The following is a 114,757-nucleotide window of genomic DNA, read 5'->3' as shown; positions in this document are numbered from 1 at the left end:
CTGCATCGCGATCATCTTTCCGATCCATTGGAAATCCTGCGTCGCCTCGGTGGTCGCGAGATCGCCGCCATGGCCGGTGCGATCCTCGCCGCCCGCATGGAGCGGATCCCTGTCATCATCGACGGATATGTGGCGACTGCCGCGGCATCCATCCTCAAGGCCGCCAATCCGTCGGCGCTCGACCATTGCCTGATCGGCCATGTCTCTGCTGAGCCCGGGCATCTGAAGGCGATCGAGAAGCTCGGCAAGACGCCGCTGCTCGCGCTCGGCATGCGGCTCGGCGAAGGGACGGGTGCAGCGCTCGCCGCCGGTATCGTCAAGGCGGCCGCAGCCTGCCATTCCGGCATGGCGACGTTCTCCAGTGCAGGCGTCAGCAATCAACACTGAGGTGGACGCCCGGACGTTCACGACTTGCGAAGAACCGGGTGAAACGGTATTCGCATGATTGCTAAAACAGGAGAGTGACGCAACTTGGACGCAAAACTGACGAAACCGGCCGTGGTCAAGGAGACCGGCATCAGGCATTTCTTTGCCGCGGCAAGCTATTCCTGGGGTGGTTTCCTGCGCCTTCTGCAGGAGGCCGCCTTTCGCCAGGAGCTGGGTTTCTTCGTCGTCGCGCTGGTCTTGCTGGTACTGGTTGGCGCAAGCCCGGCGGAAATCCTCGTGGCGGTGCTGCTGTTCCTCGGCCTCTTCGCCATCGAGGCAATGAACACCGCGGTCGAGGAAGTCATCGACCGCATCTCGCCCGAGATTTCCAATGTCGGCAAATATGCGAAGGATCTCGGTTCCTTCGCCGTCTTCTGCATGATCGTCGCCTGTGGATTGTATCTCGCCTTCACGATCGGCGGGCACTTGCTCTTCCGCTGATCAGGCGAAGCTCTTCTTGCGCTTTCCGACGGATGGAGCGTCCTCGACGGCCGGAAGGCTCTGGAGCACGCGCTTGGCCGGCAGGATGGCGATGACCTCGGTGCCTTCTCGCAGTTTCGATTTCAGGATGAACTGGCCGTCGTGCTTGGCGAGGATCGCCTGAACGATGGGCAGACCGAGGCCGGTTCCCTGTTCGGCGCTCTTGATCGCGATCGAGCCCTGACCGAAGGCGGAGAGGACGACCGGGATTTCCTCCTCCGGAATGCCGGGGCCATTGTCCTTGATCGCGACATACTGGCCGCCACCTGCCGTCCAGCCGACCTTCACGTGAATTTCGCCGTTCTGGGGCGTGAATTTCACCGCATTGGAGAGCAGGTTGAGAATGACCTGACGCAAGGACTTCTCGTCGGCCCAGACAGAGGGAAGCTGGGGTTCGAACTGCTGCGAGACGGAGATGTTCTTGGCGCGGGCGCGCAGCTGCACCATGCCGATGCAGTCCTCGGCGACTTCCAGGAGCGAGATCGCTTCCTCGTTCAGCTCGTATCGCCCGGCCTCGATGCGCGACAGGTCGAGGATCTCGTTGATGAGGTTCAGCAGATGCTCGCCGGAACGATGGATGTCGTTGGTATATTCCTTGTAGGTCGGATTGTTGAGCGGCCCCATCACCTCCTGGGACATGACCTCGGAGAAGCCGAGAATGGCGTTGAGCGGGGTTCTGAGCTCATGCGACATGGAGGCAAGGAAGCGGGATTTGGCGAGATTGGCCTCTTCCGCGCGTCGACGGGCTTCGTCCGACATGGATTTCGCCACTTCGAGCTCGGCGATCAGGTCATCCTTCTCCGACTGGAAGGACAGGACCTTGAGGTTCGATTGATAAAGACGGTCGGTGATGAAGGCGAAGAAGATGACAGCGGCAGAGAAGGTCGCCGTAAGGCTGAGATCGAGAATGCCGCGGGACAGAAGGGCCTTGAAGCACAGGGCCATGACAGTCGGCACGAAAGCGAAGAGAACGGCGCGCGGCAGCATGAAATTCGACATTGCCATCACGCAGAGCGCCAACAGCAATGTTGCGCCCTTGTAGAGCGTGTAGGAGTTCTCGTTGCAGGCGGCGCAGCCCTTAAGGGCGAAGAGGGCCCAGCAGCAGCCGACCAGGATCTGACCGACAAGTAGGATACCGCGCCATTTTCGAGCGCTTTCGGCGGTAATATCCTGCTTCTTGACGCGCTGGCTCAACACGACGTTGATCGCATGAGCGGTCAGCGTCAGCAGCGCCCAGGCAAGCAGTCTCATGTCGCCGGTGAGGTAGACGCCGAGAGCTGCAACGATGATGACGAAGAGCGGCATCAGCGATGCGCCTTGGACCATGGCGCCGAGATGCATCATCATGATTTCGCGGTCGAAGCTGCCGATGTTACCAGACTGCAGCCGCTCACGCGTTTGCCGCACGGCCTTTGAGACGGCCTTATTGCGGTGGCTGCGTGATCGGTCGACGATGATCTTATCTGTCGATGTGCTGACGCCGGTACTCATGTGCACGTTGAAACTTCGCCTACAGATGAGTACAGATTAGCGACCAATCCTTAAGAAGATGCTGCCAGGGAAATGTTTTGTTTGCCATCTTTGCCAAGGATTTGTTTCTCAAAGGGGCAGAAGCGTGACGCGATTCGCCCGTCTTTTCCGTGACGGGATCACCACATTTGCTCTCCTTGCTCTGATCGGCCTTCTCGCATTGAAGATGAACAATCAGCCGGAAGCGGTTAAAAGCGGGGCATTTTATGCCATCGACGGTGATACGCTCGACCAGCGCGGCGAACGGCTGCGGCTGCTCGGCATCGATTCACCCGAGTATCGGCAGCAATGTGAGCGCGGCGGTTCCGATTGGCCTTGCGGCCGGGCGGCGCGCGACATGCTCGTTAAGCTTCTCGCGGGCGGATCGGTGGATTGCCGCGGCGACAAGCGGGATCGATACGGTCGCCTGCTGGTGACTTGCCGAATGGGCGACACTGATATCAACGGCGAGATGGTGTTGCGCGGCATGGCGGTTTCCTATGGCGGCTATGCGGCTGAGCAGGCGAAGGCCCGGGAGGCAAAATCAGGCCTTTGGGCGGGGACATTCGAAAGGCCGCAGGACTATCGCCGCGAAGCAGCCCGAGTGCGGGACGATCCCTTGGGCGGGGTAGTCGACATTCTGAAGAGACTGACAATATGGGATTGATAGCTGACGAAAGCGACCGGGAGGCCGAGCTTCAGGCCCTCCATCGTGAGATCACGGCCTGCCGGGTCTGTCGTGATGCGCCGACGCGGGGGCCTGAATATCGGTTGCCGCATGAACCGAGGCCTGTGCCCGTACTTTCGGCGAGGGCGCGGATTCTGATTGCAGGTCAGGCGCCTGGCCTGCGCGTGCACGAGAGCGGCTTGCCGTTCAATGATGCTTCCGGCGACAGGCTGCGACAGTGGCTCGCGGTCGATCGCGACAGCTTCTACAACTCCGATCATTTCGCGATCGTGCCGATGGGGTTCTGCTTTCCCGGCTACGATGCCAAGGGCGGCGATCTGCCGCCGCGGCGCGAATGCGCACCGCTCTGGAGGCGCAAGACTTTAGGCGCAATGCCGCAGATCGAGCTTGTCATCGCGATCGGCCAATATGCCCAGGCCTGGCATCTCGGCGCTCAGCGCATGGGGTCGGTGACCGAAACCGTTTCGAACTGGCAGCGTTATCTCCACACGAACGTTTCACCGGCAATTTTGCCTCTTCCGCATCCGAGTTGGCGCAACAGCGGCTGGCTGAAGCGTCATCCGTGGTTCGAAGCGGAATTGCTGCCGATATTGCGGGAACGTGTGAAATTTCTAATTTCTTGAAACAAGTTTCTTTTCTCTCGCCGGAATCGCGGTATACAGAGAATATATTTCGAAAGGACATTGGGGATGGACCGTCTCGACCGCAAAATCCTGCGCCTGTTGCAGGAGGATTCCACTCTGGCCGTGGCCGACCTTGCAAAGAAGGTCGGGCTTTCGACGACGCCGTGCTGGCGACGTATCCAGAAGATGGAAGAGGACGGTGTCATCCGCGGCAGGGTGGCATTGCTCGACCCCGAGAAGGTCAATACCAAGGTCACCGTCTTCGTCTCGATCCGCACCAACAGCCACTCGATCGAATGGCTGAAGCGCTTCTCCGAAGTGGTTGCCGATTTCCCGGAAGTGGTGGAATTCTACCGCATGAGCGGCGACGTGGACTATCTTCTCAGGGTCGTCGTGCCCGACATCGCGGCCTATGACGCCTTCTACAAGCGCATGATCGCAAAGATCGAAATCCGCGACGTTTCCTCGGCTTTTGCAATGGAACAGATCAAGTATTCGACGCAGCTGCCGCTCGACTACATGATGCTGGAAAATGCCAAGTCGAACGAGGATTAAGCGGTCGATAGAGTTTTGTGCTAGATTCGGCTTGCGGCGGAATTTCAGCCTTAAAAATACCGCAGGCCGAAAATACCGCCGTTGAAGCTGTTGTGGCTTTTGGGGCGAAGAAAACGTGCGCATCCTGCTTGTCGAAGACGACCAGATTCTCGGATCTTCTCTGAAACGCGCCCTTGAAAAACATGCTTATGGCGTGGACTGGGTGCGCGACGGCGAGGCGGCACTCGTTTCGGCCGAGAATTCCGACTTCGTCGCGATGCTGCTCGATATCAATCTTCCGAAGCTGAACGGCATTGCGGTGCTGCAGACCTTGCGGCGCATGGGCAATCCGTTGCCCGTCATGATGCTGACGGCGCTCGACACCGTCGTCCAGAAGGTCGAGGGCCTGGATCAGGGCGCCGATGACTACATGGGCAAGCCATTCGATCTCGATGAGCTTCTGGCCCGCCTTCGCGCGCTGATCAGGCGCCGGCAGGGCCGTATCGAGCCGATCTTGCGCTCCGGCGACGTCGAGGCGGATCCGGCTGCGATGGTCGTTCGCAAGAATGGCAACCAGATCCACATGACCGCCAAGGAGTTCCAGCTGCTGAAGCTGCTGATGGAGCGTTGTGGGCGATATGTCACCAAGAACGACATAGAATACGCGCTCTATGACGCCGACAGCGCGGTCGAGAGCAACACGACCGAGGTGACGATCTACAATCTGCGCAAGAAGCTCGGCGCCGAGTTCATAAAATCGATCCGGGGCGTCGGCTACATGATCGAGCGATGACCAGCACCACGCTCACGCGCAAGCTTTTCCTGCGCATTGCACCGGTCGTCGTCATCACGATCGCCGTCATCGGCTTTCTCGCGTTCAAGAGTGCCCGGCATGAGATCGACAATATCTACGATGCCCAGCTGATCGACGAGGCGAACATCTTCTGGGGGCTTTTGCAGCGGCCGCTGCAGCGTCCTACCGACGACCCGTCGCGCCGGATCGACGATATCGATTTCGCCATGGACAATCAGCTTTCCTTCAACGAGGACGCTGACGACTATGCCGACGCCCATATGATGCGGGCATGGAAGGATGGGCGGATCCGCTTTTACACCAGCAACGCCTTTCCTAAGGAGGTGCCGGACCAGAAGGTCGGGTTCACGACGCTTACCTACAAGGGACAAAGGTGGCGGGTCTATTCGCTGCCCATACCGAATACGACCATCGTCATGGAAGTCGGCGAAAAGCTTGCCTTGCGTCAGACGCTCGTTTCCAACATCCTGCTCAATCTTTCCTATCCGCTGGTTATCCTCATTCCGATCATCGCATTCCTGATCTGGCTTGGGATCAATAGCGGTTTGGCGCCGATCCGCGGGCTGGTCCGGCATATCAGGCTGCGCTCGCCGGACGACCTCTCGGCAATCCCGATCGAGGGCCTGCCGCGCGACTTGCTGCCGCTCGGCAGCTCGATCAACCAGCTCCTCGACAAGCTCAGCCGATCGCTGACGATGGAGCGCCGCTTTTCCGATCTTGCCGCCCATGAGCTGCGTACGCCGCAGGCCGGCGTGCGGCTGCTGCTGCAGATGCTGCGCGACACGGATGACGAAAAGGAGCGGCAGGCGATCATGGCGGATCTCGTCGCCAGCAATGATCGCGCCATGCACTTGATCGAGCAGCTTCTCAGGCTTGCGCGCGTCAGCCATCATCCGCTGAAGGTGGAGGCTATCCAGGTCTATCATCTGGTCGCCTCCATTATTGCCGGCTTCGGCACGATCATAACGGCGAAGAAGCTTGATATCTCTCTTCAGGGGGACGAGGCGGCAGAGGTCCAGGCGGATGAGTCCCTGCTGCGCACCATGGTCGGCAACCTCATCGACAATGCGATCAAATATACGCCGGCAGGAGGCAAGATCGAAATCTCGGTCACGCATCACAATGGCGAATGCCGACTTGTCATCAGCGATACAGGCCCCGGCATTCCGGCAGAGCAGCATGAGGCGGTTTTCCAGCGGTTCTACCGGGTGGATACACTGCAGACCGAGGGTGCAGGGCTCGGCCTTGCCATCGTGGCCGATATTGCCGGCAGGCTGTCTGCGAAGGTCGATCTGAAGGCGCCGCAATGGGAGCAGGGACTGACGGTGGACCTGCTCATTCCATCCGCGGCCTGACGCTCAGCCCCGCCTCATTTTCGGCTCATCCCGGCTTCATCGCGAGTTGCTAGGCGGTCCCTATATTCAAAGCAGGGCGCCGGCGGTTTGACGCGCAAGACAATCATCATCATTGGAAACGGACAGCTGTCCCGCGATCTCTCGTCGATCGTCGATGCGGCCGACTTCACCATGCGTTTCAACGAGCCGAAAATGTCCATCGGCCTCAGCGGGACGCGAACGGACCTGCTGATGCTCGCGACCTCGAGCAAGCCGATGCAGCGGCGGCTGGGCGACCGGGCCTTTCTGCAGAGCCCGACATTCATGGCGGCGAAAGAGGTCATGCTTGCCTATCATCCAAGCATCATCCGGGACTATCATCCGAAGCCGAACATGCTATCGCGGCTGAAGGGCAGGCGGTCCGACTGGACGACGCGGACGATCGAGCTTGTCGGGTCAGCGGGAAAGGAAATCCGCATCATGCCGCCGCATTTCTATCTCGACGGCTGTGCGGAGCTCGGCATCCCTGAGCCTGACATGCGCGAAGTGTTTCCCAGCACCGGCTACTTCGGCATCCGTTATATTCTCAAGACTTTTCCGGGCGAGACCTGCGACGTCAAGCTCTGCGGCTTCAGCTGGGAAGGATGGAAGCGCCATGCCTGGGGCGACGAGCGCCGCTGGGTGGAGGACAAGGTAGCCAGCGGCCGCATCAGTCTGCTCATCTAGCGATCCCGTTGGTTTTCATCGTGATTTCAGCCACGCCTCAGCCATGCGCCATCTACGGAATATTATAGGCCAGGTTTTCAGTTTCGCTTCACGTTTACCTAAGATGGCAATCATGCCCGGTTGCTAGAGGGTCCTTGTAAGCTATTGCAAGGACCTTCAAATGCAGATTCACGAACTTGATTTCCCGCAAACCGCCCCGCTCGAAAGACGCGGTGAGGTGGTGGATCGGCCCTATGACCGGTCGGTGACAAGCCTGAAGCCGGTGCGGTCCCTGGAGATCAGGGCGTTCATCGTCCACCTGGACCGGGCCGTCGAGCGCCAACCGCAGGTCGACAAGCTCATGACCACGCTGCCGGTTCCAGCTGAAATCATCGAGGCCGTGGACGGGAATGAGTTGACCAAGGCGGAGATCGACCTTTTCTATCGCCGCCATCTGCATCAGCCGCGCTATCCTTTCCAGATGAGCGTCGGCGAAATCGCCTGTTTCCTGTCGCACCGCAAGGCATGGGCAGAGATCGTGAAACAGGACCTTGATGCCGGCTTCGTCATTGAGGACGACGTCGACCTGGAGCCTTCCTTTGCCACGGCCTTTGCCGCAGCGAGTGCGTGTCTTGCCCCCGGCGCATTCATTCGCTTTCCGTTCCGGACGGGCAAGGAGCATGGCGACAGTCTTCTGATCAGCGGCGAGACGAGCGTGATCCAACCGCGAAGGGTTGGCCTCGGCATGGTGGCGCAGCTGATCAGCCGCGATGCCGCCATCCGGCTCTTGCAGGCAACGGCGCATTTCGACCGGCCGGTGGACACCCTGGTTCAGATGGGGTGGGTTACGCAGCTGTCGCCTCTGGCGGTATTGCCCGGCGGCGTCAGCGAAATCTCTTCGCAGCTCGGCGGAAGCACGATCAAGGGGCGCAAGACGCTGACGGAAAAGCTGGCAAAGGAGGTGCTGCGGCCGTTCTATCGCGCGCGTATCGCCATGCGCTCGACCCGGTTCATCTGAGAGGCAGCCGGTGGCAGTTCCTATTCTGTTGTATCATCAGATCGCGGTGCCGCCTTCGGGGCGGGTGCCGTTCAGAAGCATGGTCGTTGATCCCGAGGCCTTTTACCGCCAGATGGAGTGGCTGAAGCGTCTTGGATTTCAGGGTTTGTCGTTGCGGGAGGCGCTGCCCTATATCGAGGGCGCCAAGCGCGGCAAGGTCGCGGCCATTACCTTCGACGACAGCTACGAGAACGTCTACGACCATGCCTTGCCCGTGCTGCAGGAGTTCGGCTTTACCGCCACGAACTTTGTCGTCGTCAACCAGATCGGCGGCAGCAATGCATGGGATGCTCCGAACGGCGTCGCCTGGGCGCCATGCATGTCGCTGGAGCAACTGCGCGACTGGGTCGATCTCGGGCATGAAGTGGGCTCGCACACGCTCGACCACGTCCACCTCCCTGACCTGGCGGTGGAGGAGGCGCGCAAGCAGATCCTCCAATCACGTGCATTGCTGGAGGAACTGCTCGATGAGGTCGTGTCGTCGTTCTGTTTTCCCTATGGGGACGAAACGCCGCTGGATCGCGTCTTGGCATATGAGGCGGGTTACCGCGTGGCGACCACCACGCGCCGGGGCAGGGCGCGCCAGGCCGATGATCCCTTCGGATTGCCGCGCGCAACGGTCCGGCGCAACGACAGCTGGGTCCATTTCCTCAAGAAATGCCTTGCCGGCTGAAATGCCGCGGTAGCTGAACCGCGGCAGGAAATGCGAAGCCGATAGTTTCTGATCAGACGGCATTCCACATATGCGGATCATCGCTGGATTCGATCTCGATCCAGTGAAGGTCCGTGTGATCCCAGCGTCGGATCGCATTGGTTCTGTTGTCCAGCACCATATCGCCATCGTTGGTGCGGATCACGACGACGGCGTGGCCTTCGCCCGATCCGGTTCTTGCGACCGCGAGCCTTACTGCTTTCGCGGAATAACCTGCAGCCAGAAGCTTTTCCCGCTTCGTTACCGCGTAGTCGTGGCAGCTGCCTTCCGCGGTGTCGGTCTTCCAGACTTCCTGGCCCGGCGGATCGAGGCGCGGTGCGATCGACGAATTGACCGAGCGGTTGATCGCGGAGATCGTCTCGCGGGCCTCACGGGTCATTTCGACGGTTCGCGGTCCATCTTCTGCCGCGCATTGCTGCGGCGACGCCATGCAGAACTTGATGTGCGCGAACGGCGCGAGCGTCGGAGCGCCTTCCTTCATGAAGGCCATCTCATGGCCGAGGCCACGCAGCATATAGGCTGGGCTCGCCGCCATTGCAGGCGTCTGCAATATAGCAAGCGAAACCGATACAGCAATTGCGGGTGCTTTATAGTAAGAACGAAGTATTTGCGGGATCATTTGACACCTCACACCGAATGTAGGTGCAAGATAGCAAGGAGATATTTGGGAACCTTGAGTTCATTCCTTAAAATTTGATCGATCTGTCTATTTTTGGAGCGTGCCGATATGGCGCAGCGGAACGGCTTCCGATTTCGCTTCCGTTGCCGCAGCGGAAATCCCCGCTTCGAGCGCAGCCATCGACTCCACGACAGACTGCCCCATCTACTATTCTGATGGTCCGCAACCAGCGACGAGCAGCGAAGCGGACAATATCCCGCTTCAGCCGCTAGGCGCGGGAATTTTCGCAAATCTGGAGGTTTCGAAAGCCATGACGACATCAACCGAAAACGGAAGATCGACCATGCAGATGCCGCCGGTCGTCTCGCAGCAGGCATGGGAGGCAGCCCGCGAGCAATTGCTCTTGAAGGAAAAGGCCCATACCCGGGCGCGTGACGCATTGGCTGCCGAGCGTCGGCGAATGCCGTGGATGGCCGTCGAGAAAAGCTATGTGTTCGAAGGGCCTGCCGGCAAAGCAAGTTTGCTTGATCTGTTCGAAGGTCGGCATCAACTGATCGTCTATCGCGCCTTCTTCGAACCGGGCGTACACGGCTGGCCCGACCAGGCCTGCCGCGGTTGTTCCATGGTGGCCGACCAGGTCGCTCACCTTGCACATCTGAACGCCCGTGATACCACGCTCGTCTTCGTCTCGCGCGCGCCTCAGGCGGATATCGCCCGGCTAAAGGCGCGGATGGGCTGGGAGATGCCGTGGTTCACGATCACGGACAGCTTCGATACCGACTTCGATGTGGGCGAGTGGCACGGCACGAACGTGTTCTACCGCGACGGCGACCGTATCTTTCGCACCTACTTCATCAACAACCGCGGCGATGAGCAAATGGGCGGTACCTGGAACTATCTCGACATTACGCCGCTTGGCCGGCAGGAGGCCTGGGAAGATTCGCCTCAAGGCTATCCCCAGACCCCAACCTACAAGTGGTGGAACTGGCACGACAGCTACGTCCCGGACGCAGCGCCCGACAGGAAATGGGTCGAGGTGTCAGACGCCGGCGAGGCGGCGTTCCGAAACTGACGCAGTCGCGTCAGTTTGCCTATTCCGGTGTGCCGATAGCGCAAGAGCTGCGGCAGATTACTTTCTGTCCAGCCTTGCGAGCAGCGAGGACGTATCCCAACGATTGCCGCCCATCTGCTGTACGTCGCCGTAGAACTGGTCGACGAGGGCGGTTACCGGGAGCTTGGCGCCGTTGCGACGGGCTTCCGTCAGCACGATGTCAAGGTCCTTGCGCATCCAGTCGACGGCAAAGCCGAAATCGTATTTGCCTGCATTCATCGTCTTGTGGCGGTTTTCCATCTGCCAGGAACCGGCTGCGCCCTTGGAGATGACGTCGACGACCTTTTCGATGTCGAGGCCGGCCTGCTTGCCGAAATGAATGCCTTCGGCAAGGCCCTGAACGACGCCGGCGATGCAGATCTGGTTGATCATCTTGGTCAGCTGTCCGGCGCCGACATCACCCATCAAGCCGACCATGCGCGCATAGGCGTCGATGACGGGCTTTGCCTTTTCGAAGGTCGCTTCATCGCCGCCACACATGACGGTCAGCACGCCGTTTTCCGCGCCGGCCTGGCCGCCGGAGACGGGGGCGTCGATGAAGCCGCAGCCCTTTTCCTTCGCCGCAGCGTGAAGTTCGCGGGCGACTTCGGCGCTGGCCGTGGTGTTGTCGATCAGGATGGCGCCTGCCTTCATGCCGGAGAGGACGCCGTCCTTGCCAACGGTAACGGAACGAAGATCGTCGTCATTGCCGACGCAGGTAAAGACGAAGTCGGCGCCTTCGGCGGCCGTAGCCGGCGTCGCAGCGGATTTGCCGCCATACTGCTTGACCCACTGTTCGGCCTTGGCGGCAGTGCGGTTATAGACCGTCACCTCGTGCCCGCCCTTGACCATCAGGTGCCCCGCCATCGGATAGCCCATGACACCCATGCCGATAAAAGCGACTTTCGCCATTCCATATCTCCTTCGAAGCCTTTGCGAGAGGCTTAGCCGAAAGGGGCTGGAGACGAAAGTGCGATTTCCTGTCCGACTGGCCTGCCACGCGAAACATGGAAGAGAATTTTGCGATTGAGACTCAAGGCGGAATTCAATTTCACAGAATTGGCTAAAATTCACAAATTCTATTGTCGATATAATCCATAGATTTTGAAACCCTGTACTCGTGACAAGCCGCCGCGGTGATCGCGGTGTTTCGTTCGCAATGGGAAAGGGGACTTTCATGATTTCGCGCAGGCAAACGCTTGGTCTTTTCGGTGCTGCGGCTTCAGTCGCTCTCTTGCCCTCTATCCGTCCGGCGCGCGCTGCCGTTGCGACGACTTTCCGGATCGGCTGGCAGAAGAATGGCGTGCTGGCACTCGCCAATCGCAAGGGTGCGCTGGAGAAGAGGCTTGCCGACCGGGGGATTTCCGTCGAGTGGTCCGAGTTCACGTCCGGTCCGCCGCTTCTGGAAGCGCTCGGCGCCGGTGCGCTCGATTTCGGCGCAACAGGCGACGTGCCGCCACTCTTTGCCCAGGCGGCCAACGGAAATCTGCTCTATGTCGGCCTCTACAAGGGCAGCCCGGAGGGGTCGGCGATATTGGTTCGCAAGGATTCGCCGATCCAGTCGCTTGCCGATCTCAAGGGAAAGAAGCTGGCGTTCAAGCGCGGATCGAGTGCGCATAACGTTGCCGTCAAGGCGCTGCGCAAGGGCGGATTGAAGCCCGAAGATGTCCAGCAGATCGACCTTGCGCCGCCGGATGCGGCAGCCGCCTTCAAGACCGGCAGCATCGATGCCTGGTCGATCTGGGATCCTTACCTTGCCATCGCGGAAGCCGATCCGGATACGCGCATTCTTGCGACTGCACGAGGCATCGTCGATTCCTATAGCTTCTTCCTGGCGAATGGCGATTTCACCAAGGCCAATCCACAGGTCATCACCGATGTCATCGATGAATTGGCCAAGGTGGGCAAGGTAGCGCAGTCGGACCTCGACGATACCACGACCGCGCTCGCCCAGTTGACCGGTGTCCCGGCAGACGTCACGCGCATCACGCTGACCCGTCCGGGTGCTGATCTCGGCAGCGTTTCGACCATCACCGACGATGCGGTCGCCTATCAACAGGGCCTTGCGGACGAGTTCTACGCACTCGGGATCGTGCCGAAGAAGCTGAAGATCGGCGACGTCGTCTGGCATCAGAAGGCCAGCTGATCGTTTTCCCTGACCACGGAGAGAGGACAAAGACCATGACTGCAACTTCCAAACCCATCGACTTCCTGTGGTTCATCCCGACTTCGGGTGACGGTGCCTATCTCGGCTCCTCCGAGCTGAACCGCGGGCCCGAGATCGGCTACCTGACGCAGATCGCTCAAGCCGTTGACCGACTCGGCTTTTCCGGCGTGCTCTTGCCGACCGGCGTATCCTGCGAAGAGTCCTTCGTGACTGCGGCGGCACTGTCTGCCCATACGCAGAAGCTGAAATTCCTTGTCGCCATTCGTCCCGGCACCGCTTCGCCGGCCTATTATGCGCGCCTAGCATCGACGCTCGATCGTGTGTCCAACGGTCGCCTGCTCCTCAATATCGTCGTCGGCGGCAGCCCTGGCGAGCTTGCCGGCGACGGCATCTATCTGGAACATGACGAGCGCTATGCGCATGCCGACGAATTCTTCACCGTCTTCCAGGAGCTGATGGAGACGGGCAGCGCGACGTTCGACGGCAAATACATCAAGGCGACGGGTGCCCGGCTCGGTCTGCCGCCAATTCAGTCGCCGCGTCCGCCGCTTTATTTCGGCGGCTCCTCGGATGCCGGTATCGATTTCTCGGTCGGTCGCGTCGACAAGTACCTGACCTGGGGCGAGCCGCCGGCGCAGGTTGCCGAGAAGATCGTGAGGGTTCGTGCCGCTGCAGCGCTGAAAGGGCGCGAAGTCAGTTTCGGCATCCGCCTCCACTTCATCGTGCGCGAGACGGACGAGGAGGCATGGGCCGCAGCGGACCGGCTGATCTCCCATCTCGACGACGAGACGATCCGTGAAGCGCAGGAGCGCTTCGTCAAGGAATCCGATTCCGTCGGCCAGAAGCGCATGGCGGCGCTGCATGGCGGACGCCGCGACAAGCTGGAGGTTTCCCCGAACCTCTGGGCGGGCGTCGGCCTCGTGCGCGCCGGGGCGGGTACCGCGCTCGTCGGTTCGCCGAAGACGATTGCCGCTCGCCTGCGCGAATACCAGGAGATCGGCATCGAGACGGTGATCGGCTCAGGCTATCCGCATCTCGAAGAAGCCTACCGTGTTGCCGAGCTACTCTTCCCGCAATTGGGGCTTGGTCGCGAGGAACAGCGAACGAGCTTCCGCAACGAGTTCGGCCGCAAGCAGGTCTTCGGCGGCGGCAGCCATGGCGGCAATCTCAAGGTCGTCTCCGGCTCCTGACCTGATCCTGGCACAACGAGGAGAGCTCTCCATGTCGGCATTCGATACGTCATTCGCACGGGTGGAGGCGCGCGGTAAGGCGCATACCGCCCGCTTGCCTCGGCCAACCGTCAGCACTCAGGCGTTTCTGCCCTACCTTCTGCCGATCGTCGTCGTTGCCGCCTGGCAGCTGGGATCGTCGGCAGGTTGGATCTCCTCGCGCACCATGCCGTCGCCTGTCGACGTCGTGCTTGCCTTCTGGCAGACGACCTCGTCGGGCCAGTTGCCCTGGGATATCCTCGTTAGTTCAGGACGCGCCTTTGCCGGCCTGCTGGTCGGCGGAACGATTGGATTCCTGCTGGGTATTGCCAACGGCGTGTCGCGGCTTTCGGAGCAACTGACGGATACGACGTTGCAGATGCTCAGAACAATACCGCATCTTGCGATGATCCCGCTCGTCATCCTCTGGTTCGGCATTGGGGAGGAATCGAAGCTGTTCCTGACCGCCCTCGGCGTGCTCTTCCCGGTCTATCTCAACACCTATCACGGCGTGCGCAATGTCGACCGCGACCTGATCGAGATGGGGCGCGTCTATGGCATGAGCAGCTGGACGCTGTTCCGCAAGGTGATCTTTCCCGGCGCGCTGCCCTCGATTTTCGTCGGCCTGCGCTATGCGCTCGGCATCATGTGGCTGACGCTGATCGTCTCGGAATCGATCGCTGCATCGTCGGGCATCGGCCATATGGCGAACAATGCCCGCGAATTCATGATGACCGATGTCGTGGTGCTGTCGCTGGTCGTCTACGCGGTGCTCGGCAAGGTCGCCGATATCGTCGCTAAGACACTGGAGCGGCGGATGCTGCGCTGGAACCCGGTATATCAGGGCTGAGGACGGATCATGATATCAGTAGCGAACGAACGCTTTCACTCGGTCGAAGATGCCTTGTCTCCGATCGGTGGCATAGGTGACGCTGCCCCGTATTCGGGTGCCGCCGGTATCCGCATCCGGGGGCTGGAGAAGAGTTTTGGCGGCAACCGCGTGCTGCGGGGCATCGATCTCGATATCCCGGCCGGCCAGTTCGTGGCCGTGATCGGCAAGAGCGGTTGCGGCAAGAGCACGCTGCTGCGCATCCTCATGGGTCTGGATGAGCCGACATCCGGCACGATCGCCTTCAAGGACGAGGGTGGCGCAGCTGCCCTGCCAAATGCCCGTATCGTCTTTCAGGAGCCCCGGCTGTTGCCCTGGCTGACCGTTGCCGACAACGTCACCGTTGGCCTCGGCGAGGGCGTGCCGAAGCTTGCGGCTGATCGACAGTCCGCGGCCGTGCTATCGGAGGTGCAGCTTGCCGAGAAGGCAGGCGAGTGGCCTTCACGGCTTTCCGGCGGGCAGAAGCAGCGCGTGGCGCTTGCCCGCGCGCTGGTCAGCAAGCCGGATATTCTGGCGCTGGACGAGCCGCTGGGCGCGCTTGATGCGCTGACCCGTATCAGCATGCAGGAACTGCTCAATCGCGTCTGGCGCGAACTCGGCTTCACCGCCGTCCTCGTCACCCACGATGTCAGCGAGGCGGTTCATCTGGCCGACCGGGTCGTGGTGCTGGAGGAGGGGCGTATTGCGCTCGATCTCCCCGTGCCGCAGCCGCATCCCCGGCGGCATGGCAACCCCGAACTGGCAAAACTGGAAGGGCAGTTGCTGGCGGCGATCCTGGGCAAGGATGGCAGGCACTGAACCCATAGGTTCTCGGGACTCAGTGCTTGGTGCTCAGTGCGTCCCGCTTTCTTCGCGCTCCAGATATAGCTCGTAGTGGTCCAGCAGCATCTCCGTGCCCTGCAGCCGTAGGCCGTCATCGGAGTAGCCGTCGAGGAAGACGAGCTGCTCGGTAAACAGCATCCGCGTTCCGCCGGGCTCCGCCTCGAAGGTGATGGTGGCGAGGGAAACGGAGATGCGCTTTTCGCCGAGCTTCATGTCATAGGCATAGATGATGCGGGCATCCGGCACGATGTCGATGTAGCGGGCTTCATAGGCATGCAGCAGCCCGTCGGAATCGGCCACATGGTTGCGCTCCAGGCCGCCCTGCCGGAAGTCGAGGGTGTAATCGATCGAGATCCAGTTGTCGTGGCAGGCGAACCATTTGCGCTTTGCGTCGGCATTCGACCAGGCGCGGAAGGCGCGGGCGACCGATGCCTTCAGGTGACGTTCGATGTTGAGCGTTGCATGCTCGGTGGATTGGGACATGGCGGTGCTCATCTGTCTTCCTCTTCGGCCAGGAATTGATCCAGCCTGTCGAACGTGTTGTTCCAGCTCGCCTTGCGCTCGGAAATCCAGCGCTCGACATCGCCGAGCGCCTCCTTGCGCAGACTATAGGTGCGGACGCGGCCGGACTTCTGTGAGAAGACCAGGCCGCTGTCTTCCAGAACGCCAAGATGTTTCAGGATCGTCGGCAATGCCATGGAAAACGGCGCTGCCAGTTCCGTGACCGAAGCGGGGCCGCTGCCAAGACGCTCGATCATGCCGCGGCGGCTGCGATCCGACAGCGCATGAAACATCCGGTCGAGTTCAACTGGCGCTGATGTCATGCGGCAGGACTACCGCTCCGAAATTCCGGGGCGAGCCTGTCGTGGAAGGGGTAGAACTTGAAATAGGGGATTGCCTCCTGCAGCACCCTTGCGAAGGAGGGGCGGGCCAGAAGCCGCTCGTAATAGGCATTCAACTTGGGACGCTCCGTGCCGAAGGCGACCAGCGTGACGGCATAGAACAATGCCGGCGCTGCGGAGCAATCGGCCATCGTGAAGGCGTCGCCTGTAATCCACGGGCCGGTAAGCTGCGCTTCGATCATATCGTAGACGGCCTGAAGGTTCCTTTCGGAGTCGGTAACACCGGCCGGATCCTTGCTGCCTTCGGGGCGCATATGATCCGCTACGATCTTCTGCATCGGCAGCTGCACATAGAGATCGAAGAAGCGGTCCCATAGGCGTACCTGCAAGGCCTGATCGATCTCCTCGGGCAACAGGCGCTGGGGACCGGGGTAATGCCGGTCGATATATTCGATGATGATGCTGGTTTCAGGGACGGTCTTGTCCCGCGCCTCGTCCCTGAGCAGCGGAATCTTGCCGAGTGCCCAGAACCGAATGAGCTCGTTCCGCGACACCTCGTTGCCGAGATCGACGATGCGGTGCTCGAACGGAGTGCCGCTCTCATAGAGCGCGATCAGGACCTTGTGGCAGAAGGAGGCGAGCGGATGATGGTATAGGACGAGCGTCATGACCGGATCCTTCGGTGTTTGCGATGAAACTTTACCGAATGGATAACTATCATTGGCGGGCGAAAGGCGCAAGAAATAGTTTGCTGATTGGGTAACTATCCTTGCGCCGACTAAGTACTACGATCCTTCCGCTAGGGCAGGAGCAGGCGCGAGCTCGGGCGCCGGTGCAGGTACGGGCACGGGTGCTGGCACTGGCGCTTGCGGAGCCGGAGGGTTCCGCAGTGCCTGGATTTGCGCCAGCCTTGCCGCATTTTCCGGATTGCGCTTGGAGTCCTTGAGATATTCCGAGGTAGAGCCGAGGCTTTCCGCGATCTCATTCCACAGGCGACGAAGACGGCGCACGTGGAGATCGTCGCTGATCCAGTTCATCAGATGTTCGACGGCCGCTGTTGTGAGGGCGTCGGTGGCGATCTGGCTATGCAGCCAATTGAAGTACGTCTCGACATCGTCCAGCTGCGCCACATTGTTCTCGATAACGGCGAACTTGAAGCCCGCGATTTTGCTGGCTCTCCGAAGGCGATCGGTGGGCGCAAGCAGAATTGCAGCGCATATCGCGTCGTAGGCATCAGGTGAATCGATGCTGTCGATCGCACGTTCGAGGTCGAAGATCGTCCGGATGTTCAGTTCCCGGAACATCATGAACTTCTCCATTCCCACGATATGGCAGAGCTGCGCCTGAGCGACCCAGTCGATACATTGATAGATGCCGTAAGGCGTCTCGACGAAGAGCATGATCGGATTGTAGGTGGCGAGATTCTGCATATCGTAGATACCGCATTCCTCCAGCCTGAAGCGGGTCTCAAAATCAACGCCGTCGATGCTGTCGAGCGATGTTACTCGCGTAATGGAAACGAAGCGGTCATCCGTGGTCTTTGCCCAATCGATAAGGCTCTGGACCTTCGTCAACGTGAATTTGGTTGCACTTCGTGGGAGCAGGCCCATTGCCGGGGCTAGAAGCAGCCATACCCAAGGTATGTGAGAGACCGGCGCTCCCTTGTCGGCTGCCTCATCGTCACGATCGCCGCTATTCGCTGCAGTGGATGGAGGCGTTGATTTATCGGCGGCAGCGTCGGTTCCCTTGGACCCCGCGCTGTCATTTTTGTTTTCTCCAGTCGGAGAGTTCTGCGGTGTACTCTGTTTCGATGGCGCCACCATCTCTCCAACCTGCGAAAGTGTCTCGCTGAGCTTCAGGGTCGGCAGGGCATTGAAGAGCAGCACGACGATGACAACACTGGCGATTATTTCGGAGCATTGGCGAATGAACGCGAAGGCGCTCAAATCGAATACCGCAAGATTTCGCAGTAACATCCTCAATGCGGCAATATAGGCGCCCGCAAAGGTAAAGGCGCCGATTGCCTCCGAGATCGGCAATCCGCAGCCATCGGCCGGTGAGCAGCTGACAGCAGTGCCGCCATATCCGAAAGCAGCGAAAAATGCGCTGAACCCGTAATAGGAGATCAATACGAAGCCAAGAGCCGCGAGCTGCAGCCGGATATTGATATTGCGGAATGGTTTGCTGGCGATTTCGATGTAGATATTTATGCGCTCGCGGTCATTCCTGGCGGCGTTCAGCCGTCTTTCGTCGTCGCTGCCCTGCTTGACCGTAAGGTCCGAGATGTATTTTGATTTCACATATTCAAATGAAGGGTTTTCCGGTCCGTCGGCATTGCCGTTATCGCTCGTATTCTTTGTGACACGCGGCGCCGTCGATAACGTTGTTTCATTGACGCCGGTCAGTCGGAATGAGGTCAGGAAATCCAATATGGACCGAAGCCGGCGAAGGCGGATTTCCTGACGCGAGATAAGCATCAGGACCGGGACTATGACCGCGATGCTGAATGCATACCAGTTCACGCCGGCAAGATAGTTCGAGATCAAGACCGGCGTGTCGAAAAGGCTTGAGAACAAGCCATACCATGACGAAGTGTCCATGAAGTGCCCCCCAAAATTATGGGAAGCCTAATAGCTTGTACGGTTGCTGCAATAAATCGAATGCTCTCACTGATTGAAATTTCAACCGGTGAGGGTTTTTGCCGAAATTATTTCTTTCTCACCGCAGCCGCGCCACGACCAGATGCCCTGGTGTCGGCTGGCCTTCTTCCATCCGGACGTTGATATCGGTGATTTCGATCAGCTCGAAGCCGGTGTCGGTCAGGCGCTGGCGGATGTAGCTTTCGGCGTGCGCAAAGCGCTGATGCGGGCCGACCATGTAGGCGCGATCGCCGAGCGTTTCATCCGGCAAGGTCTCGGAGGAGAAGACGAAGATGCCGCCAGGCGTCATGTTTTCGGCCACGCCGAAGAATAGCGGCTCCAGGGCGCCGAGATAGGGCAGGACGTCGGTGGCAGTGATGAGATCGAACGCCTCTTCGTCATTATCGTCGAGAAAATCCTCGACCTCGGCGACGAACAGCGTTTCGTAAAGATCCTTCTCGTGCGCGACTTCGACCATGTTTTCCGAGATGTCGATGCCCGTGATGTCTTCGACCATGTCGCGCAGGGTTCCGCCGGTCAGGCCGGTGCCGCAGCCGAGGTCGAGCATGCGCTTGAAGGGGCCGAGCTTCAGGTCCTGCAGGCGCTGGCGCACCAGCATCGGCACATGATAGCCGAGCTGTTCGACGAGAACGTCCTCGAAGACTTCGGCATGCTGGTCGAACAGGGTCTCGACATAGGCGTCCGGCGCCTTGACCGGCGTTTCGCCCCGTCCCATCGAGGCAATACGCACAGCCGCGCCGCCGTGGTCGTCGGGGTCGATCTCCAGTACCTGCTCATAGGCCTTGACGGCCGCGTCGATGTCGCCGGCCTTTTCCAGCGCGAGCGCGCGACCATAGGCTTCCGCGAGTGCGTCTTCGTCGATCTTCTTCGTCATGATTTCCCGCCTTTCGCGTTTTGCGAAGGCTCTACGGCGCATGGAGAGTTTTTGCAATGGTCAAGCAGAAGGAGCAAGCTGCGTCCCAGGGAACGGACGAGTGATTATGCCGTTTCAATCGATAAAAGATGGGAGGATTGGTCATGGTTTCCGACGTCAATGAGTCAACACTTCCAGCCGGCAATCCGGGTAGTTTCCGACGTCCGACACTGCCCTCCAGTCCCGCTGAGATCACCAATACGATGACGCACTATTATCGCGGCGAGCTGGCGCGGATGACAGGCTGGCGCGACCGTATCGACCGGACGACGAACTGGGCGATTACGGTCTGTGCGGCTCTACTATCCGTTTCGCTTTCCACGCCAAGCTCCCATCATGGCGTCGTGATCTTTGCGATGCTGCTGGTGACCTTGCTCTTGCTGATCGAGGCTCGGCGCTACCGTTTCTTCGATGTCTATCGCGCCCGGATACGGCAGATGGAGCGCTATTACTTCGCGCAAGTCCTGTCGCCGGAGGCCGAACTCCATCCGGATTGGGCGTCGGCAATCGCCGCGAGCCTGCGCGTGCCGCGGTTCCTCATCAGCTATCGCGAGGCGCTGCAGCGACGCCTGCGGCGAAATTATTGCTGGATGTATTTCATCCTTCTCCTAGCCTGGGCCTTGAAGATTTCGACACCGAAGCTGCAGGCGGACGGTACGCCGGCAATTCAGGTGCAATCCTGGGCGCACTTTGCCGACAATGCCACTCTCGGGCCGGTCCCCGGCTGGCTGGTCCTCCTCGCCGTGACGCTCTTTTATGCTGCGATCCTGTACGGTTCGCTGCATCGCGAGCCCGACGAAGGCGAGCTCGCCTATGGGGAGGTGCATGTCTGACCCGGCTCTATCCTAGTGCAGGATGAACTCGCCCTTCAGTGCCCGCCATTCCGTCGCAGAGATCAATTTGCGATGGACGTAGCGTACCGAATGCAAGGGGCCGTCCAGCGTGTCCTGCCAGAATTTGAGGAAGCCGCGCATCTCCGGGAAGTCAGGTGCCAGATCATAGTCTTGCCAGACATAGGTCTGGAGAATCGTCGGATGATCGGGCAGGCGGTAGAAGATTTGCGCGGTGGTTAGTCCATAACCTTTCAGCTGCTTTTCCATGTCTTTGTGCATGCATGTCTCACTTTCAAGTTCCCACTTTTTTCGCGACTCTTCGGTCGCTGGCAAATGCAAGCATGCCATGAATTAGGCACTCCTTACAATTGGCCTGTAGGAGTATTTCTAAAGTGAAATCATGCAGTTAGCAGCGTAGCCTTTGGAGTGCTGCCAAGCATGTGACAGCACTCCAAAGTGTTCGCCGCTAGCTGACAGCAAGTCCGCCGTCGATCGCGATGACCTGGCCCGTCACCCATTCGCTGGCGGGATCCGCAAAGACCGATATCCAGCGCGCGACGTCGTCGGGAACGCCGCGCCGCCCGAGCGGAATCCGCTCGCGTTCGGCCTGCATGACGGCCTTGGCCTGCTCTTCGGAAAGGCCCATCATGCCGGTCAGCGCGCCTGACTCCGTCGGTCCGGCGGCAACGGCATTCACACGGATGCCGTCAGGTGCAAGCTCCAGCGCCCAGCAGCGGGTCAGGTGCTCCAGTGCTGCCTTGCTTGCGGCATAGTGCGACAGGCCGGCGCCTGCCTTGTGACCGAATGTGCTGGAAATATTGATGATCGCCCCCTTCGTCTGGCGCAGATGCGGCAGGGCCGCTGATGCGAGCAGGCTGGGGCCGACGACATTGACCGCGAATATCTCGGAGATGCGGTCGGCCGTCGCCTCTGCGAGCGGCATGATCGCGCCGGCGCCGGCGTTGTTGACCAACACATCCAGCCTGCCGAACTGTCCGATGGCGGCGGTCACGGTGCGGTTTGCGTCATCGGGCAACGACACGTCGGCGACAATGGTCGCAATTGAGGGGTAGGCGGCGCGTACTTCCTGGAGTGGAGCTTCCCGTCGTCCTGTGATCAGCACGGAGGCGCCCTGTGCCACAAGGGCGATAGCTGTGGCGCGGCCTATCCCGGAGCTTCCACCCGTGACGATGACGACTTTATCCTTCAACGAACTCATGAATGTCTTTCCTTTCAGTCTCGGTTTGTGGAGACGGGCGAAAGCGATCCAGACGCTCGATCAGTTTCTGCCGGCGCTGTTGCATGACGGTGATCAGTTCGTCGATCTCCCGAAGCTTCGCAACGTGCTGCTCGAAGCCTGCCGTGCAGCTTTCCGGATCGAAGCTGTCCTGGCCGAAGCACGGCAGGAAAGCCTGGATCTGGCGCGTGCCGAAACCGCAGTCGAGCAGCGCCCGGACATGGCCGACGGTTTCGATCGCCGATGCTCCATAATCCCGGTAGCCGTTCGCTTGCCGCCGCGAGGAAATCAGTCCCTGCGCCTCGTAGTGCCGCAGCACACGCACGCTTACGCCAGCCTCTTTTGCCAGTTCGCCAATTCGCATGTCCATCTCCTGCCGAGAGCCTTTGCAGCCCTGACATTAGTGGGAGGGTCAAGCGCTTTCTTCAACTGATCGAAAGAATAGCTTGCGAATGCGATGGAGTGTCAGCGTTTCAAATGTCGCGTCAGGCGTGCCTCTATCGCCGCCCAGAGGTGACGCAGCGCTTCGACGATCGCGAGATAGAAGATCGCCGCCCAGAGGTAGGTTTGGTAATCGTAGGTGCGGGAGAAGGCATAGCGCGTTTCGCCCATGAGATCGTAGACGGTGATGATGGCGACGACGGCCGAGCTCTTGATCAGGAGAATGATCTCGTTGCCGTAGGGGCGTAGCGCGACGATCAGTGCTTGCGGCAGGACGATTTTCCAGAAGGACACCAGCTTGTGGATGCCGAGCGATGCCGCCGCCTCATGCTGACCTCTCGGCACGCTCTCGATCGCGCCGCGCAGGATTTCCGTCTGATAGGCGGCCGTATTGAGCGACATGGAAAGCAGGCCGCAATACCAGGCGTCGCGGAAAAGCCACCAGAGACCGACGGATTCAAGCTGCGGCCGGAAGCCGCCCAAGCCGTAATAGACGAGGAAAAGCTGCGCGAGCAGCGGCGTGCCGCGGAAGAGGTAGACGTAACAATAGGCCACGCCGCTCAGAACGCGGTTGGCCGACATGCGCGCAAAGGCAAGCGGGATCGACAGGATCGCGCCGAAGACGAAGGAAAAGGCGACCAGCGTGAGCGTGATCCAGAGGCCGTGGATATAGCGCGGCCCATAGCGGACGAACTTGTCGGTATCCCAGTTGGTGATCATCAGCAGGATCAGCGACAGGCCGAGCACGATCCAGAGCGCGACGACGAGATAACCGACGATCCGCGAGACACTGACGGCCTTGGCCGGCTGCGGCGGCGCGGGCTGCGCGGGAATGAGGAATTCGGCGTGGCTCATCGCTTCACCTCCGCACGTCCGGCCCATTTGTCGACAAGGCCGAGCGCGAATGACGAGATGATGGCGAGCACGAGATAGAGGGCGCAGGCGATAGCGTAGAAGAAGAAGGCGTCCTTGGTGGCGCGAACGGCGATGCCGGTCTGGCGCAGGATATCGGCAAGGCCGATGATCGAGACGTAGGACGTGTCCTTCAATAGGTTCATCCAGAGGTTTCCAAGGCCGGGCAGGGCGATGCGGATCAACTGCGGCAGGATGATCAGCGTCATGGTCTTGCCGCGGTGGAAGCCGAGGGAGTCGCCCGCCTCATACTGGCCCTTCGGAATGGCGCGGAAGGCCGACAGCAGCACTTCGGCGCAATAGGCGGAAAAGACGACCGACAGCGCCATCATGCCGGCGACAAAGGCGTTGATCTCGATGCGCTCGTTGAAACCCATCCAGGCGAGGAAGGCCTGTATCAGGATCTGCAGGCCGTAATAGACGATGAAGAGGGTCAGCAGTTCGGGCAGGCCGCGGAAAATCGTGGTGTAGATGCCGGCGGCCAGGCGGACGGATTTCTCTTCGGACTGCTGCCCGAGCGCGACGAAGAAGCCGATCAGCAGGCCGAGCGGCAGCGTGGCGATGGCGACGATGATCGTAACCTTCAAGCCGAGCGCGATCTCGTCGCCCCAGCCGGTATCGCCGCAGGCAATAACCGTCGACTGGCCGAACAGGGTGAAAAGGCCGACAGGTCCGCACAAAGGATCGAAAACGGTATTCAACCAGGCCCATAGCGAGCCGAGGGCGGAAAACAATCCGCTCATGCCATATTTCCCCTTACGGCTTTTGCCGTTTTGATCTTGTACTCAATGTTCTCAAATAAAAATGGCGGAAGAGCAAGTCTTCCGCCACGCTCTCTTTCAGGAAATCAACCGCGGATCAATCGCCGTAGACGTCGAAGTTGAAATACTTGTCCTGAATCTTCTTGTAGGTGCCGTCAGCGCGGATCGCCTTGATCGCAGCGTTGAACTTGTCCTTCAGCGGATCGCCCTGGCGAACGGCAATGCCGGCGCCGACGCCGTTGATGTCCTTGTCGATCGGCAGGGTGCCGAGCATCTTGCAGCAGCTGCCGGCGTCGGAATTGACCCATTCCGAGAGAACGACGACGTCGTCGATGACGGCGTCGATACGTCCGTTGGAGAGGTCGAGCTTGTATTCGTCAGCCGACGGATAGAGCTTCAGATCCGCATCCTTGAGGTGGGCGCTGGCGTAGTTGGCATGCGTCGTCGAAGACTGCGCGCCGATCGTCTTGCCCTTCAGCGCGTCGTCTGTGGCTGCGGTCAGCGTGGAGTCCTTCGGTACGGCGATTGCCGGCGGCGTGTTGTAATACTTGTCGGTGAAATCGACGCTCTTGGCGCGTTCCGGCGTGATCGACATGGACGAAACGATGGCGTCGAACTTCTTGGCCTGGAGAGCCGGGATGATGCCGTCGAAATCCTGGTTCACGAAGGTGCACTTGACCTTCATCTGGTCGCAGAGAGCGTTGGCGATATCGATGTCGAAGCCCTGGAACTTGCCGGCGGCGTCAAGCGATTCGAAGGGCGGGTAGGTTGCGTCCGTACCGATGACGATGGCGTCGTCGGCCAGGGCCGCGCCAGCGAAAAGCGACATCGCGGCAAGCGATGCTGCAGCGAAGAAACGGGTGGAAATACGCATGAGGATCCTCTCTGTTGGTGACCGGCGGAGTTTTCTTATTGGTCCGCGACGGCCGATGCGTAGCGGCTCGTGGGTCCGCTTGCGCAGTAATCTTACTTTTTTGGAGAAAAATGCAACTGGAATTACGAGGCCATGGTGCAGCGCACTCTTCTATAGGGATTAGCCCTTGCTGAACCTAACCCGTCCGGGCTGTTCAGCCAGGGTTAATTTCACCTCTCTAAATTTTCGGAACGAATCCGCTTCTGCCCGGTTTTCGTCTTCCTGTGCTCCAAAATCGGCCTGAAACGGCTCGAATAAGAGCATCGGCGGGCGCGAGTCCGTGAATTTGACGAACTAGAACACAAAGAGGAAACCCCAAATGGGTACACGATCCAGATTGTTCGCCAGCGCTGCCTTTCCCCTGTTGTCGCTATCCCTCATGCTCCAACCCGTCCATGCCGCGACACCAGCCGGAGTGCAGTCCGGGGTTGTCGCGAAGTCTGCCGATGTCGCCGGAGCAAGTTTCGAGGTTGCACAGCAGCAGCCTGACGCGCAGCCGCAGGACGATCAGGATCCCCGTAAGCGCAAGAAGCACGGCGAGCAGGGGCAGGAAGGCGGCCAGCCGCAGGAAGGTCAGAAGCATGCTCCTGCGGAAGAGCAGAAGCCCGCAGCGCAGCAAAAGCCCGCCGCCGAACCGAAGCCTGCCGAGGCGATGAAGCCGCAGCAGCAGGAAGAAAAGCCGAAGCCGGCGCAGGCCGCCCAGCCGGAGGCACAGCCCGAGGCGCCCAAGCACAAGCAGCAGGCCCAGCAGCCCGAGGCCCAGCCCGCTCCGGCAGCGCCCGCCCAGCAGGAAGCGCAGCCGGAGCTCAAGAAGCACAAGCAGAATGCCGAGCAGCAGCCACAGGCCGCACCGCAGCCCGAGGCTCCCGCCAGGAAGGCAACGCAGCCTGCAGTCCAGCAGGAGCAGCAGCCTGCCCAGGCGCAGCCGACCGAGCCGCAGCAGCCGGCTCAAGCTCAGCAGGGCCAGCAGCAGCATAAGAAGCACCAGAAGCAGCAAACCGAACAGGCAGAGCCGGGGGCTCAGCCGGCGGAACCGCTGAAGCCAGCGCAACAGGAAGCGCCGGCCAAGGCGCCGGCCGCGAAGGCCGAGGGTAGCAACGAGCCTGCCAAGCAACCTGCAGCCCAGGCACAGCAGCCGGCCGCGACCGGCGAAGCCAAGCCGGCCGTGCCGAAGACGCAGGCCGAAGGTCAGCAGCCGGAAGCAAAGCCCGTGATCAAGCAGGCACAGCCTGAGGCAAAGCCCGCTCAGCAACCCGCCGGCGAGGCCGCGGCTCCTGCAAACGGTACCGGCAAGCCGGCCCAGCCCACTGCGCAGCAGCCCGCAGGTGAAGCTGCCGCTCCGGCCAACGGCACCGCCAAGCCCGCCGCCCAGGCCCAGCAGCCGGCAGCTCCCGCAAATGGAGCAGCACCGCAGGCGCAGGGTGGCCAGCAGGCCGAGGGGACTGTACCGCAGAGCGCGCCGGTTTCCCCACAGGAGCTGGAACGCCGCAAGAAGATCGCCGAAAATCCGGCTCAGGCAACCGGTCCTGTCATCCTGCCGGTGCAGAATGGTGCCGCCGTTCTCGACAGCGACAAGGATGCGGCACGTCGCGGCGGCCATGGACAGCGCGGTCAGTTCGGCCAGGGTCGAGGCCAAGCTCAGGGTCAGGGACAGGCCGGACAGGCGCCGGCCGTTCAGGGGCAGGGCCAGGCCGCAGTACAGCAGGCAGCACCTGCGAATGTCAGGGCTCCTACCTCGGATGCCGACGCCCAGCGCGCCAATGGCGGCCAGCAACGTCAGCCCGTGCGGATCGAGGCTGTGACCAGCGAGCGCGGACAGCGGATGAACGGTCGTCCGGATTTCGCCCGGCCGGATGGTGCCCAGGTCGAGGATAGCCAGGACAATCGCGTGATCCTCAATGTCGACAACAATGTCTTCGTCCGCCACGACGATACGCAGCGCTTCATACGTGATGGAGAGCGTCCGACATACGAACAGCTGTCGCGTGACCGCTACCGCGAGACGATCGACCGTCCGGACGGCGATCGGGTGGTGACGGTGAGGAACCGTTATGGCGATATTATCCAGCGTTCGCGCATCGATGCGCGGGGCCGGGAATATGTTCTGTTCTATTCGCCGGAGCTGGAGGATCAGCCGGACAATGACAGCTACTTCCGTGACCCCGGCGAGGATTTGCCGCCCATGCGGCTGCGCATCCCGGTCAACCAGTACATCATCGATACGAGCAGCGATCAGGATCAGGACTATTACGACTTCCTGCGCGAGCCGCCGGTCGAACAGGTGGAACGGGTCTATTCCCTGAACGAGGTGCGCTATTCGGCCCGTATTCGCGATAAGGTGCGCCGTATCGACCTTGATACGATCACCTTCGCGACCGGCAGCGCCGATATTCCGATGGCGCAGGCCAAGACGCTCCGCGGCATCGCCGATGCGATCAACCAGATCGTCAAGAAGGATCCGACGGAATCCTTCCTGATCGAGGGCCATACGGATGCGGTAGGCTCCGACCAGAGCAACCTCATCCTTTCGGACCAGCGCGCTGAATCGGTCGCCAACGTGCTCACCGATGTCTACGGCATTCCGCCAGAGAACCTGGCGACCCAGGGCTATGGTGAGCAGTACCTCAAGGTCAACACGTCGGGACCGGAACAGGAAAACCGCCGCGTCACCATCCGGCGCGTGACCGCGCTGGTGCGTCCGGTGGCGCAACGGTAGTTGTTGAGCTGATAGGATTGATGAAAGAAGCCGCCGGGCAACCGGCGGCTTTGTAATGTCCAGCATTGGTGTTCATGGGCTATAACAGCCGCTCCAAATTCCCTCATCCCTGTGCTTGTCACAGGGATTCAGCGTGACCAATTCCTTGGGCGCAGAAGACTCTTCTGCGGTGCGGATGTACAGATGCGCCTTGCGGCTGATGTGGCAATCGCCTCAGGGCCTCAACGGCTCTCCAAGCCCGACGGTCGCCGCGATGAAGTCGACGATTGCAGTCGTATCGTCCAGGTCGAAAACGGGCAGGGCGCTATTCTCCACGGGATGATCCGCTGCGATCGCAACGATATGCGGATCAGTGGGTGCCAGGGGCTCATGCTTCATGGCTTCCAGGCGGCGAGCCTCGATCTTGGGAATGGGCTCGCTCTTGTAGCCTTCGATCAGGATGAGGTCGCAAGGGGCAAGCCGCGACACGATCTCGTCGAAGGCCGGCTCCGGCGCGCCGCGCAACTCGTGCATGATGGCGTAGCGCGTGCCTGAAACGATGGTCACTTCATGGGCGCCGGCTTCGCGGTGGCGGTAGCTGTCGGCGCCTGGCTTGTCGATGTCGAAATCATGGTGAGCGTGCTTTATCGTCGAGATGCGATATCCGCGGCGCGTGAACTCCGTGACCAGCCGGACCATCAGGCCGGTCTTGCCCGAATTCTTCCAGCCGGCAATGCCAAAAATCCGGGGGCCGAAAATGCGGGTCGTCGTCATCAGCCGATCACCCCGAGCCATTTTTCGGCCGCGATTATATCCTCCGGCCTATTCACATTGAAGAATGGATCAAACGGGCCGGCCGATGTCTCGATCAAGGGAAAATTGACTTCGGTAACGGTATACGGCCGCAGGAAGTCGCGTACTCGCCGGTGCTGGTCGGTATGGGTCAGCCAGGCTTCGAGATCGTTGGCTGCCGATACCGGCCATAAGCCGAATACCGGATGGTCCTGGCCGCCGGAGGCGGGTATTGCCATCTCGTCGGGTCCTCCAAGAACCTCGGCCAGACGCGCCAGCAGGTCCCTCGGGAAGAAGGGACAGTCAATGGGCACGGTTGCCACATGGGTCGCCGTCGGGTGGGTGGCGGCAGCGTCGCGCATGGCGGCAAGTATGCCGGCCAGAGGGCCGGCCTTGCCTTCGATCGTATCGGGGACGAGGCGCAGGTCGTTGGTCTTAGGCCATTCCGGGTCCGCATTGAGCGAGACTGCGGTCGTCTGCTCGGCAATCCGATGAGCGATCCGAGTGAGCATCGTCACGCCGCCGATTTCCACGAGGGCCTTGTTCCTGCCCATGCGGGTGGATAGCCCACCCGCCAGTATAATGACAGGGATGGAGGTAGCATCGAGTTTGAACCGGGGCATGCGATCCTCTTAGGCAGGAACGCGCGGCTCGGATTCCTGCGCGACCTTCTGTGCAAGCTGCCTCTTGCTTTCGCGGTAGAACGTATAGAGGCCGGAGGCGATCACGACTGTCGAACCGACCCCCGTCCAGATATCCGGTGTTTCGCCGAAGAAGACAAGGCCGAGCAGGGCAGAGAAGATCAGGCTCAGATAACGCAAGGGGGCGACAACCGAAATCTCGCCCGTCCGCATGGCGAGGATGGCTGTCTGGTAGCCGATCAGCACCATCACGGCAGCAAGCATGATGTGGGTCAGCGGCGTCACCGTGATCGGCCGCCAGCCGCCACATGGAATGATCAGCAGAAGGCCGAAGATGGTGATCGAGACGGCGGTGCATACTGTCACCGTCAGCGAGGGCACATCTTTGCTGACGCAGCGGGTCGCAAGATCGCGCGCGGCGGTTATGAACATGCTGGCGACCACGAGAAGAGCCGCCGGCGTAAAGCCTTCCGGCCCCGGGCGGATGATGATCAGCACGCCTATGAAGCCAACGACAATCGCCGACCACCGCCGCCAGCCGACCGGCTCCTTCAGGAAGATCGCAGCGCCGAAGGTCACGGCAAGCGGTATCGCCTGTAGGATGGCCGAGGCATTGGCGATCGGCATCATGCCGAGAGCGGTGATGTAGGTGACCGCGGCGAGGGCTTCGCAGATGACGCGCAGGAGGATCATGGGCTGCAGCACGGTGCGCCAGGAACGCAACGCGCCCATGCGCCGAGCAAGCAGATAGACCAGTATCGTCGTGAACAGGCCGCGAAGGAACATGATCTCGCCGGCGTTCATGACTGAAATCACCGATTTCGAGAGCGCATCGCTGCAGGAAAAGGCCGCCATGGCAGATGCCATATAGATGGCGCCCTGCGTGTTCTTGCTCTGCTGCATGATGAGAGATTCCCTAGACCCTTGAACCCCATCTACGCCGGATTGCGACGAAATGGAATCGCGGTTGCAGCCGCAATCGAGGAAAATCGTTTGTGCGTTGCAGCGAATTTCCGAGCCTCAAGGCGCAATCAGTCGCATCGAAGTCGCAAACAGTGTCAGAGGGCCTGCAATGCAAGGTTTCAGGTATGCGATTAATTCTTATTCAATCTTCTTTTCAGAGGGTTGGGTCAGTTTTGCATGAGGCGAAAACACCGATCGCAGCGCAGCGGGGATGCAATCCCGTAGCCCCGGTCAGCAATAGACCAGTTACCGGGGCGCCACATGTTTTTCATTGATCGTCTTTTGCAGAGCCGACGGATCGTCACCAAGGTCCTTATCTTCGTCGTCCCTTTGGTCGTGCTGATCGCCGGTGTCGGCCTTCTAGGCTACCACACCGCCAATGTCCTTAACGGCCACATGACCGTCACCCGGGCGACGATCGAGAACATCAGTGATTTCGAGAATCTGCAGGCAGCGCTTCAGGAGTTCACGGCAGCGCCTTCGGATGACACGCGCAAGGCGCTTTCGGAGAAGATCGACGCGCAGGATGCGGGTGTTCAAAGGCTGAACGGCCTGCTTGCCACCGACGACCAGCGCGCGAAGATCGCGGCGGTCAGCGCACTTGCCGGCCAGATGCGCAGCCAGGCGGCGACACTCTGGACGCTGAAGCAGAAGCAGGACGCCGGCGCCGATGCCGTCGAGAAGGCGTTGGAGAATATCCAGGCAAACGGCCAGGCTGCGGTCAAGCAGACGAACATCATCGAGAAGGATTTCAGTGACAAGGAAACCTTCGCCAAGGAACTGCTCTACGATTCCGCTGCCTACAAGGCTCTCGTCGACAAGATGGGCAACATGCGCGTGCAGTTGCAGATGGCGACGGATTCGGATGAAGAGATTTCCGATGCGCGCACCTATCTCGACGCTATCATCAAGCAGCTTTCCGTATCCCAGGCGCTGGTTTCCAAGCGCGGCGCACCGTTGGTCGCTCAGGTCGCAGATGCGGTCGGCAAGTTCGATACGATCCTGAAGAGCAATGCGACGGCCGACCAGAAGGTCGAGGCCATCGGTCCGATCCTGCAGAGTTTCGTCAAGATCGAAGGCGACATGACGCTGCAGGCGGCGAAGAACAGCGATACGGCCGCCGAGCGTTTCGTCAGCCTCGACAAGATCATCAATGGTCAGAAGGAACTTCTGGGCCAGGTCAGTTCCGCGCAGCTCATCATCGATCGGCTGCAGCTGCATGTCACCCGCATGGTCGCCGTACGCGACAGCGCGTCGCGAGACCTGGTGCTGGCGGATCTGAAGGACCTGACGGATGCCGGGGCCACCATTTCCAAGCTCGGTCAGACGAACAGCACGATGCGGGATTTCGCGCCGCATGCTGCTCCCCAAGTCGACAGCCTCTCGAAAAGCTCGGCCGACATGTTGCAGGCAGCGGCGGACTGGAAGAAGACGCGCATCGAGTCCGTCGGCATTCTGGCCGATGCGATGTCGTCCCTGCGGACCTTCGTCAGCCAGGCTCAGGAAATCGGCAAGGAAGACAGCGAGCAATCCGCACAGGTTTCGGTCTTTGCGATGATCCTCGGCACGTTGCTTGCGATCGTCGGTGGCCTGATGCTTGTCGAAACGCTCCGCGGACCGCTGAAGCGCGTCACCGGCATCATGACGCGGCTTGCCAATGGCGACCTGGAGGTCGATATCGACGGCCGCAATCGCGGCGACGAAATCGGCGATATGGTTCGTTCGGTCACGGTCTTCCGGGATGCCGCGCGCGAAAACGTCCGACTGGAGCGGGAGGCGGAAGCGGCCCGAGCGCTCTCTGCCGAAGAAAACGCGCGACGCGCAACGGAACGTGCACGCATCGAAGCAGAGCAGAAGCAGGCTCTGACTGCGCTTTCCGAAGTCCTCAGCAAACTTGCCGATGGTAATCTGGAGGAGAGCATGCGCGAGGACCTGTCGGCGGATTTCGTCGAGATGGCCTTTACCTACAATCACGCGGTCGAAGCCCTGCGCGAAACGCTTTCAGACGTCCGCTCGACGGCGGAAGAGATCAAGGGCGGCACCGGAAATCTGGCAAGCTCAGCCGACGATCTGGCGCGCCGCACTGAACAGCAGGCTGCAGCTCTTGAAGAAAGCTCGCGTGCGCTCCGGCATCTGACCAGCGTCGTTCGCGAGACTGCCGACCGTGCCAAGCAGACGGCTGTCTCCGTCAACCAGACGCAGGCCTATGCAACGCAGTCCGGCGAGGTTGTCGCCAAGGCCGTCGGCGCAATGAGCGAGATCAATCGCTCCTCCGAAAAGATCGTGACGATCATCGGCGTCATCGACGAGATCGCCTTCCAGACGAACCTGCTCGCGCTCAATGCCGGTGTCGAGGCCGCCCGTGCCGGTGAGGCCGGCCGTGGCTTTGCTGTCGTCGCACAGGAAGTCCGCGAACTGGCGCAGCGTTGCGCCAATGCCGCCAAGGAGATCAAGGGGCTTATTTCCGCGAGTTCGGCACAGGTGCAGAACGGCGTCCTCCTGGTCGAGGAGACTGGTGCGGCTCTTGCAGAGATCATCCATCATGTGACCGGCGTCCAGAAGCTGGTTTCGGACATCTCGTCGGCTACGGCGGAGCAGTCGACCGGCATCGCCGAAGTCACCCATGCCGTCAACGAAGTCGAGCTGATCACCCAGAAGAACGCCGCCATGGTCGAGGAGAACAATGCCGAGATCCACGGGCTGCGCCAGCGTGTCGACATGCTGTCCGACAAGATCGAACGCTTCCGCACCGGCGACATGGCTGATCTCGATGGCTATCAGCAACAGGGATATAATTATCGCGCGGCTTGAGGCAGTTCGCATAAGACATATTTTGACAAGGCCGGGTGAAAGCCCGGCCTTGCTTTTTGTTGATGTCGATGTGCAGCTTCACGCCAACGGAATAGAGGCGGGAAATACCTTTGAACGACGTTGTCATTCGCGAGGCGACACTAGATGATGCGACGGCGATTGCCGCCTTGCATGTCGTTGCATGGCAGCGGGCCTACGGCGCGCTTGCCCCGCTGGAGGTGCAGGCCATCGTCGATGAAGCATTTCGGCTGCGGAAATGGCGGGAAAAGCTGTCTGCACCGAGCGCGGACCAGCTTGTTATCGTGGCGGAGCGGAATAGCGCGCTGGTTGGTTTCGGTGCAGCCGGTGCGCCGTCGGAGGAAATCTTCGGCGGGCGTGGCGAGATCAGGTTCCTCTATATCGATCCGGAGCGCAAAAGGCAGGGCGTCGGCCGGCGGCTGCTTTCGGAGCTGGTCGCCCATTTGCAGCGGTGCGGCTATTCGGGCGCCGCTCTCGGCGTCGTCGAGGGCAATGGCGACGCCTTGGCCTTCTATGAGGCCCTGGGCGGACGCGTCGCAGGGCAATACATTGATCCCGGCCCCAACTGGCGATCGAATAACCTCGTCATCGTCTGGGATGATCTGTCGCCGCTGATTGGTAAGGAGCGATGACGGAGGAGGTTTTCAATCTCCGGACATGTGCCGAGTGCACGGGACGCGGCGATCTTGAGGGTTGGGTATTCCGCTATCTATCCAGCGGCTATTGGGCCAATCCTGGACTGCGTGACGGTCTGCTCCTGCACAGGAGATTTTGGCTTGGACCTAGCTCAGTGCCGATCGAACGGTTGGAACGATGCTGCGGTCCCGAGGATGGCATGGCCTACCACGTGCCCGCCGACATCTGGCAAAGGCGTGTAGATCAACTTGCCGAGGCTCTCGAAAACCTGGAGAGCTTGCCGCCTCTTATTGTCGAATGGTGCGAAGGCCGGTTGATGATCCGCGATGGCAATCACAGGTGCGCAGCTATTATCCGCAAGGGTTGGACGTCCTGCTTCATCGTTCTGTGGTGCAACAGCAGCGTGGATCAGCGGCAAGCCGCCGCTTCGCTGAACATCGATATCACCCGCCGGTGACGCTCATGTGGCGGGCGACGGCTGGTCTGTTGTGGGTGCGGTCGATGATGAAGTCGTGGCCCTTGGGCTTGCGGGTGATGGCTTCATCGATGGCGGAATAGAGCAGGGCATCGTCGGGGGATGCGCGCAATGCCGTGCGCAGATCGGCGGCGTCGTTCTGGCCAAGGCACATATAGAGCGTGCCGGTGCAGGTCAGCCGCACGCGATTGCAGCTTTCGCAAAAATTATGGGTGAGCGGCGTGATGAATCCCAGCCGACCGCCCGTTTCCTTGACCTCGACGTAACGCGCCGGGCCGCCGGTTTGGTAAGGGATGTCGGCAAGCGTGAACTGCTGTTCTAGGTCGGCGCGAAGCTTCGAGAGCGGAAGATACTGGTCGGTACGATCCTCGTCGATCTCGCCCATCGGCATGGTCTCGATGACGGTGAGGTCCATGCCGCGGTCGTGTGCGAAGCGCAGGAGATCGGGTATTTCGGATTCGTTGAAGTCCTTGAGTGCAACCGCGTTGAGCTTGATCTTCAGTCCGGCCCTGCGGGCTGCCTCGATGCCCTCCATCACCCGGTCGAAATCGCCCCAGCGGGTGATCGTCCGGAACTTGTCGGGATCGAGCGTATCTAGCGAGACATTGATGCGCCGGACGCCGCAGTCATAAAGCTCTTCGGCGTGGCGCGCGAGTTGCGAGCCGTTGGTCGTGAGTGTCAGTTCGTCCAGGCGACCAGTCTGCAGATGCTTGCCGAGTTCGCGGACGAGAAACATGATGTTCTTGCGTACGAGGGGCTCACCGCCGGTCAGCCTGATCTTACGGACGCCCTTGGCGATAAAGGCGGAACAGAGCCGGTTCAGCTCTTCCAGCGTCAGCAGGTCCTTCTTCGGCAGGAAGGTCATGTGTTCCGACATGCAATAGGTGCAGCGGAAGTCGCAGCGATCGGTCACCGAGACACGGAGATAGGTCACCGCCCGGCCGAATGGATCGGTCATCGGGCCCGCATCCGCCATAACGGGCAGGGCGTTGTCTATCGGACCTACAAAGCTGTTCACCAGAACCTCCGCAATGGTACTAATGTGTGTTTAGGCGATTGTGGGGTCAAGGGAAACACTCAAGTGTATGTCGAAGCCGCATGGCTGCTCGTCGATATGCTGCACTGGTAGTGATCGCGATCGAAAGAGGCTTGCCTGTCAAGGACATGCGGCCTATCCCTAACTGAGAATGGCAGGGGGTGAATATCCATGAGCGACGTTTGGCCGACCGAATTGCGTGTCTCGAAGGACCGCCATCACTTAACCGTGACTTTTAACGACGGAGCCAGGTTCAAGCTCTCCGCCGAGCTTTTGCGCGTGCTTTCGCCTTCGGCGGAAGTCCAGGGCCATGGTCCGGGTCAGAAGGTCACCGTTCCCGGCAAACGCAACGTGGCCATCATCGCCATGACGCCGACCGGCAACTATGCCGTCCGCATCGGTTTTGACGACATGCATGATACCGGCATCTTCACCTGGACGTATCTGCGCGAGCTCGGCGAAAAAGGCGAAGAGCTTTTCTCGGCTTACGAAAAGGAGCTGGAAGAAAAAGGCATGAGCCGTGACGTAACGGAGAAGCCGCGTTAAGCGGACCATACGATTATCCGGGCAAGGGGATATTGATGAGCGAAGGCAAGGGACGCAGCTGGCTGCGCGTCAAGGGCAGCAAGAACGAGAGCAGGGTTTCCTTCGTCGAGCTGTTTTTCGACCTTGTTTTTGTCTTCTCGGTTTCACAGCTTTCCCATGGACTGACAGAGCATTTTTCGCCATCCGGCGTGATTGAGACGACGCTGCTGATCTTTGCGGTCTGGTGGGTCTGGATCTTCACGGCGTGGGTCACGAACTGGCTCGATCCGGATCGGATGCCGGTTCGCGTCATGCTTTTCGTTCTGATGCTGGCGGGGCTGGTGCTTTCCGCTTCCATACCCGAGGCCTTCGCGGAGAAGGGCCTTCTCTTTGCCTGCGCCTACGTGTTCATGCAGGTCGGGCGCTCGCTGTTTACGATCTACGCGATGAAGGACGATGCGCCGAACCGGCGCAATTTTCAGCGCATTGCAAGCTGGGTCGCCTTCTCGGGCCTCTTCTGGATTGCCGGCGGATTCGCGGAAGGCGAAATGCGGTTCTGCTTCTGGCTTTTCGCGTTGCTGATCGAGTACATCGGTCCTGCGGCCGGCTTTCGAGTGCCGGGACTTGGATATTCCACAGCTGCGGACTGGAACGTGTCGGGTGCACATCTGGCCGAGCGATGCGCGCTGTTCGTCATCATCTGCCTCGGAGAGGCCGTTCTTGAGGCAGGTGAGACTTTTGCGGAGTTGCCGCTGACGCCGTTGGTCGTTGTGGTCTTCATCACCGTTTTCATCGGCACTGTCGCGCTATGGTGGATCTACTTTCAATTTGGCCATGAACATGCCGCGCATCGCATCGAGCATGACGATACGCCGGGCAGGCTGGGACGGCAGGCCTTCACTTACGCTCACATTCCGATACTCGCCGGCATCATCGTCAACGTTGTCGGCAACAAGTTCGCGTTCCTGCATGCCGAAGAGACGGCGCATATGTCGACATCAGCAGCGATCGTTGGCGGACCTGCCTTGTTCCTGCTGGGAAATCTCTGGTTCAAGGGATCGACGACCGGGCGTTTGCCCCTGTCGCATATGGCGGGGCTGGTCGCGCTTTTATTGCTTCTGGTCGTCGCTCCAGCCGTCGAGGTCTGCCAACTCTGCATGTTGGCAACCCTTGTGCTGGTGGCAGTCGCGGTATGGGAATATGCCTCATTGACGAAGGTCGCACACCCGGTGCGACCTTCTAGCCATCACTGATGAGGATGGTGGCTTAGGACTTATAGATCAGCCAGCTTTTCGTCAGGTCCTTTTGCATGCCGTCTTCATAGGCGAAGACGGTGTTCCGGCCTGCATTCTTGGCGCAATAGAGCGCAATATCCGACTTGGTATAGAGTTCGCCGGGATCGGCCGCCCACGACGCCATGCACACGCCAAGCGAAATGGTGATCGGGCCGTAGTTGATCCGCGTGCGGGAGTTCTTGAACGGCGTTGCTTCCAGCGTGCGCCGAATGCGTTCGCAGGTCGAGATGACCTCTTCTGCGGTATTGCCCTCGATGATGATCGCGAATTCTTCGCCGCCGGTGCGGGCGACGAAGACGTCGCGACGGACGCTGGCGCGAATGACGGATGCAACTGTTGCAAGGATCTTGTCGCCGACAGGATGCCCGTAGGTATCGTTGATCTTCTTGAAGTTGTCGATGTCGGCAAGCACCAGCGCCGTGACCGGCAGCGATAGTGGATTGTTGTAGATTGCCGCGAGGCGATCGTCGAAGGCGCGGCGATTGGAAAGCCGCGTCAGCGAGTCCGTGTTTGCGATACGCTTGTATTCGTCCAGTTCCTTGCGGACCTGATCCATCTCCTGCGACCGCTGTGCGACGTTCGTGACGGTCTTCTCGCCGTGCGAGATCGTGTCGCCGGTCGCTTCGGTCAGGATGTTAATGACATTGCGAAGCAGATCGACATTCGTACTGTTCTTCGAGTTGATCCGTCGTACGGTTTCATCGAGGAGCTTGCTGTAGGTCTCGAGCGAACTCTGCTCCTGCTTCAAGGCACTCAGCACGCCGTCCAGTTCGCTGACCATTTTGGTGTGCGCATCGTCATAGACCTGGCTCGTATTGTGCGAAAAATACTTCGCGCCGAGTTCGTCCAGTTCTTCCTGCGTGGCATTGTTGCCAAGCGCCGCAAGGTCGCGCGTGAGATTAGGGTTGGAGCCGATATACGCTTCGTAGAAGAGTTCGTAGTTACGCGGAATAGGGGCTACGCCCATGGATCGCATGGCAAAGGTAATCTGTCCTGCCACGTCGGGAACTTGTGCCTTGGGCACAATCACCGTACTCATCGGCGAACTCCTGATTCAGATTTTCGAAAGCACTATTTTTTGTTAGCTTAAAATTCTTTGGAAAAGATTAAGGCGCGAATTACTAAAGATTACACACGAATTCTCGTTACGTCGGCCGGTTGCGAAATATACGAATGAAATAATTGAATAATTTAGTCTGCCTTTACTAAAGAGGCGCCCTTTGGCGCCCCTTTGAAACCAAAATCGTTAAAAATTAGCCCAGATTGAGCTCCTGGAAAAAGTCGTTGCCCTTGTCATTGATCACGATGAAGGCAGGGAAGTCTTCGACCTCGATTTTCCAGACGGCTTCCATTCCAAGCTCCGGATATTCCAGGACTTCGACCTTTCTGATGCAATCCTGTGCCAGCCGCGCAGCCGGGCCGCCGATCGAGCCGAGATAGAAGCCGCCATGGGCCTTGCAGGCTTCGCGAACGGCACGGGAGCGGTTGCCCTTGGCGAGCATGATCATCGAGCCGCCGAAAGACTGGAACTGGTCGACATAGCTGTCCATGCGGCCGGCGGTGGTCGGGCCGAAAGAGCCGGAAGCATAGCCTGTCGGCGTCTTGGCGGGGCCGGCATAATAGACCGGATGATTCTTCATGTAGTCCGGCATGCCTTCACCCTTCTCCAGCCGCTCGCGGATCTTGGCGTGGGCGAGGTCGCGGGCGACGATGATCGTGCCGTTCAGGGACAGGCGGGTCTTCACGGGATGCTGCGAGAGTTCCGCCAGAACGTCGCTCATCGGACGGTTAAGATCGATGCGGACGGTCGAGGCCGAAAGCTTGGCTTCGTCGATTTCGGGCATGTATTTCGACGGATCGGTTTCCAGCTGTTCGACGAAGATGCCGTCGCGGGTGATCTTGCCCTTGGCCTGGCGGTCGGCGGAACAGGAGACGCCGAGGCCGATCGGCAGCGAGGCGCCGTGGCGGGGCAGGCGGATAACGCGAACGTCATGGCAGAAATACTTGCCGCCGAACTGGGCGCCGACGCCGAGGCTCTGCGTCAGCTTGTGGATTTCCTTTTCCATTTCGATATCCCGGAAGGCGTGCCCGTTTTCGGAGCCTTCCGTGGGAAGACAGTCGAGATAGCGCGTCGAGGCGAGCTTGACCGTCTTCAGGTTCATTTCGGCCGAGGTGCCGCCGATGACGATGGCGAGGTGGTAGGGAGGACAGGCGGCCGTACCGAGCGTCAGGATCTTTTCCTTGAGGAAATCCCGCATGCGGTCATGGGTCAGAAGCGACGGCGTGCCCTGATAGAGGAAGGTCTTGTTGGCCGAACCGCCGCCCTTGGCGACGAAGAGGAAGTCATAACTATCAGTTCCTTCCTCGTAGATATCGATCTGAGCCGGCAGGTTGTTCTTGGTGTTCTTCTCCTCGAACATCTTGATCGGCGCGAGCTGGGAATAGCGCAGGTTCTTCTTCTCATAGGCGTCGAGCACGCCCTTGGAGAGGGCAGCCGTATCACCGCCTTCGGTCCAGACGCGGCGGCCCTTCTTGCCCATGATGATCGCCGTGCCGGTGTCCTGGCACATGGGAAGAATGCCGCCGGCGGCGATATTTGCGTTCTTCAGGAGGTCGTAAGCGACGAAACGGTCGTTATCGGTGGCTTCCGGGTCGTCGAGAATGGAGGCCAATTGCTTCAGGTGGCCGGGGCGCAGCAAATGGTTGATGTCGGCGAAGGCTGTCTCGGCGAGCAGGCGAATGCCTTCGGGATCAACGGTCAGGATATCCTGCCCCTTGAATGTATCGACCGAGACATAGTCGCTCGAAATCTTGCGATAGGGCGTGGTGTCATCGCCCAGCGGAAAGAGATCGTCTGCCATGGAAAACCTTTCAGGCGGAGGGAGGGATCATTCTTTGGAAACGGTCTAAATCCGACAGAAGGGAAATGCAATTGCGTCAGCATGTCTCCCATCGCGCCGGAATGCGGCGATCGGTAGAATGCGATGGATTGCGTGAAGATTTCGTTGGGCGTGATCGTCAACGGATCCGCGACGATTCGTTGCTAAAAGCGAACTCGAAACATCAGGACGCCGATATTATATCGATATTCGCCCAAACGTTTCCACGGGCATTGCAATTCTCAGAGGACTTCGAGACATGGTTTCGTCTCGCCACCATCATCACATCTCGCCATTTACGGTCGTCGTTCTCCTGCTTCTGGCCGGCATCGTCGCCGGCGTGCAGACGGGCTATTTCAAGAACGCGTTTCACAAGGACATCCTGGCGCGCGTCAATCCCGCCGATGTCCTGACGCCCGCCGACCTGACGCCCGCCAATCTGGCGCCGGTCCATGTCGCGGCGGGGCAGGTTGCAGCCCCGGCCGCGCAGTCGTCCGTCAACGCCGCGCATTGACGCGGCGTTTGAACCGGCTGTTCATTTCGGTCCGATCATCGTTTCCGGCCGGACGATCGCGTCATAGTCCTCGGCGCTGACGAGGCCGCTTGCCAAGGCTTCTTCCTTCAGCGTCGTGCCGTTCTTGTGCGCAGTCTTTGCGATCTTCGCGGCATTGTCATAGCCGATCTTCGGCGCGAGTGCCGTTACCAGCATCAGCGAACGCTCCAGCCCGGCCTTGATATTGTCCTCGCGGGCCTCGATGCCGACCACGCAATTGTCGGTGAAGGAGACGGCGGCATCGCCGAGCAGCTGCACCGACTGCAGGAAATTATAGGCCATCATCGGATTGTAGACGTTGAGTTCGAAATGACCCTGGCTGTCGGCAAAGGTCAGCGCGGCATTGTTGCCGAAGATATGGATGCAGACCTGGGTCAGGGCTTCGCATTGGGTAGGGTTGACCTTGCCCGGCATGATCGAGGAGCCGGGTTCATTTTCCGGCAGCGCCAGTTCGCCGAGACCGGAGCGGGGGCCGGAGCCAAGCAGTCGGATGTCGTTGGCGATCTTGAAGAGTGCTGCGGCCGCGGCGTTTATAGCTCCGTGGCTGAAGACCATGGAGTCGTGGGCGGCAAGCGCCTCGAACTTGTTCGGGGCGGTCACGAAGGGTAGGCCGGTGATAGCCGCGATTTCCTCCGCGACCTTTTCGGCAAAGCCGACAGGGGCATTCAGGCCGGTACCCACGGCCGTACCGCCTTGTGCAAGTTCGCTCAGTCCTGGCAGGGTCAGTTCGATACGCTTGATGGCCGAGGCGACCTGGGCGGCATAGCCGGAGAATTCCTGGCCAAGCGTCAGCGGCGTAGCATCCTGGGTGTGGGTGCGGCCGATCTTGATGATATGGCTGAACTCGGAGACTTTCTTTTCAAGCGCTGCATGCAGATGCCGCAGCCCCGGCAAAAGGTGGTGGACGATCTGCTCGGCGCAGGCGATATGCATTGCCGTCGGGTAGGTGTCGTTCGACGACTGGCTCATATTGACGTGGTCGTTTGGATGCACGGGCTTCTTGGATCCCATGACGCCGCCGAGCATCTCGATCGCGCGGTTGGAGATGACTTCGTTAGCATTCATATTCGATTGCGTGCCGGAGCCGGTCTGCCAGACGACAAGCGGAAAATGATCGTTAAGCTTGCCATCGATGACTTCCTGTGACGCCGCCACAATCACTTTGCCGAGAGCTGGATCGAGCTGGCCGAGCGCCATATTGGCGCGGGCTGCCGCCAGCTTGACGATGCCGAGCGCGCGCACGATCGATAGCGGCTGCTTTTCCCCACCTATCTTGAAGTTGCCGAGGGAGCGCTGCGCCTGTGCGCCCCAATAGCGATCGCTCGCCACTTCGATCGGGCCAAAGGTATCGGTTTCCGTGCGGGTAGAAGTCACTGATTTACCTTCCATAATAACGAGTGGAACATATCCGCTGTTGTCGTCGTTTAGGCGTTTATAGGCCCGATCGTCACCCGTGAAAACATGCAGAAATATTTCATGAGATATTTTATCATGATTTATAGGTCGCCCGGGCGTGTTCTTTTGGCCACGCTTGATAAGTTATTCCTTTTTGGCGAATTTCCGTCCTTAAAAAGCCGCGGAAAAGTCGGTAAAAAATTAACTAATAATTTCATAATTTTGTGTGAACTGATCGCGAACCGCGCATCTACTTATTCACATGAAGTTGAGGCGTTGAACGATCGGCAGGCCTCGTCCGTTTTATCTTTATCGACTAAGCGATGTCCCAAGTATCGCTCAATTGATTTGAGAATGGACTGAGACTGTCTCAAGCTACCGCATGATACGGGGACCGATTTAAAATATGAAGCTCGCAACCAAATCCGCCGCCGCAGTACTCGCTCTGTCGTGCTGTTTTGCCGGCATCAGCACGGCATCCGCTAATGCAATGACCTTCCTCGATTTTATTCGCGGTGGTCCCGGCAATGCCGGCCAAAGCACAAAGATGCGTCCGGATTTTCCGCCGCCGCCTTCGGTTTCGAAGCAGGGTGATGCGAGTGCGCCGCTGCCGACGGTGGATGCGTCGCAGTATCAGTATTACACCTACAAGCCCGAGGCGATGCGCCTGGTGGCGTCCAGCCGGTTTGCCGATACTGTTGTAACCGGCGCCGTTGCAGACGCTTCGGCCACCCCGATGGGCGGTAGTGATTCTGCTGCGCAGCGGCACTTCCTGACGGAAGCGAAGGTGATGACGACGAACGACGTCGCCAAGGCACTGGAAGCCTATTACGGCAGTCAGAAGCAGCCGCTCGTCTGGGTTTCCGACAACGCCCTTAACGACAAGGCAAAGGCTGCGATGGCTGTGTTGGCCGACGCCGCTTCCGTCGGTCTCGATCCGGCCGATTATGCCGTTCCGCTTCCGACCTCCGACGCGACCAGCGTCAACTCAGCTGACCGTGATCGTGCGTTGATGCAGTTCGAGCTGACCCTGTCGGCAAAGGTGCTGAGCTATGTTCAGGACACCGAGCGTGGTCGCCTCGACCCGAACAAGATTTCCGGGTACCACGACTTCAAGCGCAAGGACGTCAATCTGACGCCGGTCCTGAAGCTCATCACCATGAGCCCGGACACGACCGCTTACCTCAACAGCCGTAGCCCGTCGAACCAGCAGTTTACGGAACTGAAGACTGAGCTTGCCAAGCTTCGCGGCAATGGCGCTTCCAGCGGCAATCATGTGACGGTTGCGCTGAGCGGCATTCTCAAGCCGGGTGGCAACTCGCCTGAAATGGCGAACATCGTCAAGGCAATCCAACTCAAGGGTTCCGAGGCTCTGAAGACGAGCCAGGCTTCGGTGCTTGCTTCCTATCAGGGCGGCTCCGACTATACGCCTGATCTGGTTTCGTTGGTCGAAGCTTTCCAGAAGGAACGGGGCCTGACGGCGGATGGCGTTATCGGTCAGTCGACGGTTCGCGCCATGGTCGGCGAGAACAGCGACAGCAAGATCCAGAAGCTCAACATTGCGATGGAAGAGCTGCGCTGGCTGCCGGATGAACTCGGCCCGCGCTATGTCTTCATCAACCAGCCGGCCTTCATGGTCTACTACTACAACGACAACAAGGAACAGTTGTCGATGCGTGTCGTGGTCGGCAACAAGAACCACCAGACCAACTTCTTCGAAAACCAGATCCAGACCGTTGAATTCAACCCCTTCTGGGGCGTTCCGCAGTCGATCATCATCAACGAGATGCTGCCGAAGCTGCGGGCCGATCCGAACTACCTGGACCGCATGGGCTATCAGGTCGAAGTGAACGGCCATGCCGTGCCTTCGTCCAGCGTCGATTGGTATGGTTCCACCCAGGCGATCTCCGTGCGCCAGCCGCCGAGCAGCGACAATGCTCTTGGCGAACTGAAGATCCTGTTCCCGAATAGCCACGCCATCTACATGCACGACACGCCTGACAAGGCCTTCTTCAAGAAGGACATGCGCGCGCTCAGCCATGGTTGCGTTCGTCTGGCCGATCCGCGTGCGATGGCAGCCGCCGTTCTGAATACGACCGTTGCCGATGTTGCAAAGCAGATCGCCGACGGGAAGAACAAGGCCGTGCCGGTGCCGCAGAAGTTCCCGGTCTACATTTCCTACTTCACGGCATGGCCGAACAAGGATGGCGTGATCGAATATTTCAACGACGTCTATGACCGCGACATGTACACGCAGCGGGCATTTGACGCCACGAGCAAGGCACGTCAGACGCAGGTCTAAGTAAAGCTTACGAAAATGTAATAAAAGGCGGTCCCTGTGGCCGCCTTTTCTATTGTCACATCCTCGTGTAGTTGGATGTTCGAAGTGGAATATGACAGGCAGATGACTATTCTATGTATGCCGGGTACAAAAGGACAGTCGTCATGAAAAGCTTCACTCGCAGTATTGTCATCGGCGGTTTGACTGCATTGATCGGCTTAAGCGCATTTGCTGAGGCCAACGCAGCTGCTGCGCCGCAACTATCGGCTCAGCCTGGCACGTACAACGGCTATAACGGCCGTGGCGCGTGGCTTCCACCCGCAGCCGCTCAGACGAGCGGAACCACAGTCGCCAGTGCCAGTGGCCACGCCTCGTGGTGCGCTACCCATTACAGAACCTATCGGGCGTCCGACAACACGTACAAGCCTCTCGATGGTCCTCGGGAGCAGTGCAGATAAGTTATAGGGCAATGAAAAAGGCGGGTCGTTTCCCGCCTTTTTCATGAGCCGAAAAGACCTCGATGTTCCCAATTTCACAATTCCGTAATGAGTGGAACTGTGACGGAAAATTACACGTTTAAACATGTGTAATTTGAAGGAACTTCGTCATGAAAACAATCACAAGCGGTATTGTCGCAGGCGGGCTTAGCCTGCTGATGGGACTGAGTTCGATAGGCCAGGCTAGTGCGATGACCATGCCAGCCGCGCCCATTCCGCAAACGGCGGTCCAGCAACCCGAGCTTCAGGCTGTGGCCTGGCATGGCGGGCACGGTCATGGGCATGTCTGGCACAACCACGGCGGACACGGTGGTTGGCATGGCCACGGCGGTTGGCACCATCACGGCTACTATGGCGGCGGATGGCATCACGGCTATTATCATCACGGATACTACGATGATGGCGGAGCATGGGTTCCGTTTGCAGCGCTAGCCGCCGGGGCTTTGATCGCCGGTGCCGCCAGCCATCCGGCCTATCACAGCCACGCCTCGTGGTGCGCCGCCCGCTACAGAACCTATCGCGCATCCGACAACACCTACCAGCCGACCAGTGGTCCGCGAGCGCAGTGCAGGTAAGTCATAAGCAACGAAAAGGCGGCTTATTTCCCGCCTTTTTCGTCAGCAAGGCGCACTTCGATATTGGCAGCTAATATTTCTGTAATGCGTGGAACTCTCGCGAAAAAATACTAGTTTTATATATGCCTAATATGAAGGAAGTTCGTCATGAGAACGTTGACTAGCATTCTCGCCGGCGGATTGAGCGTGCTGACGAGCCTTATGCCCATAAGCGAGGCCCACGCTATCACGATGCCCGATCTGTCCATTCCGCAGTTCACGGGACAGCACCCCGAGATACAGCAGGTTCAATGGCACGGCGGTCGTGGCCGTATGTGGCACGGCAACGGTGGTTGGGGCCACGGTGGCTGGCATGGTCGTGGTGGCGGTTGGTATGGGCGTGGCGGCGGCTGGTATGGCCACAATGGCTGGTACGGGCGCCGTGGCTGGTATGGAAATGGCTGGGGCTACGGCTATTACCCCGGCGGATACTATGGTGGCTATTACGGCGACGCTTGGGTCCCGCTTGCGGCTTTCGCAACCGGGGCAATTATCGCCGGAGCGGCGAGCCGTCCCTATTATAGCCGCCCTTACTACAACGGTTACGGTAGCCACGCCGCATGGTGCGCAAGCCGTTACCGGAGCTACCGCGCATACGACAATACCTTCCAGCCGTATTACGGTCCTCGTCGGCAGTGCTGACGATGAAGGAAAAACGGCGGCTGCGGATGCGCTTGGCCGCCAGGGTATTGCGGTACGCCGCGATTATCCTATCGACAGCAGCCCTTCCACCAGGGCCGGGGTCAGTTCACTATAGTCAGCGATGATGTGATTGGGGCCGAGTGTTTCGACATCCACATCTGAATAGCCGAAAGGCACTGCGATCGAGGGCACTCCGGCATTGCGGGCCACCAGTATGTCGTTGATGCTGTCGCCGATCATGACGGTCCGGGACAGGTCACCGCCGGCACGCTCGACGGTGCCTATGAGATGCTGTGCATCCGGCTTACGGACGGTGAACGTATCGCCGCCGGTGATGGAATCAAAATAGTGCGAGAGTTTCAATCGCTCGATCAGAAGCATTGCGAGGGATTCGAGCTTGTTCGTGCAGACGGCAAGGCGGTGTCCCTTGGCCTTCAGCGCGTCCATCGCCTCGATCAGGCCAGGATAAGGCTTGGTGGCGCCGGGTATGTTGTCGGTATAATGCGCGATGAACCGTTCGAGGAGTGCCGGGAGGCCATCCGGCTTGAGGGCGTAGCCGCGCAGTTTGCAGGCGCGCTCGATCATCACCTGGGCGCCGTTTCCCACAAGGTGGGTAAGGTCGTTATAGCCTAGAGGAGCGAGGTCCAGCGCGGCGATCGTGTGGTTCAGGCTCTCGACAAGATCGATGTGCGTGTCCAGCAGGGTGCCGTCGAGATCGAATACGACAAGAGCAGATTTCACGGTAAGGGCCTCGGATCGTCGATAGAACAATTGTTCCGAAGTAGAATATCGCTCCCGGAATTGCAATGTCGGCCAGCTTATCTTGAATTGCGGGCTTGATGACAGTTGCTCGCCGGCACTGTGATGAGCGGCAGCATTTCTTCCGGAAGCTGCTATTTTGGCTTTACGTTTGCGGGGGGACCCGTGTAAACAGCAACTCCAACGCAATAATGGGAGCAGGTGGCGCTATGGACGCCCGGCAGATGAAGATCAAAGCCGCCGAGGCAGCGCTTTCCCATGTCGAAAGTGGCATGCGGCTTGGAATCGGAACCGGCAGCACGGCTGAAGAGTTCGTGCGGCTGCTGGCCGAAAAGGTTTCACAGGGTTTGATCGTTCAGGGCGTGCCGACGTCGGAGCGCACGGCGCGGCTTTGCGTCGAACTCGGCGTGCCGCTCAAATCCCTCGACGAACTTCCTGAGCTTGACCTCACGATTGATGGTGCCGACGAGGTCGATCCCTCTTTGCGGCTGATCAAGGGCGGCGGCGGTGCTTTGCTGCGCGAAAAGATCGTCGCTGCTGCATCCGCGCGCATGATTGTCATCGCCGACGAGAGCAAGATCGTTGATACGCTCGGGGCTTTTCCGCTGCCGATAGAGGTCAATCCGTTCGGGCTGGCATCGACGCGCATCAAGATCGAGCGGGCGGCCATGCAGCTTGGTCTTACGGGTGCCCTGAAGCTGCGCCAGGCCGGTGAAGAAAACTTCATGACGGATGGCGGGCACTTCATCATCGACGCATCTTTTGGCCGCATTCCTGATGCAGAGGCGCTAGCCATCGCATTGAACTCCATTCCCGGTGTCGTCGAACACGGACTCTTCATCAACATGGCGACGCTTGCGATCATAGCCGGTCCGGCAGGGGCGCGGACACTGCAGGCGAAAAATACATAGGAGCATTGAACTCATGATCAAAATAACGGGTCTTGGCCGTTTTGCCGCTGCGACCATCGTTCTTTCAGGCCTCGCGTTCGGCTCGGCCAATGCGCAGGACGTCACCGACGAGCAGATCAAGGCAGCCCGCGCCGCAATCAACGCGCTCGGTATCACGAACCAGTTCGACGCCATTCTTCCGAACCTCGCCGAGCAGCTGAAGAGCACGATGATCCAGGCGAACCCGAACTTCGGCGACCAGATCGCCGCGACGGTCGATCAGCAGGCCCTGGCGCTGGCGCCGCGCCGCGCCGATCTCGAGCGCGAAGCCGCCATCACCTATGCAAAGGCTTTCTCGGTCGACGAGCTGAAGGCGATCTCCGAGTTCTACACGTCGGATGCCGGCAAGAAGCTGCTGAAGGATGGTCCTGTCGCGACGCGCGAACTCTATAAGGCCGCCGATATCTGGAGCCAGGGTATTTCCCGCGATCTCGCCAGCCAGAGCAACGACGCTCTGGCCAAGATCGTCAAGGTTCCGGCAGCACCGCCTGTCGCCGACGACGCTCCGGCAGCCGATGCGGCGCCGGCCGCCAAGCCGGCAGCAAAGCCGGCCGCAACCGCAAAGCCCGCCGCAAAACCTGCTGCCCCGAAGCTGACCATTCCCGCGAACTAAGTTTTACGCATATCGAATATGTAAAGCCCGGCGTCGTCCGGGCTTTTCTTTTGGGGGCTGCCGGCACTATATCAGCAGCAAATGTCCCGTCCCGTCGGCTTTCCCGGCCCATATTTTCCTGCAGGAGCTTTGCATGTCTTCCTACGATTATGATCTCTTCGTCATTGGCGGCGGTTCGGGCGGCGTGCGCAGCGCGCGCGTTGCTGCATCGCTCGGCAAGAAAGTCGGCATTGCCGAAGAGTATCGCTACGGGGGAACCTGCGTCATTCGCGGCTGCGTGCCGAAGAAACTCTTCGTCTATGCTTCGCAGTATCACGAGCATTTCGAGGACGCGGCCGGCTACGGCTGGACGGTTGGGGAAAGCAAGTTCGATTGGAAGAAGCTGATCGAGGCCAAGGACAAGGAAATTGCCCGTCTCGAAGGTCTCTACCGCAAGGGCCTCGACAATGCGAAGGCTGATATATTCGATACGCGCGCCGAGCTGATCGACGCCAACACGATCCGGCTCGTCAAGACAGGCAAGACTGTCACCGCCGACAAGATCGTCATTGCCGTTGGCGGCTCTCCGAACCATCATTCCGCTTTGCCGGGCTATGAGCTGTGCATTTCCTCCAACGAGGCCTTCCATCTGGAGGAGTTGCCGAAATCGATCCTGATCGCCGGCGGTGGCTATATCGCTGTTGAATTCGCCAATATCTTTCATGGCCTCGGCGTCGACGTGACGCTGATCTATCGCGGTGCGGAAATCCTGTCGCGGTTCGACCAGGACATGCGCCGTGGCCTGCATGAGGCAATGGAGCAGAAGGGTATCCGTGTCCTCTGCCACGACGTTATCGAGGAAGTGGCGAAAACCGAGGCAGGGCTTCGGGCGCGCACCATGAAGGGCGAAATGCTTGATGTCGGCGTCGTGATGCTGGCCTTGGGCCGTGATCCAAACACCAAGAACCTCGGTCTTGAGGCTGCCGGCGTGAAGACCGATGGGCGCGGTGCGATCGTCGTCGACGAGTATTCGCGTAGCTCCGTTCCCAACATCTACGCGCTGGGCGATGTCACCGATCGGGTACAATTGACGCCCGTCGCTATCCATGAAGCGATGTGCTTTATCGAGACGGTGTACAAGAACAATCCGACCAAGCCCGATCACGACCTGATCGCGACCGCCGTCTTCTCGCAGCCCGAGATCGGCACGGTGGGTCTCAGCGAAGAGGATGCGGGCAAGCGCTTCAAGGAATTGGAAGTCTACCGCGCCGAGTTCCGTCCGATGAAGGCGACACTATCGGGCCGGAAGGAAAAGACCATCATGAAGCTGATCGTCAATGCCGAGGACCGCAAGGTCGTTGGCGCCCATATTCTCGGCCATGATGCAGGCGAGATGGCACAGATCCTCGGCATCACGCTGAAGGCCGGCTGCACGAAGGATGATTTCGACCGGACGATGGCCGTTCACCCGACGGCTGCCGAAGAGCTGGTGACGATGTATTCGCCGAGCTACCGCGTCATCGACGGCCAGCGCGTCTGAACCGTCTTGACGGGCTGGTTTTCTATCAACCTGTCAATCGCGGCGTCTGCAATACCTTTAGAAACAGCGCGTTCATGGCGTCGCTGATCCCCTGTGACGGGCTGACTTCGAAATAGAGGCCCGGCGAGGCGCAGGACTGCAGCCTCTTGCCGATCTGCGACTGGAAAGGGCTGATCCACTCATTGTACCAGCCATCCTGGGGCAGGGGCAGGTAGGTGGTGTAGAGGATGGCGATCTTGACGCTGCGGTTCTTCAGCGGCGTGCAGAAGCTCGTGTCTATCGGCTCCTGGCAGCGGTTCGCGCCGGAGAGCGGTTCGGTGCAATTGGTCTTCGGGCTGTCGCCGACGCCATCGGTGACGAAGAACAGGATCTTCTGGCGATCGGAAGGGCCGGTGCCCTGACCGGCGGCCGAGATCGTCGTATTCAGCTGTGTCAGAGCGCTGTCGAAGCTCGTCAGCGCGTCATTCTTGTAATTTTGCTGCAGGATGGTCATCAGCTGGACGCCGGTCGTATTGCTGCTGACCTGGTTCATGTCGGTGGAAAGGTCAGAGACGGTCTTCAGCTGGTCGTCGTCTGCTGATGTTCCGAATGTATAGACGGCCATGCGGAACTGGTCGGGCGTAACGCGGTTGCTGACAGCCGTCTGCGTCAGCGCCTGCGTCGCCTCTCGAACGACGTCGATGCGGGTCGTCACGTGGAGCTGCTGCGCCAGTGTATAGTAATCTTTTCCCGCGTTCTGACCCGTCTCGTGGCAGGCAAAGGCGCAGCTGTCCGGCGTATGGCTTTCCATTGTCGCAATGTCTGATGGCGTCGCGCCGACCCCCATGGATGGCGTATTGTCCACCAGGATATAGAAATCCATGTAGGTCGCCGTCTGGTTCTGTGACGTCGCCGTTCCCGATATGTCGATCGAGTCCTTCCCGAGGATGCGCAGGAACGTCGTCGGAACGACGGCGGAAAAGTTGACCGTCGATTGCAGCGTGCTGCCTGTCTTGCTTACTGAGACATCGACGTTGACGTCATCCTCCTGCAGCGCGACCGTGTTCTGGGCGAAGAAGAGGTTCTTGGCGTCGGCTTCGGCGATGCTGACAGTGCCGTCTCCCATGGTCATGGCTGCCGCCACACCACTCGATTTTTCCGCCAATGCACCGACCGCCGCGGCATCGGCGGCAGCGAAAAGCTGGGTCCTGACGCTCATGGCATTTGAGAAATCGATCGCGAGGCCGGCCACTCCGAGGAGCGGCACCATCAGCAGTGCCGTCATGATGCCGAAATTGCCGGCTTTATTTTGCCACAGATGCTGCCACTGGCCGCGCATGATCGTTTCCTCAATTGCCTGTCGCTCTCATGGCGAACTCAGCAGGACCCTCATGGCGGCTGATTGATGCGTTGTATCAGGCAATTCTCAATAGGCAGCAAAGCCGCTTGGTATGCGGGCAGTTAATGCCTATGTAGTGGAACTTGCAGGCTCTTCGCAGCCTCAACCGGGACGCCGTTTGTCCAGGGGCCCTTGAAGAGTATCTTGGACTGAACGGCGCTATGCAAAGGCACGACAAGGGGGTATAAGCCGCCCTTATTTCTTCGACGGGACATTCGGCCAGAGGCCGGATGCGGAACAGGTGATTGAGATGGCACAGAATTGGACACCGAACAGTTGGCGGCAAAAACCGATCCAGCAGGTGCCGGAATATCCGGACCAGGCAGCGCTCGCAGCAGTGGAAGCGCAGCTTGCAACCTTTCCGCCGCTCGTTTTTGCCGGTGAAGCACGTCGTCTGAAGAAGCATCTCGCCAATGTAGCAGAGGGCAACGCCTTCCTGCTGCAGGGCGGCGACTGCGCCGAAAGCTTCGCCGAACACGGTGCCGACAACATCCGTGACTTCTTCCGCGCCTTCCTGCAGATGGCCGTCGTGCTGACTTTTGGCGCGCAGTTGCCGGTGGTGAAGGTCGGCCGCATCGCAGGCCAGTTCGCCAAGCCGCGCTCCTCGCCGATGGAAACGCAGAACGGCATTTCGCTTCCGAGCTACCGCGGTGACAACATCAACGGTACTGATTTCACGGAAGAGTCGCGTATTCCGAACCCGGATCGTCAGCTGCTGGCATACCGCCAGTCGGCTGCAACGCTGAACCTTCTGCGCGCCTTCGCGATGGGCGGCTACGCCAATCTCGAAAACGTGCACCAGTGGATGCTCGGTTTCGTCAAGGACAGCCCGCAGGGCGAACGTTATCGCAAGCTGGCCGATCGTATCAGCGAAACGATGGACTTCATGAAGGCCATTGGCATCAGTGCCGAGTCTAATCCGAGCCTGCGCGAGACCGATTTCTTCACCAGCCACGAGGCGCTGCTTCTCGGCTACGAAGAGGCATTCACACGCGTCGATTCAACGTCGGGTGACTGGTACGCGACCTCGGGCCATATGCTCTGGATCGGTGACCGCACGCGTCAGCTCGACCACGCGCACGTAGAATATTTCCGCGGTATCAAGAACCCGATCGGTTTGAAGTGCGGCCCGTCGCTGGCGCCGGATAATCTGATCGAGCTCATCGACGCCCTCAACCCGACGAATGAGGCCGGTCGTCTGACGCTGATCTGCCGCTTCGGTCACGACAAGGTCGCTGAGAACCTGCCGAAGCTGATCCGCGCCGTCGAGCATGAGGGCCGCAAGGTCGTCTGGTCCTGCGATCCGATGCACGGCAACACGATCACGCTCAACAACTACAAGACCCGTCCGTTCGAGCGGATCCTGTCGGAAGTCGAAAGCTTCTTCCAGATCCATCGCGCGGAAGGCACGCATCCGGGCGGCATCCATATCGAGATGACCGGCAAGGATGTGACCGAGTGCACCGGCGGCGCGCGTGCCGTTTCTGCCGACGATCTGCAGGATCGCTACCATACCCATTGCGACCCGCGCCTCAATGCCGACCAGGCTCTGGAACTTGCCTTCCTGCTGGCCGAGCGCATGAAGGGCGGCCGCGACGAGAAGCGCATGGTTGCCCAGGGCTGATTGCCGGTTCGGCAACATCATTGCACATCCGAAAGGGCCGGCTTTATGCCGGCCCTTTCTGTATCGTCCCACTTCTTCTTTCGGTGACTCCTCAATCCTACTGAACCAGCACTGGCTGCTGGCATCGCACATCCGTGACCCGAACATCGGCCTCGCCGATCCTGACGCCCAACGTCATCAGAATGTTGTCCAGCAGGGTGTCGAGCGGCGCGGTGATACTGGTCATCACGGCAGACAGAGCCTGCTGTATGGAAGACTGCGTGCCGATGGTAACGATCAGGATCTTGATCTTATAGGCGATGTTGCCCAGCAAGGAGGCGACGGTAGACGTCAGCGTGTCATGCGTGGAGGCCGTGCGGTAGTTCCCATTCGAAATATCCGATGGAGAGAAGGTCAGCGACGTCTTGGTCATGTTGGTGATCGCCACATGGGAGCTGGCTGTGACCTTCACAAGAAGGGAATCGATCAGGGCCGCTGGACTGACCGATGGCTTGGAGCCGAAATTGGAGAATTTCGAGGTATCGACATCGCCGAGATAGACGTCGGCAACGCCTGGGATCGTGTCGATCGTCACATTGGCGTTCTGCGCGCCATTGCCGAGGCAGGCGATCGAGGCGAGGGTGCCCTGACCCGAGGCGACCTCGATATAGAGGGGGATTTTCAGCTTCAGGCCGAGAAGCGCTGAAAGCCCATCCACCGTCAACGAGAGTTTCAATCGGGTCTGTACCGTTCTTATAACCGTTCCGGGGCTGCCGACTGCAAGCGAAGGCGTCTGCTGGGCCGGCTCGCCGATGGCGAGGGTCAATTGGACCGTAGAAAGACCGGGGACCGTGCCATTCAGGTTGACGGCGACCTGTTTGCTGCCATTGGCGGCAAGGGCGGAGGCCGAGATCAGGTCCATCACATTGGCTTCCAGGTTGAGATGCGAGCCACTGCCGACAACGCGCTGGCTGGCGGGGCCGAGCGCCAGTATGTCGCCGAGGTCAAACTTGACCCGGGTGCTGTTGGTTGCCGCCTCGATCGTTTTTATCGCCGTCTTTACCGTTGGCGACAGTCCGGTTTGCTTCCCCACAGCCTTTATGAAATCGCCGTAGGAGATGTCGGTGCTCAGCGTATCCGAATAGCTGCCGGCGGTCAGGTTGAGGTTGGTGGCCAGTGAATCGATGACCGACAGTGCGTTCACGTCGGCGGAGGCCAGCGCCTGGTAGTCCATTACGCTGAGAGACAGAGACGTGCCAAGCAGGCTGTTCAGCAGCGCGTTCAGAACGCCGTTGTTGAGGCTGGCAAGGCGCGAGCCGATCGAGAAGGCCGCAATCTTCTGCGTGGCGGCAGTGCCTACAGCCGTAAGTTTTGGCGGCGCGGAAATGCTGGAGGCGAAGAACAGACCGCCGGTCTGCTGGACTGCAACCTTTACGGCATCCGTCGGCTTGGCCCCAGCGACGAAGCGGTCCGCTGGCGCAACCGAGGCGTTTGCCGCGTAGGTGCCTGACGTCAATGTCGCGATACCGTCGAACTTGGCTTCGGTGGTCTGGTCTCCAAGGGGAAACTTGCCCTTGTTCGAGACATATCCAGTCGGTGTTCGGATCGCCATGTCGAGATTGTTTTGCTGAAAATAGGTCAGCACATTCGTCTCCGCGTTGGTCGCGTCCGAGGCTGCGATGATCGACGCGAGATCGGCGGTATCCTGCAGTTTTCGCTGCTGAAGTGTCAGCAGGCCGTAATCGACGCCAAGGCTCAGGACATAGAGGATGAGAGGAGCGCAGAGCGCTGAAATGACTGCTATGTTACCACTGCGATCTTTGCTGAGGCGGTCAATCAACATCCGATATGGCTTCATATGCCACCCATGCGGATCGTCGCAAACCGCTTGATCGTCTTGTCTGGCAAAGCGAAACTGTAGATATTCCAGATGGGTAGGTCTTTAGCGTCGTATTCGACCGAGACCGTAAACTGGTTGCTGTTGGTGGGGTCGGCGGCGACCGTGACCTTGAGCTTGTCACGCTTCAAGAAGGTGTCGTTCAGCGTCGAATTCGTAACGAAGGTGTCGACCAGTTGCTCGCGTTCGCTCTCGGTTATTCCGGCGACTGCGGTTCTTGCTGCGTCGGCTGCAATCTGTTGCACGGAGTGCGCGACACTTAGGTAGATGCCATAGGCAATCAGTGTCATCAGCACTAGAATGAAGACGGGAGCCAGTATGGCGAATTCGACCGCCGCAGCCCCATCTCGGCACCATTGGAGATCGCGGAACCTCTTCATGGGTATGCCCTTTCGCAAGCTATCATTGATGATCCTTTGGATCACTAACGCCTATGATGTATCAGTATGTATTAAAATATAATTAGCTAATAAACTTATTGCGTGTAGATGAGAACCTGCTCCGCTAGAGACCCTATAGGTCGCAAGGCGGCAGGTGCGCCGAATAAGTCATGCCTCCAGCCACCTGTGATTGTTCCGGTTCAAGCCGTTGTTTCCCGGACCTTTTTTCCTCCGGCCTTAAATGCCCGTCAAAATGCCGCTGCCTCTTTCGCTAGCCTTCGATATCTCTCCCAGTGTTTTCCCAACGAGGAGTTGCCCAAGCGGCGCATGTCCCATGCTGGATCAGATTCGCTGAAGGTCTTGTCATGCCTTTGCGTTTGACAGGATTTGCAGCACCGATATGACGGTGGCCGGGCGTGTTTGCGGGGAGGGATAAGCATGGATGAAGAGCATACGGGATCGTGTCTCTGCGGCGCGGTGCGGTTCCGGGCATATGGACAGCTGCGGGAGGTCGTCGCCTGCCATTGTTCCCAGTGCCGCAAGCAGACCGGGCTCTATTATGCCGCCACGAATGTCTCCATCGACAAACTCGCGATCGAGGGAGACGAGTCCATAACGTGGTACCGGGCCAGTTCTTTCGCGCGCCGAGGTTTCTGCAAGACCTGCGGGTCGGCCCTGTTCTGGCAGGCCGAAGGCGCGGACGAGATTTCGCTCATGGCTGGCCTGTTCGACCAGCCCAGCGATCTCAAGATCGCCTATCATATCTACTGCGCGGACAAGGGTGATTTCTATGAGATATCGGACGAGCTGCCGCAGTACCGGCAGGGAAGTCCGGGCCTGCTGACGGCAGGCCCCTCGGACTGAAACCGAAGAAGCTTCGCCGCGTCAGTTTTGGTTGTCGAGCTTCTGCACCAGCTTCGAGATTTCCTGCTTCAGCGACTCGATCTCCGTCAGAACATGCATGTCGATCTTCTGGTGGAGCGACAGAACCTCGAGTTCGGCCTTGAGATTGACTTCGTAATCCTTCGCCGCCTCGAAGCGATCGCGCTCGGCCTGACGGTTCTGTGACATCATGATGATCGGCGCCTGAATGGCTGCGATCATCGAGAGCACGAGGTTGAGGAAGATGAAGGGATAGGGGTCGAAGGCGCGCGTCGCGAGTACGATGGTGTTTATGACTGTCCAAACTACAAGAAACAACAGGAAGGACAGGATGAACGACCACGAGCCGCCGACCTGCGCGATGCCGTCGGCGAGCCGTTCGCCCATTGACGCCTCCGCGGAAAAGGCAGCGTTGACGTCGGTCGATATGACCTTGCGCTCGTGCGCCTTTTTCAGAACTCGCTTTTCGATGTCGCCCAGTTCATCGGCAGACTTGTCGAAATGCAGGTGGACGAAATTCGAGAGGTTATACATGGGAGACTCCGGGCCTTAATCACTTTGGGCGTCAGTATTCTTTTGTGCCGGCAAATTGCAACGCCGAAAACGAAAGGGCGTGCGGAAGCGAGTTGCGGAGCTTCCCTGCGAACGCTAAATGGATGGCATGACAGAGCAAACCTCCATCACGCACACCATGCGCATCGCGGTTGCGCAGCTCAATCCGACGGTCGGCGATGTCGCCGGCAATCTCGCAAAAGCGCGTGAGGCGCGCACGGACGCGGCTCGCGAAGGGGCGCATCTCGTTCTTTTCACCGAGCTGTTCATATCCGGCTATCCGCCGGAAGATCTGGTGTTGAAGCCGGCTTTCATTCGCGCGTGCTGGAGGGCTGTGGAAAGCCTCGCAGCCGATACGGCCGATGGCGGACCGGGCGTGATCATCGGATTCCCGCGGCAGGATGAGAGCGGACGATACAATTCCGTTGCCGTGCTTGATGGCGGAAAGGTCATCGCGGTCCGCGACAAGGTCGATCTGCCGAACTATGGCGAATTCGACGAGAAGCGCGTCTTCGATCAGGGTCTCATGCCGGGGCCGGTGAATTTCCGCGGCGTGCGGCTTGGCATTCCGATCTGCGAAGACATCTGGGGTGATCTCGGCGTCTGCGAAACCCTGGCCGAGAGCGGGGCGGAGATTCTGCTCTCTCCGAACGGCTCTCCCTATTATCGAGGCAAGGTCGATATCCGCCATCAGGTGGTCCTGAAACAGGTGATCGAGACCGGGTTGCCGATGATTTACGCAGCGCAGCTCGGCGGCCAGGACGAACTGGTTTTCGACGGCGCAAGTTTCGCCTTCAACGTGGACAAGTCGCTGGCTTTCCAGATGAGCCAGTTCGAGGCAGCGCTTGCGGTTACGACGTGGAAGAGGGGCGATGCGGGCTGGCATTGCGCCGAGGGGCCAATGTCGCATATCCCGGAGAAAGAGGAGGCGGATTATCGTGCCTGCCTGCTCGGCTTCAGGGACTATGTCAACAAGAATGGTTTCAAGAGTGTCGTGCTCGGCCTTTCCGGCGGCATCGATTCGGCCATCTGCGCCGCGATTGCGGTTGATGCGATCGGCGAGGAGCGGGTGCGAACCGTCATGCTGCCTTACCGATATACCTCTGAGGATTCGCTGAAGGATGCGGCCGATTGCGCCAAGGCGCTGGGCTGCCGCTACGACATCGTGCCGATCGAGGAGCCGGTGGTGGGTTTCACGTCTGCGCTTTCGGAACTCTTCGAGGGCACGGATAGCGGCATCACCGAGGAGAACCTGCAGAGCCGCGCCCGCGGAACGATCCTGATGGCGATTTCGAACAAGTTTGGCTCGATGGTCGTCACCACGGGCAACAAGTCCGAAATGTCGGTGGGTTACGCGACGCTCTACGGCGACATGAACGGCGGCTTCAACCCGATCAAGGACCTTTACAAGATGCAGGTCTACGCGCTGTCGCGCTGGCGCAATGCGCATGTGCCGCCGGGCGCGCTCGGGCCTTCGGGCGAAGTCATTCCGCAGAACATCATCGATAAAGCTCCGTCTGCCGAGCTAAGACCGGACCAGAAGGACCAGGATTCCCTGCCGCCCTATCCTGACCTCGACGACATTCTCGAATGCCTTGTCGAGAAGGAAATGGCGGTCGAGGAGATCGTTGCGCGAGGCCACGATGTGGCGACGGTTCATCGCGTCGAGCATCTGCTCTATCTGGCGGAATACAAGCGACGTCAGTCAGCGCCGGGCGTAAAGATCACCAAGAAGAATTTCGGCCGCGATCGCCGTTATCCAATCACCAATCGGTTCCGGGATCGGGCATGAGCGAGGAGGTCGTCCGGCAGGCAGGCAGCCGACCGGCGCCGGCTCCGCAGTTTTCCAGGGAGGAGCGGCGCTACATCGCATTGATGGCAGCTCAGCCGAGGGCCCGCTCCGGATGGATGCGCTTCGTCAATAGCGGCGTGTTCTTCGCCCCCTCCATTTTTCTCGGCATATACGGGATTTCGGACGCGAGCCTGAAGATCACCGGGGTCGCTTTCGTGACGCTCGTCATCAGCCTGTTCTGGAGCCTCGCCGGCGTGTTTCGTGAGCAGCGTTACGCGATGCTTGCCAATTCGGTCTTTGCGAAGCTCCAGGATGCCATCAGCAGCCCGATTGGCGAGGATCGTCCGATCAAGGAGGAAGTTTGAGCCATGCGTAGTTCGGTCGAGATCTTCAATATCCGCACACGCGAGACGCGGGTTGTCTGGCAGACATCCGATCTTTTCGAGGCGCCGAACTGGTCGCCCGATGGCCGCTATCTTCTGCTTAACAGCGAAGGGTTGATCTATCGCCTGGCGCTGGAGAGCGGCGCGGAGCCGGTGAAGGTCGACACCGGTTTTGCGACATTGTGCAACAATGATCACGGCATTTCGCCGGATGGATCATTGATTGCCATTTCCGACAAATGCGAGTTCGGCAAGAGCTGCATTTATCTACTTCCGTCGCAAGGTGGTGCACCGAGCTTGATGACGGGAAATCTCCCGTCCTATTGGCATGGCTGGTCGCCGGACGGGCAATCCTTCGCCTATTGCGGCATTCGCGACCAGGTCTTCGATATCTATTCCATGTCCATCGAAGGCGGCGAGGAACGACGGCTGACATTTGGCGAAGGGCGCAATGACGGGCCGGACTATTCGGCTGACGGCAATTGGATTTACTTCAATTCCAGCCGCACCGGCCTGATGCAGATCTGGCGTGTCAAGACCGATGGTTCTGCCGTCGAGCGGATAACGGACAGCAACTACGGCGACTGGTTTCCGCATCCGTCACCCAGGGGTGACAAAGTCGTCTTCATCTCCTACGACCCCGATGTGTTTGATCATCCGCGCGACCTGAACGTTCGGGTGCGCATGATGGATGCGGATGGCGGCAATGTCGAAACGCTGTTCGATCTGTTCGGTGGCCAGGGCACGATGAATTCGCCCAATTGGTCACCGGATGGTGATGAATTCGCCTTCGTTCGCTATGAGCCGGCGGCCTGAGGCCGCTGGACAGCGCGGATTTTTGCCGATAGCTTTTGATCGTTCGCAGGGCACATCCGATCCGCGGGAAGGGCAAGGCCCACCTGATGAATGATTTTTAGACTGCCACACCTCTTTTCAGTCTGTGGGCGCGGATACCGGACGTTATGAAAGGAGGTCTCCGTGACCACACGCTCCCTGGCGGCGAACGCCACGCTCGATTCCGTGAAAAAGCAGGCGAAAGCCTTTTTGAAAGCCGTGCAAACAGGCGATACGTCGGCGCTTGCGCGCGTGACGCCGTATTTCGCTGACGCTGCAGCAGTCGGGCTGCAGGATATCCAGCTGGTAACGGCTCGCGAATACGGGTTCTCGAGCTGGACCAAGCTCAAGGACCATCTGGAGCGATCGGGTAGCCGGGATGAGGCGAGGGATCAGCTTGCCAATCGCTTCCTGTCGCTTGCGACCGTGTCCTATTTCTCGCGTATTCCCGCCGATCCCGCCCGTTTCGACGAGGCCGTGGAGCTCCTTGACGCGCATCCCGATATTGCCGACGATAGCATCCATGTTGCCGCAGCGATGGGCGATGCGGCACGCGTCGCCCGCTGGCTGGACCGGCAGCCGCAATTGATCGAGCGAAAGGGCGGTCCCTACGATTGGCAGCCGTTGCTTTATGCTGCCTATGCCCGTCTTCCCGGCCATTCCACTCTCGACGTCGGCCGACTGCTGATCGCGCGTGGAGCCGATCCGAATGCCCTCTTTCTCGACAATGGCCAATATCGCTTCACGGCGTTGACCGGCGTCTTCGGGCAGGGAGAGGCTGGGAAAATCCGGCAGCCGGAACATCCGGGCTATATGACATTCGCGCGGCTGCTGCTTGACGCCGGCGCGAACGTCAATGACAGCCAGGCGCTCTACAACAGGATGTTCGAGCCGGATAATTCCTGCCTCGAACTGCTGCTCGAATATGGATTGAGCGCCAGCGACCGGAACAATTGGTCCGTGCGGGAAGATGGGAAGCTGGTCGAGAATTCGCAGACCGTGTTCGACTATCAACTCGCCTGGGCTCTGGAAAAGCGGATGCCGCAGCGGGTGCGGCTATTGGTCGAGCATGGCGCCGACGTCAACCGGCCGGTCAATGGGCGCACGCCCTATGAGTGGGCGCGGCTCGGCAACGAGAAGGAGTTGGTGGCCTATCTCGTGCAGCATGGAGCGGTCGCGGTTCGTCTGAAGGCGGAGGATTGGGCCTATGTCGCCATCATGAATAGCGAGCATCCAATCGATTATTTGCCGAGAATGATGGCGGCGCAGCAGACCAGCCCCGCCGATGTCCAGCGAAAGCACCCAACCATGCTGCATGAGGCCGCAGGCGAAAATGCCCTTGAGGCGGTTCGTCGGATGCTGGCGCTTGGTTTGGATGTGAACGCGATGACTAGCCGCACGCCGCTGCATGAAGCAGCACTCCACGGTCACATCGAAATGGTAAAACTGCTGATCGAGCATGGTGCCGATCCCACGATCCGCGATCCCTACTATCACGCGCCGCCGATCGGTTGGGCGGACTATAACGGCCATGCCGATATGGTGGAGTTCCTGAAGACGCAGCCGCTCGATATCTTTGCGGCGGCCGCCTTTGGTGAGATCGGGCAGCTGGAAGCATTGCTGGACGCGGATCCATCGTTGCTCGACCGGCGTTTTGAGAGCCTTCGACGATCCGGTGCGCCGAGCCCGGACCGAGATTGGCTGACGCCGCTGGGCTTTGCCATTCTCAATCATCGCGCCGATGCGGCGGCGCTCCTTGTCGGCCGCGGCGCCGATCGCTCCATTCGGGATGCCTCGGGACGTTCCTACGGCGATCTGGCGCGGGAGACGGGCGATGAGGCAATCATGAGGCTGTTCAGGAGGCCCGTTTCCTCTCGTTGAGACGTGTTGGCGATCCGCTTGCTTTCGGTAGGCGGATCGCGCATAGCTTTGATCGTCAGGTGCCCGTGCCAAGCGGGAGAATCGGGAAGCCGGTCAAAATCCGGCGCGTGCCCAACGCTGTGAGGCGGATGTCTGTCGCAGGAAAGAACTTTCGAATGTTCTTTCATATGGATGCCACTGGTTGTTAAACCGGGAAGGTAGCGAGAGGCAATCGAAGCCAAGCCAGAAGACCGGCCTGACGCGATAGGCCAAACCGCGCGGACGGCGGTGAGGTCGGCATTGTTGGGGATTTGACGATGCGACCCGATCCGAAGGATTTTCTTGTCCGTTCACAGGCATTTTCCGCGGCTGAACGAGAAGCTGTCTACCGCGCCATCGAAACACGGCGGGATGTTCGCGACCAGTTTCTGCCCGATCCGTTGCCCGATGCGCTGATTGCGCGTCTGCTCGGGGCCGCGCATAGCGCGCCGTCCGTCGGTTTCATGCAGCCCTGGAGTTTCGTGCTTGTCCGCGATCCCTTGGTTCGTGAGGCTGCGTGGCAGGCGTTCCAGCACGCTAACGACGAGGCGGCTCAGATGTTTAAGGGTGAGCGGGCCGTCAGCTATCGTTCCCTGAAGCTTGAAGGTATCCGCAAGGCGCCGCTCAGCATATGCGTCACCTGCGATCCTGACCGGGCCGGGCCGGTCGTGCTTGGACGCACGCATAATCCGCGCATGGATTCCTACTCCACGGTTTGCGCCATCCAGAACCTGTGGCTTGCCGCGCGTGCCGAAGGTGTCGGCATGGGCTGGGTCAGCATCTTCCATGATGCCGATATTAGGCTGCTGCTCGGCATTCCCGATAGAATCGAGATCGTTGCCTGGCTCTGCCTCGGCTATGTTGATGAGCTCTACAGTGAACCGGAACTGGCGGTTAAGGGATGGCGACAGCGGCTGTCGCTGGACGATCTCGTCTTCAGTGACCGCTGGGGTGAGGTTGGCCCTATTGCTCCGGCTGGGGGCCAGGCGCCAGGGGATGTTTGAGGTCGATCTTTCCCTCATCCGTCGACAGGAATTGCGGGCCGACCTGGCGGATCTTCCTGGCCGTCGGATCGTAAGGGCGGTCGGCTGGTGCGGGCTGGGCCGTCGTTGCAGTCTGCGGCTGGGGTGAGGGTGGCTTGGTCGTCGTGATCGTCGTTATGGAGCTATAGGGCGCGGCTGGCTGCGGCTGGACGCTCTGTGGCTGAATGCTGGCCTTCTCGCGCTGCATTTCTTCGTAATAGGCCGACATGTTGCAGGTGCAGGACGACTTCTCGCCGGGCGCGCGCTTGCGATAGGCAAAGGCGTAAGGCATGGCGCTGTAGGGCGCGCCTGTTGCCGCAGAGACCATTTCCGAGGATTCCTGGTTCGGCAAATAGCGGAAATAAAGTTCCGTCGGAACGCCGGGGCACATGCGCGAGCAGGTTTCCGCGTCATGCTGAAAATTGACCGGCGAGGCATTGGTGGTCAGCGGGAAGAAGCCGCCATCGCAGGTCCGCACGCAGACCGTCTGCAGGCCCGCGCCATAGGGACCGCCGGTGGGATAGTTCATCGGTGCGGCCTGGTAATAGTCATAGCCCGGCTGCGGGCCGCCGCTTCTGTCCATCGGCTGGATGAACGTGTCGGTCCGCATCGCCTGCTGCTCTGGTGTCGCGGGCACTTCGGGGCGATTGGTGATGATCGTATCGGGATTAGCCGCTGCGGAATCCTCGCATCCGTTTTGCCGGAGTGCCGTTTCAAGCTGATCGCGCAACACATCGTCTGAGCCGCCGGCGCGCTGGCTTTCGTCACGCCGCTCGATGAGAAATTGCAGGTCTTCCTGCAGGCGGCCAAGCGAGGTTTCGAGCTGATCGCAAACGGCGGCGTCCTGCCCGTTGATAATTACCCCACTGCCGGAGTGGCAGCCGCGATCCTGCATCTCCGCCTGAAGCCTGCGGACCGCCGATGTCTGCTCGTCGATGGCGTTTGAATATCTGCGGACCGAATGCGAGGTGCTGACGACCTCGGGGATGTTGGCGAGCCGTCCGTGGAGTTCGTCACAAACCGACTGGTTCTGCGCGGCGACCGGCGTAGCTGCGATCAGGGGCAATAGAAAAAATAAGGAGAATTTCCGGCTGCGTTCCATGATGCCGCCCCTGACGAGGATATTCCGTCGATCGATGTGCAGCATCAATCATACAGGATCCGGCATTAACAAGATGCTGTGGAAATGGCCCATCGCCGCGATTTCCCGTGACCGCGGCGATGAATTTGACGTGACATCAAGCGGCACGAGCCAGCGCGACGGTCGTTTCCTGCTCGAGGACCGGGCCGTTGATTTCCGCGACCTGTTTCATGCGATAAAGCAGATCGGTCGTCACGTCCCAGGAAACCGCGACCGCGTAGACCGAGCCGATTTTCTTCGGCTCGCCGATGCGTTCGCCCGGGCAGCCCATGCGGCGGAACATGCGTTCCAGGAAGACGTCGGTAACGGTGACAATGTGCGAGAGGCCCGAGGCAAGTCCGAGCTCGCCGACGCCGCACATCAGTTCGGCGGCCGCAACGGTCACCTGGTTCGAGGCGCGATCCTGGGAGATTTCCGGATCGATGCAGAAGCGGCTGGATTCCCAGATCATCGAGTTGCGGATTTCGGGCGTGTCGCCGAGGAGGATGGGGAATGTGTCGTCCAGCATGTTCGGTCCAAGCGTCGGCAGCAGGCGGAGCGCGCCACGCAGCTTGCCGGTCTCGTCCGAGTAGGAGAGGACGTAGATCGGGTTCGACAGGTCGTAGTGATCGATTTCCCATTCGCCGTCGACGAGGACGTCCCATTTCAGGTGGTCATGGAAAACCTTCTTTCGCAGACGGAACATCTCGTCCATCGCGGTGAGATGATGATGGCGGGTGGTGCCGCTGAAGAGCTTAATCATGCCAGTCTCCGTTCTTGGTTCGGTGACCGGAGACTGGCAAAAGTGAGGGCTCGGCTATACTGGCGCTAGTGACAGTGCAGAAAAGAGTAAGGGGCTGCTACTAGGTCTCTCAGGATTGAGGGATCAGCCCGCGCCAGACGGCTTCGGCAATCGCCTGGGTGTTCGAGACGACGTCGAGTTTCTGGCGTGCATTGCTCATGAAAAAGCGGACGGTGCGCTCTGTGATGCCGAGGATGATGGCGATCTCCCAGTAGCTTTTGCCGGCGGCCGCCCAGCGCAGAACCTCGCGTTCGCGCGGCGTGATCCGCCTGAGTTCGTCCTTGCTGATGGATGGCGGTCGCTCCGCCTCGATCATCGAGGCGTGGAAGAGTGCTGCGAGGGTCTGAATGTCGCGACCGTAACTTCTGAGGAAAAGCGGGACTTCCTCCGAGGCGAGCGGAATGCTGATCACGAGGGCCGCGGCCCGAGCCTCCGGCGCCAACAAGGGGTATGAAATTCCCTCTGCCGGTATGCCGAGCGCGCTGACCTGCTTGAAGAGAATATCGGCCGCCGGTATCTGCTGGCGGAGGGTGGCGTGATCAACCGGGCGGACGGAGGACAACACGAATTTCAAGGCCGGAAGTAGAACTTCGTTGCCGATGCTTGCAAGAGCTGTGGATTGTTCACGGGAGAACGTGTGGTGAAGGCGATGGACTTGCGCCGAACGCGAGGCAGAAAAGACATCGACATAGATGAGATGAGTAATGCCGTAGGCTATTCGCAAGCGGTTAAAGAATTCACGCGGCTGCACTGGCTTGCTTTGTTCCAGCCAGTCAAACAGTTCAAAATAGCCTGCGCGCATATTGGATCCTGATACTTGTCGAACTCACCTGACAAGTCTGGCCCACCTACAGTTGATATGTCTAGTAATTTAAACGAGTTAGGGTTACTTTCCTCTCACTCTACAATAACAATTGGTAAGCGGCCGCTTCTAAATGAAACGGCTGCCCCAAATCGGTAATTTCTGCGTCAGCCAGGTTGTGACGCCTCGACGACGGCGAGCGCCGCCATGTTCATCACGCCTCGGGATGTGACTGAAGGAGAGAGGATGTGTGCAGGCATGGCCGTTCCGAGAAGGATCGGTCCGACGTGAAGACCATCGATCATTGTTTTGACGACGCCAAGGGTGATGTTTGCCGCATCAAGATTGGGGAAGACCAACAGGTTCGCTTCGTCGGACAGCGTGCTGTTCGGCATGACGTGACGGCGCAAGCTTTCGGAAATGGCGCTGTCGCCATGCATTTCGCCGTCAACTTCCAGGTCTGGAGCGGCTTCGCGAACGAGCTGAAGGGCGTTGCGCATTTTCGTCGCGCTCTCGGATTCTCGCGAACCGAAGTTGGAATGGGACACAAGCGCGACACGCGGTGTGATGCCGAAACGCTTGATTTCCTCCGCCGCCAATATGGCCGATTGCGCCACTTCCTCCGCTGACGGGTTAAACGTGACATAGGTGTCGGTATAGAAAGTGGCGCCGCGATGGGAGATCAACAGGCTAAGAGCCGAGAGGTCGCGAACATCCGGGCGCTTGCCAATTATCTGCCGTACAACTCGCAGATGCCGTTCATATCGGCCCTCGAGACCGCAGATCAGAGCGTCAGCTTCGCCGCGCCGGAGTGCCAGGGCGCCGATGACGGTCGCGTTGGTGCGGACAATCGTGCGGGCGGCTTCAGGGATGACGCCGCTGCGGCCGACGATCGAGAAATAGAGGTCGACATATTCGCGGAAGCGGGGGTCGTCTTCCGGGTTGATGACGGCAAAATCGACATTCGGGCGGATTTTCAGGCCGTAGCGCTTGAGGCGGGTCTCGATGACCTGCGGGCGGCCGATTAGGATCGGGTTCGCCGTGCCTTCCTCAAGCAGGATCTGGGCGGCGCGCAACACGCGTTCGTCTTCGCCTTCGGAGAAGATGACGCGTTTGCGATCGGCAATCTTGGCTGCCGTGAAGATCGGCTTCATGACGAAGCCGGAGCGGAAGACGAAGCGGTTCAACTGGTCGAGATAAGCGTCGAAATCCTCGATCGGTCGGGAAGCAACGCCGCTCTCGGCGGCAGCCCTTGCGACGGCCGGGGCGATACGCAGGATGAGACGCGGATCGAAGGGCGAGGGGATCAGGTAGTTCGGACCGAACACCGGGGATTCGTCCGAATAGGCTCTTGCCGCTACATCGGAAACTTCTTCGCGGGCGAGCGCCGCGATGGCGCGCACCGCCGCCATCTTCATTTCCTCATTGATCGTCCGGGCGCCGCAATCGAGCGCACCACGGAAGATATAGGGGAAGCAGAGGACGTTGTTGACCTGGTTCGGGAAATCGGAACGGCCGGTGCAGATCATCGCGTCGGGCCGGGCGGCACGGGCGAGATCAGGCATGATTTCCGGCGTCGGATTGGCGAGCGCCATGATCAGCGGCTTTTCGGCCATCTGCGCCAGGAGTTCAGGCTTCAGGACGCCAGCGGCAGACAAGCCGAGGAAGACGTCGGCGCCGCCAATTGAATCAGCCAGCGTGCGCTTGTCGCTCTTCTGGGCGTAGATAGATTTCCATTCGTCCATCAGCTCGGCGCGGCCCTCGTAGACGAGGCCTTCGATGTCATGGACCCAGATGTTCTCGCGCTTGGCGCCGAGGATGACGAGCAGGTTGAGACAGGCGAGTGCGGCAGCACCGGCGCCCGACGCAACGATCTTGATGTCCTCGATGCGCTTGCCGGCAAGTTCGAGACCGTTGAGGATTGCGGCCGCGACGATAATGGCAGTGCCGTGCTGGTCGTCGTGGAAGACCGGGATCTTCATTTTCTCGCGCAGGCGGCGTTCCACCTCGAAGCACTCAGGCGCCTTGATGTCTTCCAGATTGATGCCGCCGAATGTCGGCTCCAGCGCCGAAATCGAGCTGACCATCTCGTCGACGCTCGGAGCGTCGACTTCGATATCGAAGACGTCGATGCCGGCGAACTTCTTGAAGAGGACGGCTTTGCCCTCCATGACCGGCTTGGAGGCGAGAGGACCGATGTTGCCGAGACCGAGGACGGCCGTTCCATTTGAAATCACGGCGACGAGATTGGCGCGGGACGTGTAGTCCGCCGCGGTTTCCGGATTGTCGCGGATCGCAAGGCAGGGTGCTGCGACGCCGGGCGAATAGGCAAGCGCCAGGTCACGCTGGTTGCCGAGCGGCTTCGTTGCCTGGATTTCCAGCTTGCCGGGCCGCGGATAGCGATGAAAGAAAAGCGCCTGTTCGTCGAGATCGCCGCTCGTCATGTTCTTTTGCGCTTTCGGTGCATCGTGCGTGGTCATACGCGTCTCCATTCTGCGGCCAAATCGGTTCTGTGGAGTCTCTGCATACATCAATCGTCCGTGGCGAACAGTAAGCAATTGCGGAGGCGGAAAGCTTTTTTGTCGCGGCGGCTTATCGTCGTAAACGGACTTTGAATCTGCTGCGCCGCACCCTTGTCATACGCGGTTTATGCGCAGGCCCTATGCAGCGGCAGAACAAGAGGAACACCGACATGACCCACATCGCATCTCACCGCGGCGGCTCGCATCTATGGCCGGAGAACAGCAAGTTCGCTTTTGCGGAGACCGCCAAGCTTGAGGTGGAGATGGTGGAATTCGACGTCCATCAAACACGCGACAGCAGACTGGTCGTTCATCACGACGCATCGATCGACCGCATGACTGACGGCAAGGGCGCGATTGCCGACCTGACCTATGACGAGCTGATGCGGCATGTGATCCTCGGCACGCGCGGCGAGCGCATACCGACGCTCGGGGAAACAATCGCGATCTTTGAACCGTCGAAGGTGGATCTGCGGCTGGAGATCAAGACCAAAGCCGAAGGGAATGCCTACGAGGGAATGGAAAGCCGCATCGCCGCCGAGCTGATGCTGAGCGGCATGCTGAAGCGATCGATGGTCACGAGTTTCAGCCTGTCCAGGCTGGAAGCTTTCGTCGAGGCGCTCGGCATGCATGGCGGCAAGCGAGAGGACCTTCTCGGTCTCGTCTGGCTCTGCTCGCCGCTCCTCCTGACGCAGCTTGGCAGCAAGGGGCTGCTTGCCAGCCTCAATGCTTACGACATCAGAGAGATCGCGCTGAAGGCCGATATGATCAGCGCCGCCGTCCTGGATTTCTGGCGCGGAAACGGCATTACGGTCCATGGTTGGGCAGCGCATACACGCGAGGCCGCCCAGGCGATGTTCCGGCTCGGAGTGGCCAGTTTCACCACCGACCGACCCGACCTTGCTATCGCTGCAAGGCCGGCTTGAGCGCGCGTTGCGGCAGGTTGTCCCTGGGCCTTGTCATCTTCCTGATACACGAGTCTGATTTTGGAAGGACGAATGCAAGATGGATAGAAACAGGGCACGGACATTAGGTTTGTGATGAAGACAATGGACACTCGGCGCTTTCGTACGCTGTTCATTTCCGATGTGCATCTTGGCTCCAAGGCGGCCAAAACGGACTTCCTTCTGGACTTTCTGCGGTATCATGAAGCGGATACCATTTTCCTCGTTGGCGATATCGTTGACGGCTGGCGGCTGAAGCGCAGCTGGTATTGGCCGCAGGACTGCAATGACGTGGTGCAGAAGCTGCTGCGCAAGGCGCGCAAGGGTACCCGCATCGTCTATATTCCCGGCAATCACGACGAATTCCTGCGCGATTTCCCGGGCATGCATTTCGGTGGCATCGAAGTCGCCGAGCGCGCGATGCACGAGACGGCCGACGGCAAGAAATATCTTATCCTGCATGGCGACGAATTCGACGTCGTGGTGCGCAATGCCCGCCTTCTCGCCTATCTCGGCGACTGGGCCTACGACATGGCGATCATGATCAATATCGGGCTTGCGGCAATACGCCGTCGCCTCGGATTTAACTATTGGTCCTTCTCGGCCTGGGCCAAGCTTCAGGTCAAGCATGCCGTCAACTTCATCGGCGAATTCGAGCGCGTCGTGGCTGAAGAAGCCCGCAAGCACAATGCCGATGGCGTGATCTGTGGTCACATCCATCACGCTACGATCCAGGAGATGGACGGCATACAATATATCAACACGGGAGACTGGGTTGAGAGCTGCACGGCGGTTGCCGAACACGAGGACGGCAGCTTCGAGCTCATCACCTGGCGGGAAATCCTGGATGCAAAGCCTGCCGTGACAGCGGTCGAGGACATGACCGAGGCATTGGGCGCTCAGGCAGCCTGAAATCCGGTTGCGCCGCGGCCGACGTTGCAGCCAGAATACAGACCAATAATTTTTTCCGAAACGTTACAGTACGGCTATTTCTCGCCATAGTCGTACCCACGATTGCGTGATAGGGACGAACTCAATTTCCCTTCAGGTCAATCATGATTCCCGCAGCGAAAAATTTGGCGGTCGAGGGTGCGCCACCCTATTTCAAGTTGCGCAGTGCCTTGTCCTATTGTGCGCCGTTGATCGTCAACGGCATCGCTCTTCCATTCTTTCCAGTCTGGCTCGCAAGCCTTCATTTCAACGACAGCGAGATCGGCATCATCCTTGCCGTGCCGATGGTCGTGCGCGTGCTGGCCGTGCCTCTGGTCGCGCTGCTTGCCGACAGGATGCAGGAGCGCTCCTATGTGCTGATCTGGTCGGGTGGGTTGTCATTGTTGACAGCGATGGCGCTCTACCTGACCAAGGATTTCTGGCCGGTCCTCCTCGTCTATGCCATTCAGGGCGCGACTTACGCGCCTTATGTTCCGGTCGTCGAATCCATCACCATTTCAGGCGTCCGGCGCTGGGGTTTTGACTATGGCTCTATGCGGGTCTGGGGATCGATCGCCTTCATCTTCGCAACGCTGATCGGCGGGCAGCTGATCGAAATATGGGGCGGCGCAATGGTGCTGCCGACCATGGTTGCCGGCTTTGTGCTGACGACGCTGATGGGCTTCGCCAGCCCGAGGATCGGGCCGACGCGGCGGCGCGGTCAGCCGATCAACCTGCAGGCGCCGACATCAGGCTCACTGCGTAGCCCGCAGCTGCTGATCACCATGATCGGCGTATCGATCCAGCAATCCAGCCATGCCGTCTACTATACGTTTTCCTCGATCTACTGGCATCAAATCGGCTTTTCGGGCACGGCGGTCGGCGTCCTGTGGAGCGTTGGCGTGATGTCGGAGGTGATGGTGTTCTTCATTTCCAGGCGTCTGAGCCGCCGCTTCACCGCCTGGCAGCTGATCTGCTTCGGCTCGATCATGTCCATCTTCCGCTGGATCCTGTTTCCGATCAATTTCGGCTTCATCGGATATTTCATGCTGCAATGCCTTCATTCCTGCACCTATGCCTGCGTTCACACGGGCATCCAGCGCCGTATTCTCGCGAGCGTGCAGGAGACGCAGGAGGCCTCCGCGCAAGGCCTCTATTTCTTCTACAACGGCATGTGCCTTGGTATCATGACCTTCATTGCCGGCTACCTCTATGCCTGGTTCGGCCTTGGCAGCTATTACGTCATGTCCGGGGTCGCGGTCTTCGGCCTGGCAATGGTCGTCGTCGCCTATTACCTTCAGCCCCAGAGTTCGCTCGCTGGCGGAAAGACCAGCGAAGCTTCGTAGCGCAGTCCCGGCTCACGGTCGCGCGCGAGCAGCAGCGGCCCGTCGAGATCGACGAAATCGGCGTCTTGGGCGACCAGCACCGCCGGGGCCATGGCAAGCGACGTTCCCACCATGCAGCCGATCATGGTCTGGAAGCCGAGGCGCTGCGCCTCGCGCTTCATCGCTAGGGCCTCGGTCAGGCCGCCTGTTTTGTCGAGCTTGATGTTGACCGCATCATACCGGTCGCGGAGGCTCGCGAGGTCGCCGGTATGATGCACGCTCTCGTCGGCACAGACGATCACCGGCCGGTCGATCGAGGCAAGCAGAGCATCATTGCCTACGGGAAGGGGCTGTTCGACCAACGTGATGCCGGCTTCTGCCGCGATCTGAAGATGGCGGGCGAGCGTTTCTTCCGGCCATCCCTCATTGGCGTCGAGGATGATCGCCGCATCCGGGGCAGCGGCACGGACCGCGCGGATGCGCGACTCATCGTCCGTCGTGCCGACCTTCACTTTCAGCAGCGCCCGATGGGAATATTCACGCGCCTGTGCGGCCATTGTCTCCGGCTCGCCGAGCGAAATCGTGTAGGCTGTTGTCAGCGGTTTTGGGACACTGACCCCTATTCGGCTGGCTACGGACTTGCCCGAAAGCTTCGCCTCGATATCCCAGAGCGCACAGTCCACTGCATTTCGCGCGGCACCGGGCTTCATTGCCCGCTGCAAGTCTTCGCGCGTAAGGCCGGCTTCGATGGCGGGCCTTGCCGCTTCGATTTCGGCAATGACGCTCTCGATGCTCTCTCCGTAGCGGCGGTAGGGAACACATTCGCCCCAGCCCGAGATGCCTTCCTCGAAAATTGTACAGGTGACGACGTCAGCTGTGGTTTTGGTGCCACGGGAGATGGTGAATGTGCCCGCAATCGGGAATGAATTCATTTGGATATCGAGACGGCGTGGCATAGTTTGGCGTTCCTGCTGCATGGAAATTGCGGACGGAGAAAGTATAGTATCGCGCCGAGCGTCGAACGAGTATTTTCCGACTCGCCGTTATAGCCGCAAGCCTTGAAAGATTGCATGAGTTTGAAAGCAGCCGAACAGAATTCCGATTCTCTGACGATCGACGACCGGGCCGATGGCTCGGGTCATCGCTATCGGCTGGAAGGCAATTGGCGCAGCTCATACATTCACGGCGTGCTTCGCAGGATCGATGATCTCAGCAAGCGTACCAGCGGCGGCTCTGTTGTTATCGATCTTTCCGGACTGACTGGCCTAGATACGGCCGGGGCGTTGCTGATCCATCGGCTGAAAGTCAGTCAGGAAAAGCATGGTGCGACCGTCAGCATCGAAGGTTCGAATCCGCATGTCGACGAGTTGTTGGCGGAATTCGATCCAAGGGCAGGCGAATCGGCGGCGGAGAAGGAACCCAGGGCTCGGCTGGTTGATCGCATTTTTGCGCCGATCGGCGAAGTTGTTTACGAACTCAGCGGCAATTTCATCGCGGCCATGTATATCCTTGGTTCGGCCGTGCGTGGCGCACAGCTGAAGTTCGGGCGCGGCAGTGGCGTGTCGCCGGCTTCGATCGTCAACCAGATCGACCACATGGCGCTGCGCGCCGTCCCGATTATCCTTTTGATGTCCTACCTGATCGGCGCGATCATTGCGCAGCAGGGCGCATTCCAGCTGCGCTATTTTGGTGCCGAAGTCTTCGTCGTCGATCTCGTGGGTATCCTGCAGCTGCGTGAAATCGGCGTGCTTTTGACCGCGATCATGATCGCCGGCCGATCCGGTAGCGCGATCACTGCGGAAATCGGCTCGATGAAAATGCGCGAGGAAGTCGACGCGCTGAAGGTGATGGGTCTCAATCCGATCGGGGTCCTGATCTTTCCGCGCTTGGTTGCGCTGACCGTCGCATTGCCGCTGCTGACGATCCTTGCAAATTTCGCCTCGCTTTTCGGGGCCGCTACCGTCGCCTACACCTATTCGGGAATCACGTTCGCAACCTTCATTTCGCGCCTGCACGAGGCGATCAGTCTTTCTACTGTCATATCGGGGATGATAAAGGCGCCTTTCATGGCGCTTGTGATCGGGATTGTTGCTGCGGTGGAAGGGCTTAAAGTCGGCGGTAGCGCCGAATCGCTCGGCCAGCATGTGACTTCGTCAGTGGTGAAGTCGATTTTCGTGGTGATCCTGATGGATGGGCTGTTTGCCGTCTTCTATGCAGCAATCGATTTCTAAGGGGCGACAATGACAATGCCGCATCCGGAAACGCATGAAGAGCATGACGATCACGGTCGGAACGATCGCGAACGAGACATCATCCTATCGGCAAAGGACGTGACCGTGGCCTTCGGCCCGAAAGTCGTCCTCGACAAGCTGAACCTGAATATCTACCGCGGCGAGATCCTTGGATTTGTCGGGGCTTCCGGCACCGGCAAGTCCGTGCTGATGCGCACCGTATTGCGGTTGCTGCCGCGTCAATCCGGCAAGATCGAAATCCTCGGCGAGGATTACGATTCGCTCGACGAGGCGGAGCGCAACAAGCTTGACATGCGGCTTGGCGTGCTCTTCCAGCAGGGCGCGCTGTTTTCGTCGCTGACGGTCAAGGAAAACATCCAGGTGCCGATGCGCGAATATCTCGACCTTCCGGCCGGGCTGATGGATGAACTCGCGCATCTGAAGATCCGCATGGTCGGATTGGCAGCGGATGCTGCGGACAAATATCCGTCGGAACTCTCTGGCGGCATGATCAAACGTGCGGCTCTTGCAAGAGCCCTTGCGCTCGATCCGGACCTCGTTTTTCTCGATGAGCCGACATCCGGTCTCGACCCAATCGGCGCGGCAGAGTTCGATGAACTAATCTCTAGGCTACGTGACACGCTCGGCCTCACCGTTTACATGGTGACTCACGATCTCGACAGCCTGTTTTCGGTTTGCGATCGGATTGCCGTGCTCGGGCAGAAGCGCGTATTGGTGGAAGGCACGATCGAGGACATGCTCGCTTGCGAGGAGCCCTGGGTGAAGTCCTATTTCCGAGGCAAGCGTGCACGGTCCATCGTTCCCGGTGGGCACGGCGCGAATAGAAACGACAGCAATGGTGCAACCGCTCAAAGCGGCGGGAAGTGACTGGAGACCATGGAAACCAAGGCCAACTATACGATTGTCGGTATTTTCACGCTGCTGGTCATCGCGGCAGCGTTCGGCTTCGTCTACTGGATGGCCGAATACGGCCGTGGCGGTCCCATGGCTGAGTTGGTCGTGCGAATCCCAGGCTCCGCCAACGGTTTGAGCGTCGGCTCGCCGGTGCGTTTCAATGGCATCCAGGTCGGCAGCGTAAAGAGCCTGTCGATCGACGCCGACGATCCCCGCTATTCGCTCGCCTTTACGGAAGTGCGCGCCGATGCGCCGGTTTATTCGTCTACGAAGGCCGTGCTTGAAATTCAGGGCCTGACGGGTGCCGCCTATATCGAGCTTTCCGGCGGACGCAACGGCGATGAAAACATTCTCAAGCGTTCGATCGACACGGGCAAGCGTGCCGTTCTGCTCGCGGACCAGTCGAGCGTCACGAACCTTCTCGCGACTGCCGACAAGATCCTGAACCGTGCCAACGACGCGATCGGCGAAGTCCAGTCCTTCGTGCAGGATGCGCGCGGTCCGCTGACCGATACGGTTCGAAATGCGGACAAGTTCTCCAAGGCTCTGGCGGATAATTCCGACAATATCGACAAGTTCCTCGCGAGCGTCGGCAAGCTTTCCGAGACCTTCACCAGTGTATCGACGCGCGTCGACTCCACGCTTGATGCGGTCGAAAAGCTCGTTCGTGCGGTCGATGCGAACAAGATCAACGACGTCGTCAACAACGCCGACAAGATCACCGCCAATGTCGCCGACGCCACGACGGACCTGAAGGCGACGGTCGCAAGCATCAAGCAGACGGCCGACACCTATAACGATTTCGGCAAGAAGGCCCAGCAGACACTCGATCGCGTCGATACGCTGGTTGCCCAGATCGATCCGGCGAAGATCAAGGGCTCCGTGGACGATATCTCGCAGGCGACCAAGGATGCGCGCGTTGCCGTCGCTTCCATACGCGATATCGCCAATACCGTTGCCGGCCGCCAGAAGGACATTGACCAGACGATCCAGAATGTCTCGGAAATGTCGACCAAGCTCAATGCCGCTTCCAACCGCGTCGACGGCATCCTGGCGAAGGTGGACAGCCTGCTTGGCTCCGACAGCACGCAATCGCTGTTTGCGGAAGCCAAGGCGACGCTGGAATCGTTCAAGAAGGTCGCCGACAATCTGAACGCCCAGATCGGGCCGATTGCCGACAATCTGAAGAAATTCTCCGGTGGCGGGCTTGATAACGTTCAGTCGCTTGTCAACGATACGCGCCGGACGGTGCAGAATCTCAACGATACGATTAGCAATTTCGACCGTAATCCGCAGCGCCTGCTTTTCGGCGGGGATACGGTGAAGCAATTTGACGGCCGGGCGCGGCATTGATGACGGTCAGGTTTCAGAGGGTGGGCGGTAAATGATCGGATATGGTTCGGTTCAGCGATGGTCTGCGGCGAAAAAAGCGGCCATTGCCCTACCGGTTGTTGCGCTCCTGATTGCAGGATGCGGCACGGCAGCGAAAAACGACACGTTTGACCTGTCTGTCACTCCTGACGGCAGCGGACCTGCCGCCAAAAGCAAGCAGATTCTCATCCCGCAACCGACGGCGCTGAGTGCTCTCGACAGCAACCAGATCCTGGTGCGCGTGTCGTCTTCCGAAATTCAGTACCTGTCGAAATCGCAGTGGGGCGACAAGCTTCCGCGCATGGTGCAGTCGAAGCTTGTTGAGGCGTTCGAGAACTCCCGCAAGCTTGGCGGCGTCGGTGTTCCGGGGCAGGGACTTGCGATCGATTATCAGGTGGTCACCGACATCCGGTCCTTCGAAATCGACAATGCCGGGCATACGGCGGCGACGGTCGAGATCTCGGCAAAGATCCTCAATGATCGCACCGGCACCATCAAGGCACAGAACGTTTTCCGCAAGGCCGTGCCCGTCAGCGGCAGCACCAACAGCGATTTCGTCAAGGCTCTGAATGTTGCGTTTGAGGGCGTCGCCACCGACATCGTCGACTGGACGCTGCATTCTATCTGATCAGATTTCCATCAGGTTTTGCAGTGCCTCGAGATCCCTCTGAACATGGGCGGCATCGGCGGCGAATTGCTCGTCCGTCATTCCGGGCAGGCGCAGCAGCGTGAACATGACTTCGCAACCATCTCCGTTCGGTACCACCCTCAAGGCATTGTAGACCCTGAGGCCTGACTCGATCGTGACGGTATGATCTAGGACGCCGAACTCGTTGGGCGGTACGAAGCTTACGCGCACTGTCCCGAGCACGCCTGTCGCAATCCAGTCTTCTCCGTCAGGCTCCAATCCCGATGCGAGGCCTGAAGCCCAAAGCGGCATATTTTCCGGTTTCGAGGCGAAATCATAGACATCGCGCCAGTCGCGATCGATGGAGATGTGGACGATCTTTGCCGACATTATAGACATGTTTTTCCTCCGCCCTATCTCGTCTCTTTGCTGTTCCTGACGCACCGGCGCATGGTCGGAGCAGGTGCCATCAGCGCATGTTTTCAGACGCTTGCATGAATCTATCGCATTATTGCTCAATCCTGCAAAGCGTACGGTTTTGGCGTTTCGGGCGCTTGCCGTTTGTCTGCACCGGTGCAACAACATGCGTCCAACCATTCACGGGAGGTTTGTCGTGGAAAAGGCAGAAATCGGACTGATCGGTCTCGGCGTCATGGGCTCCAACCTGGCGCTCAATATCGCCGAAAAGGGCAACAAAATTGCGGTCTTCAACCGCACGCCGGACAAAACGGATGAATTTTACGAGAACGCTGGTGACCTGAAAAAGCAGGTTATTCCCTGCAAGACGATCGAGGAGTTCGTCGAGGCGATCCGCCCGCCGCGGCCTATCATCATCATGATCAAGGCCGGCGATGCGGTCGATCAGCAGATGGAGCTTTTGCGTCCGCATCTGTCCAAGGGCGATATCATGATCGACGCCGGCAATGCGAATTTCCACGATACACGGGCACGCTTCGATCGACTGAAGGATAGCGGCCTGACCTTTATCGGCATGGGTGTTTCCGGCGGCGAAGAGGGTGCGCGCCATGGTCCCTCGATCATGGTCGGTGGCACCGAAGACTCCTGGAAGCGCGTCGAGAAGGTGCTGACCTCGATCGCTGCCAAATACGACAACACCCCTTGCGTTGCGTGGCTCGGCAACGACGGCGCCGGCCACTTCGTAAAGACCATTCACAACGGCATCGAATATGCCGACATGCAGATGATCGCCGAAATCTACGGCATCCTACGCGACGGCCTGAAGCTCGATGCCGCTGAAATTAGCGATATCTTCGGCAAGTGGAACAAGGGTCGCCTGAACTCCTATCTGATCGAGATCACCGAAAAGGTGCTCTCCGCCAAGGATCCGAGCACCGGCAGCGCCATGCCCGACGTCATTCTCGACAAGGCTGGCCAGAAGGGCACCGGCAAGTGGTCCGTCATCGAGGCGCAGAACCTTGGCGTTGCCGCCACTGCGATCGAAGCTGCCGTTGCAGCACGCATCCTGTCTTCGCAGAAGGACGAACGCGTCGCCGCGGAAAAGCTTTTCGGCCTGCCGGCCCTTGCTGCCGGAAACGTCGACAAGAAGACGCTGATCGACGATCTGGAAAATGCGCTACTCGCTGCAAAGATCGGTGCCTACGCGCAGGGCTTTGCCGTCATGTCGGCAGCCTCGAAGGAATTCAACTGGTCGCTGCCCATGCCGACAATCGCCAAGATCTGGCGCGCCGGCTGCATCATCCGTTCGCAGTTCCTCGACGAGATCACCTCGGCCTTCACCAAGGATCCCGATGTTGCCAACCTCATCGTGACACCGGCCTTCTCTAAGCTCGTCAACGAAACGGACGGCGCACTGCGTCGGGTGGTTTCCTATGCTGCGCTTTCGGGCCTTCCGGTTCCGGCACTGGCTTCGGCACTCGGCTATTTCGACAGCTACCGCCGCAGCCGCGGCACGGCTAACCTGATCCAGGCACAACGTGACTTCTTTGGCGCGCACGGTTTCGACCGCGTCGACGGCAAGGATATTCATCATGGCCCGTGGGGCAGTGGCGCAAGCGCTGCTCACTGAGGTTGGACGTTTGAATAGAGAGGCCCGCTGAGCGATCGGCGGGCCTTTTTTGTCGAGTGAGCGGCCCTCTTTTGGGTTGTCGCCGACGCTTCCGTCGTCATGCTCGGGCTTGTCCCGAGCATCTGCAACATCTCAAGGAATTCAACGTGTTTAGATCCTCGGGACAAGCCCGAGGATGACGAAAGCGGCTTGAATTCGGCTTTTCCAACAGCCCGTAGACGTGCCTTACACAATCATTCCTGGGGCCATTCCGGCAGGCTGATGCTCTGAAGCTCCTGCGGCTCGGCGCCGTCGATGCGTGCCATGACTGCCTTGGCAAGCTCCCGGCCGGCATGGCGGACGTCCTCGTAGACGGTGATGATTTCCGGGCGGATCCAGTTGAGGACATGGGTCGACTGTTTCGCGACCATATCGATATCGTGGCCGAGACGCAGGCCAGTAGCCTCGATCCCGGCATTGACGGCGATTGCAGCACTTCCGGCGGACGAGACGATCCCGTCGGGGGCGTTGGGCGAACGCATCATCGCTTCGACAGCATCCCTGATATCGGGAAGCGGCGTATCGATGGTGACGCGCAAGGGCACTTCCTCCGCGCCATATTCGTGCAAACCGGTCTGGAAGCCGATGCGCGTATGGGAATGGAAGGACAGTTTTCCGGGCGGCTGCAGCAGGGCGATGCGTCTCCGGCCCTTGGCCACGAGCGCGCCGACGGCCTGATGCGCGAAGGCTTCGTTGTCGAAATCATGGTAGGGATGGACGAGTTCGGTGTCCGTCCGCCCATGGGTGGCGAAGGGCATGTTGCGTTCGGTCATCAGCCGGACCCTGGGATCATCCGGTTCGATACGGGTGATGATGACGCCATCGGCCGAACCGGTGTCGAGGATGTAGCGTACCGGAACCAGGGGATCCTTACTGTGCGAATGCGGTGTCACCACGAGGTGATATTGCGTATCCGCCAAAGCCTCCGAGATGCCGAAAACCATCTGGCTGGTGAAGCCCATGATTTCCTCGTCGACGCTGAGGATGAGGGCGATGACGTTTGTCTTGCCGGTGCGCAGGCGCACGCCGGCGCGGTTCGGCTGGTAACCGAGCTGGCGGGCGACCATCCGGACACGCTCTTTCGTTTCAGCGCCGATATCGGGCGCGTCCTTGAGCGCGCGGGATATCGTGGTCACGCCAAGCCCGGTCATGAAGGCAATCGTCTTTAGCGTCGGTCGTTCCGGCGCGTCGGATGAAGCCTTTCCCCCTGAATTTCGCTTGTCTTCCATAACGCCTAACGCCGTCCTCCGCGATCTCTCGGCTTATAACGCCCGCCGCATTGCTGCAAGCACCACGGGATGAGGCATTCCTTCCCATAGGACAAAAACTGTAACGATACAGGTCAAATGTCGAGAGTTTTTTTGAAGCCTTGAGCGGGGGCATTACCCAAAGGTTGAACGACTGAGATTTCAGAGGGTTTTTTGCGCCTGCGAGATAATATTAGATATGCGATATAAATGTTATTTCGAATAAATGATTTAAATCAACTGTTTTATCGCGTTTTGCGGGCGCGAACCTACCGAGCGCTCGAGAATACGTATCGTTTCGAATGTCGGGCGCGATTGCAGCTAGTGGTAGTGAATGCGCCGATACAAGAAAATTTTACGAGTACGGTGTTGCGTCCTGAAATCGATTCCTTTACGTTTTTGCTGCAACGTTTCAGTGAGGGAGGAGAGCTCATGTTTATTCGTTTGATGGCCGCTGCTCTGGCCGCTTCTGTGGCCATCCCGGCCGTTTCTGCCAATGCCACAGACCTTGAAGTCACCCATTGGTGGACATCCGGCGGCGAAGCTGCGGCGGTCAAGGTTCTGGCCGACAATTACAACGCGCTCGGCGACAACAAGTGGGTTGATGGCGCCATTGCAGGCGCCGGTTCCACCGCGACGCCGCTGATCGTCAGCCGCATCCTCGGCGGCAACCCGATGGGCGCCACGCAGCTCAACACGGGCCGTGACGCCGAGGAACTGGTCAAGGCGGGCCTGATGACCGATCTGACCGACCTTGCCGAAAAGGAACACTGGAAGGACATCATCCGTCCGGCCAAGCTGCTCGATGCCTGCACCTATCAGGGTCACGTCTACTGCGTTCCGATCAACATCCACTCCTGGCAGTGGATGTGGGTCAACCGCCACGTCTTTGAAGACAACGGCCTGAAAGTTCCGACCAACTGGGACGAATTCGCAGCCGAAGCGCCGCAGCTGAAGGCGAAGGGCATCGTGCCGCTCGCAACCGGCGCTCCGTGGCAGGTCGAAGGCATCCGCAGCGTCATGCAGGTCGGCATCGGCGGCAAGGATCTCTACATGGCGATCAACGACAAGAAGAGCGCCGATGCCGTGAAGAGCGACGATAACAAGAAGGTCTGGACTGCCTTCAGCCAGGCCCGCGACATGGTCGATGATGGCTATACCGGCCGCGACTGGAACGTCGCCACCAACATGGTCATAACCGGAAAGGCTGCCGGCCAGATCATGGGCGACTGGGCGCAGGGCGAATTTGGCGTTGCCAAGCAGGTTGCCGGCAAGGACTATGATTGCCTTCCGGGCCTCGGTTATCACGGCCTGCTCGATACGGGCGGCGACTCCTTCTACTTCCCGAAGAACAGCAATCCCGACATTACCAAGGCGCAGCTCGAGCTTGCCAGCATGCTTCTTTCCAAGGAGACGCAGGTCAAGTTCAATCTCGCCAAGGGCTCGCTGCCCGTGCGCGGCGACGTCGATCTGTCAGCTGCCAATGCGTGCATGAAGAAGGGTCTCGAAATCCTGAAGACGCCGGAAAACGTCCTGCCAGGCACGACGCAGATGCTGACGCCGGACACGATCGGTCAGCTTCAGGACCTGGCTATTCAGTTCTTCAGCTCGAAGATGTCGGTTGACGACGCGATCGCCAAGCAGGCCGATATCATCTCGCAGGCGCAGTAAGGCCTGAAACCATCTCGCTATTAGAGACGGCTTTGCCGGGCCGGCGGGGGTTCCCGCCGGTCGCGGTAGGGTCGGCAGAGGAGGTCCATGATGGCTCATGCGCGTCGCCCCTTCGGTCTTTTCCGAAATCTCAATGCCAAGATCGCCGCCATCCCGATGATGCTGACCGTCATCGTCGTGTTCGTCGGCTGCACTGTCTGGACGGTGATCTATTCCTTCACCGACTCCAAGCTTCTGCCGAGCCAGAATTTCATCGGCATCGCGCAATATCGGCGTCTGTTCACGACCGATCGTTGGAATGCGTCGATCACCAATCTGGCGGTCTATGGCGTGCTCAGTCTGATCTTCGCCTTCGTGGTCGGTTTCATCCTGGCCGTGTTGATGGACCAGAAGATCCGTTTCGAGAACACGTTCCGGACGATCTTCCTTTATCCTTTCGCGCTGTCCTTCATCGTGACCGGTATCATCTGGCAGTGGATCCTCGATCCGGGCCTCGGGCTTCCGAAGGTGCTTCAAGATTGGGGTCTTCCGGGCGGTGGCGTCTCGCTGCTCGGTAACCAGAACACCGTGCTGATCGCGCTCGTCATCGCCGGCCTCTGGCAGGGAACCGGCCTCGTGATGGTGCTGATGCTGGCGGGTTTGCGCGGCATCGACGGCGAGATCTGGAAGGCGGCGAGGGTGGACGGCATCCCGGCCTGGAAGACCTATCTCTTCGTCGTCATTCCGATGATGCGCGGCGTCTTCGTCACCACGCTCGTCATCGTCGCCTCCGGCATCGTGCGCGTCTACGATCTCGTCGTTGCGATGACGCATGGCGGTCCCGGTTTCGCGTCGGAAATGCCGGCCAAATATGTTTATGACTTCATGTTCCAGCGATCCAATCTCGGCCAGGCGCTTGCCGCCTCGACCGTCATGCTGGTGACCGTGTTCATCTTCCTGGTGCCGTGGGCTCTCGTCGAGTTCCGCCAGAAGCGCAGCTAAGGGAGACCAAGAATGGCTCTTGCCGCAACGATCGAACCATCAGGCGCCAAGCCGCGCCGTCGTTTAGCGCCCTCGACCATCATGCTCTATGGCATTCTCGGTCTGGCCGCGATCTACTACCTCATCCCGCTCTATGTGATGGTCGTCACATCGCTGAAGGGCATGCCCGAAATCCGCATGGGCAACATCTTCTCGCCGCCCATGGAAATCACCTTCGAGCCCTGGGTGAAGGCGTGGAGCGAGGCCTGCACCGGACTCTACTGCCACGGCATCCAGGTCGGTTTCTGGAATTCGGTGAAGATCCTCGTGCCGAGCGTGATCATCTCGATCGGGATTGCCTCGGTGAACGGCTACGCGCTGGCGAACTGGCGCTTCAAGGGATCCGAGACCTTCTTTATCATCCTGCTGTTTGGCGCCTTCATCCCGTATCAGGTCATGCTCTATCCGCTGGTGCTGGTCGTGCGTTCGCTCGGGCTGTTCTCGACGCTCGGCGGCGTCGTGCTGGTGCATACGATCTTCGGCATGCCGATCAACACGCTGCTGTTCCGCAACTATTTCGCCTCGCTGCCACCGGAGCTCTTCAAGGCGGCGCGCGTCGACGGGGCAGGGTTCTGGCAAATCTTCCTGCGCATCATGCTGCCGATGTCGCTGCCGATCTTCGTCGTCGGCATGATCGTCCAGATCACCGGCATCTGGAACGATTTCCTGTTCGGTGTCATCTTTGCCGGCACGCAGAACTATCCGATGACCGTGCAGCTGAACAACGTCGTCAACGCCGTGCAGGGCGTGAAGGAATATAATGTCAACATGGCCGCCACGCTTCTGACCGGCGCGGTGCCGCTTATCGTCTACTTCGTCTCCGGACGCATGTTCGTCCGTGGCATCGCCGCCGGCGCAGTGAAGGGTTGATCCATGACATCAAGCGTTTCCATCAAGGATCTGTCGCTCAATTTCGGCGCGGTCACCGTTCTCCAAAATCTCAATCTGGAGATCAACGACGGAGAGTTCCTCGTTCTTCTGGGCTCGTCGGGTTGTGGCAAGTCCACGCTCTTGAACTGCATCGCCGGTCTTCTCGATATTTCAGAGGGCCAGATCTTCATCAAAGGCAAGAACGTCACCTGGGAAGAGCCCAAGGACCGCGGCATCGGCATGGTGTTCCAGTCCTATGCGCTCTATCCGCAGATGAGCGTCGAGAAGAACCTCTCCTTCGGCCTTCGCGTCGCCAAGGTGCCGCAGGCGGAGATCGACAAGCGCATCGCCCGCGCCGCCGAGATCTTGCAGATCCAGCCGCTCCTTAAGCGCAAGCCGGCCGAGCTTTCGGGCGGCCAGCGGCAGCGCGTCGCAATCGGTCGCGCGCTGGTGCGTGATGTCGACGTCTTCCTCTTCGACGAACCGCTGTCGAACCTCGACGCCAAGCTGCGCTCGGAGCTGCGGGTCGAGATCAAGCGGCTGCACAATGCGCTGAAGAACACGATGATCTACGTTACCCACGACCAGATCGAAGCGCTGACGCTCGCCGACCGCATCGCGATCATGAAAAGCGGCATCATCCAGCAGCTCGACGATCCGACGACGATCTACAACAAGCCGCGCAATCTCTTCGTCGCCGGCTTCATCGGCTCTCCGTCGATGAACTTCCTGAAGGGCGAACTGGTCGAAAGGGACGGGAAGGTCGCCTTTGCGACCGACGGCGTTACGTTCTCGCTGGATGGATATAGCGCTTCCGAGCCACTCGCAGCAGGTCGCAAGGTCACTCTCGGCGTCAGGCCGGAGCATATCAAGGTGAACGAGGATCTCGGCGCGAGTGCGGAAGTGCACGACGCTGTCGTCGATATCGAGGAGCCGATGGGCGCCGACAACCTGATCTGGCTGAAGCATGCGGGCCATACGATGTCGGTGCGCATCAATGGCGCAAGGCGTTTCCAGGTGGGCACGCCGGTCAAGCTCGGCTTCGACATGACACTGGCGTCGCTCTTTGACGCCGAGTCCGAACTGAGAATATGATCGTATGAAAAGACGGATGGAGGCGTCGAGGAGCCTCCATTCTCTAATGCGGGAGGAGTTAAGCGGTGCCTGTTTCCAACAATTTCGTCGATCTTGCGGGCTCATGGCAGCTCACGTCACCTGAGAGTGACCATTCGGCGTCCATGGCTGTGCCGGGCGATGTACATTCGGCACTTCATGCCGCCGAACTCATTCCGGATCCCTATTTCGGCCGGAACGAGGAGGTCGTGCAATGGGTCGCCAAGCAGGACTGGGTGCTGACCCGCAGCTTCTTCCTCGATGACATCAGCGGCGACTGGTACCTCGACGTCGACTATCTCGATACCGTTGCAACAGTATCGATCAACGGCGCGGTCGTTCTCGAAGGAAACAATTGCTTCCAGCGCTATCGCCCTGATGTCTCCAAGGCATTGAAGATTGGGGAAAACACCATCCGCATCATGCTGCATTCCAGCATCCGGGCGGGTGCTGCCCTGCAGGCTAAGCAGCCCTTCTATATTCCCTACAATCCCGGCAATTCGCCGATCCCTGATGGCAACATGCTGCGCAAGCCGCAATGCCATTTCGGCTGGGATTGGAACATCGCCATTGCGCCGCTCGGGCTCTACGGCACGATCGCGCTGAAGAAGCTGGAAACCGCGCGGATCGAGCACATCGCCACGCGGCAGTTTCATAACGAGGACGGCACGGTCGACCTGGCCGTGACGGCGAGCCTTTTCGCAAAGACCCAGGGGATCGCGCAGCTCTATTTCACGCTCGGCGAAGAGCGGGTGCGGCTGGATGTCGGTGTCCATGCCGGCGAAACGCCTGTCACGCACGTCTTTCATATCGAGAAGCCGAAACTTTGGTGGCCGGCAGGCAGCGGCGAGCAGGCGCTCTACATGCTTTCGGTCGAATTGCCCTCGCAGACCGAAGTTCGCCGGATCGGCCTTCGTACCGTCGAGCTGATCATCGACAAGGACGAACCCGGCAGCCGCTTTGCCTTCAAGATCAACGGCCGCGAGATCTTCTGCCGCGGCGCCAACTGGATTCCGGCGGATGCGCTCTATTCCCGTTCCAGTCCCGACAAGACCGAGGATCTGCTGCAGTCGGCCGTCGCGGCCAATATGAACATGATCCGCGTCTGGGGCGGCGGCTTCTACGAGCACGACTGGTTTTACGACATGTGCGACCGGCTGGGCCTGATGGTCTGGCAGGACTTCATGTTCGCCTGCAACCTCTATCCCTCTACCAGCGATTTTCTGGAGAATGTCGAGGCGGAGGTCGCCTATCAGACCCGGCGTCTAGCCACCCATCCGTCGATCGTTCTGTGGTGCGGCGACAACGAGCTGGTTGGGGCGCTGACCTGGTTCGAGGAGTCCCGGAAGGATCGCGACCGTTACCTCGTCTCCTACGACCGGCTGAACCGCACGATCGAGGTTGCGATGAAGAAGGCGGCGCCCGACGGTATCTGGTGGCCGTCGAGCCCGGCGTCGGGCTATCTCGATTTCGGCGATGCCTGGCATGCCGATGGCTCCGGCGATATGCACTACTGGTCGGTCTGGCACGAGAACAAGTCGTTCGACAACTATCGGACGGTGCGGCCGCGCTTCTGCTCGGAATTCGGCTTCCAGTCCTACACGTCGCTTCCGGTCCTGAAGACATATGCCGATCCGAAGGATATGAATATCGCATCGCCGGTCATGGAGCTGCACCAGAAGAACGCCGGCGGCAATGAGCGCATTGCCGGCACGATGTTCCGCTATTTCCGCTTCCCGAAGGATTTCCCGAATTTCGTCTATCTCAGCCAGATCCAGCAGGGGCTCGCGATCAAGTCGGCGGTCGAATACTGGCGCTCGCTAAAGCCGCATTGCATGGGCACGATCTATTGGCAGCTCAACGACACATGGCCGGTTGCGTCCTGGTCCAGCCTCGATTACGGCGGTCGCTGGAAGGCTATGCATTACCTCGTCAAGCGTTTCTTCCAGCCGGTCGCTATCGCGGCGATCCCGTCGGAGGACAATTCGAAAATCCGTTTCTCGCTGGTCAACGATACGTTCCACGATATCAGCGTCGATCTGGCCGTCTCGCTCATCGACATGAAGGGCAAGCGTACGTCGCTCAGGACCGTGCAGGCCGTGTGCTCCCCGGATGCTGCCTGCACGGCACTCACGATCGATGCGTCAGAGGTGCCGGAGGGCCATCTGCTCGCGTGGCATTTTACCGCATCGAACGGGATGGGTGGGCAGGGCCACTTCGTCAATGGTACCTATAAGGCGCTGGAGTTGGAGCCGGCGGGCCTTGAGGTCCTGCATGAGGAAGTGGAGGGGGACGGAACGGTCGAAATCACCGTGACGTCGCAGGGATTGGCGCTGTTCGTGATGATCGAAACCGAAATCGAGGGACGCTATTCCGACAACGCCTTCGATCTTGCCGCCGGCGAGAGCCGCCGGATCGTCTTTACGCCTACGACGCCTTTTGAACGCGGCAAGCTTCCGGAATTTCGCTTCTACGACCTTCAGTCCTGCCAATCGGTAGACTGATTTCACTTGTCCTGTCGTCATCGACGGCATGGTCTGGATCGGTGGCGCACCGCCGATCCGCATAAGAGGGGCCCTTGGGCCGATGGAGGAGATGTCATGACTGCACTTGGTTTTCAGCTTTATAGCGCGCGCAATTTCCAGCCTTACGCCGATATTTTCGTGAAGCTCGGCAAGGCCGGCTACAAGGAGGTCGAAGGTTTCGGCGGCATCTATGCCGATCTCGACGAGGCGGGCCTCAAGAGCCTGCGCGCCGATCTCGACAAGAACGGGCTTGTCATGGCGAGCGGCCATTTCAGCCCCGATTTCCTCGATAAGGAAGTTCAGAAGTCGCTGCAGATCGCCAAGATCCTTGGCATGGATTCGATCTATGCGCCGCATCTGGCCGCCGATCAGCGCCCGACGGATGGGGCAGGCTGGCTCGCTTTCGGTAAGCGGCTGCAGGAGATGAGCAAGCCCTACAAGGACGCGGGCTATGAGTTCGGCTGGCACAATCATGACTTCGAATTCGTGAAGCTTGCCGATGGCTCGCTGCCGATCGAACGCATATTCGAAGGCGCGCCCGATATTTCCTGGGAAGCAGATATCGCCTGGGTCATCCGCGGTGGCGCCGATCCCTTCGCCTGGATCGAGAAGCTCGGCTCCCGCATCACGGCCGTCCATGTCAAGGACATCGCACCGGCTGGCGAAAACAAGAATGAGGACGGCTGGGCCGATCTCGGCCATGGCACCGTTCAGTGGGCAAAGCTGATGCCCGTTCTGCGCAACACCAAGGCCAAGCACTTCGTCCTCGAACACGACAACCCGAGCGATGTCGACCGCCTGATCACCCGCTCCATCGCATCCTTCAAGACCTATTGAGGCGTATCATGACCAAGGAACTTGGCGTCGGCATCATCGGATGCGGCAACATCTCCACCACCTATTTTTCGCTGTCACCGCTCTTCAAGGGATTGAAGGTGCTCGCCTGCGCCGACATCAACATGAATGCGGCGGAGCTTCGAGCCGAGGAATACGGCGTCAAGGCGCAGACGATCGACGATCTGCTCGCCAATGACGAGCTCGACGTCATCGTCAACCTGACGATCCCGGACGCGCACTTCCCGGTTTCCAAGCGTATTCTCGAAGCCGGCAAGCATGTCTACTCGGAAAAGCCGCTGGTTCTCTCGCTTGAGCAGGGCGAGGAACTGCGGCGGATCGCCAAGGAAAAGGGCCTAGCCGTCGGCTGCGCGCCCGATACCTTCCTCGGCGGCGCGCATCAACTCGCCCGCAAATATGTCGACGAAGGACATATCGGCCGTATTACCTCGGGCGCCTGCTACGTCATGAGCCCGGGCATGGAGATGTGGCACCCCAATCCGGACTTCTTCTTCCTGCCGGGTGGCGGACCGATCCTCGATCTTGGGCCCTATTATATCGCCAACCTGATCAACCTTATCGGCCCGGTAAAGCGCGTCGGCGCCATGACCTCGATGGCATCGGAAACCCGCACCATCACCAGCCAGCCGCGCAACGGCGAAAAAATCCCGGTCAAGACCCCGACGACGATCCAGGCGCTGCTGGAATTCGTCAGCGGCGCGACGGTCACGCTGACGGCAAGCTGGGATGTCTGGTCTCATCGCCACGCCAATATGGAGCTCTACGGCACCGAAGGTTCGCTCTACGTGCCCGACCCGAACTTCTTCGGCGGCACCGTCGAGGCGAGCGGCAAGGACAAGGACATCAAGCCGCTGAGTGGCTGGGACCATCCTTTCGGCAAATCCAACCAGGAGAGCCCGAACGGTCCGCGCGCCAATTATCGTACAGCCGGCCTTGCTGATATGGCCATGTCGCTGATCGGGGGCCGCGATGCGCGTTGCTCGCTCGACCGCACGCTGCATGGCGTCGACGTCATGACGTCGATCCTGAAGTCCGGCGCGGAGAACCGCTTCATCGACCTGACGACGACCTGCACACAGCCGGCCGCGCTTGGTATCGAAGAAGCACAGGCGCTCTTGAAGTAGGCGCTTGAAAAGCTATTGTCCCGCGCGGGTGAAGAGCCCGCGCGTTTCATTGTGAAAAGGAATTGAATTATGGCTTGGCAACCGGCTGAAGATCGTTATTCGAAGATGAAATATAACCGCACAGGCCGTTCCGGCCTGAAGTTGCCGGCCGTTTCGCTCGGCCTCTGGCACAATTTCGGCGGCGACACCCCGCATGACCGCAAGGTCGACATGTGCCGCACGGCCTTCGACCTCGGCATCACCCATTTCGACCTCGCCAACAATTACGGCCCGCCTCCCGGCTCCGCTGAAACGGCGTTCGGCGAAATCCTGCGCACAGATTTCGCCGGGTTGCGCGAAGAGCTGATCATCTCCTCCAAGGCCGGTTACGACATGTGGCCGGGTCCCTACGGCGAGTGGGGCAGCCGCAAGTATCTGATCGCCTCCTGTGACCAGAGCCTGAAGCGCATGGGCCTCGACTATGTCGATATCTTCTATTCGCACCGTTTCGATCCGGACACCCCGCTGGAAGAGACCTGCGGCGCGCTCGATCATATCGTCCGTTCCGGCCGCGCGCTTTATGTCGGCATCTCGTCTTACAATTCGCAGCGCACGCGCGAAGCCGCCGCGATCCTGAACGATCTCGGCACGCCTTGCCTGATCCACCAGCCCAGCTATTCCATGCTCAACCGCTGGGTCGAGGATGACAAGCTGCTCGATACGCTTGATGAAGTCGGCATGGGCTCGATCGTGTTCTCGCCGCTGGCGCAGGGCATGCTGTCCACCAAGTATCTCGGTGGCATTCCTGAAGACAGCCGCGCGGCGCAGAACCACTTCCTCAAGAAGGACTTCATCCGCCCTTCGATCATCGACAATATCCGTAAGCTGAACGAGATCGCCGAGAAGCGCGGCCAGACGTTGGCGCAAATGGCGATCGCCTGGGTTCTGCGCGGCGGCCGCGTGACGTCGGCGCTGATCGGCGCCAGCCGCTCGTCGCAGATCGTCGATTGCGTCAGGGCGCTCGACAATCTCGAGTTCACGGCCGAAGAGCTGAAGCAGATCGATGTCTTCGCCAAGGAGGCTGACATTAATCTCTGGGCCAGGTCGGCCGAACTCGACAAGTAAACTGGAAGGCCCGGCTGGGAACAGCCGGGCCTTTTTCTGATATAATCTTGATGTACGTGCCGCAGCTCGTACAGGCCGTTTGGAGGAGGTGGCTGCCATGATCCGCAACCCGATATTGCCGGGCTTCAATCCCGATCCGTCGATCTGCCGCGTCGGCGATGACTATTACATCGCGACTTCCACCTTCGAATGGTATCCCGGCGTGCAGATCCATCACTCGCGCGATCTGGTGAACTGGACGCTGGTGCGTCGACCGCTGGAGCGCAAGGCGCAGCTCGACATGCGAGGCGAGCCCGACAGCTGCGGCATCTGGGCTCCGTGCCTGTCCTATGCCGATGGTCGTTTCTGGCTCGTCTACACCGACGTGAAGCGCTACGACGGCAACTTCAAGGATGCGCACAACTATATCGTGACCGCCGCGACCATCGAGGGCGAATGGTCGGACCCCGTCTACGTGAATTCGTCCGGCTTCGACCCCTCGCTCTTCCACGATGAAGACGGCCGCAAATGGTTCGTCAACATGCAATGGAACCATCGCACCGAGAGCTACGGCGGCTCGCCGAAGACGCCGGCCTTCGATGGTATCCTGCTGCAGGAATGGGATGCAAAGACGGGGACGCTCAAGGGGCCGATCAGGAATATCTTTTCGGGCACCGATCTCGGTCTCGTGGAAGGGCCGCATCTCTTCAAGCGCAATGGCTGGTATTACCTGACCACGGCGGAAGGCGGGACGGGCTATGATCACGCCGTCACCATGGCACGCTCCCGCAACATCGACGGGCCGTATGAGCTGCATCCCAACAAATATCTGATCACATCAAAGGATCATCCTGACGCCGTCCTGCAGCGGGCCGGGCATGGGCAATACGTGGAGACTGCCGATGGCCAGTTCTATCACACGCATCTCTGCGGCCGTCCCATGCCGCCGCACCGGCGTTGCACGCTCGGTCGCGAGACCAGTCTTCAGAAATGCGTCTGGAAGGAAGACGATTGGCTCTATCTCGAGAACGGCACCGTCGTTCCTGACGTAGAGGTTCCCGGGTTGTTTGGTGCCATGCCGTTCGATAGGGCTCGGCGCTCCGGCTACAACTTCGATGAGGGCAAGCTGCCCGCTGATTTTCAGTGGTTGCGCACGCCGGAGCCGGATCGCATCTTCAGCGTGACAGCGCGTCCGGGTCACCTGCGGCTGTTCGCGCGAGAAAGCATCGGCTCATGGTTCGAGCAGTCGCTGGTTGCCCGCCGGCAGGAGCATCACAGTTTTCGCGCAGAAACGGTCGTCGAGTTCGAGCCCGATACCTATCAGCAGGTCGCAGGCCTGACGCATTACTACAATCGCTTCAAGCTGCATGCCATTGCGGTAACGCTGCACGAAAGGCTTGGACGTTGCGTCACCATCATGTCCTGCGCAGGCGACTATCCGAACGGCCGCCTGACTTTCCCGGCCGGGCCAGGTGTCGCCGTTCCCGATGGCCGCATCCAGCTGTCCATGGAAGTGCACGAGAATGATCTCCAGTTTTTCTGGCAGGCCGAAGGCATGGGCGCCTGGGAGCCCATCGGTCCTGTGCTCGATGCGGGCGTGATATCCGATGAAGGCGGGCGCGGCGAACATGGCTCGTTCACCGGCGCTTTTGCCGGCATGTTCGCCTTCGATACATCGGGCCGAGCGAAGATCGCGGATTTCGATTGGTTCAATTACGACGAACTTTAAAATTCGGTCCGGCTCCTTCACCGGGAGATGTCTAAAGGATATCCCCGGTGAAGGAAGATAAAACCATTAAAAAATTCCTGATTTGGTGATTTAGCGATGTCTGCTAAATGTCTATTCCTATTACAAAACTTTAATATGAGTTTCAGTCTCGATTCATCTTTATCTGAGTAGTTTCAAGCTGTGCTCAACCCGAGGAAACACTCAATGAAAAAACTGCTCTCCATTCTTCTGACAGCGTCTGTTCTTGCCACTCCGGTTGCCTTCGCGACGGAAGCAAGTGCCGCTCCGCAGTATCACGAGACCCACAAAGCCGTCGTCAAGAAAGGCAGCTGGGCTCGCGGCCACCGGATTTCGGCCAACGACCGCCGCCGCGCCGTTTCGATCAACTACCGCCGCTATCACCTGTCGACCCCGCCGCATGGCTATCGCTGGGTTCGTATCGACAACAACTTCCTGCTGATCGGCAGCACCAGCGGCCTGATTTCGAAGGTTCTCGACGCTCATTGATCGTCAGTATCTGAAGGTTGCGGCAGGCTGATCCTCAAGGGAGCCAACAGCCAGAAACGAAAAATCCCCGGCATGACCGGGGATTTTTCGTTTCTCTGACCGGCTGCTGCGTTTAGCTGAAGCGACCGGCAGCGTGGGCCAGCATCGTATAGACCTTGCCGGTATCGGAGGTCAGGTAGGATTGCGTGATCGTCTTGTCGCGATCGGTGCGGGCAACGTCCGTCAGCAGCTTCTCGAAATCGGCAATGTAGCGATCGACGGCGGTGCGGAATTCCGGCTCGCGGTCGTACTTGCGCTTGATCTCGTCGAAGGTCTGCTGGCCCTTCAGCGTGTAGAGGCGACGGGTGAAGACATCGCGTTCGCCACGCTGGTAGCGCCGCCACAGCTCAACCGATGCATCGTGATCGATGGCACGGGCGATATCGACCGAAAGTGAGTTCAGCGATTCGACCACGTGACGCGGGTTGCGGCTGTCGTTGGCGCGAGGCGCTGCGGCTTCCGGGGCGCGTGGCGCAGCCGGGCGGGCCGCCGGGGCATCGGGCGCATCCTCGCGGGAAGCGCCGCGGAGAAGATCGCTGATCCAGCCGCCGCCGACATTTTCCTGGCGCGCAGGAGCCTGGGGCTCGACAGCGCGGGGCTGCTGAGGAGCTTGACGTTCAGGCGAGATCGAGCCACGCAGGCCGAGCGTATCGGCGGGCTGCTGCGGCTGCCGGACCGGTGCTGGAGCAGGAGCGGGTTGCGGTGCCGGCTGAGGAGCAGCAGGACGCTGTGCCGTGACCTGCGGAGCCGGTTGCTGAGCAATCGGCGGCTGCGGGACAGGTGCCGGCTGCGGAGCGGGCGCAGGCTGGCGAGGGGCGGGCTGCGCGCTTGCGAGCGTGCGTGCCACCGGCTCGGATATTTCGAGCTGCTGCGCCGACTTGCCGACGATCTGCGAAATGTCCTGCAGGGCCTTGATCTGCTCTGCAACGGCGCGACGCATCGCGGCTGCGCTTTCCTTGGCTTCCTCGGGCAGATCGAACGCGCCGCGCTTCAGTTCGCTGCGCGTCATGTCCAGTTCCCTGCGAATATCGCCCGCCGAGCGGCGGATCTCTTCGGTCGCACCGGAGAAGCGTCCGATCGCATCCTCGACTGCCTCGCTCAACGTGTTGCGCAGGTTCTGCGCGGCGTTGTCGGAGGTCTTGCCGGCTTCGGCAAGCACACGCTCGACCTCAGACAGCGATGCCGTGAGGCCACCGCGGAGACGGTTGGTGAGTTCACCGGAGCGGCGCTCCGCATTGGCAAACGTACCCTCGATCGTCTTGTTGGCGTCCTCACCGGCCTTGGTCAGCGCATCGCGCATGCTTTCGGCGGTGTTCTGGGCACGCTGTTCGGCTTCCGAGAGCACGCGGCCGATATCCGAGAAGGATGCCTGGACGCTCTGGCGGAGATTGCCAGTGACCTGTGTCGAGCGCTGTTCGGCACGGTCAAAGGCGCCTTCGACCATGCTGCCGAGCGCGCGCATCGTCGTCTCGATTTCTTCCGAGCGCTGGACCAGCCCGACAGCGAGGCCGCGCAGCGCGGATTCGCGTTCCTCGAGCGTGGAGACCAGGTTCGACTGGGCTGCGCCGAGCAGCTGAGAGGCCTGCGAGAGAACTTTCGAATGCTCGTCGAAATGACCGATGATGCCGCCGACCTGCGCCAGCGTGTGGCCGGAGACCTCCGAGAGCTTGTCGACCTTGCCTTCGAGCAGGCGGGTCGATGCCGACACCATGTCCGCGGCCCGGTTTGCGGATTCGGCGAAACGCGTCGTCGTCGAGCCGAGGCGGCTGTCGACCGCCGACAATTCCGCCGAAGCCTGGTTCAGCATGCCGACGATCGTCGAGTTGTTTTCAGCCAGCCGCTCGATGATGCCGTTGACGTTGGCAAGCAGGCTGTTTTCGAGGGCGTTGACGGTATTGGCGGCATTCTCGGCCCGTGCCGTGATGGCGGCGAGCGTGTCGTTCGTGCGCGAGGTGATCGCGTTGACGAGTGCTGCATTTTCGGCGCGCAGGCGATCCGCGGCTTCCTGGGCGGCGGTCGAGATCCGCTCTGCCGCTTCCGCTCCCGTTTCCGCATAGCGGTCGAGAACGGGGCGAGCCTTTTCCTCGATGAGGCGGGAAAGCTCGCTGGTGCGACCGGCCAGCATCGAGTTCAGTTCGCGGGTGCGATCGTCCAGGGCGGAGCGAATCGAGGTTCCGCGGGCTTCCAGAGCCTTGTCGACATCCGCCAGCGTCGCATCGATCTCGCGAACGCGATCTTCGAGGCCCGCACGGATCGCATTGCCGCGCTCCTCGAGGGCGCGCTCGACCTGGCCCATGGTTGCCTTGATATTCTCGCTGCTGCCGCTGAGCGTCGTGCGGATCGAGGCGCTGCGTGCTTCCAGCGACTGCTCGGCTTCCTGAAGCGTCTGGGAGATGACCTTGACCTGGTTTCCGACAAGGCCTTCTGCCTCGGACACCTTGTTGACGATCGCGTTCCCGGCCTCCGAGAAGGTCTGGGCAACAGCTGCCGCCTGGCTTGCAAGCCGGTTCTGCGTTTCCGCAACGCGATTGACAATGTCTTCGGAGCGCTCGTTCATGGTGCGGGCAAAGGCTTCGCCGCGTCCGCTAAGGTCGTCCGCAAACTGCTGGCCGGTCTGCGCGAGCAGTTCGGCGGTGCGGACTGCCTCGCTGTCCATGCCCTGGGCGGCGTCTGCGACGGCGGTGCGCAGCGTGGAGGCAAGGTTGGTCGCCTTGCCTTCGATCGTGCGGTTGACCGCTTCCAGGCCGACAGTGAGCGCGCGGTCCATGGTCGACAGACGCTCTTCGATATGGGCGCTGCCCTTGTCCATCACATCCGTGAGGATTGCAGTGCGACCTTCGATCGCGCTTGCCAGCGTCGTGGCACGGCTGTCGATTGCATTCGTCAGCGTCGTGGAGCGATTGTCGATGGAGTCGATGAGACGAGCGGCAGCGTCGCTGCCAGCGCGGTCGATCTGCGACGCTCCACCGCTCAGCCGCTCGGACAGGCGGTTGCTTACCGCATCGACCTGTTCCGTGACCGCATCCGCACTTCCGTGGATACGATTTTCCAGCGCGGAGAGGCTGGTTTCGAGGCGAGAGCTCGTTTCCGAGAAGCGGCTGGTCATGCCGTCGATCGATTGATCGAGATGGGCCGAGAATGTCTCCGCCGAGCGAGAGATGTCGCCGGCAACATCGCGGAAGCGGCCTGCAATGTCACTCGTGCTGTCGCGAAGACGGTCTTCAAGGGCGCGGGCACTGTTATCGATCGAATTGCGGATCGCAGCTTCGCGATCCTCGAGCGACATTTCCAGCATGCTGACGCTTGTCGCGATCGAGGTGCCGATGGTGGTCGCCTGATCCGACAGCGTGTTGTCGAGCTGGGTATGGGCGTCCCGCAGCGTGAGGTTGATCGCATTGCTGCGATCCTCTAGCGTCGAACGGAGGCGCTCGTGGGCCGATGCGAGGCTTTCGTCCATCTGCGACAGGCCGGTGTCGAGCGTGCTCTCGATACGGCGGGTCGTGTCGGAAAGGGCATTCTCGACGCGGGCAGCGGAGCCGCCGATGGCGTTCTCGATGCGATCTCCGCCGGCATTGATGATGCCTGACAGCGTTTCGGTGTGGGCGCTCAGCGAACGGTCCAGGCGCTCCTGATTGTCGGAATAGGCAGAGCGGATCGCCTCTGCCTTATTGCCGAACGAGTTGGCAATGCGGTCTTCTGCGCCAGCGACGCTATCAAGCATCGTGTTCGTGCGGGCCTCAAGCGCGCTGTCGAAGCGGCCGTGGCTCTCGTCGAGCGATATGGCGAGCGCCATGGTTTTCTCGTCGAGTGCGTCGCCCAGGCGGATATGGCTGTTGCCGACGATATCGGCGATTGCCTCCACGCGGCCCGCAAGCGTTTGATCCAGTCGAGCATGGCCGTCGGAAAGAGAGGCAGTGAGCCTGCGCGTTCCTTCATCCAGTGCGCCGGTGAGGCGGTCGTGAGTGGAGGACACCGCATCGGTAATGGCCTCGACCCGACCGGCGAGCGTGTCTTCGAGACGGGATTGGGTGTTGGAGAGGGCGACGGCGAGCGCCATCGTCTTGTCATCCATCGTTTCTGCCAGGCGTTCATGCGTAGATGCTACGGCGCCAGTGATGGCCTCGACCCGGCCCGCGAGCGTGTCTTCGAGACGGGATTGAGTGTCTGATAGAGCGATGGCGAGCGCCATCGTCTTGTCGTCCATCGTGTCCGCCAGGCGATCGTGTACCGAGCCAACGGTGCCGGTGATGGCTTCGAGCCGGCTCGTGAGCGTGTCTTCAAGGCGGGATTGGGTGTCGGACAGGGCGACGGCGAGCGCCATCGTCTTGTCGTCCATCGTGTCCGCCAAGCGGTCATGCGCGGTGCCGACGGCATTGGTAATGGCCTCGGCGTTGCTGGCGAGCGTATGCTCAAGGCGGGACTGAGTGTCGGAGAGGGCGACGGCAAGCGCCATCGTCTTGTCATCCATCGTCTCTGCCAGGCGATCATGCGTTGATGCAACAGTGCCGGTAATCGCCTCGACGCGGCTCGCGAGCGTATCTTCGAGGCGTGACTGGGTGTCCGAAAGCGAAATGGCGAGCGCCATCGTCCTCTCGTCGAGCGCTTCCGTAAGGCGATCATGGCCATCGGAAACCGCATTGATGATGGCGTCCGAGCGGCCGGAGAGCGCTTCCTCGAAACGGGACTGGTTGTCGGACAGGGCGCCGAAAAGTGCACTGCTGCGCTCGGCCATGACGGCATCGATGCGCTCGTGGGCGGAGGTCAGCGCGCCGGTGATTTCGCCGGTGCGCGACGACAGCGTGTCATTAAGTTCGCCGGCGCGGCCGACAAATGCAGCGGTCAGCTCGTTCGTGCCGCTGGAGAGCGCGGACGAAATCTCCGATGTTGCCGAACGAAGCGCATGCGTCAGTTCGCCGGAGCGTGCGGCCAGTGTGTCGGCAAGCTCGCCAGAACGGCCGGCAAAGGCGGAGTGCAACTCCTGCGTTCCGACGGACAATGCGCTGGAAACTTCCTGCGTTGCGGATCGCAGAGCGGAGGTGAATTCGCCCGAACGCGAGGCAAGAGCCTCATTCAGTTCGCGGGTGCCGCTGGTAAGCGAGGACGACATCTCGGCCTTGGCGTCCGACAGCGCGGAGGTGAACTCGTTCGTGCTGCTGCGCAGAGCGGCAGTGATCTCTTCGGCCCTCGATCCAAGCGCGCTTTCCATGACTTCCTGGCCGGTTGCCAATGCCGTCGCAAGCGCGAAGGACTGGTCGGTCAGCGAGGAGCCGATGCGGTCGATGCTGGAATTGAGAATGCCGTCGATGGCATCCGAACCGCCGGACAGCGTCTGGTTGATGCGGGCCAGGCTTTCCATGAGCTTGCTGTCGAGCGTTCCGGCGCGCTTGTCGAAGGCGTCGGTGAATTCCGATACCCGTTCATCGAACGTGGTGGAGAGTTGCGCAACCGTTGTCTGCAAGCGCTCTTCGAAGAAGCCCGAGCGCAGGTCCAAATCCATGATGGCTTCGTCAGCCGTCGTCTGCAGGCTCTGGCGGAAGCTCGCGCCCTTTTCGTCAAGGGAGCTGTTGAGCTTGGCAAGAACGTCGCCGAGCGTGCCGGTGATCTTGCGCTCGCCGCCGGTAAGGCTCTCGTTGATCTCACGCGTCCGCGCAATGAGGATTTCGTTGAGCTGGCGGGCGCGATCATTGAGGGCCGCGTTCAGCTTTTCCGTATTGGCATCCATGGTGGACGCCCGGGTTTCAAACTGGCTGAGGAGCTTGCTGCCACGATCCGACAGGGTCGTCGAAAGAGTTTCCAGCCTGAGATCGAATTCCTCATTCAGCGCAGCGCCTGACGCATTGATGCCCTTGAGCAGGCTCTCGGTCTTGGCCGCCAGCAGCGAGCCCAGAGCCTGGACCGCGGAATCCGACTTCTCCATGAGCGTGGCGGCACGGGTGTCGATCATCGAGGCGAAGGCTTCGCCCGAGGTCGCCAGCCGTACGGCGATCTCTTCCGTCGCGAGCGACAGATCTTCCTTGATCTGATCGTGGACACCCGAGATCGAAGAACGGATGCGTTCAGCGTGATTGACGATCGCGTCACGTTCCGCGCCGAGCTCATGGACCAGTCCGCGAACGCGCAATTCGTTGTCCGTATAGCTGCGTTCTAGCGCGTTGACTTCGGAATGAACCAGCGTTTCGAGTTCCGTCGCGCGGGCGATGGTGCGCTCGATGCCTTCGTTCATGGCAGAGACTTCGCGACGAACAGCCTGGCCGACCGTCATGATGCGTTCGGAGGCAATCGTTTCCGGCTCGGCAAGGCGCAATGCCACTTCCGCCATGGAGCGGGCGGCGTTGCGCATGTCCTGGGCGCGGGCGATCATGACGGCGAAGGCGTAGAAGAGAAGGACGGGAACGACGATACCGACCACGCAGGCAATGACGCCGGGGAGGGCGAGGAGGTCCGCGGTGGAACGGATCTGCCAGATCTGTGGCGAATAGAGCAGGGAGATGAGGCCGACGCCGCCGACAATCCAGAGCAGCGAGAAGATCGTTGCATTTCGGATGGCCTTGCTTGTCGTGCGGGCATCGATCGATTTCAGAATGGAGGCGGAGCTTATGCGGTTGGCGTCGTTGGCCGGCGCGAAGGTCGGCGTCTTGGGGGCGTCAGCGCCGCGATTTGCCGCGGCTGCCTTTGCTGCGGCGGCTCGGCGCGCCGCTTCTTCTTGAGCCTGTTTGGCGCGGGCATTCGATGGCTCAGACAATTTTGCCTCCGTGGCGCCGGGCGTCTGACCGGTGCGTGACTGTATGCCTTCTTCGCTGAAGTCGATCTGCAAAGCCTCATCCAAAGCCTTGAAGGCCTTGTCTTCGATCGACTCGCTGTACTTGTTGTTCGCCATACGGTTACGCCTCGTTACTAAACTCGGTCTGGCCTGCAATGCCTTCCCGGAAATCCGCCTGCTTCCGGAATGGATCGTCATCGCCTTCAAGACCATCCGCCATCCCCCATTTGGGATAGCGGATATTCCTTATGTTCAGAGCGGATGCCTGCTTTATCAAGCGTTTGGTATCAAAACATTACCATCATCCACTCATCGGGCAAAGACGGGCACCATCAACCCAATGTACTCGTATCGTAGTGACACATTCCCAATGCGCTTACAATTATAGGAACGCCCGCGCGCCGGGCGCATTAAGCGGTTGTTAACATCTTTTAAATCAATGCATTGCTGAAAAACAGATAAATTAGACATGTTTAACGGTCGTTAACCATACGATCAAATTGACGCTACGTATGTTCCGGAATTTAACGGGATTGCCATGCCGAGGCCGCAAGGATGCAGCAAGCCCACAAGAACATAAATGGGAGAATTGGCAAATGGCAGCACTGAATATTGCGTTTGAAGCTCCGGACAATTCGCGCGGAACGGGTCCGTCGAGAGAGCGTCCGATCGACCTCGTCCACCTCGCCAAGCAAACGATGGGCGACAAGGTGCTGGAAGTCGAAGTGCTTCATATGTTTGCCCGGCAGGCACGCGCCTGCCTGCAGGAGATCGGCAGCGGCAGCGCCGAGAAGGCCAAGGCCGGCGCACATCGGCTGAAGGGCGCTGCGAGCGCAGTCGGCGCATTCAAGGTAGCCGAGGCCGCGAACGCGTTCGAAGATCGCGTCGGCGACGCAGCATGCATGGCTGCAGTCGGCGCCGCAGTGGTCGACGCGGAGAATTTCATTCTCAAGCTTTCGCGCTGAGCGTGCCGAGCCCGTCACATATGCCGGGCCGGAACGGCAGACGGGATCTTTTTCCTCAATAGAGTGACACTGGGTCGGCTTGATGCCGGCCCTGTTTCGTTGGGCTGCAATGTTGACTGCCCATGGGAATTGTTGGAAGGAAAATCCTGGAGCTTCTCTAATTCACGATACCGGAATCCATCATGACTAAATTGACCATCGTCGCCTTTGACGGCACACGTTTCGACCTTGATGCCGACGAAGGCTCGACGGTCATGGAAAATGCCGTTCGCAACTCGGTGCCGGGCATCGAGGCGGAGTGCGGCGGCGCGTGTGCCTGTGCGACCTGTCATGTCTATGTAGATGAAGACTGGGTCGAAAGGGTCGGTCCGCCTGCGCCGATGGAGGAGGACATGCTCGACTTCGCCTTCGACGTACGCCCGAGCTCGCGGCTTTCCTGTCAGATCAAGTTGAGTGCTGCGCTTGACGGGCTTACCGTGCATGTTCCGGAGCGGCAGGCGTAAAGCCTGCCGAAACCAATCATATTTGGTGCTGACAAAAAAAGCCTCGCTCTGCATATCGCGATGAGCGAGGCAAGGCGGGCGCATCACCAACAGGCGAGGGAGGAAGCGTCTGCGGCTTCAGGATGCGCCAGGAGAACCCAGGGAAACAAACTCGAAACGCCCGTCGATGCACTTTGAATTAGAAGAACCTTATTTGATGCTTTCGTAAAGTTCAAAGGTAAGGTCACGGTGTTATTAGCCGGCATTGTGACAAGTTTCGCACAGTTTATTTCCCACCAATATTTATGGGAAAAATTGCTAAATTACTGTGGTTGCTCAGCTTTTCTTCCCTTGAGCTTTTTATGGTAGCTCATCAGCCTTTGGATGCGGTTCTGGAAATTGGCAGCCTCGATCATGTCGAAACGGGCTTGATCCCGGTCGTGTTCCTCGATTGAGCGTGCTGATTCGGCATCGACTCGGGCCTGCAACGCATCGCAATCAGGGGCCGGCGGCAGGTTGATGATGGCTTTTTCCATTGCGCGCGCGTGCTCGCGGGCGATCTCCGCATGCCGCTCCTCATGGCGCCTCATATCGGCTGAAAGCGTGTCCCAGACCATTGAAAGCTGCTTGTCGGCGTGACTGCGATCACGCCAGCGCGGCAGGATGATCTCGACATTGACGGTGACGCGGGCGCCTCCGATGTAGCAGCGACCGTTTTTCTCCACATAGGTTGCCTGACCGCCAAAGCGAATGCGCGTTGCGCCGGGATGTCTGCTGCTGGCACCCATGGTCGTCGGTCCGCGCGCGTTGAGCGCCGCATCGAGATCGTCTGCGGTATTGCCCTCGATGTCGAAATAAGAGACGGATTTTCCGTAGACCACCTTGGCGGTTGCCGAACCACAGGTTCCGAACAGCAGGAGGGCGGCGAGCGCGGCGCGCGCCGTAGGGGATGCGAAAAGCATTCGTGAGGTAACCAGGTTGAACTTTGCCAGAGCTTGCGGCATAGCCACTGCGAGCGCAATATCAGGCGCTGTATTTTGTATTTCAATGGGATGGACATTTCGTGACGGAGCCTCGCGGCCATAGTTGGCATGTCGCGCATGGACGCAGCCTCGATCTCGGCGCGCGCAGCGTGATCATGGCGATCGTCAACGTGACGCCCGATTCCTTTTCGGACGGCGGGCGGTTCGAGGCTGTTGATGCCGCCGTTGCCCATGCACTTGCCTGCGCGGACGAAGGTGCGGCCATCATCGATATCGGCGGCGAGTCGACCAAGCCGGGCGCGGAGGCCGTGACGGCGACCGAGGAGCAGGGCCGGATACTGCCGGTCATCGAAGCTTTGAGGGGCAGGACAGAGGCACTGATCTCCGTCGATACCTATCGCGCCGATACGGCGCGTCTCGCGGTCGGAGCCGGGGCCCATATCATCAACGACGTGTTCGGCCTGCAGCGCGAGCCGGATATCGCATCGCTTGCGGCGCAGACCGGCGCCGGGCTCTGCATCATGCATACGGGTCGGGAGCGCCAGAAGCTTGCGGATGTGATCGATGACCAGATGCGGTTTCTGACGTGTTCGCTGGAGATCGCATCCGCATCCGGCGTCAATCGCCAGAACATATTGCTCGATCCGGGTTTCGGTTTCGCGAAAGACACCGCTGAGAACCTCGAGCTCATAGTCCGTTTCGAAGAGCTGCACCGCTTTGGCTTGCCGCTGCTTGCCGGAACGTCGCGCAAACGCTTCATCGGCGCGGCAAGCGGGCGTGACGCCGCAGACCGGGATGTGGCGACGGCCGCAAGCAACGCAATCCTGCGGCTCAAGGGGGCCGCGGTTTTTCGCGTGCACAATGTCGCAATCAACAGGGATGCTCTGGCAGTCGCTGATGCTATTCTCGAAACAGGCGCAAAAACAGGCGGAAAGACATCATGACCGGCATGTATACGATCACCTTGCAGAACTGCGCCTTCTTTGCTCGCCATGGCGTGCTTGACGAGGAGGAGTTTCTCGGCCAGCGCTTTTTCGTAGACGCTGAGCTGGACGTTGTCGCCGGCGATGCGCTGGAAAACGATTCCATCGACGCTACCGTCAATTATGGGCTGGCTTTCACCGTCATCGAAGAGATTGTCACCGGAAAGCGACGCTATCTGATCGAGGCTTTGGCACTGGATGTCGCCAAGGAACTCTGCAATCGGTTTCCGCAGATTCGCCGTGCGAAGATCACGGTCCGCAAGCCGAATGCGCCCGTACCCGGCGTTCTCGACTATGTACAGGTGAGCATTGAGCATTTCGCCTGATATCGGTGCGGTCACTGCCACGCTTGGCCTCGGAGGCAATGTCGGAGATCCCATTCATGCCATGGCCGCAGCACTGAAAATGCTGGATGAGCGTGGCGATTGTCACGTGATTGCGGTCTCGCGCCTCTATCGCACGCCGCCCTGGGGCAAGACGGACCAATCCTTCTTCTACAATTCCTGTGCGGCGGTGAAGACGTCGCTTACGCCGGATGCGCTGCTGGAGGCGTGCCTCGACATCGAACGCGAGATGAAGCGGGTGCGTGTCGAACGCTGGGGGCCTCGGACGCTCGACATCGATATCCTGACTTATGGTGAAGTCGAATCCGATGCCTCGAACCTGCAAATTCCGCATCCGCGTATGACCGAGCGTGGTTTCGTCCTTTTGCCGCTTGCGGATGTTGCGGCGTATCTAGCGGTCAATGGACGTTTGGTTTCGGAATGGCTTGCCGAAGTCGATACCTCCGGAATCGAGATTGCCGACGAAAGCCCGGATTGGTGGCGACGCCCCTAAAGAAGAGCGGCCGGAAATTACTCCCAGCCGCTCAACCGTCCAGAATTTCTGAAGTATCTTATTGGATCGAGCCAACGGCCATTTCGTCGACGTTCTGACGTGTCAGGGTCAGGCCGATGACTGGCACCATCTGCTCTTCGACCTTGACCGAGATGGTGATGTTCATAGATTTGTTGTCCTGAACACGGGCGATCATGGCGCCGTTCAGCTTTTGACGGTTCAGGCCGATCACGACGGTATTGTCGTTGACGGTTCCTGATGTCACATCAAGTCCCTTTCCGGCTGCGCCGTCGAGAAACTTGCCCTTGTAGGTGCCGCCCTGCTGGGTGATTTCGGCTGACATGGGCTGCTGGAAAACGCCGACGCGGCAGGTGCCGTCGAGCTTCACGCCGGCGTTGTCGCCGGCAACCGGCTGGCCCGTCAGGTTGCAGGTGAACTTGGTGCCCTTGTATTTGCCGGCAACGATTTCACCCGGGCCGCGCCATGCGCCGGACACCGATTGAAAAAAGGCCTTGTCACGAGAGGCTGCACTTGCCGATTGCGACCATGCGCCAAGGGACAGGGCCGCGGCGGCGAGGCCGCAAACAATAATAAACTGGCGCGAGAACATGAGCTTTCCTTGGCGAAAAGAAACCGGAAACTGAGTTTTAGTTTTGCCGCAGAATGGTTAACGCTTGGTTTCCAGGCGTCGCAAAACCGCTCGTTTCGGGTCGTTTCGCCTTGTCAGCGGCCGTTCATGCCCGGCGTGAGATCGCCGATGAAATCGGTAATGCCGGGCCGTTTCAATGACTTGAAGGGCAAGGGGCGGCAAAGATCCATCGCTGCAATGCCGATGCGCGCCGTCATCAGGCCGTTAACCATGCCTTCTCCTAGTCTTGCCGAGAGCTTGGACGCCAGTCCATGGCCGAGGATCTGCTGCACGATGCTGTCGCCGACTGCAATCGAGCCGGTCACGGCAAGATGGGCAAGCACGTCGCGCATGAGGCGAAGCATGCCAAGCGTTCCTGGGCGGCCGCCATAGAGGTCGGCGATCGCGCGGACCAGTCGCGCCGACTCGTAGAGGACGTAGAGAAGGTCGACGATGGCGCGGGGGCTGACGGCTGTCACGACCGAAACGCGTTTCGACGCGCCGAGGATCAGTGCGCGGGCCTGGCGATCGAGGGGGCTCAGCAGCTCCCGTTCGGCAAGCGCGATAAGCTGCGGTGGGTCGATGATATCGCCCTCGGTTGCTTTCAGGGTTGCGCGCCCCTTGGCCGTTTCCGGCTTGCCGGCCAGCAGGGTTGTCAGCCGCTGGACGAGAGCCCTTGCTCGAGCAGGCCGGATCTCGATAGACGCCGCCTCTGCTTCGGCCTTGATGGTTTGAACGGCGGCAAGGCGCATCATGCCTGCCGTTTCGCGGATGACGATTCCGAGAACGGCCAGGATGCCGATTGCAAGCACCGTCAGCGCCGCATAGCCCAGCCAATCGGCACGACTGAAGAGATCGCGGATCAGCCAATCCGTCCAGAGACCGACAGCCAGCGAAAACAGGATGCCGAAGGCGCCGGCCGCGACCTTTGCAAAGGAGAAGCGCCGGCGGCGCGGAGCGACGGTTGCGATAGCCCGTTCTTCGGCCGCCAGTTCGGGATTGAGGAAAGGGTCTTCCTCTTCGGGCGTCAGGGCGAAATCCGTGTCGAAGCTTTGCGGCTTTCGTCGCATCTCCGGCCTGTCTGCCGTGCTGCTGCGTTCTTCGGGTTCGATCGAAAAAGCTGCGGGACGGCGGATCGGCTTGCTGGGATCGTCCGGCTTTGGCGTCATGCGAGACGATCTCCGAAAAGAAACTGCATGGCACGGTCGAGGCGAATATGCGGAACCGAGAGCTTGATGCCGCCACCCGTTTCATCCAGTTCCGGCGGCCTGAAACGGACCACGTTTACGTCAGGCAGGTGGACATTGGCGGGGTTCGATTCAAGCGCTTCGAACAGCCACTTCGGATTTTCCGGCAGGTCGCCGGGAAAGATCGCCGTCTTGCGAAGACCATCGAAAGTCTCGTCGCCGATCGTTTCCCTATCCATCGGCGTGCCGACGATGACCGGCAGCGTGTGGCCGTCCCGCTGCACCGTCGCCTCGCGCGTTGCCCTGACCGAGGCGAGGGCCATGACGTCGATGCCGGCACCGGCCATGCCGATCCTCTCGATTGCGCGATCGACCAGGCGCCGGGTCAGCGCCTCCAGCCGGTCATGGCTTTCGTGATGCAGATGATCCGCCTTGGTTGCGGCAACCAGGACACGGTCGATGCGGCGGCCGAGGAGGGAGGAGAGGAGCGAATTGGTTCCGGGCCTGAAACAGGCAAGCACGTCGGTCAACGCCCGCTCCAGGTCCTGCACGGCTTCAGGGCCGCGATTGATCGCCTGCAGCGCATCGACGAGGACGATCTGCCGATCGAGGCGGGCGAAGTGCTCACGGAAGAAGGGCTTTACCACGACAGCTTTGTAGGCTTCGTAGCGCCGCTCCATCATTGCCCAGAGCGAACCCCTCGATGGATGTCCGTCCTTGGGGGGAATGAGCGGAGCGAAGGTGAGGGCCGGCGAACCGTCCAGATCGCCGGGCAGGAGGAAGCGCCCAGGCGGGAGGGTGGACAGGGAGCGTTCGTCCGATTTGCAGGCGCGAAGATAGGCGGTGAAGGCCTGGGAGAGGTCACGGGCCTGCATCTCGTCGGCCGGCTTGTCGATATCGGTGGCCTCGGTCAAGGCAAGCCAATCTCTGGAAAGTTCTGCCCGGATGCCCGTCTGTGCCAGCGCCAGCGTTTCCTCGCTGAAGGTGCCGTAATCCTTGCCAAGCAGCGGCAGGTCGAGCAGCCATTCGCCGGGATAGTCGACGATATCAATCGAAAGCCGGCCCGGGGAGAACAGCCGGTTCCAGCCGCTGGCGCTTTGATATTGCAGCGTGATGCGCAGCTCGGAAATGGCGCGTGTCGAATCCGGCCATATCCGCTCCTTCACCAGCGCCCGAATATGGTCCTCATACTGGAAGCGCGGTACGGCGTCGTCCGGTTGCGGCTCGAGCTGGACGGATGAGACCCGGCCGGACTGCACGGCCTCGAAGAGCGGAAGCCGCCCGCCATTCAGCAGGTTGTGCACGAGCGACGAGATGAAGACCGTCTTGCCTGATCGAGACAGGCCGGTCACGCCGAGGCGGATCGTCGGATTGACGAGACTGGCGGCACGATCGGCCAGATTGTCAAAGGCAATCAGCGCATCGTCGGTGAAGGATGTCAGGCTTGGCGGCAAGGCGGGATCCCGGATGGCAACTGAACCACCATATAGGAGGCGATACCATCTGTGAAAAGAAGTCGCCGAAACGCGATCCGGCTCAATCGCTTATGAAATCGGTTAGTGTCCAGCTCGCTTTCGCTGCGGGCACGTTACGCTCAGCATCGATCACCGCCAGACCGGCGGTCGGAAAACCGCTGGGCAATGCCGCCGTCGCGGCACTCTGGCCGATCAGGCTTGCCAGCGTCTGGCCGATGACGGGGTTGTGGCCCACGAGCATGACGGAATTGTCGGTCGCCTGGGAGGCGATGATGTTGAGATAGCCGTCCGCCGACGCGTTGTAGAGTTCATCGACAAATCGGAACTCTACATCCGGGCCAGCCACCCGTCGGATGGCCTCTGCCGTCTGCCGACAACGAAGCGCGGTCGAGGAGATGACGAGATCGGGTACATATCCCTTATCCGCAGCCTTGTCGGCCATGATCTCCGCATCCCCATAGCCTCTGTCGCTGAGGGCGCGATCGAAATCCCGCTCGCCGGGTCGGGCCGACAAGGCCTTGGCATGGCGCAGAAGATAAATGCGAAACGGTGGAGGCGAAATACTGGTCATGGGACGAATTCCGAAACACAGCTCTCTCTTGAACTAGCGTCATGGGTTGACATCGTCAACGGGAGCATGCGGGGCCTGCTGTCGCGTAAGGCCGGATTCGAGCGAGGGCCGCATCTCCAGCCAATTTCGTCGATCGCGAATATATGGTGAAAAATTAGTCCCTTAGCCGAATTTTATGACAGATTTAAAAATCTGTTTACCACCTCTATTTGGCTTGAATCATTGGTGGCGGTTGGGATATACACCCGCCAGATGAGATGTTCTTCAGGAGAATCGCGTTGAGTGAGAAGATCGATCTTAGCAATTATGTACCCTCTGAAGAAGAGGAGTTCATGAATGCAAACCAGAAGGCATACTTCCGTACCAAGCTGGTTGCCTGGCGGAATGATATTCTAAGAGAAGCGCGCGAAACACTGGACCATCTGGCTGAGGAAAGCGCAAACCATCCCGATCTGGCTGACCGGGCATCCTCCGAAACCGACCGTGCCATCGAACTTCGAGCCCGTGATCGTCAACGCAAGCTGATTTCCAAAATCGACTCTGCGCTGCAGAGGATCGAAGACGGCACCTATGGCTATTGCGAGGAAACAGGCGAGCCGATCGGCCTTAAGCGCCTTGATGCTCGTCCGATTGCAACGCTGTCGATCGAAGCCCAGGAACGTCATGAGCGTCGCGAGAAGGTCTATCGCGACGAATAGGGTGTCCCAGGATACTTGAAACAAAAGGCGCGGCTTCATCAGCCGCGCCTTTTGTTTTTTCATATTCTGAGCAGGATTTTCGCCTGCGGCCATTATTGTCCCGCAGCCGATATTTCGGCGATCTTACCTGTCGCGATTGACGCTCATCTCGCCAAAAATGCGGGCAACTTCCTTCTGCAGCGCGGAGTCGGCGCCTGTGATCGGCGGAAGTTCCGGATCTCGCCTCGGGCTTTGAACTGGCTGCGGACGTTGATTTTGCGTCGGCGCGTTCGAAACGATGCGCTCGGCGGTCAGGTTCTGCGACATTTCTTCTTCGAGAACGCTCTGGAAATCCAGGCTCGGTTCCCGCACCGGCGGTTGGATGTCGACTGCCGGGTCGGCGGATGCGACGGCCGGGATCGGGCGAATATTGCTGTCCTTGGGCGTTACGGGCGCCCCGTGATCCACGACGGGCATGCTCTGGGCCGCAGGTGTCGACACCCGCGGCTGACGCTCCGGCTGCGGCGGCAGGACACGATGGCGGACGGCATCAAGCGCGTCGGCGGCTTCTATCTCCTCGGCCCGCTCGGCGACGACCGGCTCCGGAACATATTCCTGAGGCGGCGCGACTTCCAAAGGCGATGCGACCGGGCGAGGTCTTTCAACGGGCTGCGGTGGTTTACGCCGTGAATCGAGATCGACGGCTGGCTCCGGACGCTGGGGCGGGTCAAGGCGCACGACGGCAGGCGTATAGAGGTCGTCGGCCGGTTCAGGCTCCTCCTGACGGGGCTGCGGCGCGCTAGGCTGTTGGCTTGCAACGATACGCGGCGGCTCCTGCGTCGATTCCGGCCGAGCGAAGGACAGTGGCTGGCTCGTCGTCAATGCGTCGAAGGAGGCAGAAGGTGCCGCCGCCACGGCAGCAGTCGCAGTCGCCGCGGGTCTTGCCGGATCAATGCCTGATTCGATGACGATATCGGTCGGACCGCCGATCATGATCAGATGCTCGATGCCGTCGCGGCGCACCAGAACCAGCCGGCGGCGCGCATCGACAGCTGCCGCATCCAGTACCTGCAATCTCGGCTGCCGGTTCTTGCCGCCGCGCACGAAAGGCGAGGGCGCGCGGTTACGGATGAACCAGAGAACGAGAAAAAGGCATAGAAGGGCCAGAGCCACTCCGCCTGCTGCAACGAAAAAGTGGCTGCCATAGGATACGGCGACGTCGTCCAACATTTCGGTTACTCCGTTTACACTTGTTACTCTTGCTTTACAGGCATTTCGTTTCCGAGCTTACTTACGCCCGACCGATCATAACAGTAAATCGCATGAAGAGGTGCATAGCAGAGGCAACGGTTTGTTGTCTTCCCCCGGTAATCGCCTCAAGCTTCGTCTTTAACGGTGCATTCGGGCGCTTATGAGATGCAAGCTGGCGCTGTTCCCTGTGAATTCAAGCCTTTCTCCCGGACCGGCGCTTTTTGCGGATGCCGCAAATTGCTAAAGAAGATTCGAAAGGTCCGATTCTGAAAGTCCGTCAAGGCCATGGCGGACTATCGAAGCGGATGAAACGAGGGATTTATGACCAAGCTGCGTCAGTCCGACGGATATAGCGTGCCGCTGGTAGATCATGGAGGTCGCTCAGGCACCGTGCTGCGCATTATCCTTCTAGCGTTCGTGCTGATCGCCGCGGCGGCCGGTTTCGTATTCTTCAAGAACTCCCTCGACAATCAGATGGTGCTCGGTGCTCTCGGCATCCTTGCCATGGTGGGCATATTCTTTCTGGTGTCCTCGATCATCGGTTTCGTGGAGGTCATGCCGCAGACCCAGTCGGACGGATTGGCGCGCTCCTTTCTCAACAGCCACCCTGATGGAACGCTGATCACCGACGAGAAGGGCCGGATCGTCTATGCCAATGCCGCCTATGGTCAGCTAACGGGGGCGCAGAAGGCGACCGACGTGCAGTCGTTGGAAGCGCTGCTTTCGCGCAATCGCGAATCCAATGAAGCCCTCTACCGGCTGACGAACGGCCTGCGCGAAGGCAAGGAAGGCAGCGAAGAATTCCGGCTTCTGCGGCCGCTCGGCCCAGTCGGCGGCAGTGGCTCCGGTGCGCACTGGTATCGGCTGAAGGCGCGCGTGCTGCCGGCCGATCAAAGTGGCGGCAAGGCGCTGCAGATCTGGCAGATCACCGACATCACTTCGGAGCGCGACGACCAGGAACGCTTCTTCAAGGAATTGCAGAACGCGATCGACTACCTCGATCACGCACCGGCGGGCTTCTTCTCGGCCGGCCGCAAGGGCGAGATTTTTTATCTCAATGCGACGCTTGCCGAGTGGCTTGGCCTGGACCTGACCAAATTCATTCCCGGCTCGATCACGATTGGCGACCTCGTTGCGGGCGAGGGGCTTGCGCTGATCCAGTCGGTGCAGGCAGAGCCCGGATTGAAGAAGACTGTCACGCTCGATCTGGACCTGCGCAAATCGAATGGCCAAAGCCTGCCTGTCAAGATCGTTCACAGCGTCACATCCATGCGCGACGGTGCGCCGGGCGAGAGCCGGACGATTGTTCTCGGTCGGCAGAAGGACGATGACGCCGACCAATCGGCCTCGGTTGCCGCGATGCGCTTCACCCGCTTCTTCAACAATACGCCGATGGCGATTGCCTCGGTCAATGGTGAAGGCCGGATCCTGCGCACCAATGCGCCGTTCCTGAAGATGTTCTCGGAAGTCGTATCGCGCGATGACATAGAGCGTGGTGCTGCGCTCGAGACCATCGTCAACGAAACAGACCGGGCGCTGCTGGTGCAGGCGCTTGCCGCAGCCAAGGATCGACAGGGCGACATTCCGCCGATCGACTCGCGCAACCCCAAGGACGAAACGCGGCATTTCCGTTTCTACGTCAACGCCGTCATCGACCAGAGCGACGAGGTGCCCGAGGAGGCTGCGATCGTCTATGCGGTCGAAGTGACCGAGCAGAAGGCGCTCGAAACGCAGATGGCGCAGACGCAGAAGCTGAACGCCGTCGGCACGCTCGCCGGCGGCATCGCGCACGACTTCAACAACGTGCTCACCGCCATCCTGCTTTCCTCCGACCATCTGTTGCTGCAGGCGCGTCCCTCGGATGCAAGTTTTGCCGATCTCATGGAGATCAAGCGCAACGCCAATCGTGCCGCAGTACTGGTGCGGCAGCTGCTTGCCTTCTCCCGCAAGCAGACGATGCGCCCGACCGTTCTCAATCTCACCGATGTGATCGGCGACCTGCGCATGCTGGTCGATCGCCTGCTGTCCGGCACGCATGTCAAGCTCGACGTCGAATATGGCCGCGATCTCTGGCCGGTCAAAACCGATCTCTCGCAGTTCGAGCAGGTGTTGATCAATCTCTGCGTTAACGCGCGCGATGCCATGCCCGAGGGCGGCAAGCTGACGCTGCGGACGCGCAACCTGCCTGCCGCTGAAGTGCCGGGCTTCAACTACGCCTACCTGCCACATGAGGACATGGTTCTCGTCGAGGTGAGCGATACCGGCACCGGCATTGCGCCCGAGATCATGGACAAGATTTTCGAGCCGTTCTTCACCACGAAGGAAGTGGGGAAGGGCACCGGCCTCGGCCTCGCCATGGTCTACGGCATCGTCAAGCAATCGGGCGGCTATATTCATCCGGAATCCGAGGTGGGCAAGGGAACGACGTTCCGTGTCTTCCTGCCGCGGCACATCGTTGAGGTGATACCGGCGGCGGAAGGCAGTGCGGAGCCAAGCCGCGATGTTTCGGCAATCGATCTCAGTGTTGCAGCGCTGCCCGCCGCCGAGCCCACCGACCTCACCGGCAAGTCGGCAGTCGTTCTTCTTGTCGAGGACGAGGAGGCAGTGCGCCGGGGCGGCAAGCGCATGCTCGAAACGCGCGGCTACACGGTCCACGAAGCGGGCTCAGGCGTCGAAGCGCTCGATATCATGGAGGAACTGGACGGCAAGGTCGATGTGGTCGTCTCCGACGTCGTAATGCCTGAAATGGACGGTCCTTCGCTTCTGCGCGAGCTGCGTAAAACCTATCCCGATCTGAAGTTCATCTTCGTGTCCGGCTATGCCGAGGATGCGTTTGCCCGCAACCTGCCGCCCGATGCGAAGTTCGGCTTCCTGCCAAAGCCGTTCTCGCTGAAACAACTCGCGGTCGTCGTGCGGGAAACGCTGGATAGCTAAGGCAATCTCGGCGGGCGATCAAAGACGCTCATCAGTGAAATTGTGAGCCCTCGCAAGGGATTGCGCGGATTGCTTCGCAAGAAATTGCGGAGTCACGAACCGCGGTCTTGCGTCCGCTATGGTGAACGGCGGGCGGAATGCCCACATGCCGAAGCTTGGTCCCTTCAGAGATTTCGATTGCTCCACTGCGGGAGAAGTAGTTATAAACACGACGGAAATTGCGGAATTTGACGAAATAAGTTCATTCGAAGCGCTCCATTGCCAGGGTGTAGATATGAAATTCTCCTTCTTCCGTGCCGTGGTCGTGGCTGCTGTTGCCTCGTTTCTGCTATCCATGGCTGCGGGACTGGCGACGGCGGGACAGGCCTACATCGTCGTAGATGCGAACACCGGTAAGGTTCTTGCGTCTGAAAATGCGGATGTTTCCAACCATCCGGCATCGCTCGCAAAGATGATGACTCTCTACCTGACATTCGAGGCATTGCATTCCGGTCGTCTGCAATGGGATCAGCAGATCGTCATGACCAGGAATGCGGCGAGCAAGATACCCGGGAAACTCGGCCTTCCGGTTGGTCAGACGTTTACCGTTGGAGAGGCGGTCGACGGGATGATCGTCAAATCCGCCAATGATGCCGCCGCAGCGATGGGCGATTATCTTGCGGGATCGGAAGCGAACTTCGCCAATGTCATGACTGCGAGGGCGCGTTCTCTCGGTATGACGCACACCGTTTTTCGCAACGCGTCGGGCCTTTCCGACCCGATGCAGGTGACGACAGCCCGGGACATGGCCATCCTGGCCTCGGCTTTGATCCGCCGCTTTCCGCAGGAATATAAGCTCTTCTCGATGCGGTCGTTTGAATTCCGCGGCAAGCTTATCGCCGGCCACAACCACCTCATGTATCGGTATGGCGGCATGGACGGCATAAAGACGGGCTTCATCAACGCATCAGGATACAATATCGCCAGTTCCGTCAGCACCGGCGGAAAGCGCCTGATCGGCGTGGTCCTCGGCGGCAAGAGTGCGGGCAGCCGCGACAGGCAGATGGCGAGCTTGATGGACCGCTATCTCTCTGTGGCGAGCGGCGGTGGTCCGGCGGGCAAATTCGTGGCCAGCGTCCCCGATGATGCCAAGCGGGCCGTCGTGCCGGCATCGCTTGTCGGAAATCCCTGATCAGCTCCAGAACGACGAGCAGGCACCAATAGAAAAAGCGCCGAGATTGCCCGGCGCTTTCTGAGTTGTGAATATGTGTCTAAGCCAGTGACCGGCTTTAATCGGCCAGCGCGACAGCGATCTCGGCTGCAAGCCGGGCGTTGTTCTCGACGAGTGCGATATTGGTCTTCAGGCTGCGGCCCTCGGTAATATCGAAAATCGTGCTGAGCAGGTAAGGAGTGACGGCCTTGCCGGTGATCTCGTCGCGTTCGGCGCTGTCGAGCGCGCGTTCGATGTAGATTTCCATTTCTTCGCGCGGGATTTCGTCGGCTTCCGGCACCGGATTGGCAATCAGCATGCCGCCGTCGATGCCCAGCTGTTCGCGGGTCTTCTGGAAATTGGCGATCGCGGCCGGGCTGTTCAGCGACAGCGGGCTCTTCAGGCCGGAGACGCGCGACCAGAAGGCGGGAAATTCTGTGCTGCCGAAGGTAACGACGGGTACGCCGCGGGTTTCAAGCACTTCCAGCGTCTTTGGAATATCGAGGATCGCCTTGGCGCCGGCGCAGACGACGATAACGGGCGTGCGGGCCAGTTCTTCGAGGTCGGCAGAAATGTCGAAGCTGTCCTCGGCGCCGCGATGGACGCCGCCGATGCCGCCTGTTGCGAAGACATGAACGCCGGCGCGGGCGGCCGCAATCATCGTTGCGGCAACAGTAGTGGCGCCGGTGCGGCGCTCGGCAATCGCAAAGGCGAGATCGGCGCGCGATACTTTCATTGCACCCGTGGTCTGGGCAAGCGCCTCCAACTCGTTCGGCTCCAGGCCGATGTGAAGGGTGCCATGGATGACGGCGATGGTTGCGGGAACGGCACCTTCCTCGCGGATGATCGCCTCGACGCTGCGCGCCATTTCGATATTGCCGGGGTAGGGCATGCCATGCGTGATGATGGTGGATTCCAGCGCGACGATCGGGGCGCCGCGATGCTTGGCGGCGGCGACTTCCTTGGAATAGGCGATCGGCAGCAATGGGGAGATGGGCTTGGTCATGGGCGTATCCACTTACTTCGAAAGTTGGGATGAACGTTTAAAAGGGTTTCATGACAACATTTTCGACTGCGGAACAAGAGAAAGCATCGCATTTAAGAGTTCCGGCGATAGATTTTCTGCTGTTGCCAGCGGCGACTGCACGGTTATCGCCGCTGCTGCTGCGCCGTGACGGACCGCCTGTGAAAGGTCGAGGCCGTTCAGCAGGCCGGACAGGATGCCTGCCGCAAACGAATCCCCGGCGCCTGTCACGTCTGCCACATTCTCCACGGTCGGCGGCTGCAGGCTGATGATCTCGTCGGCGGTGAACGCGATTGCCTCGCGCTGGCCGCGCGTTATGACCCCGCCCTTGAGGCCGATGGCCCTGAGGCTCTCGACCCACTGCAGCGGATCCTCCGGCCGGCTCTCCGTCAGCGCAGCCGCCTCCGCCTCGTTCAGGAAGAGATGATCGATGTCGCCGAGGCAAGGCAGCAGCCGGACCACCTTTGCCGGCGATATGGCGATGGCAGCAAGCGGCTTGCCGCAGGAGGCTGCCTTCCGGGCAATGGCAGTCAATGTTTCCGATGGAAGATTGGCATCGCAAAGAACAAGGTCCGCCTCATCGAAGGCATCCCGCACCGCGCGAATCGTCAGCCGACGTGGTCCAAAGAGCTTGTAGAGCTCCATGTCGGCAAGCGCGATGACCAGATTGCCATCGTTTTCTATGATCGCCGTGTAGCTCGGTGTCTTGCGATCGAGAAAGATGAAGGGGCGATCGTCGACTCCGGCCTGCCGTGCTGCCTCGGCGACCATCTCTCCGACCGCATCGCCGCCGCGCGGTGAGATCAGGCGAACGTCAAAGCCGAGACGCGCCAGATTGCGCGCGGCATTGAAGCCACCGCCACCCGGCTCCTCGAACCATGAGCCGGGGTTGCTGGCGCCCGGCGCAGTGTCGCCGAATATGCGTCCGCGCCGATCGATATGGGCGCCGCCG

General features: G+C 59.9%; 104 protein-coding genes, 1 pseudogene and 1 riboswitch (2 of these 106 running past the window's edge). Of the genes and pseudogenes, 63 read left to right on the top strand and 42 right to left on the bottom strand.

Annotation, left to right across the window (positions count from 1 at the left end):
* On the top strand, positions 1-387 hold the end of the coding sequence (gene cobT, locus DTW90_RS19760; RefSeq protein ID WP_149340396.1) for a nicotinate-nucleotide--dimethylbenzimidazole phosphoribosyltransferase. It extends 630 nt beyond the left edge of the window; only the last 387 of its 1,017 coding nucleotides appear in the window; its start codon lies off the left edge, out of view; its stop codon occupies positions 385-387.
* Positions 388-483: 96 nt separating this feature from the next.
* On the top strand, positions 484-867 hold the full coding sequence (locus DTW90_RS19755) for a diacylglycerol kinase (protein ID WP_149340467.1): 384 nt from the start codon (positions 484-486) through the stop codon (positions 865-867).
* On the opposite strand, the gene DTW90_RS19750 is transcribed toward DTW90_RS19755, so the two are convergent.
* Positions 868-2,397, bottom strand: coding sequence for a HAMP domain-containing sensor histidine kinase (locus DTW90_RS19750; RefSeq protein WP_132524198.1), 1,530 nt, complete (start codon positions 2,395-2,397; stop codon positions 868-870).
* 124 nt (positions 2,398-2,521) lie between these two features.
* On the opposite strand from DTW90_RS19750, the gene DTW90_RS19745 reads away from it, so the two are divergent.
* The 8 genes from DTW90_RS19745 (at position 2,522) to DTW90_RS19710 (ending at position 8,843) form a co-directional block, all read left to right on the top strand.
* Positions 2,522-3,082, top strand: coding sequence for a thermonuclease family protein (locus DTW90_RS19745; RefSeq protein ID WP_149340395.1), 561 nt, complete (start codon positions 2,522-2,524; stop codon positions 3,080-3,082).
* Complete coding sequence (locus DTW90_RS19740) at positions 3,073-3,726, top strand: uracil-DNA glycosylase family protein (RefSeq protein WP_149340393.1); 654 nt, start codon at positions 3,073-3,075, stop codon at positions 3,724-3,726. The genes DTW90_RS19745 and DTW90_RS19740 overlap by 10 nt, the downstream gene beginning before the upstream one ends.
* Before the next feature lie 66 nt (positions 3,727-3,792).
* On the top strand, positions 3,793-4,281 hold the full coding sequence (locus tag DTW90_RS19735) for an Lrp/AsnC family transcriptional regulator (RefSeq protein ID WP_132524086.1): 489 nt from the start codon (positions 3,793-3,795) through the stop codon (positions 4,279-4,281).
* A 115-nt stretch (positions 4,282-4,396) separates the two neighbouring features.
* Complete coding sequence (locus DTW90_RS19730; protein ID WP_132524087.1) at positions 4,397-5,053, top strand: response regulator transcription factor; 657 nt, start codon at positions 4,397-4,399, stop codon at positions 5,051-5,053.
* Positions 5,050-6,429 (top strand): HAMP domain-containing sensor histidine kinase, encoded by a 1,380-nt coding sequence (locus DTW90_RS19725; RefSeq protein WP_149340391.1) that lies wholly within the window; start codon positions 5,050-5,052, stop codon positions 6,427-6,429. Before DTW90_RS19730 ends, DTW90_RS19725 begins: the two co-directional genes overlap by 4 nt.
* Positions 6,430-6,516: 87 nt before the next feature.
* Complete coding sequence (locus DTW90_RS19720) at positions 6,517-7,134, top strand: hypothetical protein (protein ID WP_132524089.1); 618 nt, start codon at positions 6,517-6,519, stop codon at positions 7,132-7,134.
* Between the two features lie 271 nt (positions 7,135-7,405).
* The gene (locus DTW90_RS19715) at positions 7,406-8,131 is read left to right on the top strand and encodes a glycosyltransferase family 25 protein (protein ID WP_188079994.1); all 726 of its coding nucleotides are present in this window, start codon (positions 7,406-7,408) and stop codon (positions 8,129-8,131) included.
* Between the two features lie 10 nt (positions 8,132-8,141).
* Positions 8,142-8,843, top strand: coding sequence for a polysaccharide deacetylase family protein (locus DTW90_RS19710; RefSeq protein ID WP_149340387.1), 702 nt, complete (start codon positions 8,142-8,144; stop codon positions 8,841-8,843).
* 52 nt (positions 8,844-8,895) lie between these two features.
* On the opposite strand, the gene DTW90_RS19705 is transcribed toward DTW90_RS19710, so the two are convergent.
* Entirely contained in the window at positions 8,896-9,417 is a 522-nt protein-coding gene (locus DTW90_RS19705) for a transglutaminase-like cysteine peptidase (RefSeq protein WP_188079985.1), read from the bottom strand.
* Between the two features lie 394 nt (positions 9,418-9,811).
* Here DTW90_RS19705 and DTW90_RS19700 point away from each other — a divergent pair, with 394 nt between their 5' ends.
* Positions 9,812-10,573: a DUF899 domain-containing protein gene (locus DTW90_RS19700; protein WP_149340383.1), complete on the top strand. Its 762-nt coding sequence runs from the start codon at positions 9,812-9,814 to the stop codon at positions 10,571-10,573.
* A gap of 57 nt (positions 10,574-10,630) precedes the next feature.
* Here DTW90_RS19700 and DTW90_RS19695 read toward each other — a convergent pair whose 3' ends face one another.
* Positions 10,631-11,770, bottom strand: a complete 1,140-nt coding sequence (locus DTW90_RS19695; RefSeq protein WP_281407581.1) for an NAD(P)-dependent oxidoreductase — start codon at positions 11,768-11,770, stop codon at positions 10,631-10,633.
* Here DTW90_RS19695 and DTW90_RS19690 point away from each other — a divergent pair.
* From DTW90_RS19690 to DTW90_RS19675, 4 genes are read left to right on the top strand one after another with little or no spacing between them, the layout of a single operon-like run.
* On the top strand, positions 11,769-12,737 hold the full coding sequence (locus DTW90_RS19690; RefSeq protein ID WP_149340379.1) for an aliphatic sulfonate ABC transporter substrate-binding protein: 969 nt from the start codon (positions 11,769-11,771) through the stop codon (positions 12,735-12,737). The genes DTW90_RS19695 and DTW90_RS19690 overlap by 2 nt on opposite strands.
* A 35-nt stretch (positions 12,738-12,772) precedes the next feature.
* Entirely contained in the window at positions 12,773-13,948 is a 1,176-nt protein-coding gene (ssuD, locus tag DTW90_RS19685) for an FMNH2-dependent alkanesulfonate monooxygenase (RefSeq protein WP_149340377.1), read from the top strand.
* A 31-nt stretch (positions 13,949-13,979) separates the two neighbouring features.
* Entirely contained in the window at positions 13,980-14,816 is an 837-nt protein-coding gene (locus tag DTW90_RS19680; protein ID WP_149340375.1) for an ABC transporter permease subunit, read from the top strand.
* Between the two features lie 9 nt (positions 14,817-14,825).
* Positions 14,826-15,653, top strand: coding sequence for an ABC transporter ATP-binding protein (locus DTW90_RS19675; protein ID WP_149340373.1), 828 nt, complete (start codon positions 14,826-14,828; stop codon positions 15,651-15,653).
* Positions 15,654-15,686: 33 nt separating this feature from the next.
* On the opposite strand, the gene DTW90_RS19670 is transcribed toward DTW90_RS19675, so the two are convergent.
* The 5 genes from DTW90_RS19670 to DTW90_RS19650 form a co-directional block, all read right to left on the bottom strand.
* Positions 15,687-16,172 (bottom strand): SRPBCC family protein, encoded by a 486-nt coding sequence (locus DTW90_RS19670; protein WP_245512771.1) that lies wholly within the window; start codon positions 16,170-16,172, stop codon positions 15,687-15,689.
* Positions 16,169-16,501 carry a metalloregulator ArsR/SmtB family transcription factor gene (locus DTW90_RS19665; RefSeq protein ID WP_149340371.1) on the bottom strand — a complete coding sequence of 111 codons (333 nt, stop codon included), beginning with the start codon at positions 16,499-16,501 and terminating at the stop codon, positions 16,169-16,171. The genes DTW90_RS19670 and DTW90_RS19665 overlap by 4 nt, the downstream gene beginning before the upstream one ends.
* Positions 16,498-17,187 carry a glutathione S-transferase family protein gene (locus DTW90_RS19660; protein ID WP_149340369.1) on the bottom strand — a complete coding sequence of 230 codons (690 nt, stop codon included), beginning with the start codon at positions 17,185-17,187 and terminating at the stop codon, positions 16,498-16,500. Before DTW90_RS19660 ends, DTW90_RS19665 begins: the two co-directional genes overlap by 4 nt.
* A gap of 117 nt (positions 17,188-17,304) precedes the next feature.
* Positions 17,305-19,119 carry a hypothetical protein gene (locus DTW90_RS19655; RefSeq protein ID WP_149340367.1) on the bottom strand — a complete coding sequence of 605 codons (1,815 nt, stop codon included), beginning with the start codon at positions 19,117-19,119 and terminating at the stop codon, positions 17,305-17,307.
* Positions 19,120-19,237: 118 nt separating this feature from the next.
* The gene (locus tag DTW90_RS19650; RefSeq protein WP_132524101.1) at positions 19,238-20,053 is read right to left on the bottom strand and encodes a class I SAM-dependent methyltransferase; all 816 of its coding nucleotides are present in this window, start codon (positions 20,051-20,053) and stop codon (positions 19,238-19,240) included.
* 143 nt (positions 20,054-20,196) lie between these two features.
* Between DTW90_RS19650 and DTW90_RS19645 the strand changes: the two genes are divergently transcribed.
* A complete protein-coding gene (locus DTW90_RS19645; RefSeq protein WP_132524102.1) occupies positions 20,197-20,925 on the top strand; it encodes a DUF2270 domain-containing protein in 729 nt (242 codons plus the stop codon).
* 12 nt (positions 20,926-20,937) lie between these two features.
* On the opposite strand, the gene DTW90_RS19640 is transcribed toward DTW90_RS19645, so the two are convergent.
* The 6 genes from DTW90_RS19640 to DTW90_RS19615 form a co-directional block, all read right to left on the bottom strand.
* On the bottom strand, positions 20,938-21,204 hold the full coding sequence (locus DTW90_RS19640) for an usg protein (protein ID WP_132524103.1): 267 nt from the start codon (positions 21,202-21,204) through the stop codon (positions 20,938-20,940).
* Between the two features lie 187 nt (positions 21,205-21,391).
* Positions 21,392-22,144 (bottom strand): SDR family oxidoreductase, encoded by a 753-nt coding sequence (locus DTW90_RS19635; RefSeq protein WP_149340365.1) that lies wholly within the window; start codon positions 22,142-22,144, stop codon positions 21,392-21,394.
* A complete protein-coding gene (locus DTW90_RS19630; protein WP_149340363.1) occupies positions 22,125-22,526 on the bottom strand; it encodes a MerR family transcriptional regulator in 402 nt (133 codons plus the stop codon). Before DTW90_RS19630 ends, DTW90_RS19635 begins: the two co-directional genes overlap by 20 nt.
* 101 nt (positions 22,527-22,627) lie before the next feature.
* A complete protein-coding gene (locus DTW90_RS19625; RefSeq protein ID WP_149340361.1) occupies positions 22,628-23,458 on the bottom strand; it encodes an ABC transporter permease in 831 nt (276 codons plus the stop codon).
* On the bottom strand, positions 23,455-24,258 hold the full coding sequence (locus DTW90_RS19620) for an ABC transporter permease (protein ID WP_149340359.1): 804 nt from the start codon (positions 24,256-24,258) through the stop codon (positions 23,455-23,457). The genes DTW90_RS19625 and DTW90_RS19620 overlap by 4 nt, the downstream gene beginning before the upstream one ends.
* A 115-nt stretch (positions 24,259-24,373) precedes the next feature.
* On the bottom strand, positions 24,374-25,150 hold the full coding sequence (locus DTW90_RS19615; RefSeq protein WP_132524108.1) for an ABC transporter substrate-binding protein: 777 nt from the start codon (positions 25,148-25,150) through the stop codon (positions 24,374-24,376).
* Positions 25,151-25,508: 358 nt separating this feature from the next.
* On the opposite strand from DTW90_RS19615, the gene DTW90_RS19610 reads away from it, so the two are divergent.
* On the top strand, positions 25,509-27,905 hold the full coding sequence (locus DTW90_RS19610; protein WP_149340357.1) for an OmpA family protein: 2,397 nt from the start codon (positions 25,509-25,511) through the stop codon (positions 27,903-27,905).
* 213 nt (positions 27,906-28,118) lie between these two features.
* Here the strand turns inward: DTW90_RS19610 and mobB are convergent, their stop codons facing one another.
* From mobB to DTW90_RS19595, 3 genes are read right to left on the bottom strand one after another with little or no spacing between them, the layout of a single operon-like run.
* Complete coding sequence (gene mobB, locus DTW90_RS19605; RefSeq protein ID WP_188079993.1) at positions 28,119-28,643, bottom strand: molybdopterin-guanine dinucleotide biosynthesis protein B; 525 nt, start codon at positions 28,641-28,643, stop codon at positions 28,119-28,121.
* Positions 28,644-28,657: 14 nt separating this feature from the next.
* Positions 28,658-29,299, bottom strand: a complete 642-nt coding sequence (mobA, locus tag DTW90_RS19600; protein WP_149340353.1) for a molybdenum cofactor guanylyltransferase MobA — start codon at positions 29,297-29,299, stop codon at positions 28,658-28,660.
* A gap of 9 nt (positions 29,300-29,308) precedes the next feature.
* A complete protein-coding gene (locus DTW90_RS19595) occupies positions 29,309-30,220 on the bottom strand; it encodes a DMT family transporter (RefSeq protein WP_149340351.1) in 912 nt (303 codons plus the stop codon).
* Between the two features lie 321 nt (positions 30,221-30,541).
* On the opposite strand from DTW90_RS19595, the gene DTW90_RS19590 reads away from it, so the two are divergent.
* The 3 genes from DTW90_RS19590 to DTW90_RS19580 all read left to right on the top strand — a co-directional run bounded on the left by DTW90_RS19590 (position 30,542) and on the right by DTW90_RS19580 (position 34,202).
* Positions 30,542-33,091 (top strand): methyl-accepting chemotaxis protein, encoded by a 2,550-nt coding sequence (locus DTW90_RS19590; RefSeq protein ID WP_149340349.1) that lies wholly within the window; start codon positions 30,542-30,544, stop codon positions 33,089-33,091.
* Between the two features lie 110 nt (positions 33,092-33,201).
* Positions 33,202-33,741, top strand: coding sequence for a GNAT family N-acetyltransferase (locus DTW90_RS19585; protein ID WP_149340347.1), 540 nt, complete (start codon positions 33,202-33,204; stop codon positions 33,739-33,741).
* Positions 33,738-34,202 carry a ParB/Srx family N-terminal domain-containing protein gene (locus DTW90_RS19580; protein ID WP_149340346.1) on the top strand — a complete coding sequence of 155 codons (465 nt, stop codon included), beginning with the start codon at positions 33,738-33,740 and terminating at the stop codon, positions 34,200-34,202. The genes DTW90_RS19585 and DTW90_RS19580 overlap by 4 nt, the downstream gene beginning before the upstream one ends.
* Here DTW90_RS19580 and moaA read toward each other — a convergent pair.
* Positions 34,189-35,238: a GTP 3',8-cyclase MoaA gene (gene moaA, locus DTW90_RS19575; protein ID WP_149340344.1), complete on the bottom strand. Its 1,050-nt coding sequence runs from the start codon at positions 35,236-35,238 to the stop codon at positions 34,189-34,191. The two genes, DTW90_RS19580 and moaA, sit on opposite strands and share 14 nt — an antisense overlap.
* 189 nt (positions 35,239-35,427) lie before the next feature.
* On the opposite strand from moaA, the gene DTW90_RS19570 reads away from it, so the two are divergent.
* On the top strand, positions 35,428-35,802 hold the full coding sequence (locus DTW90_RS19570; protein WP_132524116.1) for a DUF971 domain-containing protein: 375 nt from the start codon (positions 35,428-35,430) through the stop codon (positions 35,800-35,802).
* Positions 35,803-35,837: 35 nt separating this feature from the next.
* On the top strand, positions 35,838-37,034 hold the full coding sequence (locus DTW90_RS19565; protein WP_149340342.1) for a low temperature requirement protein A: 1,197 nt from the start codon (positions 35,838-35,840) through the stop codon (positions 37,032-37,034).
* 13 nt (positions 37,035-37,047) lie between these two features.
* Here DTW90_RS19565 and DTW90_RS19560 read toward each other — a convergent pair whose 3' ends face one another.
* Both DTW90_RS19560 and DTW90_RS19555 read right to left on the bottom strand, forming a co-directional pair.
* Positions 37,048-38,115, bottom strand: a complete 1,068-nt coding sequence (locus DTW90_RS19560; protein WP_132524118.1) for a GGDEF domain-containing protein — start codon at positions 38,113-38,115, stop codon at positions 37,048-37,050.
* A gap of 214 nt (positions 38,116-38,329) precedes the next feature.
* Positions 38,330-39,937 (bottom strand): fumarate hydratase, encoded by a 1,608-nt coding sequence (locus tag DTW90_RS19555; protein WP_149340340.1) that lies wholly within the window; start codon positions 39,935-39,937, stop codon positions 38,330-38,332.
* Between the two features lie 277 nt (positions 39,938-40,214).
* Between DTW90_RS19555 and DTW90_RS19550 the strand changes: the two genes are divergently transcribed.
* Entirely contained in the window at positions 40,215-40,469 is a 255-nt protein-coding gene (locus DTW90_RS19550) for a hypothetical protein (protein ID WP_149340338.1), read from the top strand.
* A gap of 21 nt (positions 40,470-40,490) precedes the next feature.
* On the opposite strand, the gene fumC is transcribed toward DTW90_RS19550, so the two are convergent.
* Complete coding sequence (gene fumC / locus DTW90_RS19545) at positions 40,491-41,882, bottom strand: class II fumarate hydratase (RefSeq protein WP_149340336.1); 1,392 nt, start codon at positions 41,880-41,882, stop codon at positions 40,491-40,493.
* Positions 41,883-42,309: 427 nt separating this feature from the next.
* Between fumC and DTW90_RS19535 the strand changes: the two genes are divergently transcribed.
* The 4 genes from DTW90_RS19535 (at position 42,310) to DTW90_RS19520 (ending at position 45,937) form a co-directional block, all read left to right on the top strand.
* Entirely contained in the window at positions 42,310-44,205 is a 1,896-nt protein-coding gene (locus DTW90_RS19535) for a L,D-transpeptidase family protein (RefSeq protein ID WP_132524123.1), read from the top strand.
* Positions 44,206-44,318: 113 nt separating this feature from the next.
* Positions 44,319-44,642, top strand: a complete 324-nt coding sequence (locus tag DTW90_RS19530) for a BA14K family protein (RefSeq protein ID WP_149340334.1) — start codon at positions 44,319-44,321, stop codon at positions 44,640-44,642.
* Positions 44,643-44,791: 149 nt separating this feature from the next.
* Complete coding sequence (locus DTW90_RS19525) at positions 44,792-45,256, top strand: BA14K family protein (protein ID WP_149340332.1); 465 nt, start codon at positions 44,792-44,794, stop codon at positions 45,254-45,256.
* A gap of 147 nt (positions 45,257-45,403) precedes the next feature.
* Positions 45,404-45,937 (top strand): BA14K family protein, encoded by a 534-nt coding sequence (locus DTW90_RS19520; protein WP_246664977.1) that lies wholly within the window; start codon positions 45,404-45,406, stop codon positions 45,935-45,937.
* Between the two features lie 63 nt (positions 45,938-46,000).
* On the opposite strand, the gene DTW90_RS19515 is transcribed toward DTW90_RS19520, so the two are convergent.
* On the bottom strand, positions 46,001-46,678 hold the full coding sequence (locus DTW90_RS19515) for an HAD family hydrolase (protein WP_149340330.1): 678 nt from the start codon (positions 46,676-46,678) through the stop codon (positions 46,001-46,003).
* A gap of 227 nt (positions 46,679-46,905) precedes the next feature.
* Here DTW90_RS19515 and rpiA point away from each other — a divergent pair, with 227 nt between their 5' ends.
* The 3 genes from rpiA (at position 46,906) to gor (ending at position 49,778) form a co-directional block, all read left to right on the top strand.
* The gene (gene rpiA / locus DTW90_RS19510; RefSeq protein ID WP_132524127.1) at positions 46,906-47,607 is read left to right on the top strand and encodes a ribose-5-phosphate isomerase RpiA; all 702 of its coding nucleotides are present in this window, start codon (positions 46,906-46,908) and stop codon (positions 47,605-47,607) included.
* A 13-nt stretch (positions 47,608-47,620) separates the two neighbouring features.
* A complete protein-coding gene (locus DTW90_RS19505; protein ID WP_149340328.1) occupies positions 47,621-48,259 on the top strand; it encodes a DUF2059 domain-containing protein in 639 nt (212 codons plus the stop codon).
* A 133-nt stretch (positions 48,260-48,392) separates the two neighbouring features.
* Positions 48,393-49,778, top strand: coding sequence for a glutathione-disulfide reductase (gene gor, locus DTW90_RS19500; RefSeq protein WP_149340326.1), 1,386 nt, complete (start codon positions 48,393-48,395; stop codon positions 49,776-49,778).
* A gap of 25 nt (positions 49,779-49,803) precedes the next feature.
* On the opposite strand, the gene DTW90_RS19495 is transcribed toward gor, so the two are convergent.
* Positions 49,804-51,096: a pilus assembly protein TadG-related protein gene (locus tag DTW90_RS19495; protein ID WP_149340324.1), complete on the bottom strand. Its 1,293-nt coding sequence runs from the start codon at positions 51,094-51,096 to the stop codon at positions 49,804-49,806.
* Between the two features lie 310 nt (positions 51,097-51,406).
* Between DTW90_RS19495 and DTW90_RS19490 the strand changes: the two genes are divergently transcribed.
* Positions 51,407-52,780 carry a 3-deoxy-7-phosphoheptulonate synthase class II gene (locus tag DTW90_RS19490; RefSeq protein ID WP_149340322.1) on the top strand — a complete coding sequence of 458 codons (1,374 nt, stop codon included), beginning with the start codon at positions 51,407-51,409 and terminating at the stop codon, positions 52,778-52,780.
* A gap of 97 nt (positions 52,781-52,877) precedes the next feature.
* On the opposite strand, the gene DTW90_RS19485 is transcribed toward DTW90_RS19490, so the two are convergent.
* Together DTW90_RS19485 and DTW90_RS19480 are read right to left on the bottom strand one after the other, a co-directional pair.
* Positions 52,878-54,602, bottom strand: a complete 1,725-nt coding sequence (locus DTW90_RS19485) for a pilus assembly protein TadG-related protein (RefSeq protein ID WP_246664976.1) — start codon at positions 54,600-54,602, stop codon at positions 52,878-52,880.
* Between the two features lie 11 nt (positions 54,603-54,613).
* Complete coding sequence (locus DTW90_RS19480) at positions 54,614-55,036, bottom strand: TadE/TadG family type IV pilus assembly protein (RefSeq protein WP_149340319.1); 423 nt, start codon at positions 55,034-55,036, stop codon at positions 54,614-54,616.
* Between the two features lie 438 nt (positions 55,037-55,474).
* Between DTW90_RS19480 and DTW90_RS19475 the strand changes: the two genes are divergently transcribed.
* Positions 55,475-55,900, top strand: a complete 426-nt coding sequence (locus tag DTW90_RS19475) for a GFA family protein (protein ID WP_149340317.1) — start codon at positions 55,475-55,477, stop codon at positions 55,898-55,900.
* Positions 55,901-55,921: 21 nt separating this feature from the next.
* Here DTW90_RS19475 and DTW90_RS19470 read toward each other — a convergent pair whose 3' ends face one another.
* Complete coding sequence (locus DTW90_RS19470) at positions 55,922-56,452, bottom strand: DUF1003 domain-containing protein (RefSeq protein WP_132524135.1); 531 nt, start codon at positions 56,450-56,452, stop codon at positions 55,922-55,924.
* Positions 56,453-56,579: 127 nt separating this feature from the next.
* Here DTW90_RS19470 and DTW90_RS19465 point away from each other — a divergent pair, with 127 nt between their 5' ends.
* From DTW90_RS19465 to bluB, 5 genes are all read left to right on the top strand, one after another.
* On the top strand, positions 56,580-58,262 hold the full coding sequence (locus tag DTW90_RS19465; protein ID WP_149340315.1) for an NAD+ synthase: 1,683 nt from the start codon (positions 56,580-56,582) through the stop codon (positions 58,260-58,262).
* Positions 58,259-58,627 carry a hypothetical protein gene (locus DTW90_RS19460; RefSeq protein ID WP_149340313.1) on the top strand — a complete coding sequence of 123 codons (369 nt, stop codon included), beginning with the start codon at positions 58,259-58,261 and terminating at the stop codon, positions 58,625-58,627. Before DTW90_RS19465 ends, DTW90_RS19460 begins: the two co-directional genes overlap by 4 nt.
* Before the next feature lie 3 nt (positions 58,628-58,630).
* Positions 58,631-59,461 carry a TolB family protein gene (locus DTW90_RS19455; RefSeq protein WP_149340311.1) on the top strand — a complete coding sequence of 277 codons (831 nt, stop codon included), beginning with the start codon at positions 58,631-58,633 and terminating at the stop codon, positions 59,459-59,461.
* 162 nt (positions 59,462-59,623) lie between these two features.
* Positions 59,624-61,360 carry an ankyrin repeat domain-containing protein gene (locus tag DTW90_RS19450; protein ID WP_149340310.1) on the top strand — a complete coding sequence of 579 codons (1,737 nt, stop codon included), beginning with the start codon at positions 59,624-59,626 and terminating at the stop codon, positions 61,358-61,360.
* A 40-nt stretch (positions 61,361-61,400) separates the two neighbouring features.
* Positions 61,401-61,614: riboswitch (cobalamin riboswitch) on the top strand.
* 42 nt (positions 61,615-61,656) lie between these two features.
* On the top strand, positions 61,657-62,382 hold the full coding sequence (gene bluB / locus DTW90_RS19445; RefSeq protein WP_149340308.1) for a 5,6-dimethylbenzimidazole synthase: 726 nt from the start codon (positions 61,657-61,659) through the stop codon (positions 62,380-62,382).
* Here bluB and DTW90_RS19440 read toward each other — a convergent pair.
* From DTW90_RS19440 to DTW90_RS19425, 4 genes are all read right to left on the bottom strand, one after another.
* Positions 62,342-63,547 carry a DUF2865 domain-containing protein gene (locus tag DTW90_RS19440; RefSeq protein ID WP_149340306.1) on the bottom strand — a complete coding sequence of 402 codons (1,206 nt, stop codon included), beginning with the start codon at positions 63,545-63,547 and terminating at the stop codon, positions 62,342-62,344. The genes bluB and DTW90_RS19440 overlap by 41 nt on opposite strands.
* 91 nt (positions 63,548-63,638) lie before the next feature.
* Positions 63,639-64,283, bottom strand: coding sequence for an acyl-homoserine-lactone synthase (locus DTW90_RS19435; RefSeq protein WP_149340304.1), 645 nt, complete (start codon positions 64,281-64,283; stop codon positions 63,639-63,641).
* 109 nt (positions 64,284-64,392) lie between these two features.
* Positions 64,393-65,124, bottom strand: a complete 732-nt coding sequence (locus tag DTW90_RS38055; RefSeq protein ID WP_149340302.1) for a LuxR family transcriptional regulator — start codon at positions 65,122-65,124, stop codon at positions 64,393-64,395.
* A gap of 167 nt (positions 65,125-65,291) precedes the next feature.
* Positions 65,292-67,604 carry an NADP-dependent malic enzyme gene (locus DTW90_RS19425; protein ID WP_149340300.1) on the bottom strand — a complete coding sequence of 771 codons (2,313 nt, stop codon included), beginning with the start codon at positions 67,602-67,604 and terminating at the stop codon, positions 65,292-65,294.
* Positions 67,605-67,816: 212 nt separating this feature from the next.
* On the opposite strand from DTW90_RS19425, the gene DTW90_RS19420 reads away from it, so the two are divergent.
* From DTW90_RS19420 to DTW90_RS19410, 3 genes are all read left to right on the top strand, one after another.
* Positions 67,817-68,572, top strand: coding sequence for a glycerophosphodiester phosphodiesterase family protein (locus tag DTW90_RS19420; RefSeq protein ID WP_188079984.1), 756 nt, complete (start codon positions 67,817-67,819; stop codon positions 68,570-68,572).
* 123 nt (positions 68,573-68,695) lie between these two features.
* The gene (locus DTW90_RS19415) at positions 68,696-69,502 is read left to right on the top strand and encodes a UDP-2,3-diacylglucosamine diphosphatase (protein ID WP_132524146.1); all 807 of its coding nucleotides are present in this window, start codon (positions 68,696-68,698) and stop codon (positions 69,500-69,502) included.
* Positions 69,503-69,645: 143 nt separating this feature from the next.
* Entirely contained in the window at positions 69,646-70,866 is a 1,221-nt protein-coding gene (locus DTW90_RS19410) for an MFS transporter (protein ID WP_149340296.1), read from the top strand.
* Here DTW90_RS19410 and dgcA read toward each other — a convergent pair.
* Positions 70,818-71,801: an N-acetyl-D-Glu racemase DgcA gene (gene dgcA / locus DTW90_RS19405; protein ID WP_149340294.1), complete on the bottom strand. Its 984-nt coding sequence runs from the start codon at positions 71,799-71,801 to the stop codon at positions 70,818-70,820. The two genes, DTW90_RS19410 and dgcA, sit on opposite strands and share 49 nt — an antisense overlap.
* 114 nt (positions 71,802-71,915) lie before the next feature.
* Between dgcA and DTW90_RS19400 the strand changes: the two genes are divergently transcribed.
* From DTW90_RS19400 to DTW90_RS19385, 4 genes are read left to right on the top strand one after another with little or no spacing between them, the layout of a single operon-like run.
* Positions 71,916-73,076: an ABC transporter permease gene (locus DTW90_RS19400; protein ID WP_149340292.1), complete on the top strand. Its 1,161-nt coding sequence runs from the start codon at positions 71,916-71,918 to the stop codon at positions 73,074-73,076.
* Between the two features lie 15 nt (positions 73,077-73,091).
* Positions 73,092-73,964 carry an ABC transporter ATP-binding protein gene (locus DTW90_RS19395; RefSeq protein WP_149340464.1) on the top strand — a complete coding sequence of 291 codons (873 nt, stop codon included), beginning with the start codon at positions 73,092-73,094 and terminating at the stop codon, positions 73,962-73,964.
* A 9-nt stretch (positions 73,965-73,973) separates the two neighbouring features.
* Positions 73,974-75,344 carry an MlaD family protein gene (locus DTW90_RS19390; protein WP_149340290.1) on the top strand — a complete coding sequence of 457 codons (1,371 nt, stop codon included), beginning with the start codon at positions 73,974-73,976 and terminating at the stop codon, positions 75,342-75,344.
* 31 nt (positions 75,345-75,375) lie between these two features.
* Positions 75,376-75,990, top strand: a complete 615-nt coding sequence (locus tag DTW90_RS19385) for an ABC-type transport auxiliary lipoprotein family protein (RefSeq protein WP_149340288.1) — start codon at positions 75,376-75,378, stop codon at positions 75,988-75,990.
* On the opposite strand, the gene DTW90_RS19380 is transcribed toward DTW90_RS19385, so the two are convergent.
* Complete coding sequence (locus DTW90_RS19380; RefSeq protein ID WP_149340286.1) at positions 75,991-76,389, bottom strand: SRPBCC family protein; 399 nt, start codon at positions 76,387-76,389, stop codon at positions 75,991-75,993.
* A 214-nt stretch (positions 76,390-76,603) separates the two neighbouring features.
* On the opposite strand from DTW90_RS19380, the gene gndA reads away from it, so the two are divergent.
* A complete protein-coding gene (gene gndA, locus DTW90_RS19375; protein ID WP_149340284.1) occupies positions 76,604-78,037 on the top strand; it encodes an NADP-dependent phosphogluconate dehydrogenase in 1,434 nt (477 codons plus the stop codon).
* 233 nt (positions 78,038-78,270) lie between these two features.
* Here the strand turns inward: gndA and DTW90_RS19370 are convergent, their stop codons facing one another.
* A complete protein-coding gene (locus DTW90_RS19370; RefSeq protein ID WP_149340282.1) occupies positions 78,271-79,305 on the bottom strand; it encodes a LacI family transcriptional regulator in 1,035 nt (344 codons plus the stop codon).
* 450 nt (positions 79,306-79,755) lie between these two features.
* Between DTW90_RS19370 and DTW90_RS19365 the strand changes: the two genes are divergently transcribed.
* The 10 genes from DTW90_RS19365 to DTW90_RS19320 all read left to right on the top strand — a co-directional run bounded on the left by DTW90_RS19365 (position 79,756) and on the right by DTW90_RS19320 (position 91,820).
* Complete coding sequence (locus DTW90_RS19365) at positions 79,756-80,994, top strand: ABC transporter substrate-binding protein (RefSeq protein ID WP_149340280.1); 1,239 nt, start codon at positions 79,756-79,758, stop codon at positions 80,992-80,994.
* Positions 80,995-81,084: 90 nt separating this feature from the next.
* Positions 81,085-81,975, top strand: a complete 891-nt coding sequence (locus tag DTW90_RS19360) for a sugar ABC transporter permease (RefSeq protein ID WP_149340278.1) — start codon at positions 81,085-81,087, stop codon at positions 81,973-81,975.
* Positions 81,976-81,987: 12 nt separating this feature from the next.
* Positions 81,988-82,884 carry a carbohydrate ABC transporter permease gene (locus tag DTW90_RS19355; RefSeq protein ID WP_149340276.1) on the top strand — a complete coding sequence of 299 codons (897 nt, stop codon included), beginning with the start codon at positions 81,988-81,990 and terminating at the stop codon, positions 82,882-82,884.
* Between the two features lie 3 nt (positions 82,885-82,887).
* Complete coding sequence (locus DTW90_RS19350; protein ID WP_149340274.1) at positions 82,888-83,979, top strand: ABC transporter ATP-binding protein; 1,092 nt, start codon at positions 82,888-82,890, stop codon at positions 83,977-83,979.
* Positions 83,980-84,044: 65 nt separating this feature from the next.
* On the top strand, positions 84,045-86,501 hold the full coding sequence (locus DTW90_RS19345) for a glycoside hydrolase family 2 protein (RefSeq protein ID WP_149340272.1): 2,457 nt from the start codon (positions 84,045-84,047) through the stop codon (positions 86,499-86,501).
* A 96-nt stretch (positions 86,502-86,597) separates the two neighbouring features.
* A complete protein-coding gene (locus DTW90_RS19340) occupies positions 86,598-87,359 on the top strand; it encodes a sugar phosphate isomerase/epimerase (protein WP_149340270.1) in 762 nt (253 codons plus the stop codon).
* 8 nt (positions 87,360-87,367) lie between these two features.
* Positions 87,368-88,501, top strand: coding sequence for a Gfo/Idh/MocA family oxidoreductase (locus DTW90_RS19335; protein WP_149340268.1), 1,134 nt, complete (start codon positions 87,368-87,370; stop codon positions 88,499-88,501).
* 69 nt (positions 88,502-88,570) lie between these two features.
* Positions 88,571-89,605, top strand: a complete 1,035-nt coding sequence (gene mgrA, locus DTW90_RS19330; RefSeq protein WP_149340266.1) for an L-glyceraldehyde 3-phosphate reductase — start codon at positions 88,571-88,573, stop codon at positions 89,603-89,605.
* Between the two features lie 97 nt (positions 89,606-89,702).
* Positions 89,703-91,313 (top strand): glycoside hydrolase family 43 protein, encoded by a 1,611-nt coding sequence (locus DTW90_RS19325; RefSeq protein ID WP_149340264.1) that lies wholly within the window; start codon positions 89,703-89,705, stop codon positions 91,311-91,313.
* A gap of 204 nt (positions 91,314-91,517) precedes the next feature.
* Entirely contained in the window at positions 91,518-91,820 is a 303-nt protein-coding gene (locus DTW90_RS19320; RefSeq protein WP_149340262.1) for an RcnB family protein, read from the top strand.
* Between the two features lie 112 nt (positions 91,821-91,932).
* Here DTW90_RS19320 and DTW90_RS19315 read toward each other — a convergent pair whose 3' ends face one another.
* Positions 91,933-98,736, bottom strand: a complete 6,804-nt coding sequence (locus DTW90_RS19315) for a hypothetical protein (protein WP_149340260.1) — start codon at positions 98,734-98,736, stop codon at positions 91,933-91,935.
* 479 nt (positions 98,737-99,215) lie between these two features.
* On the opposite strand from DTW90_RS19315, the gene DTW90_RS19310 reads away from it, so the two are divergent.
* Positions 99,216-99,584 (top strand): Hpt domain-containing protein, encoded by a 369-nt coding sequence (locus DTW90_RS19310; RefSeq protein ID WP_132524166.1) that lies wholly within the window; start codon positions 99,216-99,218, stop codon positions 99,582-99,584.
* Positions 99,585-99,766: 182 nt separating this feature from the next.
* Positions 99,767-100,087: a 2Fe-2S iron-sulfur cluster-binding protein gene (locus DTW90_RS19305; RefSeq protein WP_149340258.1), complete on the top strand. Its 321-nt coding sequence runs from the start codon at positions 99,767-99,769 to the stop codon at positions 100,085-100,087.
* A gap of 302 nt (positions 100,088-100,389) precedes the next feature.
* Here the strand turns inward: DTW90_RS19305 and DTW90_RS19300 are convergent, their stop codons facing one another.
* Positions 100,390-101,028, bottom strand: coding sequence for a DUF922 domain-containing protein (locus DTW90_RS19300; protein WP_149340256.1), 639 nt, complete (start codon positions 101,026-101,028; stop codon positions 100,390-100,392).
* Between the two features lie 176 nt (positions 101,029-101,204).
* Between DTW90_RS19300 and folP the strand changes: the two genes are divergently transcribed.
* Genes folP through folK form a run of 3 tightly spaced genes read left to right on the top strand, consistent with a single transcriptional unit; the run spans position 101,205 to position 102,869 of the window.
* Complete coding sequence (gene folP / locus DTW90_RS19295; RefSeq protein ID WP_149340462.1) at positions 101,205-101,993, top strand: dihydropteroate synthase; 789 nt, start codon at positions 101,205-101,207, stop codon at positions 101,991-101,993.
* Positions 101,990-102,358: a dihydroneopterin aldolase gene (folB, locus tag DTW90_RS19290; RefSeq protein ID WP_132524168.1), complete on the top strand. Its 369-nt coding sequence runs from the start codon at positions 101,990-101,992 to the stop codon at positions 102,356-102,358. Before folP ends, folB begins: the two co-directional genes overlap by 4 nt.
* On the top strand, positions 102,342-102,869 hold the full coding sequence (gene folK / locus DTW90_RS19285) for a 2-amino-4-hydroxy-6-hydroxymethyldihydropteridine diphosphokinase (RefSeq protein ID WP_281407580.1): 528 nt from the start codon (positions 102,342-102,344) through the stop codon (positions 102,867-102,869). The genes folB and folK overlap by 17 nt, the downstream gene beginning before the upstream one ends.
* Before the next feature lie 58 nt (positions 102,870-102,927).
* Here folK and DTW90_RS19280 read toward each other — a convergent pair whose 3' ends face one another.
* The 4 genes from DTW90_RS19280 to DTW90_RS19265 all read right to left on the bottom strand — a co-directional run bounded on the left by DTW90_RS19280 (position 102,928) and on the right by DTW90_RS19265 (position 106,730).
* The gene (locus tag DTW90_RS19280; RefSeq protein WP_149340254.1) at positions 102,928-103,479 is read right to left on the bottom strand and encodes a hypothetical protein; all 552 of its coding nucleotides are present in this window, start codon (positions 103,477-103,479) and stop codon (positions 102,928-102,930) included.
* A gap of 113 nt (positions 103,480-103,592) precedes the next feature.
* Positions 103,593-104,666 carry a TIGR01620 family protein gene (locus DTW90_RS19275; RefSeq protein ID WP_149340252.1) on the bottom strand — a complete coding sequence of 358 codons (1,074 nt, stop codon included), beginning with the start codon at positions 104,664-104,666 and terminating at the stop codon, positions 103,593-103,595.
* The gene (locus DTW90_RS19270; RefSeq protein ID WP_149340251.1) at positions 104,663-106,138 is read right to left on the bottom strand and encodes a YcjX family protein; all 1,476 of its coding nucleotides are present in this window, start codon (positions 106,136-106,138) and stop codon (positions 104,663-104,665) included. The genes DTW90_RS19275 and DTW90_RS19270 overlap by 4 nt, the downstream gene beginning before the upstream one ends.
* Before the next feature lie 82 nt (positions 106,139-106,220).
* Positions 106,221-106,730 (bottom strand): histidine phosphatase family protein, encoded by a 510-nt coding sequence (locus tag DTW90_RS19265; RefSeq protein WP_149340249.1) that lies wholly within the window; start codon positions 106,728-106,730, stop codon positions 106,221-106,223.
* Between the two features lie 278 nt (positions 106,731-107,008).
* Between DTW90_RS19265 and dksA the strand changes: the two genes are divergently transcribed.
* Positions 107,009-107,428: an RNA polymerase-binding protein DksA gene (dksA, locus tag DTW90_RS19260; RefSeq protein WP_132524173.1), complete on the top strand. Its 420-nt coding sequence runs from the start codon at positions 107,009-107,011 to the stop codon at positions 107,426-107,428.
* 123 nt (positions 107,429-107,551) lie between these two features.
* Here the strand turns inward: dksA and DTW90_RS19255 are convergent, their stop codons facing one another.
* Positions 107,552-108,637, bottom strand: coding sequence for a flagellar biosynthetic protein FliO (locus DTW90_RS19255; RefSeq protein ID WP_149340247.1), 1,086 nt, complete (start codon positions 108,635-108,637; stop codon positions 107,552-107,554).
* 342 nt (positions 108,638-108,979) lie between these two features.
* Here DTW90_RS19255 and DTW90_RS19250 point away from each other — a divergent pair, with 342 nt between their 5' ends.
* A complete protein-coding gene (locus DTW90_RS19250; protein WP_132524175.1) occupies positions 108,980-111,592 on the top strand; it encodes a PAS domain-containing sensor histidine kinase in 2,613 nt (870 codons plus the stop codon).
* Between the two features lie 274 nt (positions 111,593-111,866).
* A pseudogene (locus DTW90_RS19245) lies at positions 111,867-112,673 on the top strand (D-alanyl-D-alanine carboxypeptidase family protein); the annotation flags it as partial.
* Positions 112,674-112,860: 187 nt separating this feature from the next.
* Here the strand turns inward: DTW90_RS19245 and DTW90_RS19240 are convergent.
* Both DTW90_RS19240 and DTW90_RS19235 read right to left on the bottom strand, forming a co-directional pair.
* Positions 112,861-113,787, bottom strand: a complete 927-nt coding sequence (locus DTW90_RS19240) for a pseudouridine-5'-phosphate glycosidase (protein WP_132524177.1) — start codon at positions 113,785-113,787, stop codon at positions 112,861-112,863.
* Positions 113,788-113,835: 48 nt separating this feature from the next.
* Positions 113,836-114,757, bottom strand: the 3' portion of a protein-coding gene (locus DTW90_RS19235; protein WP_149340243.1) for a carbohydrate kinase family protein. Its footprint extends 23 nt past the window's final position; the window shows 922 of its 945 coding nt (coding positions 24-945); the start codon falls outside the window, past its right edge; its stop codon occupies positions 113,836-113,838.

Origin of the sequence: Neorhizobium sp. P12A, from assembly GCF_008365395.1 — a bacterium.
GTDB lineage: Bacteria > Pseudomonadota > Alphaproteobacteria > Rhizobiales > Rhizobiaceae > Rhizobium.
The sequence above is the reverse complement of the archived record's forward strand: the minus strand, read 5'-3'. Positions and strand labels throughout refer to the sequence as shown.

Excerpts from the sequence above, each read along its gene's own strand:
- DTW90_RS19750 (WP_132524198.1), bottom strand. The coding sequence starts at position 2,397 with ATGAGTACCGGCGTCAGCACATCGACAGATAAGATCATCGTCGACCGA.
- DTW90_RS19740 (WP_149340393.1), top strand. The coding sequence starts at position 3,073 with ATGGGATTGATAGCTGACGAAAGCGACCGGGAGGCCGAGCTTCAGGCC.
- DTW90_RS19735 (WP_132524086.1), top strand. The coding sequence starts at position 3,793 with ATGGACCGTCTCGACCGCAAAATCCTGCGCCTGTTGCAGGAGGATTCC.
- DTW90_RS19725 (WP_149340391.1), top strand. The coding sequence starts at position 5,050 with ATGACCAGCACCACGCTCACGCGCAAGCTTTTCCTGCGCATTGCACCG.
- DTW90_RS19705 (WP_188079985.1), bottom strand. The coding sequence starts at position 9,417 with ATGGCGGCGAGCCCAGCCTATATGCTGCGTGGCCTCGGCCATGAGATG.
- DTW90_RS19700 (WP_149340383.1), top strand. The coding sequence starts at position 9,812 with ATGACGACATCAACCGAAAACGGAAGATCGACCATGCAGATGCCGCCG.
- DTW90_RS19690 (WP_149340379.1), top strand. The coding sequence starts at position 11,769 with ATGATTTCGCGCAGGCAAACGCTTGGTCTTTTCGGTGCTGCGGCTTCA.
- DTW90_RS19695 (WP_281407581.1), bottom strand. The coding sequence starts at position 11,770 with ATGAAAGTCCCCTTTCCCATTGCGAACGAAACACCGCGATCACCGCGG.
- ssuD (WP_149340377.1), top strand. The coding sequence starts at position 12,773 with ATGACTGCAACTTCCAAACCCATCGACTTCCTGTGGTTCATCCCGACT.
- DTW90_RS19680 (WP_149340375.1), top strand. The coding sequence starts at position 13,980 with ATGTCGGCATTCGATACGTCATTCGCACGGGTGGAGGCGCGCGGTAAG.
- DTW90_RS19675 (WP_149340373.1), top strand. The coding sequence starts at position 14,826 with ATGATATCAGTAGCGAACGAACGCTTTCACTCGGTCGAAGATGCCTTG.
- DTW90_RS19670 (WP_245512771.1), bottom strand. The coding sequence starts at position 16,172 with ATGAGCACCGCCATGTCCCAATCCACCGAGCATGCAACGCTCAACATC.
- DTW90_RS19665 (WP_149340371.1), bottom strand. The coding sequence starts at position 16,501 with ATGACATCAGCGCCAGTTGAACTCGACCGGATGTTTCATGCGCTGTCG.
- DTW90_RS19660 (WP_149340369.1), bottom strand. The coding sequence starts at position 17,187 with ATGACGCTCGTCCTATACCATCATCCGCTCGCCTCCTTCTGCCACAAG.
- DTW90_RS19655 (WP_149340367.1), bottom strand. The coding sequence starts at position 19,119 with ATGGACACTTCGTCATGGTATGGCTTGTTCTCAAGCCTTTTCGACACG.
- DTW90_RS19650 (WP_132524101.1), bottom strand. The coding sequence starts at position 20,053 with ATGACGAAGAAGATCGACGAAGACGCACTCGCGGAAGCCTATGGTCGC.
- DTW90_RS19645 (WP_132524102.1), top strand. The coding sequence starts at position 20,197 with ATGGTTTCCGACGTCAATGAGTCAACACTTCCAGCCGGCAATCCGGGT.
- DTW90_RS19640 (WP_132524103.1), bottom strand. The coding sequence starts at position 21,204 with ATGCACAAAGACATGGAAAAGCAGCTGAAAGGTTATGGACTAACCACC.
- DTW90_RS19635 (WP_149340365.1), bottom strand. The coding sequence starts at position 22,144 with ATGAGTTCGTTGAAGGATAAAGTCGTCATCGTCACGGGTGGAAGCTCC.
- DTW90_RS19630 (WP_149340363.1), bottom strand. The coding sequence starts at position 22,526 with ATGCGAATTGGCGAACTGGCAAAAGAGGCTGGCGTAAGCGTGCGTGTG.
- DTW90_RS19625 (WP_149340361.1), bottom strand. The coding sequence starts at position 23,458 with ATGAGCCACGCCGAATTCCTCATTCCCGCGCAGCCCGCGCCGCCGCAG.
- DTW90_RS19620 (WP_149340359.1), bottom strand. The coding sequence starts at position 24,258 with ATGAGCGGATTGTTTTCCGCCCTCGGCTCGCTATGGGCCTGGTTGAAT.
- DTW90_RS19615 (WP_132524108.1), bottom strand. The coding sequence starts at position 25,150 with ATGCGTATTTCCACCCGTTTCTTCGCTGCAGCATCGCTTGCCGCGATG.
- DTW90_RS19610 (WP_149340357.1), top strand. The coding sequence starts at position 25,509 with ATGGGTACACGATCCAGATTGTTCGCCAGCGCTGCCTTTCCCCTGTTG.
- mobA (WP_149340353.1), bottom strand. The coding sequence starts at position 29,299 with ATGCCCCGGTTCAAACTCGATGCTACCTCCATCCCTGTCATTATACTG.
- DTW90_RS19595 (WP_149340351.1), bottom strand. The coding sequence starts at position 30,220 with ATGCAGCAGAGCAAGAACACGCAGGGCGCCATCTATATGGCATCTGCC.
- DTW90_RS19590 (WP_149340349.1), top strand. The coding sequence starts at position 30,542 with ATGTTTTTCATTGATCGTCTTTTGCAGAGCCGACGGATCGTCACCAAG.
- DTW90_RS19580 (WP_149340346.1), top strand. The coding sequence starts at position 33,738 with ATGACGGAGGAGGTTTTCAATCTCCGGACATGTGCCGAGTGCACGGGA.
- DTW90_RS19570 (WP_132524116.1), top strand. The coding sequence starts at position 35,428 with ATGAGCGACGTTTGGCCGACCGAATTGCGTGTCTCGAAGGACCGCCAT.
- DTW90_RS19565 (WP_149340342.1), top strand. The coding sequence starts at position 35,838 with ATGAGCGAAGGCAAGGGACGCAGCTGGCTGCGCGTCAAGGGCAGCAAG.
- DTW90_RS19560 (WP_132524118.1), bottom strand. The coding sequence starts at position 38,115 with ATGAGTACGGTGATTGTGCCCAAGGCACAAGTTCCCGACGTGGCAGGA.
- DTW90_RS19555 (WP_149340340.1), bottom strand. The coding sequence starts at position 39,937 with ATGGCAGACGATCTCTTTCCGCTGGGCGATGACACCACGCCCTATCGC.
- DTW90_RS19550 (WP_149340338.1), top strand. The coding sequence starts at position 40,215 with ATGGTTTCGTCTCGCCACCATCATCACATCTCGCCATTTACGGTCGTC.
- DTW90_RS19535 (WP_132524123.1), top strand. The coding sequence starts at position 42,310 with ATGAAGCTCGCAACCAAATCCGCCGCCGCAGTACTCGCTCTGTCGTGC.
- DTW90_RS19530 (WP_149340334.1), top strand. The coding sequence starts at position 44,319 with ATGTATGCCGGGTACAAAAGGACAGTCGTCATGAAAAGCTTCACTCGC.
- DTW90_RS19525 (WP_149340332.1), top strand. The coding sequence starts at position 44,792 with ATGAAAACAATCACAAGCGGTATTGTCGCAGGCGGGCTTAGCCTGCTG.
- DTW90_RS19520 (WP_246664977.1), top strand. The coding sequence starts at position 45,404 with ATGAGAACGTTGACTAGCATTCTCGCCGGCGGATTGAGCGTGCTGACG.
- rpiA (WP_132524127.1), top strand. The coding sequence starts at position 46,906 with ATGGACGCCCGGCAGATGAAGATCAAAGCCGCCGAGGCAGCGCTTTCC.
- DTW90_RS19505 (WP_149340328.1), top strand. The coding sequence starts at position 47,621 with ATGATCAAAATAACGGGTCTTGGCCGTTTTGCCGCTGCGACCATCGTT.
- gor (WP_149340326.1), top strand. The coding sequence starts at position 48,393 with ATGTCTTCCTACGATTATGATCTCTTCGTCATTGGCGGCGGTTCGGGC.
- DTW90_RS19495 (WP_149340324.1), bottom strand. The coding sequence starts at position 51,096 with ATGCGCGGCCAGTGGCAGCATCTGTGGCAAAATAAAGCCGGCAATTTC.
- DTW90_RS19490 (WP_149340322.1), top strand. The coding sequence starts at position 51,407 with ATGGCACAGAATTGGACACCGAACAGTTGGCGGCAAAAACCGATCCAG.
- DTW90_RS19485 (WP_246664976.1), bottom strand. The coding sequence starts at position 54,602 with ATGTTGATTGACCGCCTCAGCAAAGATCGCAGTGGTAACATAGCAGTC.
- DTW90_RS19480 (WP_149340319.1), bottom strand. The coding sequence starts at position 55,036 with ATGAAGAGGTTCCGCGATCTCCAATGGTGCCGAGATGGGGCTGCGGCG.
- DTW90_RS19475 (WP_149340317.1), top strand. The coding sequence starts at position 55,475 with ATGGATGAAGAGCATACGGGATCGTGTCTCTGCGGCGCGGTGCGGTTC.
- DTW90_RS19470 (WP_132524135.1), bottom strand. The coding sequence starts at position 56,452 with ATGTATAACCTCTCGAATTTCGTCCACCTGCATTTCGACAAGTCTGCC.
- DTW90_RS19465 (WP_149340315.1), top strand. The coding sequence starts at position 56,580 with ATGACAGAGCAAACCTCCATCACGCACACCATGCGCATCGCGGTTGCG.
- DTW90_RS19460 (WP_149340313.1), top strand. The coding sequence starts at position 58,259 with ATGAGCGAGGAGGTCGTCCGGCAGGCAGGCAGCCGACCGGCGCCGGCT.
- DTW90_RS19455 (WP_149340311.1), top strand. The coding sequence starts at position 58,631 with ATGCGTAGTTCGGTCGAGATCTTCAATATCCGCACACGCGAGACGCGG.
- bluB (WP_149340308.1), top strand. The coding sequence starts at position 61,657 with ATGCGACCCGATCCGAAGGATTTTCTTGTCCGTTCACAGGCATTTTCC.
- DTW90_RS19440 (WP_149340306.1), bottom strand. The coding sequence starts at position 63,547 with ATGCTGCACATCGATCGACGGAATATCCTCGTCAGGGGCGGCATCATG.
- DTW90_RS19435 (WP_149340304.1), bottom strand. The coding sequence starts at position 64,283 with ATGATTAAGCTCTTCAGCGGCACCACCCGCCATCATCATCTCACCGCG.
- DTW90_RS38055 (WP_149340302.1), bottom strand. The coding sequence starts at position 65,124 with ATGCGCGCAGGCTATTTTGAACTGTTTGACTGGCTGGAACAAAGCAAG.
- DTW90_RS19425 (WP_149340300.1), bottom strand. The coding sequence starts at position 67,604 with ATGACCACGCACGATGCACCGAAAGCGCAAAAGAACATGACGAGCGGC.
- DTW90_RS19420 (WP_188079984.1), top strand. The coding sequence starts at position 67,817 with ATGACCCACATCGCATCTCACCGCGGCGGCTCGCATCTATGGCCGGAG.
- DTW90_RS19415 (WP_132524146.1), top strand. The coding sequence starts at position 68,696 with ATGGACACTCGGCGCTTTCGTACGCTGTTCATTTCCGATGTGCATCTT.
- DTW90_RS19410 (WP_149340296.1), top strand. The coding sequence starts at position 69,646 with ATGATTCCCGCAGCGAAAAATTTGGCGGTCGAGGGTGCGCCACCCTAT.
- dgcA (WP_149340294.1), bottom strand. The coding sequence starts at position 71,801 with ATGCCACGCCGTCTCGATATCCAAATGAATTCATTCCCGATTGCGGGC.
- DTW90_RS19400 (WP_149340292.1), top strand. The coding sequence starts at position 71,916 with ATGAGTTTGAAAGCAGCCGAACAGAATTCCGATTCTCTGACGATCGAC.
- DTW90_RS19395 (WP_149340464.1), top strand. The coding sequence starts at position 73,092 with ATGCCGCATCCGGAAACGCATGAAGAGCATGACGATCACGGTCGGAAC.
- DTW90_RS19390 (WP_149340290.1), top strand. The coding sequence starts at position 73,974 with ATGGAAACCAAGGCCAACTATACGATTGTCGGTATTTTCACGCTGCTG.
- DTW90_RS19385 (WP_149340288.1), top strand. The coding sequence starts at position 75,376 with ATGATCGGATATGGTTCGGTTCAGCGATGGTCTGCGGCGAAAAAAGCG.
- DTW90_RS19380 (WP_149340286.1), bottom strand. The coding sequence starts at position 76,389 with ATGTCTATAATGTCGGCAAAGATCGTCCACATCTCCATCGATCGCGAC.
- DTW90_RS19370 (WP_149340282.1), bottom strand. The coding sequence starts at position 79,305 with ATGGAAGACAAGCGAAATTCAGGGGGAAAGGCTTCATCCGACGCGCCG.
- DTW90_RS19365 (WP_149340280.1), top strand. The coding sequence starts at position 79,756 with ATGTTTATTCGTTTGATGGCCGCTGCTCTGGCCGCTTCTGTGGCCATC.
- DTW90_RS19360 (WP_149340278.1), top strand. The coding sequence starts at position 81,085 with ATGGCTCATGCGCGTCGCCCCTTCGGTCTTTTCCGAAATCTCAATGCC.
- DTW90_RS19355 (WP_149340276.1), top strand. The coding sequence starts at position 81,988 with ATGGCTCTTGCCGCAACGATCGAACCATCAGGCGCCAAGCCGCGCCGT.
- DTW90_RS19350 (WP_149340274.1), top strand. The coding sequence starts at position 82,888 with ATGACATCAAGCGTTTCCATCAAGGATCTGTCGCTCAATTTCGGCGCG.
- DTW90_RS19340 (WP_149340270.1), top strand. The coding sequence starts at position 86,598 with ATGACTGCACTTGGTTTTCAGCTTTATAGCGCGCGCAATTTCCAGCCT.
- DTW90_RS19335 (WP_149340268.1), top strand. The coding sequence starts at position 87,368 with ATGACCAAGGAACTTGGCGTCGGCATCATCGGATGCGGCAACATCTCC.
- mgrA (WP_149340266.1), top strand. The coding sequence starts at position 88,571 with ATGGCTTGGCAACCGGCTGAAGATCGTTATTCGAAGATGAAATATAAC.
- DTW90_RS19325 (WP_149340264.1), top strand. The coding sequence starts at position 89,703 with ATGATCCGCAACCCGATATTGCCGGGCTTCAATCCCGATCCGTCGATC.
- DTW90_RS19320 (WP_149340262.1), top strand. The coding sequence starts at position 91,518 with ATGAAAAAACTGCTCTCCATTCTTCTGACAGCGTCTGTTCTTGCCACT.
- DTW90_RS19315 (WP_149340260.1), bottom strand. The coding sequence starts at position 98,736 with ATGGCGAACAACAAGTACAGCGAGTCGATCGAAGACAAGGCCTTCAAG.
- DTW90_RS19310 (WP_132524166.1), top strand. The coding sequence starts at position 99,216 with ATGGCAGCACTGAATATTGCGTTTGAAGCTCCGGACAATTCGCGCGGA.
- DTW90_RS19305 (WP_149340258.1), top strand. The coding sequence starts at position 99,767 with ATGACTAAATTGACCATCGTCGCCTTTGACGGCACACGTTTCGACCTT.
- DTW90_RS19300 (WP_149340256.1), bottom strand. The coding sequence starts at position 101,028 with ATGCTTTTCGCATCCCCTACGGCGCGCGCCGCGCTCGCCGCCCTCCTG.
- folP (WP_149340462.1), top strand. The coding sequence starts at position 101,205 with ATGGCGATCGTCAACGTGACGCCCGATTCCTTTTCGGACGGCGGGCGG.
- folB (WP_132524168.1), top strand. The coding sequence starts at position 101,990 with ATGACCGGCATGTATACGATCACCTTGCAGAACTGCGCCTTCTTTGCT.
- DTW90_RS19280 (WP_149340254.1), bottom strand. The coding sequence starts at position 103,479 with ATGTTCTCGCGCCAGTTTATTATTGTTTGCGGCCTCGCCGCCGCGGCC.
- DTW90_RS19275 (WP_149340252.1), bottom strand. The coding sequence starts at position 104,666 with ATGACGCCAAAGCCGGACGATCCCAGCAAGCCGATCCGCCGTCCCGCA.
- DTW90_RS19265 (WP_149340249.1), bottom strand. The coding sequence starts at position 106,730 with ATGACCAGTATTTCGCCTCCACCGTTTCGCATTTATCTTCTGCGCCAT.
- DTW90_RS19255 (WP_149340247.1), bottom strand. The coding sequence starts at position 108,637 with ATGTTGGACGACGTCGCCGTATCCTATGGCAGCCACTTTTTCGTTGCA.
- DTW90_RS19250 (WP_132524175.1), top strand. The coding sequence starts at position 108,980 with ATGACCAAGCTGCGTCAGTCCGACGGATATAGCGTGCCGCTGGTAGAT.
- DTW90_RS19240 (WP_132524177.1), bottom strand. The coding sequence starts at position 113,787 with ATGACCAAGCCCATCTCCCCATTGCTGCCGATCGCCTATTCCAAGGAA.